This is a genomic window from Halomonas sp. McD50-4, from assembly GCF_022348135.1.
Classification (GTDB): domain Bacteria; phylum Pseudomonadota; class Gammaproteobacteria; order Pseudomonadales; family Halomonadaceae; genus Vreelandella; species Vreelandella piezotolerans.
The window spans coordinates 170933-286275 of sequence record NZ_JAKRFG010000001.1; the positions used below are offsets into that span (position 1 = coordinate 170933).

At 56.8% G+C, this 115343-nt stretch carries 107 protein-coding genes, 2 tRNA genes and 1 other RNA gene (2 of these 110 running past the window's edge); 60 read left to right on the plus strand and 50 right to left on the minus strand.

The window, feature by feature from the left end:
* A protein-coding gene (locus MHM85_RS00845; RefSeq protein ID WP_239283372.1) for a DUF3524 domain-containing protein crosses the window boundary here: on the minus strand, nt 1-308 show its 5' end (the start). 784 nt of this gene lie to the left of the window's left edge; the window shows 308 of its 1092 coding nt (coding positions 1-308); it begins with the start codon at nt 306-308; its stop codon lies off the left edge, out of view.
* A gap of 137 nt (nt 309-445) precedes the next feature.
* Between MHM85_RS00845 and MHM85_RS00850 the strand changes: the two genes are divergently transcribed.
* From MHM85_RS00850 to MHM85_RS00875, 6 genes are all read left to right on the plus strand, one after another.
* Nucleotides 446-820, plus strand: coding sequence for a response regulator (locus tag MHM85_RS00850; RefSeq protein ID WP_239283382.1), 375 nt, complete (start codon nt 446-448; stop codon nt 818-820).
* Nucleotides 817-2874, plus strand: coding sequence for a 3'-5' exonuclease (locus tag MHM85_RS00855; protein WP_239283388.1), 2058 nt, complete (start codon nt 817-819; stop codon nt 2872-2874). The genes MHM85_RS00850 and MHM85_RS00855 overlap by 4 nt, the downstream gene beginning before the upstream one ends.
* Entirely contained in the window at nt 2864-3076 is a 213-nt protein-coding gene (locus MHM85_RS00860) for a hypothetical protein (protein ID WP_239283390.1), read from the plus strand. The genes MHM85_RS00855 and MHM85_RS00860 overlap by 11 nt, the downstream gene beginning before the upstream one ends.
* 2 nt (nt 3077-3078) lie before the next feature.
* A complete protein-coding gene (locus MHM85_RS00865; RefSeq protein ID WP_239284464.1) occupies nt 3079-5811 on the plus strand; it encodes a sensor histidine kinase in 2733 nt (910 codons plus the stop codon).
* A 116-nt stretch (nt 5812-5927) separates the two neighbouring features.
* Entirely contained in the window at nt 5928-6644 is a 717-nt protein-coding gene (locus MHM85_RS00870; protein WP_239283398.1) for an EAL domain-containing protein, read from the plus strand.
* Nucleotides 6622-7134 (plus strand): HDOD domain-containing protein, encoded by a 513-nt coding sequence (locus MHM85_RS00875; protein WP_239283400.1) that lies wholly within the window; start codon nt 6622-6624, stop codon nt 7132-7134. Before MHM85_RS00870 ends, MHM85_RS00875 begins: the two co-directional genes overlap by 23 nt.
* Here MHM85_RS00875 and MHM85_RS00880 read toward each other — a convergent pair.
* Nucleotides 7127-7459: an HlyU family transcriptional regulator gene (locus MHM85_RS00880; protein WP_153843371.1), complete on the minus strand. Its 333-nt coding sequence runs from the start codon at nt 7457-7459 to the stop codon at nt 7127-7129. The genes MHM85_RS00875 and MHM85_RS00880 overlap by 8 nt on opposite strands.
* 49 nt (nt 7460-7508) lie before the next feature.
* Nucleotides 7509-8729: an argininosuccinate synthase gene (locus MHM85_RS00885; protein WP_139527400.1), complete on the minus strand. Its 1221-nt coding sequence runs from the start codon at nt 8727-8729 to the stop codon at nt 7509-7511.
* Nucleotides 8730-8937: 208 nt separating this feature from the next.
* Between MHM85_RS00885 and rnt the strand changes: the two genes are divergently transcribed.
* Both rnt and MHM85_RS00895 read left to right on the plus strand, forming a co-directional pair.
* Nucleotides 8938-9609: a ribonuclease T gene (rnt, locus tag MHM85_RS00890; protein ID WP_139527398.1), complete on the plus strand. Its 672-nt coding sequence runs from the start codon at nt 8938-8940 to the stop codon at nt 9607-9609.
* Nucleotides 9610-9771: 162 nt separating this feature from the next.
* Nucleotides 9772-11031, plus strand: a complete 1260-nt coding sequence (locus tag MHM85_RS00895) for a 6-phosphofructokinase (RefSeq protein ID WP_139527396.1) — start codon at nt 9772-9774, stop codon at nt 11029-11031.
* 93 nt (nt 11032-11124) lie between these two features.
* Here MHM85_RS00895 and MHM85_RS00900 read toward each other — a convergent pair whose 3' ends face one another.
* On the minus strand, nt 11125-12840 hold the full coding sequence (locus tag MHM85_RS00900; protein WP_239283402.1) for a bifunctional protein-serine/threonine kinase/phosphatase: 1716 nt from the start codon (nt 12838-12840) through the stop codon (nt 11125-11127).
* A gap of 363 nt (nt 12841-13203) precedes the next feature.
* Between MHM85_RS00900 and ppa the strand changes: the two genes are divergently transcribed.
* From ppa to purH, 8 genes are all read left to right on the plus strand, one after another.
* Nucleotides 13204-13734: an inorganic diphosphatase gene (gene ppa / locus MHM85_RS00905; protein ID WP_139527394.1), complete on the plus strand. Its 531-nt coding sequence runs from the start codon at nt 13204-13206 to the stop codon at nt 13732-13734.
* A 169-nt stretch (nt 13735-13903) separates the two neighbouring features.
* Entirely contained in the window at nt 13904-15772 is a 1869-nt protein-coding gene (dsbD, locus tag MHM85_RS00910) for a protein-disulfide reductase DsbD (protein ID WP_239283410.1), read from the plus strand.
* A gap of 318 nt (nt 15773-16090) precedes the next feature.
* On the plus strand, nt 16091-16552 hold the full coding sequence (gene accB, locus MHM85_RS00915; protein ID WP_139527392.1) for an acetyl-CoA carboxylase biotin carboxyl carrier protein: 462 nt from the start codon (nt 16091-16093) through the stop codon (nt 16550-16552).
* 30 nt (nt 16553-16582) lie between these two features.
* Complete coding sequence (gene accC / locus MHM85_RS00920) at nt 16583-17923, plus strand: acetyl-CoA carboxylase biotin carboxylase subunit (protein ID WP_239283421.1); 1341 nt, start codon at nt 16583-16585, stop codon at nt 17921-17923.
* A 142-nt stretch (nt 17924-18065) separates the two neighbouring features.
* A complete protein-coding gene (gene prmA, locus MHM85_RS00925; protein ID WP_153843375.1) occupies nt 18066-18977 on the plus strand; it encodes a 50S ribosomal protein L11 methyltransferase in 912 nt (303 codons plus the stop codon).
* 98 nt (nt 18978-19075) lie between these two features.
* Nucleotides 19076-20116 (plus strand): tRNA dihydrouridine synthase DusB, encoded by a 1041-nt coding sequence (dusB, locus tag MHM85_RS00930; protein WP_139527389.1) that lies wholly within the window; start codon nt 19076-19078, stop codon nt 20114-20116.
* Entirely contained in the window at nt 20113-20436 is a 324-nt protein-coding gene (fis, locus tag MHM85_RS00935; protein WP_153843377.1) for a DNA-binding transcriptional regulator Fis, read from the plus strand. The genes dusB and fis overlap by 4 nt, the downstream gene beginning before the upstream one ends.
* 49 nt (nt 20437-20485) lie before the next feature.
* Nucleotides 20486-22066 carry a bifunctional phosphoribosylaminoimidazolecarboxamide formyltransferase/IMP cyclohydrolase gene (gene purH, locus MHM85_RS00940; RefSeq protein WP_239283428.1) on the plus strand — a complete coding sequence of 527 codons (1581 nt, stop codon included), beginning with the start codon at nt 20486-20488 and terminating at the stop codon, nt 22064-22066.
* A gap of 67 nt (nt 22067-22133) precedes the next feature.
* Here purH and MHM85_RS00945 read toward each other — a convergent pair whose 3' ends face one another.
* Complete coding sequence (locus MHM85_RS00945; protein WP_239283437.1) at nt 22134-23594, minus strand: NAD-dependent succinate-semialdehyde dehydrogenase; 1461 nt, start codon at nt 23592-23594, stop codon at nt 22134-22136.
* Nucleotides 23595-23704: 110 nt separating this feature from the next.
* Nucleotides 23705-24256 carry a GTP cyclohydrolase I FolE gene (gene folE / locus MHM85_RS00950; protein ID WP_139527385.1) on the minus strand — a complete coding sequence of 184 codons (552 nt, stop codon included), beginning with the start codon at nt 24254-24256 and terminating at the stop codon, nt 23705-23707.
* A 351-nt stretch (nt 24257-24607) separates the two neighbouring features.
* On the opposite strand from folE, the gene MHM85_RS00955 reads away from it, so the two are divergent.
* On the plus strand, nt 24608-25201 hold the full coding sequence (locus tag MHM85_RS00955) for a hypothetical protein (RefSeq protein ID WP_239283439.1): 594 nt from the start codon (nt 24608-24610) through the stop codon (nt 25199-25201).
* A 78-nt stretch (nt 25202-25279) separates the two neighbouring features.
* Here MHM85_RS00955 and MHM85_RS00960 read toward each other — a convergent pair whose 3' ends face one another.
* Together MHM85_RS00960 and MHM85_RS18480 are read right to left on the minus strand one after the other, a co-directional pair.
* Complete coding sequence (locus MHM85_RS00960) at nt 25280-26254, minus strand: serine/threonine protein kinase (protein ID WP_239283446.1); 975 nt, start codon at nt 26252-26254, stop codon at nt 25280-25282.
* A gap of 31 nt (nt 26255-26285) precedes the next feature.
* Nucleotides 26286-27041, minus strand: a complete 756-nt coding sequence (locus MHM85_RS18480; RefSeq protein WP_343218321.1) for a ComF family protein — start codon at nt 27039-27041, stop codon at nt 26286-26288.
* A 35-nt stretch (nt 27042-27076) separates the two neighbouring features.
* Between MHM85_RS18480 and MHM85_RS00965 the strand changes: the two genes are divergently transcribed.
* The 3 genes from MHM85_RS00965 to MHM85_RS00975 all read left to right on the plus strand — a co-directional run bounded on the left by MHM85_RS00965 (nt 27077) and on the right by MHM85_RS00975 (nt 28982).
* A tRNA-Leu gene (locus MHM85_RS00965) sits at nt 27077-27161 on the plus strand.
* Nucleotides 27162-27325: 164 nt separating this feature from the next.
* A complete protein-coding gene (locus tag MHM85_RS00970; protein WP_239283454.1) occupies nt 27326-27955 on the plus strand; it encodes a hypothetical protein in 630 nt (209 codons plus the stop codon).
* Nucleotides 27956-27989: 34 nt separating this feature from the next.
* The gene (locus tag MHM85_RS00975) at nt 27990-28982 is read left to right on the plus strand and encodes a hypothetical protein (RefSeq protein WP_139527380.1); all 993 of its coding nucleotides are present in this window, start codon (nt 27990-27992) and stop codon (nt 28980-28982) included.
* A gap of 27 nt (nt 28983-29009) precedes the next feature.
* Here the strand turns inward: MHM85_RS00975 and MHM85_RS00980 are convergent, their stop codons facing one another.
* Nucleotides 29010-29771, minus strand: coding sequence for an SDR family oxidoreductase (locus MHM85_RS00980; protein WP_239283461.1), 762 nt, complete (start codon nt 29769-29771; stop codon nt 29010-29012).
* 194 nt (nt 29772-29965) lie between these two features.
* Here MHM85_RS00980 and MHM85_RS00985 point away from each other — a divergent pair, with 194 nt between their 5' ends.
* The 4 genes from MHM85_RS00985 to MHM85_RS01000 all read left to right on the plus strand — a co-directional run bounded on the left by MHM85_RS00985 (nt 29966) and on the right by MHM85_RS01000 (nt 33554).
* Nucleotides 29966-30451, plus strand: a complete 486-nt coding sequence (locus MHM85_RS00985) for an FxsA family protein (RefSeq protein ID WP_239283475.1) — start codon at nt 29966-29968, stop codon at nt 30449-30451.
* A gap of 229 nt (nt 30452-30680) precedes the next feature.
* Nucleotides 30681-30974 carry a co-chaperone GroES gene (locus MHM85_RS00990; protein ID WP_139527377.1) on the plus strand — a complete coding sequence of 98 codons (294 nt, stop codon included), beginning with the start codon at nt 30681-30683 and terminating at the stop codon, nt 30972-30974.
* Between the two features lie 56 nt (nt 30975-31030).
* The gene (gene groL, locus MHM85_RS00995; protein ID WP_139527376.1) at nt 31031-32674 is read left to right on the plus strand and encodes a chaperonin GroEL; all 1644 of its coding nucleotides are present in this window, start codon (nt 31031-31033) and stop codon (nt 32672-32674) included.
* 145 nt (nt 32675-32819) lie between these two features.
* On the plus strand, nt 32820-33554 hold the full coding sequence (locus MHM85_RS01000) for an RNA methyltransferase (RefSeq protein WP_239283483.1): 735 nt from the start codon (nt 32820-32822) through the stop codon (nt 33552-33554).
* Nucleotides 33555-33643: 89 nt separating this feature from the next.
* Here MHM85_RS01000 and MHM85_RS01005 read toward each other — a convergent pair whose 3' ends face one another.
* Complete coding sequence (locus MHM85_RS01005) at nt 33644-34987, minus strand: Na+/H+ antiporter NhaC family protein (protein ID WP_239283487.1); 1344 nt, start codon at nt 34985-34987, stop codon at nt 33644-33646.
* Nucleotides 34988-35194: 207 nt separating this feature from the next.
* Here MHM85_RS01005 and MHM85_RS01010 point away from each other — a divergent pair, with 207 nt between their 5' ends.
* The 6 genes from MHM85_RS01010 to MHM85_RS01035 all read left to right on the plus strand — a co-directional run bounded on the left by MHM85_RS01010 (nt 35195) and on the right by MHM85_RS01035 (nt 40430).
* The gene (locus MHM85_RS01010) at nt 35195-36589 is read left to right on the plus strand and encodes a GntP family permease (RefSeq protein WP_239283488.1); all 1395 of its coding nucleotides are present in this window, start codon (nt 35195-35197) and stop codon (nt 36587-36589) included.
* Between the two features lie 62 nt (nt 36590-36651).
* Entirely contained in the window at nt 36652-37860 is a 1209-nt protein-coding gene (locus MHM85_RS01015) for an MFS transporter (RefSeq protein WP_239283489.1), read from the plus strand.
* Nucleotides 37861-38084: 224 nt separating this feature from the next.
* A complete protein-coding gene (locus tag MHM85_RS01020; protein ID WP_128082409.1) occupies nt 38085-38852 on the plus strand; it encodes a DUF1538 domain-containing protein in 768 nt (255 codons plus the stop codon).
* Nucleotides 38849-39664, plus strand: coding sequence for a Na,Li,K/H(+) antiporter subunit UmpB (umpB, locus tag MHM85_RS01025; RefSeq protein WP_239283490.1), 816 nt, complete (start codon nt 38849-38851; stop codon nt 39662-39664). Before MHM85_RS01020 ends, umpB begins: the two co-directional genes overlap by 4 nt.
* On the plus strand, nt 39654-40007 hold the full coding sequence (locus MHM85_RS01030) for a P-II family nitrogen regulator (protein ID WP_044628015.1): 354 nt from the start codon (nt 39654-39656) through the stop codon (nt 40005-40007). Before umpB ends, MHM85_RS01030 begins: the two co-directional genes overlap by 11 nt.
* Before the next feature lie 57 nt (nt 40008-40064).
* On the plus strand, nt 40065-40430 hold the full coding sequence (locus MHM85_RS01035; protein WP_231125613.1) for a CBS domain-containing protein: 366 nt from the start codon (nt 40065-40067) through the stop codon (nt 40428-40430).
* Here MHM85_RS01035 and MHM85_RS01040 read toward each other — a convergent pair.
* From MHM85_RS01040 to MHM85_RS01050, 3 genes are read right to left on the minus strand one after another with little or no spacing between them, the layout of a single operon-like run.
* The gene (locus MHM85_RS01040; RefSeq protein WP_343218322.1) at nt 40423-41358 is read right to left on the minus strand and encodes a metal ABC transporter permease; all 936 of its coding nucleotides are present in this window, start codon (nt 41356-41358) and stop codon (nt 40423-40425) included. The two genes, MHM85_RS01035 and MHM85_RS01040, sit on opposite strands and share 8 nt — an antisense overlap.
* 9 nt (nt 41359-41367) lie before the next feature.
* Entirely contained in the window at nt 41368-42192 is an 825-nt protein-coding gene (locus tag MHM85_RS01045) for a metal ABC transporter ATP-binding protein (RefSeq protein WP_239283491.1), read from the minus strand.
* Between the two features lie 6 nt (nt 42193-42198).
* Complete coding sequence (locus MHM85_RS01050) at nt 42199-43119, minus strand: metal ABC transporter substrate-binding protein (RefSeq protein WP_058577761.1); 921 nt, start codon at nt 43117-43119, stop codon at nt 42199-42201.
* A 153-nt stretch (nt 43120-43272) separates the two neighbouring features.
* On the opposite strand from MHM85_RS01050, the gene mntR reads away from it, so the two are divergent.
* On the plus strand, nt 43273-43752 hold the full coding sequence (gene mntR / locus MHM85_RS01055; protein ID WP_139527368.1) for a manganese-binding transcriptional regulator MntR: 480 nt from the start codon (nt 43273-43275) through the stop codon (nt 43750-43752).
* A 19-nt stretch (nt 43753-43771) separates the two neighbouring features.
* On the opposite strand, the gene MHM85_RS01060 is transcribed toward mntR, so the two are convergent.
* The 4 genes from MHM85_RS01060 to MHM85_RS01075 all read right to left on the minus strand — a co-directional run bounded on the left by MHM85_RS01060 (nt 43772) and on the right by MHM85_RS01075 (nt 46753).
* On the minus strand, nt 43772-44449 hold the full coding sequence (locus tag MHM85_RS01060; protein ID WP_239283492.1) for an RES family NAD+ phosphorylase: 678 nt from the start codon (nt 44447-44449) through the stop codon (nt 43772-43774).
* 11 nt (nt 44450-44460) lie between these two features.
* Complete coding sequence (locus tag MHM85_RS01065) at nt 44461-44859, minus strand: antitoxin Xre-like helix-turn-helix domain-containing protein (RefSeq protein ID WP_139527366.1); 399 nt, start codon at nt 44857-44859, stop codon at nt 44461-44463.
* Between the two features lie 93 nt (nt 44860-44952).
* On the minus strand, nt 44953-45735 hold the full coding sequence (locus MHM85_RS01070; protein ID WP_239283493.1) for a DUF3750 domain-containing protein: 783 nt from the start codon (nt 45733-45735) through the stop codon (nt 44953-44955).
* A gap of 58 nt (nt 45736-45793) precedes the next feature.
* Nucleotides 45794-46753, minus strand: a complete 960-nt coding sequence (locus MHM85_RS01075) for an AraC family transcriptional regulator (RefSeq protein ID WP_239283494.1) — start codon at nt 46751-46753, stop codon at nt 45794-45796.
* Between the two features lie 544 nt (nt 46754-47297).
* Here MHM85_RS01075 and MHM85_RS01080 point away from each other — a divergent pair.
* Together MHM85_RS01080 and MHM85_RS01085 are read left to right on the plus strand one after the other, a co-directional pair.
* The gene (locus MHM85_RS01080; protein ID WP_239283495.1) at nt 47298-48353 is read left to right on the plus strand and encodes an efflux RND transporter periplasmic adaptor subunit; all 1056 of its coding nucleotides are present in this window, start codon (nt 47298-47300) and stop codon (nt 48351-48353) included.
* A gap of 6 nt (nt 48354-48359) precedes the next feature.
* Nucleotides 48360-51551, plus strand: a complete 3192-nt coding sequence (locus MHM85_RS01085) for a multidrug efflux RND transporter permease subunit (protein WP_239283496.1) — start codon at nt 48360-48362, stop codon at nt 51549-51551.
* Nucleotides 51552-51758: 207 nt separating this feature from the next.
* On the opposite strand, the gene ffs is transcribed toward MHM85_RS01085, so the two are convergent.
* The 3 genes from ffs to MHM85_RS01100 form a co-directional block, all read right to left on the minus strand.
* An RNA gene (ffs, locus tag MHM85_RS01090) (signal recognition particle sRNA small type) lies at nt 51759-51855 on the minus strand.
* 44 nt (nt 51856-51899) lie between these two features.
* Nucleotides 51900-51976: transfer RNA gene (locus MHM85_RS01095), tRNA-Met, on the minus strand.
* A 104-nt stretch (nt 51977-52080) separates the two neighbouring features.
* The gene (locus MHM85_RS01100) at nt 52081-53013 is read right to left on the minus strand and encodes a choline ABC transporter substrate-binding protein (protein WP_153843724.1); all 933 of its coding nucleotides are present in this window, start codon (nt 53011-53013) and stop codon (nt 52081-52083) included.
* Between the two features lie 194 nt (nt 53014-53207).
* Here MHM85_RS01100 and betI point away from each other — a divergent pair, with 194 nt between their 5' ends.
* The 11 genes from betI to MHM85_RS01155 all read left to right on the plus strand — a co-directional run bounded on the left by betI (nt 53208) and on the right by MHM85_RS01155 (nt 67970).
* Nucleotides 53208-53831, plus strand: a complete 624-nt coding sequence (gene betI / locus MHM85_RS01105; protein WP_194928586.1) for a transcriptional regulator BetI — start codon at nt 53208-53210, stop codon at nt 53829-53831.
* A gap of 10 nt (nt 53832-53841) precedes the next feature.
* Nucleotides 53842-55311, plus strand: coding sequence for a betaine-aldehyde dehydrogenase (betB, locus tag MHM85_RS01110; protein WP_239283497.1), 1470 nt, complete (start codon nt 53842-53844; stop codon nt 55309-55311).
* Between the two features lie 55 nt (nt 55312-55366).
* Nucleotides 55367-57043, plus strand: a complete 1677-nt coding sequence (gene betA, locus MHM85_RS01115; RefSeq protein WP_239283514.1) for a choline dehydrogenase — start codon at nt 55367-55369, stop codon at nt 57041-57043.
* A gap of 206 nt (nt 57044-57249) precedes the next feature.
* Nucleotides 57250-59736 carry an acyl-CoA dehydrogenase gene (locus MHM85_RS01120; protein ID WP_239283516.1) on the plus strand — a complete coding sequence of 829 codons (2487 nt, stop codon included), beginning with the start codon at nt 57250-57252 and terminating at the stop codon, nt 59734-59736.
* Between the two features lie 393 nt (nt 59737-60129).
* Entirely contained in the window at nt 60130-61230 is a 1101-nt protein-coding gene (locus tag MHM85_RS01125) for an ABC transporter ATP-binding protein (RefSeq protein WP_239283518.1), read from the plus strand.
* Nucleotides 61223-62323, plus strand: a complete 1101-nt coding sequence (locus MHM85_RS01130; protein ID WP_139527355.1) for an ABC transporter ATP-binding protein — start codon at nt 61223-61225, stop codon at nt 62321-62323. The genes MHM85_RS01125 and MHM85_RS01130 overlap by 8 nt, the downstream gene beginning before the upstream one ends.
* Nucleotides 62316-63203: a sugar ABC transporter permease gene (locus tag MHM85_RS01135; RefSeq protein ID WP_044628028.1), complete on the plus strand. Its 888-nt coding sequence runs from the start codon at nt 62316-62318 to the stop codon at nt 63201-63203. The genes MHM85_RS01130 and MHM85_RS01135 overlap by 8 nt, the downstream gene beginning before the upstream one ends.
* A gap of 1 nt (nt 63204) precedes the next feature.
* On the plus strand, nt 63205-64098 hold the full coding sequence (locus MHM85_RS01140; RefSeq protein WP_062359364.1) for a carbohydrate ABC transporter permease: 894 nt from the start codon (nt 63205-63207) through the stop codon (nt 64096-64098).
* A gap of 11 nt (nt 64099-64109) precedes the next feature.
* Nucleotides 64110-64382, plus strand: a complete 273-nt coding sequence (locus tag MHM85_RS01145; RefSeq protein ID WP_044628030.1) for a DUF2160 domain-containing protein — start codon at nt 64110-64112, stop codon at nt 64380-64382.
* A gap of 82 nt (nt 64383-64464) precedes the next feature.
* Nucleotides 64465-66204 (plus strand): ABC transporter substrate-binding protein, encoded by a 1740-nt coding sequence (locus MHM85_RS01150; protein WP_153843717.1) that lies wholly within the window; start codon nt 64465-64467, stop codon nt 66202-66204.
* 125 nt (nt 66205-66329) lie between these two features.
* On the plus strand, nt 66330-67970 hold the full coding sequence (locus MHM85_RS01155; protein ID WP_139527352.1) for an FAD-dependent oxidoreductase: 1641 nt from the start codon (nt 66330-66332) through the stop codon (nt 67968-67970).
* A gap of 102 nt (nt 67971-68072) precedes the next feature.
* Here the strand turns inward: MHM85_RS01155 and MHM85_RS01160 are convergent, their stop codons facing one another.
* From MHM85_RS01160 to MHM85_RS01190, 7 genes are all read right to left on the minus strand, one after another.
* Nucleotides 68073-68297: a hypothetical protein gene (locus MHM85_RS01160; RefSeq protein ID WP_044628033.1), complete on the minus strand. Its 225-nt coding sequence runs from the start codon at nt 68295-68297 to the stop codon at nt 68073-68075.
* 605 nt (nt 68298-68902) lie between these two features.
* A complete protein-coding gene (glpK, locus tag MHM85_RS01165) occupies nt 68903-70387 on the minus strand; it encodes a glycerol kinase GlpK (RefSeq protein ID WP_153843715.1) in 1485 nt (494 codons plus the stop codon).
* Nucleotides 70388-70532: 145 nt separating this feature from the next.
* Nucleotides 70533-71291, minus strand: a complete 759-nt coding sequence (locus MHM85_RS01170; protein WP_139527350.1) for a DeoR/GlpR family transcriptional regulator — start codon at nt 71289-71291, stop codon at nt 70533-70535.
* A gap of 113 nt (nt 71292-71404) precedes the next feature.
* Nucleotides 71405-73243, minus strand: coding sequence for an SLC13 family permease (locus tag MHM85_RS01175; RefSeq protein ID WP_153843714.1), 1839 nt, complete (start codon nt 73241-73243; stop codon nt 71405-71407).
* A gap of 146 nt (nt 73244-73389) precedes the next feature.
* Nucleotides 73390-74193 (minus strand): enoyl-CoA hydratase-related protein, encoded by an 804-nt coding sequence (locus MHM85_RS01180; protein ID WP_239283520.1) that lies wholly within the window; start codon nt 74191-74193, stop codon nt 73390-73392.
* Nucleotides 74190-76370 carry an acetate--CoA ligase gene (locus MHM85_RS01185; protein WP_239283531.1) on the minus strand — a complete coding sequence of 727 codons (2181 nt, stop codon included), beginning with the start codon at nt 76368-76370 and terminating at the stop codon, nt 74190-74192. Before MHM85_RS01185 ends, MHM85_RS01180 begins: the two co-directional genes overlap by 4 nt.
* A 72-nt stretch (nt 76371-76442) precedes the next feature.
* Nucleotides 76443-77252 carry an enoyl-CoA hydratase-related protein gene (locus MHM85_RS01190; RefSeq protein ID WP_239283533.1) on the minus strand — a complete coding sequence of 270 codons (810 nt, stop codon included), beginning with the start codon at nt 77250-77252 and terminating at the stop codon, nt 76443-76445.
* Nucleotides 77253-77440: 188 nt separating this feature from the next.
* Between MHM85_RS01190 and MHM85_RS01195 the strand changes: the two genes are divergently transcribed.
* On the plus strand, nt 77441-78334 hold the full coding sequence (locus MHM85_RS01195) for a MurR/RpiR family transcriptional regulator (protein WP_239283551.1): 894 nt from the start codon (nt 77441-77443) through the stop codon (nt 78332-78334).
* 20 nt (nt 78335-78354) lie between these two features.
* On the opposite strand, the gene MHM85_RS01200 is transcribed toward MHM85_RS01195, so the two are convergent.
* Complete coding sequence (locus MHM85_RS01200) at nt 78355-79332, minus strand: NADPH:quinone reductase (protein WP_139527344.1); 978 nt, start codon at nt 79330-79332, stop codon at nt 78355-78357.
* 176 nt (nt 79333-79508) lie between these two features.
* Here MHM85_RS01200 and MHM85_RS01205 point away from each other — a divergent pair, with 176 nt between their 5' ends.
* Nucleotides 79509-80285: a glycerophosphodiester phosphodiesterase family protein gene (locus MHM85_RS01205; RefSeq protein WP_239283553.1), complete on the plus strand. Its 777-nt coding sequence runs from the start codon at nt 79509-79511 to the stop codon at nt 80283-80285.
* Nucleotides 80286-80305: 20 nt separating this feature from the next.
* Entirely contained in the window at nt 80306-81166 is an 861-nt protein-coding gene (gene nfo, locus MHM85_RS01210) for a deoxyribonuclease IV (RefSeq protein ID WP_239284476.1), read from the plus strand.
* Here the strand turns inward: nfo and MHM85_RS01215 are convergent.
* On the minus strand, nt 81136-81723 hold the full coding sequence (locus tag MHM85_RS01215) for a helix-turn-helix domain-containing protein (RefSeq protein ID WP_239283571.1): 588 nt from the start codon (nt 81721-81723) through the stop codon (nt 81136-81138). The two genes, nfo and MHM85_RS01215, sit on opposite strands and share 31 nt — an antisense overlap.
* Before the next feature lie 144 nt (nt 81724-81867).
* Here MHM85_RS01215 and MHM85_RS01220 point away from each other — a divergent pair, with 144 nt between their 5' ends.
* The gene (locus MHM85_RS01220) at nt 81868-83073 is read left to right on the plus strand and encodes a benzoate/H(+) symporter BenE family transporter (RefSeq protein WP_239283581.1); all 1206 of its coding nucleotides are present in this window, start codon (nt 81868-81870) and stop codon (nt 83071-83073) included.
* An 86-nt stretch (nt 83074-83159) separates the two neighbouring features.
* Here MHM85_RS01220 and MHM85_RS01225 read toward each other — a convergent pair whose 3' ends face one another.
* Nucleotides 83160-83594: a hypothetical protein gene (locus MHM85_RS01225; RefSeq protein ID WP_239283583.1), complete on the minus strand. Its 435-nt coding sequence runs from the start codon at nt 83592-83594 to the stop codon at nt 83160-83162.
* A gap of 251 nt (nt 83595-83845) precedes the next feature.
* Here MHM85_RS01225 and MHM85_RS01230 point away from each other — a divergent pair, with 251 nt between their 5' ends.
* From MHM85_RS01230 to MHM85_RS01255, 6 genes are all read left to right on the plus strand, one after another.
* A complete protein-coding gene (locus MHM85_RS01230) occupies nt 83846-85579 on the plus strand; it encodes a proline--tRNA ligase (RefSeq protein ID WP_239283596.1) in 1734 nt (577 codons plus the stop codon).
* A 78-nt stretch (nt 85580-85657) separates the two neighbouring features.
* Entirely contained in the window at nt 85658-86170 is a 513-nt protein-coding gene (locus tag MHM85_RS01235) for a transglycosylase SLT domain-containing protein (protein ID WP_239283607.1), read from the plus strand.
* Nucleotides 86171-86319: 149 nt separating this feature from the next.
* Complete coding sequence (locus tag MHM85_RS01240) at nt 86320-86997, plus strand: Cupredoxin (RefSeq protein WP_139527337.1); 678 nt, start codon at nt 86320-86322, stop codon at nt 86995-86997.
* A gap of 11 nt (nt 86998-87008) precedes the next feature.
* Nucleotides 87009-89351, plus strand: a complete 2343-nt coding sequence (locus tag MHM85_RS01245) for an EAL domain-containing protein (RefSeq protein WP_239283617.1) — start codon at nt 87009-87011, stop codon at nt 89349-89351.
* Between the two features lie 17 nt (nt 89352-89368).
* Nucleotides 89369-90226 (plus strand): DUF3034 family protein, encoded by an 858-nt coding sequence (locus MHM85_RS01250; protein WP_239283627.1) that lies wholly within the window; start codon nt 89369-89371, stop codon nt 90224-90226.
* 76 nt (nt 90227-90302) lie between these two features.
* Nucleotides 90303-90770: a group 1 truncated hemoglobin gene (locus MHM85_RS01255; RefSeq protein ID WP_231125643.1), complete on the plus strand. Its 468-nt coding sequence runs from the start codon at nt 90303-90305 to the stop codon at nt 90768-90770.
* Here the strand turns inward: MHM85_RS01255 and MHM85_RS01260 are convergent.
* From MHM85_RS01260 to MHM85_RS01270, 4 genes are all read right to left on the minus strand, one after another.
* Nucleotides 90754-91857, minus strand: a complete 1104-nt coding sequence (locus MHM85_RS01260) for a GGDEF domain-containing protein (RefSeq protein WP_239283629.1) — start codon at nt 91855-91857, stop codon at nt 90754-90756. The two genes, MHM85_RS01255 and MHM85_RS01260, sit on opposite strands and share 17 nt — an antisense overlap.
* 29 nt (nt 91858-91886) lie before the next feature.
* Nucleotides 91887-92393 (minus strand): hypothetical protein, encoded by a 507-nt coding sequence (locus MHM85_RS01265; RefSeq protein WP_231125641.1) that lies wholly within the window; start codon nt 92391-92393, stop codon nt 91887-91889.
* A 292-nt stretch (nt 92394-92685) separates the two neighbouring features.
* Nucleotides 92686-92811 carry a cytochrome c oxidase subunit CcoM gene (gene ccoM / locus MHM85_RS18340; protein WP_255303935.1) on the minus strand — a complete coding sequence of 42 codons (126 nt, stop codon included), beginning with the start codon at nt 92809-92811 and terminating at the stop codon, nt 92686-92688.
* 137 nt (nt 92812-92948) lie between these two features.
* Nucleotides 92949-93467: a peptidylprolyl isomerase gene (locus MHM85_RS01270; RefSeq protein WP_139527334.1), complete on the minus strand. Its 519-nt coding sequence runs from the start codon at nt 93465-93467 to the stop codon at nt 92949-92951.
* 132 nt (nt 93468-93599) lie between these two features.
* On the opposite strand from MHM85_RS01270, the gene MHM85_RS01275 reads away from it, so the two are divergent.
* The gene (locus tag MHM85_RS01275) at nt 93600-94970 is read left to right on the plus strand and encodes an MFS transporter (RefSeq protein WP_139527333.1); all 1371 of its coding nucleotides are present in this window, start codon (nt 93600-93602) and stop codon (nt 94968-94970) included.
* 27 nt (nt 94971-94997) lie between these two features.
* Here the strand turns inward: MHM85_RS01275 and MHM85_RS01280 are convergent, their stop codons facing one another.
* On the minus strand, nt 94998-96818 hold the full coding sequence (locus MHM85_RS01280; RefSeq protein WP_239284478.1) for an SEC-C domain-containing protein: 1821 nt from the start codon (nt 96816-96818) through the stop codon (nt 94998-95000).
* A gap of 119 nt (nt 96819-96937) precedes the next feature.
* On the opposite strand from MHM85_RS01280, the gene MHM85_RS01285 reads away from it, so the two are divergent.
* On the plus strand, nt 96938-97558 hold the full coding sequence (locus MHM85_RS01285) for a GNAT family N-acetyltransferase (RefSeq protein WP_239283639.1): 621 nt from the start codon (nt 96938-96940) through the stop codon (nt 97556-97558).
* 6 nt (nt 97559-97564) lie between these two features.
* On the opposite strand, the gene MHM85_RS01290 is transcribed toward MHM85_RS01285, so the two are convergent.
* Nucleotides 97565-98815 carry an AarF/ABC1/UbiB kinase family protein gene (locus MHM85_RS01290; protein WP_139527332.1) on the minus strand — a complete coding sequence of 417 codons (1251 nt, stop codon included), beginning with the start codon at nt 98813-98815 and terminating at the stop codon, nt 97565-97567.
* Nucleotides 98816-99001: 186 nt separating this feature from the next.
* On the opposite strand from MHM85_RS01290, the gene MHM85_RS01295 reads away from it, so the two are divergent.
* Nucleotides 99002-100981, plus strand: a complete 1980-nt coding sequence (locus tag MHM85_RS01295; protein ID WP_153843705.1) for a DNA topoisomerase III — start codon at nt 99002-99004, stop codon at nt 100979-100981.
* A 24-nt stretch (nt 100982-101005) separates the two neighbouring features.
* On the opposite strand, the gene MHM85_RS01300 is transcribed toward MHM85_RS01295, so the two are convergent.
* From MHM85_RS01300 to MHM85_RS01340, 9 genes are all read right to left on the minus strand, one after another.
* Nucleotides 101006-101395 (minus strand): hypothetical protein, encoded by a 390-nt coding sequence (locus MHM85_RS01300; protein ID WP_139527330.1) that lies wholly within the window; start codon nt 101393-101395, stop codon nt 101006-101008.
* Between the two features lie 125 nt (nt 101396-101520).
* Entirely contained in the window at nt 101521-101760 is a 240-nt protein-coding gene (locus MHM85_RS01305; RefSeq protein ID WP_239283641.1) for a hypothetical protein, read from the minus strand.
* A 64-nt stretch (nt 101761-101824) separates the two neighbouring features.
* Nucleotides 101825-103129 (minus strand): S8 family serine peptidase, encoded by a 1305-nt coding sequence (locus MHM85_RS01310; RefSeq protein ID WP_239283652.1) that lies wholly within the window; start codon nt 103127-103129, stop codon nt 101825-101827.
* A gap of 114 nt (nt 103130-103243) precedes the next feature.
* Nucleotides 103244-104032, minus strand: coding sequence for a type I methionyl aminopeptidase (gene map / locus MHM85_RS01315; RefSeq protein WP_139527327.1), 789 nt, complete (start codon nt 104030-104032; stop codon nt 103244-103246).
* The gene (locus MHM85_RS01320; RefSeq protein WP_139527326.1) at nt 104025-104231 is read right to left on the minus strand and encodes a ParD-like family protein; all 207 of its coding nucleotides are present in this window, start codon (nt 104229-104231) and stop codon (nt 104025-104027) included. The genes map and MHM85_RS01320 overlap by 8 nt, the downstream gene beginning before the upstream one ends.
* A 222-nt stretch (nt 104232-104453) precedes the next feature.
* A complete protein-coding gene (locus tag MHM85_RS01325; protein WP_139527325.1) occupies nt 104454-104864 on the minus strand; it encodes a DUF2784 domain-containing protein in 411 nt (136 codons plus the stop codon).
* 18 nt (nt 104865-104882) lie between these two features.
* Complete coding sequence (locus MHM85_RS01330) at nt 104883-105689, minus strand: GGDEF domain-containing protein (protein WP_239283654.1); 807 nt, start codon at nt 105687-105689, stop codon at nt 104883-104885.
* A gap of 39 nt (nt 105690-105728) precedes the next feature.
* The gene (locus MHM85_RS01335; protein WP_239283665.1) at nt 105729-106088 is read right to left on the minus strand and encodes a hypothetical protein; all 360 of its coding nucleotides are present in this window, start codon (nt 106086-106088) and stop codon (nt 105729-105731) included.
* A 64-nt stretch (nt 106089-106152) separates the two neighbouring features.
* On the minus strand, nt 106153-106950 hold the full coding sequence (locus MHM85_RS01340; protein WP_139527323.1) for a M48 family metallopeptidase: 798 nt from the start codon (nt 106948-106950) through the stop codon (nt 106153-106155).
* Between the two features lie 208 nt (nt 106951-107158).
* On the opposite strand from MHM85_RS01340, the gene MHM85_RS01345 reads away from it, so the two are divergent.
* On the plus strand, nt 107159-107686 hold the full coding sequence (locus tag MHM85_RS01345) for an invasion associated locus B family protein (RefSeq protein ID WP_231125638.1): 528 nt from the start codon (nt 107159-107161) through the stop codon (nt 107684-107686).
* A gap of 77 nt (nt 107687-107763) precedes the next feature.
* On the opposite strand, the gene MHM85_RS01350 is transcribed toward MHM85_RS01345, so the two are convergent.
* On the minus strand, nt 107764-108558 hold the full coding sequence (locus MHM85_RS01350) for a 2OG-Fe dioxygenase family protein (RefSeq protein ID WP_239283677.1): 795 nt from the start codon (nt 108556-108558) through the stop codon (nt 107764-107766).
* Nucleotides 108559-108824: 266 nt separating this feature from the next.
* On the opposite strand from MHM85_RS01350, the gene MHM85_RS01355 reads away from it, so the two are divergent.
* Together MHM85_RS01355 and MHM85_RS01360 are read left to right on the plus strand one after the other, a co-directional pair.
* A complete protein-coding gene (locus MHM85_RS01355; protein WP_239283695.1) occupies nt 108825-110690 on the plus strand; it encodes an EAL domain-containing protein in 1866 nt (621 codons plus the stop codon).
* Between the two features lie 264 nt (nt 110691-110954).
* Nucleotides 110955-111875: a 2-dehydropantoate 2-reductase gene (locus MHM85_RS01360; protein ID WP_139527320.1), complete on the plus strand. Its 921-nt coding sequence runs from the start codon at nt 110955-110957 to the stop codon at nt 111873-111875.
* Between the two features lie 123 nt (nt 111876-111998).
* On the opposite strand, the gene MHM85_RS01365 is transcribed toward MHM85_RS01360, so the two are convergent.
* From MHM85_RS01365 to MHM85_RS01380, 4 genes are all read right to left on the minus strand, one after another.
* Entirely contained in the window at nt 111999-112625 is a 627-nt protein-coding gene (locus MHM85_RS01365; RefSeq protein ID WP_153843698.1) for a glutathione S-transferase family protein, read from the minus strand.
* Between the two features lie 119 nt (nt 112626-112744).
* Complete coding sequence (mmsB, locus tag MHM85_RS01370; RefSeq protein ID WP_239283707.1) at nt 112745-113641, minus strand: 3-hydroxyisobutyrate dehydrogenase; 897 nt, start codon at nt 113639-113641, stop codon at nt 112745-112747.
* A 45-nt stretch (nt 113642-113686) separates the two neighbouring features.
* Nucleotides 113687-114802: an enoyl-CoA hydratase/isomerase family protein gene (locus MHM85_RS01375; protein ID WP_139527317.1), complete on the minus strand. Its 1116-nt coding sequence runs from the start codon at nt 114800-114802 to the stop codon at nt 113687-113689.
* A 47-nt stretch (nt 114803-114849) separates the two neighbouring features.
* Nucleotides 114850-115343, minus strand: the 3' end of a protein-coding gene (locus MHM85_RS01380; RefSeq protein WP_239283723.1) for an acyl-CoA dehydrogenase family protein. The gene runs 661 nt beyond the window's last position; the window shows 494 of its 1155 coding nt (coding positions 662-1155); its start codon lies beyond the right edge, outside the window; its stop codon occupies nt 114850-114852.

Below are 115343 nucleotides of genomic sequence, written 5' to 3' on the forward strand. Positions count from 1 at the left end.
GATTCCGGGTAAGCAAACTGATTTTCATGAAAATAGACCACCTTGCGTGCCTGTCCTAAGTGGGGGAACAATCCCACCAACGTGGCGATATCCACCATGGAAGTCGCCAGGACCACATCGTAGCGCTGGCTCAATGTCGCCTGCTCTTTCAACCACCAACTCAAAGGGTTGCCACGAATACGCCAAGAGAAGTGACGCGCTGGCAAGCTCAGCAGCGTCCATTCGACCTCGGCCACCTCCGCCATCAATGTATTTGCCCAATAGCGGTGGCTAACCGCTTCGTAAGCCGATAACAATAAAATGCGCATCATCTCTCTACCGGTGAAACGTCCTCGCCGTATGTCACATTCGGCCAAGGTCGTCTTGGCCGAATGCCTCACGCTACATACACTTAAATCATCGCTTGCAGTCTGACTGCGCATCTAACGCCGCTGGGGAAACCGTAATGGCCAATGTATTAGTGGTCGATGATGAACCGAATATTCTACTGTCCCTCGAGTTCCTCATGTCCCATGCCGGGCTGACGGTGATTACCGCTACCGACGGTGAAACGGCATTGCAGCGAATTGCCGACACCTCTCCCGACCTGCTGCTGCTAGACATTAGCCTGCCGGGTATCAGTGGCTTCGAAGTATTGGAACAGCTGCGTCGCTCAGAGCGCGAGCGGCACCTGCCGGTCATCATGTTAACGGCACATGGACGGGAAGTAGAGCGCGAAAAGGGATTAGCGTTGGGTGCCGATGACTACGTTACCAAGCCGTTCTCGACCCACCAATTGGTCGAGAAAGTCAAAGCACTGCTTGGCGAGGGTGACACATGATGTTCAAAGGCCTTCCAAAGCGACAGCGCCTGCTGGGTGCTTGGCTGCTTCTCAGTGGCATCAGCCTGTTGGGCGGCGTGCTGTTTGCGGCGTGGCTGGATAGTCAGATCGCGCTATCCGGCTTGCCGCGTGTGGCGCTTTGGCTTGGCAGCCTTTCCGGGGGTATGACATTGTGCCTGATGGGCGTACTGCTAGAACGTCGGTTATTAGCGCCCTTACGGCATTTACAAACTCAGTTGGCCCGGTGGGTGGCCAACCCAGACGCCCAAGACGAGGAGGCTCCAGAAGGTTGGCTAAAAGGGCTAGGGCCTGATCTACGCCGCGTCAGCCAAAGCTGGCGCGCCGACCGCATGCGGCTCGCCACCGCCCATGCCGAGGGGGCGCGTAGCGCTTCGCGTATTCGGCAAGAGTTGGAAACCCTGCTTCAGGTACTGGAAACACCACTGCTGCTGTGTGATCGGCATCGTCGGGTGATGCTGTTCAATCAAGCCGCCGAAACGTTCTTTACTGGCAATACCGGGTTAGGGCTGGGGAAGCGCCTAGATGCCCTACTGCCGACCGCAACGCTAGCCAATGCCATGGCACAACTGCCCGACGATGGTTCACCACGTGAAATGCTCACCCACTGCGGCCAGCGCTGGGTAAAAGTGGTGATTCGGCGGGTTCCCGGCAGTGAGCGCGAGACGCTCGTGACCTGTAGCGATGCCACGACCACTTGGAACAATGAAATGGGCGTGCGGGCCGAGCTCAACCGTCGCCTCCCGCCACTGCGCCAGCATGCCGCCAACGTTAGCAGTGCCGTCGACGCGCTGCGTCATATCCACGCCGCGAACGTCCCCCTTGAACTGCGAACACGCTTAGAGGGGGTCATGCACGATGAGAGCCAAGCACTGAATCAGCACGTGGCTGAGTTCGCCACGCTACTGGATGATCTTCAGTATCACGGTGAACGCTTGCGGCCCATTTGGTCCAATGACTTCTGGCAGGCGCTGGATGAGCGTCTCGACCCAGCCCACCGTTTGATTACACCGATTGGTGTTCCCGCTTGGTTCAAAGGGGATGCCCCGGCACTGATCGAACTCTTCACATCATTGGTGGACCATCTTCGCTGCCACTTGCCTACCCGTGGCTTTGAAGGAGAAATCTCGCTTCAACCGAAACGTGCCTACGTTGACTTGATGTGGCAGGGCGCGCCCGTTCCTGAAGGCGAACTCAGCGTTTGGCGAGATACGATCTTGAACACGCTACCACTTGGCCCGGCGGTGGCCGATATTCTGCGTCAGCACGCCACCGATATTTGGAGCGTAGCCGATGCGGATAAGCGCCATGCTCGACTGCGACTCCCGCTACCCGCGATTACACAAACTCACGCGCCAAGGGAGATGGCTCCCCCTCGTCCGGAATTTCATGATTTTGGTATCGCACAGCTACCTGCGCCCGACGAAGCCCTCGCCCATCGGGCTCTACGCTGCTTGGAGATCGTGGCGTTCGATACGGAAACCACTGGTCTCGAGCTACGCCGGGGAGACACGGTGGTAAGCCTTGGCGCTTGTCGCATCGTCAATGGCCGCTTATTGGCAAGCGACGCGTTCGATCACTACGTCGATCCCCAACGGCCCATTCCCGCCGCCAGCACCGTCATTCATGGCATTACCGATGCGGACGTAGCGGATGCAGAACCGCTTCACACCGTGTTGGGCCAGTTCCGGGATTACGTTGGGGACGCCGTCATGCTCGCTCATAATGCGGCGTTCGACATGTTGGCCATCAGCGGGCACGGCGTTCATTTCGACATCCCCGTGCTGGACACGCTGCTGATCTCCAAAGCGCTAGATGAAGCGCTGGATGGGCACGACCTGGATACGTTAGCCAGGCGTTATGATTTACATTTTCCGCCTAACACCCGGCATACCGCACTGGGCGATGCTCGCGTCACCGCCGAGCTTTGGCTAGCCCTCTTGCCCCGCTTGGAAGCCCGCGGCATCGACACGTTAGAGGAGCTGCTGGTCCTCCAGGCCAATGCGTTCGATAAGGAAGACGCCAGTGCGCCATAATGCACCTGCCCCTCACCCTCGGCAGCAGGCGCGTCGCCTCGCCCTGGGGCTGCTGGCGCTGTTTTTATTCAGCCCGCCCATCTTACTTATAGTCGATCGGTTGCCTGGTATACTGGGCTGGCTACCGCTCTATCTCTTCTTGACTTGGGGGTCGGTGATTGGCCTGGCTGCCTGGCTGGCCGAACGACCCAAACAACCATGAACATGCGCAGCGACTGGGTAGTGTTGGGCGCCGCCTTTGGTTACTTAGCCCTGCTTTTCTTGGTCGCAGCCTGGGGGGACCGACGAGCCGAACAGGGGCGCTCACTCATCAACTCGCCTACTGTCTATGCGTTATCGATAGCCGTGTACTGTACCGCCTGGACGTTTTACGGCAGCGTCGGGCGCGCAGCGCAGTTCGGACCTAGCTTCTTGCTGATCTATTTGGGACCCACGCTGGCCATGCTGCTGGCCCCTTTTACCTTGCGCAAAATGGTGCGGATCGCCGCTCGGCAGCGTATCACTTCCATCGCCGATTTCATTAGCGCCCGCTATGGGAAAAGTGCGCTACTTGGCGCACTGGTGGCCGTCATGGCATTGATCACGATTACGCCGTATATAGCACTCCAGCTCAAAGCCATTACGGTGAGTCATGCGGTGCTGATGAACTATCCCCTAGGTGCCGATACCACACTCGAACACGAACGCTTCTGGATGGATCGCTCCTTTTGGATTGCGATCGTCTTGGCCCTGTTCATCATTCTGTTCGGCACGCGTCATCTTGATGCCAGCGAGCGACATGAAGGCATGGTAGCGGCCATCGCCGTCGAGTCCTTGGTCAAACTGGTGGCGTTTCTGGCAGTCGGTATCTTCGTCACTTTCCTCCTGTTCGAAGGCCCTGGCGCTCTTCTAGCAGCCACCGCCGAGGCGCCAGCACTCATCACTAGCATGCATTTGGAGAACGTTCCTGGTGGTGCGACGGGCTGGGTCGGCATGCTAATGCTCGCGTTTTTGGCCTTCTTCACGTTGCCCAGGCAGTTTCAAGTCTTGGTCGTAGAGAGCGTGGATGAGCAGCACTTGGAGCGTGCCAGTTGGCTCTTTCCGCTCTATTTGCTACTGATCAACCTGTTCGTCATTCCTATTGCGTTGGCAGGCGTCCTCTTGGGCGAGAGTGACCCGGATAGCTTCGTGCTCACGCTACCGCTCTCCGCAGAGCTAGATGGTTTACCACTATTGGTGTTCATTGGTGGACTCTCGGCGGCCACCGGCATGGTCATCGTCGAAACCATCGCGCTGTCTACCATGGTGAGTAACCAACTAGTGATGCCACTTTTATTAAAACTAAAAGGCTGGCAAACAGGACGCCATGGTCGCCTCGCCATTTGGCTTTTGAACATCCGGCGTATCGCCATTTTGGTCATTTTGATCATGGGCTATCTCTACCATGCACTGATTGGCGATAGCTACAGTTTGGTGACTATTGGACTGGTCTCGTTTGCGGGCGTGGCACAATTTGCCCCTGCGCTATTGATCGGCCTTTATTGGCGCGGGGCGACTCGTCAAGGCGCCACCTGTGGGTTAGTGGCAGGCTTTTGGGTATGGTGCTACACGCTGCTACTGCCGGGATTTGCCCAGTCCGGTTGGTTGGAAGCTGAGTTCATGACACAAGGCCCTTGGGGCATCGGCTGGCTCGCCCCCTACGCCTTACTGGGACTCAGCGGGTGGGATATCTACACACACTCGCTATTTTGGAGCATGACCGCAAACGTCGGCTTATTGGTCGCGGTGTCGCTCTTCACGCGAGCCACGCCCATGGAGCAGGCGCAGGCAGCGCTCTTCACCGAGGCTCTGCACCCCCATTTACCTACAGCGTCTAGCTGGCAAGGCCAAACTACCGAAGGTGACTTGTATGCCCTACTCGTCCGCTATCTGGGCCATGGGGCAACACACAAGGTATTTCGCAACGCCCCTCCTTCGCTCTTGAAGGAGACCGATGCTCAGCAACGTCCCGCGTCGAGAGAGTTGATCACTCGTGCCGAACAAGCTCTGGCCGGGTCGCTTGGCAACGCGTCTGCCAGCGTCTTGATACACTCCGTTCTACGCGGTGAGGCACTGGACATGGCCTCGATACTCACCATTCTCGACACGACCTCGCAGGCTTTGGAGTACAACCGCCAATTAGAGCAAAAATCCCAGGAGTTAGCTCGAATTGGCGAGGAGCTGCGCCGTGCCAACGAGCAGCTGCGGGAAGTGGATCGAATGAAGGATGAGTTCGTGGCGATGGTCAGTCACGAGCTTCGCACTCCGCTCACTTCCATCCGTTCGTTTGCCGAGATTTTGCGTGACACACCCACCATTGAGGCTGAAAAACGCCAGCAATTTCTGGACATCATGGTGCTCGAGAGTGAGCGCTTGTCTCGATTGATCGACGAAATTCTTGACTTGGCGCGGCTCGAGAGCGGCCACCTATCCCTCCAGCCCATTACCGTTGACTTGATTCACATTGCGCAGCAAAGCCGCCAAGTACTGGCACGACTGCACGCCGAGCAGGGCATCGATGTCGAGTGGGTCTGTGATGTCTCCAATGCGCCCGTCATGGCCGATCCAGATCGCCTTGAACAGGTCATCATCAATCTGTTGGAGAATGCGCGAAAGTTTGCCAACCCAGAACATCCGCGCATACGTTTACACGTTTACGAAGCGGACCAAGGATATTGCCTGAGCATTGAGGATAATGGGCCAGGCATCCCGATCGGTGAACGTGACAATGTATTCGAAAAGTTTTATCAATTGACGTTATCGAAAAACGAGCATGCGTCTCACCGGCCCAAAGGAAGCGGTTTAGGCTTACCCATCAGCCGTGCCATTATTCACCACTTAGATGGCGAGCTTTGGGTAGACGCTTCTTCTTTAGGCGGTGCTGCGATGACGCTTTCGCTTCCACGACACATCGTTTAAGTAAACAATTGTGTCATTCAACGCACTGTGACCTAGTGTAACTAGCACACGTTTGTATTTTTACGCTATTCTGCGCGTCCGCCCATTTTCCCTCTGACAGTTGGAGCAGCGGCATTATGCAAGGGTCAGCGCAAGATAAGACGACTACCGACCAGTACACCATTGCCATACAGCCAATTGTCGACGCTTGCCTACAACATGTAGCTGATGAGCTACTGTATCGTGGCGACTGTTCGGCCATTAGTGCCGCCGTCTTCGATGATGTGCAAGCCACCGCTCGAGCTTGTGCTGTCGCTATTTATGAAATTGGCCTGGATAAACTGTGTGGCCAACGTAAGCTTTTTAACAATGCCTCTGGCGAGTGGTTACTCAACCCCGATTTAGGCGGCCTGCCGCAGAGTCAAATCGTCATTGAAATACTCGAAGATACCGAGGTCAATGACGTGCTATTGAGTGCATTGCGTAAGCTGAAACACCAAGGCTATACATTAGCGCTTGATGATTTCGAATTGACCGACGCAAACCGTGCACTATTAGCCTTAGCGGATATTGTTAAATTCGATATTTCTACCGGGCTCCCCACTGCGCTCATTCAACGCCTTTATAAAGAGGGCTATACGCTGTTAGCCGAGCGCGTAGAAACTTACGAAGAGTTTGAAAAGTGTAAGGCGCTTGGATTTAGCTTATTTCAAGGGTATTTTTACCAGCGGCCTCAGGTACAAACCACAAACACGCAGCGACATAGCACGTCACGCGCTAATCAAATGCAACTGCTGGCTAAGCTTTACAGCGATAGAGTGCGCTTCTACTTTGAGTACGCTCATTGCCCGTGACCCCTATTTATTGAACGCCGTCCTCAAACGCGCCAATTCGGCAGAAAAGGCAGCTCAGCACCCTGTCCACAAACTACTCGACTGTATTCATATCATCGGATTGAAAGAGTTACGCACGCTGGTATCGATCATCATGCTAGCGGGCAATAATCCAGCGAGCAAAATCAACCTCATTAGCGGATTGACTCGGGGATTTGCATGCGAAGCACTTGCCGAACAACGCGGGTTAGACGAGGAAGAAGGCTTTATCACCGGACTCTTTTCGCATATGCCGGTCATCATAGGGATCGACCTCGAAACGATGCTTAAGGAGCTACCACTGAGCCAGCCGATCCATCAGGCGCTTATCCAGCGTCAAGGCCCACTTGGCGAGCTGCTTGCACATATCGAAGCCACTGAGCGCGGCGGCCCTCCTGACGATGTGCCTGCAGAGTTGATACTGCAGGCGGCGGCTGAAGCACGAACGCTAATGGACTCGCACATTAGCTAGTGGGCGGGTTCTCCCGGCGAGGGTCTGGCTCGAACATCGCATCGCCCACTTCATCGATATAGCGCTGCGCCTTCGACACCATCAAGGCGTCGCAGGCGTCCCGCCCAGGCACCATGTCAGAACGCTCGAAACGGTGCTCCTGCGCCCCGCCCTGATTGTCCAGTTTGCGAATCCAACCGCTTACCCGATACTGACCACTTTGATGATCGGGCTGCGAAACGATGAGATACTCTTTGTACTCCACCGGTTCGGCGGCTTTGGTGCCGGTGTTCGTTTCGTCGCTACCATGGCCCCCAAACAGGCCTGAAAGCAATCTTTTAAACATAAAGACTCCTGGTAGGCGGTGGCCAGTGTTCACTGGCCACCGCTCAACGCTAGCTCTGCTGACGGCCTTTGCCAGCGGCAATACGCAGACGCAGCGCGTTCAGCTTAATGAAGCCTTCGGCGTCTTTTTGGTTATACGCACCCGCGTCGTCTTCAAACGTGGCAATGGACTCATCGAACAGAGACTGCTCGGACTTACGGCCAACGACCGTTGCGTTGCCTTTGTACAGCTTCATACGCACCACGCCAGAAACACTCTTCTGGGTCTCGTCGATAGCGGCTTGCAGCATGCGGCGTTCAGGGCTCCACCAATAGCCGTTGTAGATCACTTCGGCATACTTGGGCATGAGCTGATCTTTAAGATGCGCTTCTTCACGATCCAGCGTCAGTGATTCGATCGCACGGTGGGCACGCAGCATGATCGTACCCCCCGGCGTTTCGTAGCAACCCCGCGACTTCATGCCCACGTAGCGGTTTTCGACGATATCCAAACGTCCGATACCGTTGTCGCCACCCAGCTTGTTGAGCTTTTCGAGCACTTCGTGCGGCTTCATCGTTTCGCCATCGATGGCCACGATGTCGCCTTTCTCGAACGTCAGCTCAACGTAAGTGGGCTGCTCGGGCGCAGCTTCGGGAGAAACACTCCAGCGCCACATGTCCTCTTCGGCTTCCGCCCACGGATCTTCCAGAATGCCGCCTTCATAGGAGATGTGCAGCAGGTTGGCGTCCATGGAGTAGGGAGATTTCTTTTTCTTGTTGGAGAAATCCACCGGGATGCTGTGCTCTTCGCAGTAAGCCATCAGCTTTTCGCGGGACGTCAGGTCCCACTCGCGCCAGGGAGCAATGACTTTAACGCCCGGCTTTAGCGCGTAACCGCCTAGTTCGAAACGCACTTGATCGTTACCTTTACCCGTTGCGCCATGGGAGATGGCATCGGCGCCAGTTTCATTGGCGATTTCGATCAGGCGCTTGGCGATCAGCGGGCGAGCGATGGAGGTGCCCAGCAGGTACTCACCTTCATAGATGGTATTGGCACGAAACATCGGAAAGACGTAGTCACGCACGAACTCTTCGCGTAGATCTTCGATGTAAATCTCTTTGACGCCGAGAGCCTGAGCCTTGGCGCGGGCAGGCTCGACTTCTTCACCCTGACCGATGTCGGCAGTAAAGGTCACAACCTCGCAGTTGTAGGTTTCTTGCAACCACTTAACGATAACGGATGTGTCCAGGCCGCCTGAATATGCCAGCACAACCTTTTTGACATCGGACATTCTTTGCTCCTTGTAAAAAGCAGTTCACCAGAAGGAGTAGCGCCCTTACGCACTACTTGTTCATTCAAACTGTCAGTATAGCGTTCTCGATGCCCAGCGAATACCGTCAACGACGCCTTGGGGGTAAAGCTGCTAGAATCACCCAAACCCTAGCGGCTAGCTTGACCGCTACCCCTGACCGACTACTCGCTTTATTAAGGAGAGCTGCATGAGCGAGGCAATTGCCCGCGAATTGATGGCCCAGCGTTTTCGCAGTTACTTACCGGTTGTCATTGATTTGGAGACAGGTGGGTTTAACGCCCAAACGGACGCCGTGTTGGAGATTGCAGCGGTCACACTCACCATGGACCCCGACGGCAATTTACTGCCTGATGCCACCTACGCGTATCATGTTCACCCTTTTGAAGGCGCCAACGTCGAGCAATCAGCGTTGGATTTCACCGGCATCAATCTGGATGACCCGCTTCGTCGGCACGTTGCGTTGAGCGAGGCTGAAGCACTAGGGGAAATATTTCGACCCATACGCAAATCGCTAAAGGCGCACGGCTGCTCGCGAGCGATCCTCGTCGGCCATAATGCTGCTTTTGATCATGGCTTTTTGAACGCGGCGGCCAACCGTTGCAACGTGAAGCGCAATCCGTTTCACCCCTTTTCCAGTTTCGACACGGCGACGTTGGCGGGGTTTGTGTATGGACAAACCGTGCTCGCCAGAGCGTGCCGTGCCGCGGGGATCGAGTTCGACAACAAGGCGGCCCACTCGGCACGCTATGACACCGAGCGAACGGCCGAACTGTTTTGCGCCATGGTCAACCGCTACAAAGACTTAGGCGGCTGGCGGCTGGCTCAGCGTGAACAAGCGCTAGATGGCGGCGATGAATAAATCCGCCAGCAGCGCGTTTGAAACAGCATCTAATGCACCAGAAATGGCTTTACGATAGACTTTACGTCATTTACGAGCGCTTGGCTCTCAGGCAAGCAATGCAGCCAACGCTTGCCGCCACAATGTGATATCCCACCCGTTTTGAGGAGATGAGACGTTCCCATGGCCCAGCATAATGCCTTTTACGCCCAGTCCGGTGGCGTTACCGCCGTCATCAATGCCAGCGCCTGTGGCGTTATCGAAGCTTGCCGGCAAGCCCCTGATCAGATCGGCAAGGTGTATGCCGGCCATAACGGCATTATTGGTGCACTGACGGAAGATTTGATCGATGTCACTCAGGAGAGCGATGACGCCATTGCCGCTCTGCGACACACCCCGGGCGGAGCGTTTGGCTCTTGTCGCTACAAGCTGAAAGACATCGATACGCACCGCGCGCAGTACGAGCGTCTTATCGAGGTTTTCAAAGCGCACGACATTCGCTATTTCTTCTACAACGGCGGTGGCGACAGTGCCGATACCTGCCTAAAAGTCTCGCAGCTCTCCGAAAAACTAGGGTATCCGCTGACGGCCATTCACGTTCCCAAAACCGTCGACAATGATCTTCCCATCACGGATAACAGCCCTGGTTTCGGCAGCGTCGCGAAGTACATCGCCACCTCGACCCGGGAAGCGTCGTTGGATATCGCGTCCATGTGCGCCACGTCGACCAAGGTGTTCGTACTGGAAGTGATGGGACGCCATGCGGGCTGGATTGCTGCGGCTGGAGGCCTGGCTGGCGAAGGAGAAGGCGAGCCACCGCACCTGATTATCTTCCCGGAAGTGGCATTTAACCGCAAAGCGGTCATGGCGCGAGTCGATGAAAGCGTCAAAAAATTTGGCTACTGCGTGATCGTGGTGTCGGAAGGCGCGCGCTACGAAGATGGCACTTTCCTTGCGGATGCAGGCAATACCGATGCCTTTGGTCACCGCCAGCTAGGCGGCGTGGCGCCCACCCTGGCCGGCATGATCAAGCAGGACCTGGGCTACAAATACCATTGGGCCGTGGCCGACTACCTGCAGCGTGCGGCGCGTCACTTGGCTTCCAAAACCGATGTTGAACAAGCTTATGCCGTTGGCCGTGAAGCGGTCACGCTGGCGCTGGCGGGCAAAAACTCCATGATGCCGGCCATACGCCGCATCTCACAAAGCCCGTACCAGTGGGACGTGATTTCTGCTCCGCTATCGCAAATCGCCAACCAAGAGAAGTTCATGCCCCGCGACTTTATCAGCGAAAGCGGTTTCGATATTACCCAAGCCTGCCGTGACTACTTATCACCGCTGATCCAGGGCGAAGATTTTCCGCCGTTCGAGAATGGTCTTCCGAAAGTCGCCAAGTTGAAGCTTGCGAAAGTGGAACAGAAGTTGCCAACCTTCACGCTGTAACCTCTGTTCTAACATCAGAGATGGCGAAAGATAAAAGGGCGATGACTCGTGTCATCGCCCTTTTGACATTCGCAGTATGCGCTTGAAAGGTGCCTAGCGCAGCAGCCACGAAAGCACCAACAGCAGCAGCAAAATACCCGCCACGCCCTGCCAAAAGCGTCGAGACTCGGTGCGGGGCTCTTCGCGTTGCACAGCACGCCCCAGGGGTAGCCTCAGCGCGTGAAGGAACTCCGACATCCGTCGAAAACGCAGTGGCCGTTGCGGGTCCAGCGCGCGACGCAGCGCCTCGTCAAGCGCAGGGGTAATCTCTGGATTGGTGGTACGAGCGCTACGGTAGCTGAGGTCTTCCAGATCGGTATGGCAACGCAACTTATTGGGGGTAAGCGTATAAGGTAATGCCCCGGTCAAAAGCCAGTAGACCGTAGAAGCCAACGAATACTGGTCGCTGCGGCGACCCACGCTGTCGCCAAGCGCATACTCTGGAGCTGTATGTTCGTTGAAACCGATTTGCCGAAGCAGCTCGCCCGAGTGGCGGTGTCCATCGACTTCTCGCATATGGCAAGCACTAAAGTCAGCGAGCACGAGCTTACCGTGCGAGTCGATAAGCACGTTGTCAGGCATGATCTGTTGGTGAATGATGTCGCGATGGTGCAGGGCTTGGACCGCCTTACCCAACTGGTTAGCGATATCCAAACGCTGAGCAAGACTGGCCTGGGGGTGCCGCTCGGCCCATTGACGCAGCGTCTCACCTTCTACGTTCTGCATGAGGTAATAGAGGTATCTTCGCGGGCGTGATGGTTCCATGACCTTGACGACAAAGGGGGAGTTCACCCGCTCGACCACCCACTGCTGCAGCAAAAAGTGCTCTAGATAGGCGTTACGCAACGATAGCTCGGGGCTTGGTGCCTTCATCACCATGACACGATCACTGTAGACATCGCGGACGCGATACACCCTCGACTGTGCATTGCGTGACAGCACGGCCTGCACCTCCAACCCATCTAGACGCTCGCCGGGAGCCAATTCGGGAGGAATGGGCAGGTCGCCATATAGTAAGCTGGGGTGATCGGTTGCCTCCTCCGGCAGTTCGTCGATGCGGAGTAATTGGAAGCAAAATTGATCGCCGCCATACCCTCGCTCTTGCGCGCGCTGCTTTGCCTCGCCAGCCAAGCGCTCGCAAGCAGCATCTAGGTCGCTAGCATCTTGGCGAATGAGTCGCACATAATCAGAGGGCATCAAGGTGCCGCGCACGGCCTGAGTGGTGAAAACGAACAAGTCACCCTGCTTCAAGCCCAGATGGGTGTAATCGATATCGACGCTGCCATCCATGCCTAACGCGCGAGAGGGGTAGCGATATCCGCCCACATCGGTCACGTGATCACGGGTAAGCTGCTCAAACTCGGCACCTCGCAAGCGAAAGACCAGCGTATCTCCCATGTGAAACAGATGACCTTCGCGACCTAAAAACACCATGGCCGAGAGCGACGAGACGAAGCTACCCTCTTTGACATGCTGGCTCTGGCTGTAACACCAACTATTCAACGCACGTAGCACGCGGGTTGCCGACGTCTTGGGGTCCCAGTGGTCAGGCGTGGAGTAATAATCGGCGAGAAATCCGCGCACGCTCAAATCCCCCGCCTGCTTCGCCATCGTATTGCGAGAAATCGAGTCACTAATCACTGCGCAGCCGCCCTTTAACTTCAACAGCGGCGCTTCTGGTAGGCGTACCGACATTGAACTGCGGTGCTGCCGGCGTTCTGGGGCTACGAACGCTTGTCCATAACTCATTAGCAACTGGGCGTGCGCCAACTCATCCTCCTAGACTTACGGCTCACCATCGCAACGATCATTGCGAGCACTTCTCGCGATCCTTACAGCATCAGGCGCTATCATACATGCTGGCATGACGAAGCGATGCCCACCAAACGTCGAGAGTAGCACAAAAAGACACCCTGCCATGCCCACTACCCAGCCAATGCACCAAGAGACGCCACCGAGATCGCCGAGGAAGGTCAAGCTGCCATCGATGCGGGTATGTGACGGCAAACACCTATGTCGCATTGGTAATCTATCGACCTTGTTCGTATAATTCTTCACCATTAATGCAATGCATCAACTGCTTAGCTACTGCAATCTGCACTAGGTAAGAAAAGCCAAGCCAAGGAACCAACGATGAACTTTGATAACATCCCCGCTGGAAAGGATTTGCCCAACGATATCTACGTGGCCATTGAAATTCCTGCTAACCACGCGCCGATTAAGTACGAAATCGACAAGGATATGGGTGCCCTCCTCGTTGATCGTTTCATGGCTACACCCATGTTCTACCCGGCCAACTACGGCTTCATTCCGCATACTCTGGCAGATGACGGCGACCCCTTGGACGCCCTGGTCGTCACTCCTCACCCGGTTGCGCCCGGCAGCATCATTCGCGCACGCCCGGTGGGCATCTTGAACATGACCGATGAAGCGGGTGAAGATGCCAAACTGGTCTGCGTACCGCACCCGAAACTTTCATCGCTGTATGACGACGTTCAGGAAGTGACCGATCTGCCCGAACTGTTGCGCCAACAAATCGCACACTTCTTCGAGAACTACAAAGACCTCGAAAAAGGCAAGTGGGTGAAAGTCGAGTCTTGGGAAGGCGTAGAAGCTGCGCGTAAAGCTATCGAAAAATCGGCCGCTGCTTACAAGAAAGCATAAGCCTCACTGCCCTATGAAAGGCCGCCTCTCGAGGCGGCCTTTTACGTAGGGATGAACGGCGTAGGACCGCGTCACGTCACCGCAGACAGTACGCCAACCTCGACAGGTGCGTTATCCTGCTCTTTTGCGCCCTTTCGATATCACTGCGTAAGGATACTACGTGCCACTCATGCGACGTTTCAGCTTGTTTTTCATGCTCTGTTGGCTACCTCTATTCGCCCACGGGCAGTGGTTCTCTTCCAGCAGCGACAGCGACTTCTTGCCCGTCATGGAAGCGTTTCAGCCGAGCGCATGGCACGATGGGGAAACGCTGAGCGTTGGCTTCGACATTGCCGATGCCTACTATCTTTACCGTCATCAGCTGTCGGTCACAAGCGAGCAACCCTCCATTGAACTCGGTACGCCCACCCTGCCACAGGGCATCTTTACTACTGATGAATTCATGGGAGACGTGTACGTTTTCCGCGAAAAAGTAGTGTTCGATATCCCGCTTAGCCAACCCTATAGCGGTCCTATCGACATCGCGTTGACCTTTCAGGGATGTGCCGATGCAGGGCTGTGCTACCCGCCAGAGCAAATTACCTTGACGGCTTCTGAAGCGTCGCCCCCCAGCGTATTTGCCCACTGGCAAAACGAGAAAACATCAAGCGCATCAACGTCGACTGCTTCAGGCGAATCCGCATCAAACGACTCAGCGTCACTAGCGGGCGGAAACATTGGCTTCGCTGCGCCGCAAAGTGAGGATAGCCAATTCAGCGCGCTCATCAGCAATACCAGTTTACCGCTCGCTCTTGGGCTCTTTTTTCTCGCGGGTATCGGTCTTACCTTTACCCCCTGCGTGCTGCCCATGATCCCAATCCTGGCGTCCATCGTCGTTGGACAGAACCCCACCAAACCCCGTGCTTTCTTACTTTCTGCCAGCTACGTACTGGGCATGTCCGTCACTTATGCGCTGGTTGGCGTATTGATGGGCCTATTTGGCGCGGGGCTGAACCTCCAGGCACGTTTACAGTCTGCACCGGTTCTGATCACCTTCGCCATTCTGTTTAGCCTTTTTGCGTTGGCGATGTTTGGTGCGTTCGATCTACGTGTCTCGCCACGTCTTGCCGGTAAAGTAGACACCTGGCAAGCACGCGCCCAGCGCAGCGGCCCACTTGGTCTCGCCGCTGCCGGCGCGCTATCGGTACTGGTGGTATCACCTTGCGTCACGGCCCCCCTTGCGGGCGCATTAGTATTCATCTCCTCAACCGGAGATGCCGCCATGGGCGGCGCCGTGCTGTTTGCACTAGGGCTCGGCATGGGGGTCCCACTACTGCTCGTCGGCACGTTTGGCGCCACACTGTTGCCACGCTCTGGCGGCTGGATGAATGGCGTCAAAATTGCGTTTGGCCTGTTATTACTCGGCGTTGCCGTTTGGATGGTCGAGCGTTTGATCGCCCCCTCAGTGGTGCTCTTGCTGTGGGCGGCGCTAGCCATCGGCAGCGCACTTGCACTTGGCGCTCTCACGACGGCAAGCACGTCTGGCTGGGCCAAAGTGCGCCAAACGCTAGGCTTGATGCTACTGGCATGGGGGGTCGCTCTGGTGCTTGGCGCGGCTCAAGGCAGTAGCAACCCGCTTCGCCCTCTGGCGGCCACTACCTCTGGCACTGCCCAGGCCGTGGACACGCTAGAATTTGAAGACGTCGACAGTCTCGATGCGCTAGAGGCTGCCCTAGCGCAAGCCTCACACGAAGGACGTCCCGTATTTGCACACTTCACTGCCGATTGGTGTATATCGTGCAAACTCATGGAGCGTGATGTCTACCCGACTCCGCAAGTCGCCGAGGCGTTGAACGATTTTCAACTCATTTCGGTCGATGTCACGAAGACCAATACGCAGAGCCGAGAACTACTCGATCATTTCCAACTCTTTGGTCCTCCTAGCCTGCTACTGTTTGACCAAGGGCAAGAAGTGCGTGAAGCGCGTATCCAAGGGGAGGTGTCTGCCGGAGCCCTCGTGCAGCATTTAAATGCCTTCAAACGCTGGCAAGAGAGCTAGACAGGCAACACGCTAAACGACAGCGCTTCAGCACACCTTTACAGCCACTGTGACGCGAACGTCGTCAAACAATTGTTTAAATCGCAAAATTTGCTCCTCTTTAGGTGGATACTAGACACTGGTAGAGTTTTTCGGCAAACTCCGCAGCCATATTTGCTAAAAATGCATCTTTTAGCGATGAGCGTGGGGTAACGTTCGAGATCGTGCCTCGTTCTCTTCGTTTTTGAATTTGGTTTACTGCGCTTGCGAGCGCCACGCGATACGGGCCTAGTCGGCCTGTGACAACGTGCTAATTTGATCAACTTTTGGGGCCTACGGATGGATATTCGCAAAGTCAAAAAACTAATCGAGCTGCTGGAAGAGTCCAATATCAGCGAAATCGAAATTCAAGAAGGTGAAGAGTCGGTTCGTATTAGCCGTCACCCCAATGGCGCCGTTTGGCAGCCGCAGCCAATGCCGCAGTACGCGCAGCCCGCACCGGCAGCTCCTCAAGCATCGGCAGCCACTTCGCCGGCCGAAGCCGAGCCTCAGGGTGCCAGCTACCGTGGTGAAGCCGTCAACTCCCCCATGGTAGGCACCTTTTACCGCAGCCCGGCACCGGGTGCCAAAGCCTTCGTTGAAGTGGGCGACACCGTGAAGCAAGGCGATACCGTTTGTATCGTCGAAGCCATGAAAATGATGAACCAAATCGAAGCTGACCGCGATGGCGTGGTCGAGGCCATCCTAGTGGAAGATGGCGAGCCAGTGGAATTCGATCAACCGATGATCGTCCTCGCTTAATCTTTCATATCAACACGGGTGGATTCTCCCATGCTGGACAAGGTACTTATCGCGAACCGCGGCGAGATTGCCCTTCGTATCTTACGCGCCTGCAAAGAACTCGGGATCAAAACCGTAGCGGTTCACTCCAAGGCAGATCGCGAACTGATGCACGTTCGTCTCGCCGATGAAGCCGTGTGTATCGGCCCCGCCTCATCAGCGCAGTCGTACTTAAACATCCCGGCGTTGATCAGCGCGGCGGAAGTCACTGATTCGAGCGCCATTCACCCCGGTTATGGCTTTCTCTCTGAGAATGCCAACTTTGCCGAGCAGGTAGAGCGCTCGGGGTTCACCTTCATCGGCCCGCGCGCTGAGACCATCCGCTTAATGGGCGACAAAGTGAGCGCTATCAACGCCATGAAAGCGGCGGGCGTTCCCACTGTGCCTGGCTCCGATGGGCCGCTTGGCGACGATGACGCCACCAACTTGGCCACAGCGAAGCGCATTGGCTATCCGGTGATCATCAAGGCAGCGGCGGGTGGCGGCGGCCGCGGTATGCGCGTGGTGCACACCGAAGGCCACTTACTGTCTGCCATTACCGTCACGCAAACCGAAGCGCATGCAGCCTTCGGCGACGGAACGGTCTACATGGAGAAGTTTCTAGAGAAGCCTCGCCATGTGGAGGTGCAGGTATTGGCTGACGGCCAGGGGAATGCCATTCACCTCTATGACCGCGACTGTTCGCTGCAGCGTCGACATCAGAAAGTGTTAGAAGAAGCACCTGCGCCAGGCCTCGATCCTGACGCGCGCGCGAAAGTACTCGACGCTTGTCGCCAAGCGTGTATCGAGATCAACTATCGCGGCGCGGGCACTTTCGAATTCCTCTACGAAGATGGTGAATTCTTCTTCATCGAAATGAACACCCGTGTTCAGGTCGAGCACCCGGTGACGGAAATGGTGACGGGTGTCGATATCGTCAAAGAGCAGCTGCGCATTGCAGCCTGCCTACCCCTGTCGATTCGCCAGGAAGATGTGAAGCTGAACGGCCATGCGTTCGAATGTCGTATTAACGCTGAAGATTCGCGCACCTTCATGCCGTCTCCCGGCAAGGTGACCCTGTTTCACGCGCCTGGTGGGCTCGGCGTTCGCATGGACTCACACCTGTATACCGGCTACACCGTACCGCCGCATTACGACTCCTTGATCGGTAAGTTGATTACCTGGGGCGCTGACCGCGACATCGCCTTGACGCGCATGCGCAACGCACTCGACGAGCTGCTGGTCGAAGGCATCAAAACCAATATCGACCTGCAGAAAGACCTGGTCCGCGATAGCTACTTCCGCCAGGGCGGTGTCAATATCCACTACCTCGAGAAAAAGCTGAGCAGCTAATCTTTTGGTGGCGACGATGCCCGCCTATTGGCGGGCATTTTCGTGAGGTGGCCCCTATCATTCCGCTAATGTACCCGCTTCGTGATGTCGTCTTGATGATATCACCCGTTTGTTTCTTCCTTATTCGCCGTGGAGACTCCCCATGCCCTGGCTCCAATTAAAAGCACACGTCGCTCCCGAACAAGCCGAGCTTCTCGAAGAATTACTGCTCGAAGAGGGCGCGACGGCAATTGGTATGCAAGATGCCCACGACGACCCGGTCTTCGAACCCGAGCGCGGCACGACACCGCTATGGCAAGACACCATATTGACGGGGCTTTACGACGATCTTGATGGGATCGATGGCATGCTGAGCCGTATCGAAGCGGCTTGGGCAGAACAGATGCCAGGTGAACCCTGTCCGGCCATCGAATACGAACTGCTAGCAGACCGCGACTGGGAGCGGGAGTGGATGGATGACTTCACGCCGCTGCGCATGGGGGAACGACTATGGATCGTGCCGAGTTGGCATGAGCCGCCCGAGGCGGGCGCGGTCAATCTGATCCTTGACCCGGGCCTTGCGTTCGGGACCGGCACTCATCCGACCACCGCGCTGTGTCTCGAGTGGCTGGATGGTTTAGCGGTAAACCATGAACTGCAGGGCAAAGATGTGCTGGACGTCGGCTGTGGCTCTGGCATTCTCGCCATTGCGGCCTTGAAGCTAGGCGCCTCACACGCCGATGGAACGGATATCGACCCGCAAGCATTGCAGGCTAGCCGGGACAATGCCGAGCGCAATGCCATCGACGACCAGCAGTTCACTCTCTGTTACCCCGAACAGTTGGAAGGCGGCCCCTACCCCATCGTTACAGCCAACATTTTGGCAGGCCCACTGGTCGAGCTATCCAATACGATTGCTGGACACGTGGCCCCTGGTGGCCGTATCGCGCTATCAGGCATACTAGCCAATCAAGCCACTGAAGTACGGGAAGCCTACGAAGCACAAGGGCTCTACATGGATGAGCCTACCCTTCGAGAGGGGTGGGTGCGTTTGACAGGCCGTCGCCCCGCATAAAATCGGGATTGGCCTTCAATAGCTTGCCGAGTAGGCGTATCATACGCTCCCTTGAAACGCCCTACTCGCCGCTTTCATGCCTATCAAAGTATACCGCCATGACGTTGATGACTACTTCGCCACCTGCGATTGGGCCTTACCAACTGCCTAACCCGGTCATGCTGGCCCCGATGGCGGGCGTCACTGATCGCCCATTTCGCCAGCTATGCCGTCGGTTAGGCGCGGGCTGGGTCGTGGGAGAGATGGTCACGTCAGACCCTTCGCTTTGGCACACGCGCAAATCCCAGCTACGGATGGATCATCAGGGCGAACCCGACCCACGGGTCGTGCAGGTCGCTGGCGGGGATGCCGAGATGCTGGCGCAGGCGGCGAGACTCAATGTCGAACTAGGCGCGCAAATCATCGACATCAATATGGGGTGCCCGGCAAAAAAAGTGTGCAACAAAGCCGCTGGCTCAGCCCTCATGCGTGATGAAACGCTGGTCGCCGAGATTTTAGATGCCGTTGTGAAAGCGGTGGACATCCCCGTAACGCTTAAGATACGCACCGGTTGGTGTGCCGCTTCTAACAATGCACTGCGTATTGCCAAGCTGGCGGAATCTGCAGGCATCCAAGCGCTGGCCATTCATGGCCGTCACCGCGAACAGCGCTATACTGGTGAAGCCGAGTACGACACGATCGCCGACATAAAATCGCACCTCACGATCCCCGTGATTGCCAATGGCGATATCACCACCCCGGAGAAAGCCGCTCATGTGCTGCGTTACACTGGCGCTGATGCAGTGATGGTTGGCCGCGGCGCACAGGGCAATCCGTGGATTTTTCAACAAATCACGCATTACCTGACCCATGGTGAGCACCTGGCATCACCCGGCTTGGCTGAGCGATGCAGCGTCCTGCTGGAGCATCTGCAGGCACTTCATGACTTCTATGGCACCACCATGGGAGTGCGCATCGCGCGCAAGCACGTCGGCTGGTATCTCGACGACGACACGCGCTTTAACAGTACCCAGCAGCGCACGCTCAAGCAGCAGTTCAACGCTCTGACCACGCCTGACGAGCAGTTTGACTGGATCCACAACGCCATGACCCAGGACGCTTCGAAGCGTCTGCTAGCCAAAGGAAGCCATGCGGCATGACTGAACGCGACCTGCTCTCCAGCGAACGCTCCTCACGACTCTCAGGCACGCTAGCAGCCCCCTCCGCCAGCGCACAGCCACAGCCACTGAGAGAAGCGGTAGAGACCGCCATGCGCCGTTACTTCGAGCATCTCGATGGCAGCCAAACATCTGACTTATATGCCATGGTGATGGCCGAAGTAGAGGCCCCACTGTTAGCGTGCGTGATGGAGCATACCGACGGTAATCAAACTCGCGCCGCCGACGTACTTGGCCTGAACCGTGGCACGCTACGCAAAAAACTCAAGCAGTATGGATTGATTGAAAGTGACGCCCCTTGATGGGGCGTTGCCGTTTTTCACCTTAGACCCGCAGATGACGAGCATCCTTATGGCTGATAGCACCCCTACCCCCGTCCGCCGCGCCCTGCTGAGCGTATCCGATAAAACCGGCATCGTGGAGTTTGCCCAAGGCCTTGCCGCACACGGCGTCGAGCTGCTCTCCACCGGCGGCACCTACCGTTTGTTGAAAGAAAACGGAATGACGGTAAGAGAAGTATCGGAACACACCGGCTTTCCAGAAATCATGGACGGTCGGGTCAAAACGCTGCATCCGAAAATCCATGGCGGCATTTTGGCGCGCCGCGGCCAGGACGATGCCGTCATGGCTGACAATGACATCACCCCTATCGATATGGTGGTCGTCAACCTTTACCCGTTTGCAGCAACGGTCGCTAAGCCAGATTGCACGCTCGAAGATGCCATCGAGAACATCGACATCGGCGGCCCCACCATGGTGCGCGCCTGTGCCAAAAACCATGCCTATACCACCATCGTGGTGAACGCCGACGATTACACTCGTGTGCTTGGTGAGCTCGACGATAATGCGGGCCAAGTCAGCGCTTCCACGCGTTTTGACCTGGCCGTTAAAGCGTTCGAACATACCGCCGGTTATGACGGCGCCATCGCCGACTACCTTGGCCGCCAGGTCGCCAGCGACGGCACCACCTTTGCTCGCACCTTCAACCTGCAGCTTCACAAAAAACAAGACATGCGATACGGCGAAAACCCGCATCAAAATGCTGCGTTCTATGTCGACCCCGCCGCCAGCGAGCCTAGCGTAGCCACCGCCAAAACGCTGCAAGGCAAGCCACTCTCTTTCAACAACGTGGCCGATACCGACGCAGCATTCGAGTGCGTGAAAGCCTTTGACGAGACCGCCTGTGTCATCGTTAAGCACGCCAACCCGTGCGGGGTCGCCGTAGGCGCGACCGCATTGGAAGCTTACGACAAGGCCTTTGCCACCGACCCAACCAGCGCCTTTGGCGGCATCATTGCCTTTAATGTGCCGCTTGATGCGGACACCGCGCGAGCCATCGTTGACCGCCAATTCGTGGAAGTCATCATTGCGCCTGGCGTCCATGATGAAGCGGCCCGCATCGTGGCGGAGAAACAGAACGTCCGCTTGCTGGATGTCGGCGACCATTGGCCGGGTACTGCGCAGCCCGCATTCGACTTTAAACGTGTGAATGGCGGCCTATTGGTACAAGATCGTGATCAAGGGATGGTCACTGAAGAGGCGCTCACCGTGGTCAGCGAGCGCGCTCCGACCAGCGAAGAGATGCGCGATCTCACCTTTGCATGGCGCGTTGCCAAGTTCGTGAAATCCAACGCCATCGTTTATGCAAAAGCGGGCCAAACCATTGGTGTCGGCGCAGGACAGATGAGCCGCGTGTACTCCGCTAAGATCGCAGGTATCAAAGCCGCTGATGAAGGGCTTTCCGTACCAGGCTCAGTGATGGCCTCCGATGCTTTCTTTCCCTTCAGGGACGGCATCGACGCAGCCGCTGCCGCTGGCATCACTGCCGTGATTCAGCCTGGCGGCTCCATGCGCGACCAAGAAGTGATCGATGCGGCTAACGAAGCAGGCATTGCCATGGTCTTCACCGGCATGCGTCACTTCCGCCACTAAACGGTCAGGTCATCTCACCTGCATTAAAAAAGCCCTCACTAGTGAGGGCTTTCAGGTCTATGATGAACTACTTACCAAGATCGATGCAGAGATACTTCGTTTCCAGGTACTCTTCCAAGCCCTGATGCCCCCCTTCTCTGCCGAGACCTGACGCCTTGATGCCACCAAACGGTGCCGCCGCATTGGAGATAAGGCCGGTATTAATGCCTACCATGCCATATTCTAACGCCTCTGCTACACGCCATACGCGAGCCAAATCCCGGGAATAGAAGTAAGACGCCAAGCCGTACTGAGTATCGTTGGCCATCTCGATAGCGGTTGCTTCATCATCGAAAGGAAACACGGCAGCAAGCGGACCAAACGTCTCTTCATGCGCCACTTTCATGGCATCGGTGGCAAAACTGATGAGCGTAGGCGTGAAGTAGTTGCCCCCTAAGGGGTGCGGATGGCCACCTAGCAGCAGTTCGGCACCGTGATCGACGGCATCCTGGACGTGTTCGCTCACCTTCTTCACGGCGCTCTCATCGATTAACGGCCCGATGTTTACGCCTGGCTTAGTACCATCCCCCACTTTGAGTTCACTGTTCATCGCAACGGCCAGTTTTTCGCAAAACGCATTGATGACACTGGATTGAACCAAAAATCGGTTCGTACATACGCATGTCTGACCCGCATTACGGAACTTTGCCGCCATGGCGCCTTCTACCGCGGCGTCTAAATCCGCATCTTCGAACACAATGAACGGCGCATTGCCACCCAGCTCAAGCGAAATCTTTTGGATATGTTCCGCTGCTTGAGCCATTAGCTTGCGCCCCACCTCCGTCGATCCTGTAAAGGTGATTTTGCGAACCCTGGGAGACTCAGTCAGCGCTTTGGCAATATCTGACGCGCTGCCAGGCACCACGTTGAACACACCACGAGGAATGCCTGCACGTTCGGCTAGCAGAGCCAATGCCGTCGCCGAAAACGGGGTTTGGCTTGCAGGCTTGACAACGATCGTGCAACCAGCAGCCAGAGCGGCACCGGCTTTGCGTGTAATCATCGCTGCTGGGAAGTTCCAAGGAGTGATCGCCCCCACTACACCCACGGGCTGCTTGGTAACGACGATGCGCTGATTGGCATTGGCGGCAGGAATCGTTTCACCGTAAACGCGACGAGCCTCTTCAGCAAACCAACGTAGAAAGCTCGCAGCGTAAACGATTTCACCTTCAGCTTCTTTGACCGGTTTACCTTGCTCATGCGTCATGAGAAGCGCGAGATCCTGCTTATGTTCGAGCATCAAATCATGCCATTTGAGCAACAAGTCCGCCCGCTCTTGAGCAGTTAGCGCCCGCCATGCCGACAGTGCTGCATCGGCTGCCTCGATGGCACGCTCGGTTTCCGCTCTACCCAGTCGAGGGATATCCCCCACTGGCTCGCCGGTAGCGGGATTCGTGACGTTGATTTGCTCACCGCTGTCAGCGGCTACCCAACTGCCATCGATGTAGGCAAATGGGCAATATAGCTGCGTTTCTCTCAGCGCTTCCATGACAGACTCCTGACCAAATGACGGCCTTATCGGCTCATTGACCCGTTCATGCTAAGACGAAACGACGCGTTTCACCAAACCTTTGATACAAAAGGTCAGCGCCACTCGGCCTAACTAATCAATGTCAAAAATTCCTGGCGAGTGGCTTGGTTGCTGCGGAACCCTCCCAGCATGACGGAAGAGGTCATGCTCGAGTTCTGCTTTTCGACCCCACGCATCATCATGCAAAGGTGTCGAGCTTCGATGACGACCGCCACTCCTCGCGCCTGGGTAACTTGCTGCACCGCTTCTGCAATTTCTCTGGTCAGGTTTTCCTGAATCTGCATACGTCGCGCATACATGTCGACGATGCGCGCGAACTTGGACAAACCCAACACCTTGCCACTGGGCAAGTAAGCTATGTGACACTTGCCAATGAATGGCAGCAAATGGTGCTCGCACATCGAGTAGAGCTCGATATCCTTGACCAACACCATTTCGTCGGTTTGTGATTCGAACACGGCGCCATTGACGATCTCTTCGAGCGACTGGTGATAACCAGCGTTCAAAAACTGCATGGCCTTAGCGGCTCGCTTGGGCGTATCTCTTAGGCCCTCGCGATCCGGGTTTTCACCCAAAGCGGTAATGATGTGACGGTAATGTTGGGCGATGTCGTCGGTCATGGTAGGCCTCATTAAACTGTGCTTGTTCGCTATCACTCAATCGCTTTGCAGCAATGTCATCGCGCCAGCGAGCCTCATTTTTCGGCAAGCTATTTTTAGCTTGCAGTGTTATCCGTTTAGCTGCCTTACCTAGCGTGCTAGCTGAACGCCTATCTTGGACAACCATGCTGTACAAAAAATATACCTTAAAAAATTCATGCACAACAAAAACGGCCTATTAATCTATTTTAACGCACCTAAGCAGGCTGTGGCAGAGTGACACGCACCCCCCTTCGGCACTATAAGAGCTGTGCTATGCTATGGACATCATTTTCCTGCTGACAATGCAGGTATCACTGTTGAGAGTAAGCCATGTCATTTAAATCATCGCCCTTTTGGCTAGCCGCCCTGCTGGGTACGTTATGGGTATCCTCCACTTATGCAGAAGAGTCGATGCTGACCTTGCCAAGCGGCGCAAAGGTGGGCGTTGAAGTCGTCGAGGCTCTGGCGTTCGATAATACCCAGTCACGTTATAGCGACATTCTTCTTCATCCAACGACCGCTAATGGGACCACAGACGCGCTTCCTGAATATTGCTTGCTGGTGGCGAACGCACAGCTAAACGGTGAACGCATTCGTATTACCACGCAGGATGCCACCTGCATTGAAACCCATGATGCAGAAAGCGCCATTTACTCCGGCTCATTCTCTGCGAGCGCTTACGCCGAAGATGGCCAATATGGTATCCCCTGCGGTAACGGTGACTGCACGCTTGCACCTGGGCAATCGTTCGTTCTTACGTTGGATGAAAGCATTCAGATCGCCGCGCAAGATAACCCATCTGCCGAGATAAACGCGACTCGGCGTCAAGCCAATGGTGAAGGTGTGGCCAACCCAATTCCTGGCGAACGTCCTGATCCTGACCAAAGTATTGAAAACCCAGCGCCGACTGAACAGCCTAATTAACGCTTACTTTTTCATACCGCGGCCTTTCGTCGTTGAATACGAAAGGTCGCTGTGTCCTTTCCTCATCGTTGTTCGATGTTAGGCCAGCCACAATGGCGTTTCTAACTGAAGCAACTGCTGCTCGAGCTGTCGTATGTGTTGATCCCAGTAACCCGCTTCCTCCAGCCAGGGAAATGCGCGAGGAAAAGCCGGGTCTTCCCAGCGACTAACCAACCAAGCCGCGTGTCGGGTGAGACGATACGCTCTTAAAGGCTCGATGAGTGCCATTTGCTCATGCGGAAATGGCCTGGTTTCTTCGTACCCCTCGACGATTTCACTAAGCTGCGTGCGCCACTGCTGAGGCTCTTCCATGGGTAACAGCATCCAAACGTCCTGAATGGCAGGCGCCATCAAGCAGTCGTCGAAATCGACCAGATGGAAGTCTCCATCACGACCTAATACGTTACCTAAGTGGCAGTCACCGTGAGCCCGAATCATACACTCAGCGCTCAACGCTACGCTCTCTAAATGTTGACGTATCTTATTCACTACCCGTTGATAAGCACGCGCCTGATGGTCATTCAGCCACGGGCTTGCTAGAACACGCCGCTCGGCATCACTGACACCTTCCGCTAGCCGCAGCGTGTCACGGTGCTGAAAAGGGGCTTGCGCTGCCACTTCGTGAAGCCGTCCTAACACCTCTCCTAAGGCAAACAAGTGGTCCGGGTTATCCAACTCCGGCGCTTGACCAGAGCATTGAGAAAACAGCGAAAAACGAAATGACCCAAACGTATGCAAAGATCTGCAATGCGCATCTCGCCAAGGTGCGACGACAGGCACGCCTGCCTGGGTCAATTCGGTTAAGAACGCGTGCTCTTCTTCGATCGCTTCGTTGGACCAACGTCCCGGCCGGTAAAATTTCACGACCCAACGGGCACCCGTGTCATCACGGAACATCAGCACACGGTTTTCATAGCTATTCAAAGCAAAGGGTTCCCCTGAAGGCCAGATACCGATTGACTCTATTGCCGACATGACGAGGTCAGGTGACAGCGCACTAAACGGATGCGACATAAATGACTCCTTAAAAGAGCTGACTAGTTTATCAACTCTTCTGAAAGGGTGTGCGAGCAGCTGCCCACACGTCCACGCGCTTCGCACCCTGTGCCAGCGCAGCGGCGGCCAAGGCATGGCCGGTTGCCCCTGTGGTGACTACATCATCGACGATGGTGACATGTTCAGGTATGCCCCCCTCCATCCTAAAGGCGTCGCTTACGTTTCGGCGCCGCTCTTTACGATTCAAAGAGCGTTGTGAAGGCACCTGTTTGATACAACGCGCTCGAAGGACTGGCATACCCGTGCTCTTGCCGAGCCGTTTGGCCAGCCAATATGCTTGATTAAAGCCACGCTCTTTAGCCCGCGCTGGAAACATGGGGACGGGAAGCAAAGCGTTACCCAACGCGGGCGGTGGTTGTGAAAGCATCAAATTCACTAGCAACTGACCGGCACGAGGCGACGCCTGAAATTTGAAATCATGCACTAGTTGCGACACAACCTCTTGATAACAAAGTGCTGCAGTGGTGATCGTAAAGCTCGGCGGCTCTACCAAACAGTGACCGCAGCGACTCTCACCGGCGCCCAAAAGCGGTTCGGCACACTGCTCGCAGCTCACTCGATTCCAAGGCAGTTGCGCATAGCACTCCTCACACCATCCGCTTTCAGTTGCTCGAGAGCACAAACAAAAGGCGCAGTAACCTGGCAAACCTCGTTTAAGCCACTGATTCATGACTATGGTCCATTTCATCATTGTATGTACATCCCATGTCTGAAAGTCAAAATAGCAGCGCGTCGTGATTGACATTAACGCTGAAGTTGATAATATACGCCTCGTCTTCTGCGGATGTGGTGGAATTGGTAGACACGCTAGATTTAGGTTCTAGTGCCGTAAGGTGTGGGAGTTCGAGTCTCCCCATCCGCACCAATTTAAAATGTAAAACCTCAAAGGATTCGGTAGCGCATAGCTAGCCGAATTTTTTTGTTTTCAACTCCCCTTCATCGCATCAACCTAACTAGCTGACTTCGCCCTTTTTTTAGGCTACGTTATCGGTCTATCTACGCCGTCAATTTTGAGAAGGATCTCAACTTATGCAATGGCTGAACGACAATGCTCAGGCAATTTCTGCAGTGACCAGTATTTGTACACTGTTCGTATGGGTGTTTTACGCGCAACTGCTCTATAACGGCTACGTGCGACAACGCCGACCTCGCATCATCGTCAATCGGGGTAAAGGTATCGGCACCAAAGCCCTGTGCTTGATCAGCAATATGAGCAGTGAGGCTATCTATATTCAACACTTGGTCGCCGTCCTGCACACTCGCGAAGGAGTGTATGCATTGGATGTCGTCGAGTATCAGCAGCAAAGCGGGGATGACAACGAAGAGTGCTACCGCACCCATCAGGGGCCTTTGGCATCGGGAGATTATTTGCACATACAGTCGTTTGGCTCGATCGTGGATCAGTTGGTTCAGCACTGGAAGCTAGACCATGGCACCTTGCAAGAGCAAACACCTGAGCTCGAGATACGAGTCATCGCAATTTATGGCTCCGAAGATATGCCGGTCGGTGCCTCGAGGCGCTTTGCTTTGGATTTAAACGCGGATCCGCTCCATCAACTCACGCCGCTTAAAGTAGATACCGAGCGCATGAACAGTCGGCGCGATCGCAAGCGAGTACTGGAGTGGGCAAAAGCCATCGAGATGCATAAAGCACAATGATGTGCGCACCTAATTAAAAGGCGGGGACGTTCCTATGAAACCTATCATTGCGCTCGTTTGGCTAGGCGCGCTGAGTACCCTCTCGTTCGGTGTGCATGCGGATGAGGAAGACAGCGACTTACCTGACTGGGCCGAAGAACGGGTAGAACCTTTCCGCGCCCGCATCGGAAATTGGGTCGACAATACGTCTCGTAATATTGATGCTTTTTTTGGCGGTGAACACTCGGCCACTGTCCAAAACAAGTCCTACTTACGTTTAGGCCAAGAAATCGACTGGATGGAAGGTGACGGCACCAACGGTGACATTAGCGTTCGTTATCGCATCGACCTACCCACCACCGAGGAGCGTTTGAGACTCGTGGTCGAGAGCGATCCAGAAGAGTCGCAGGGTACGCTAGCCGATCAAGGTTCGGGTCGCCTCTACAATGATCAGAGAGACCGCAGCACTTCGACATTTGGCCTCGATTGGTTAGAAAGCCGTGATAAACGAGAAAATTGGAGCAACCGGATAGGCGCAGGTATTCGCCTACGTATGCCACTCGACCCGTATGTTCGTTTCACTAGCGAGCGGCTGTGGGACATTGGCGACGGCCCCTGGCAGCTGGAGTCCTTCAACCGTCTATCCTGGTTCAATAATGAAGGCTATTCGGCACGCACGACGTGGGACATAGGTCGCCCACTCTCCGAAAATAGACATTTGCGCTTTATCACTACCGTCCAATGGCGAGAGGAAGAAGACAAGCTGGAGTTTAGCGAAGTCGCTCAGCTCAATCAGCGTCTGAACGACCGCAGTGCACTACGTCATTCAGCCATTGCGATTGGTGAAAGCGCTTCCAATCCACGCATGACCAACTATTACCTACAAACCCGCTACCGTCGCGATCTTCACAAAGGCATTCTGTTTGGCGATGTCATACCAGAGCTGCATTTTCAGCGCGAGGATAGTTACGACCCCCGCTGGGCAATGACACTGCGTTTAGAAATGTACTTTCAGCGTGATATTCAGCGAGACTACTTTCAATTCTAACCGCAGCGTCGTCATCGGTAAGCGGTTTTAAAGCCGCAACCCCCCATCACATTCGATAATGCGTGCGGTGAAATAATCATTATCAAAAATGAACGCGACACTTTGAGCAATATGATCCGGCTCGCCTAAATGCTTTAACGGAACGTTAGATTCGATTCTTTCTAACATATCGGGACGCATTGAGGCCGTCATCTCGGTTTCGATAAAGCCAGGCGCGACGGTACCGGTGCGCACCCCGTAGCGCGCCAACTCTTTTCCCCACGTAACGGTTAGGGCATGCACTCCCGCTTTGGCGGCAGCGTAATTGCTTTGCCCCATATTGCCCGCGCGAGAAATGCTGGAAATATTGACGATAACGCCGTCATGTCCCGCCTCAACCATCTGGGCCGCCGCCTCACGACCGCATAAGAATACCCCCGTCAAATTAACGTTCAGTACGCGCTGCCACGAGGAGAGTGACATGCGTTTTTCAACGACGCCATCTTTAGCTTTGATCAATAGGCCATCATCGGTAATCCCAGCATTGTTCACACAGCCACTGACCGAGCCCATTCGATCGGCGATATCGGCAAACGCACGCTCGACGGATGCCTCATCTGCAACGTTGACAACGAAAGCCTGAGCGGTCACCCCTTCTGCACTTAAAGCAGACACCGCCCCATCCAGAGCCTCAGCACTCATATCCAACAGCGCAAGATGGGCTCCTTGTCTACCTAACCGTTGCGCAATAGCAAACCCAAGGCCTCGAGCGCCCCCCGTTATTGCAATCACTTTCTTGTCCACTTGCATCTCTCTCTCCTTAGCAGGTTTGTCTGCCGAATTGACAACCCATCCAGCACGCCTTGCCTTTCTTTTTGCATTGCAGCATAGAAGAGCCCACGAAAAATATCGAGCCCACCAGGGCGTTGGCACACTCATGGGACTGCTTGTTTTTTATATTTCTGTCACCATATCCGTTAATTACGACCGTCTTGGAGCTGGCTATGCCTATTCTTCTCTTTATATCGCTCTTTACGCTACTGGACTTTGTGCTGCTTTTTTCACTCGGTAGCCAGATAGGCTTGTTGACCACACTGATATTGGTGTTAAGCACCGGCTTCATCGGTCTTCACCTCATTCGCAAGGAAGGCGTCTCCACCTTCGCCCGCGCCCGGCAGCGCATGCAAATGGGTGAAATCCCCTCTCAGGAACTACTGACTGGCGCCGCCCTCATCTTTGGTGGCGCTCTTTTGCTTGCCCCGGGGTTCCTATCCGACGCGCTCGGTATCGCCTGCTTGATTCCCAACGCTCGCCAACTACTCATGAAAGCCCTGACCTGGGTTGGTTTAAAAAGCGCTTCGCATCGGCACACGTATCAGCGTGGCGCAGAAGACTGGGGGCGGTCGAACGAACAGCCCTCCTCCCATCGTGAAGAAGGCCCTATCGAAGGTGAATTCATAAGCGGTGACGATGAGCCGCGCCGTCGCTAAGTCATTCACCTGATTGCCAAAGGTGGCGAGGTATTTTTTTTCATACCTACCCCTTGAAAGGCGTTGGGCAGCCCCCACTTTTGTGTCAGCACACAGGTTCGGCGAACGCTTTGCTTTCGCCATTGACATGAAGGCAGCACGCCTTCGCTTTCCGAGGGCTGAGCCCGCGGAAATCCCTTTAAGCTAACTGCCCCTTTTGGGCTTTGACGAACCTCAGGAGAACGTGAGCATGAATATCCGTCCTTTGCACGATCGCGTCGTCATCCGTCGCGTGGAAGAAGAGCAGAAAACCGCTGGCGGCATCGTGCTACCGGGTAATGCGCAGGAAAAACCCACGCGTGGTGAAGTTCTGGCCGTTGGTAATGGCCGTATTCTGGATAACGGCGACGTACGTCCACTGGATGTAAAAGTGGGCGATACGGTGATTTTTAAAGACGGCTTTGGCGTTGAGAAGCAAAAAATCAACGGCGAAGAAGTTCTGATCATGAGCGAAGCCGATATTCTGGCCGTCGTCGAAGGCTAATCCGACTCGGCTAATTACTTTCCCATTTTTATTTCAATTGTTAGGAAGTAACGAACATGGCAGCTAAGCAAGTTAAGTTCTCCGATGATGCTCGCAAACGCATGGCACGTGGTGTCGACGTCCTGGCGAACGCCGTTAAAGTCACGCTGGGCCCGAAAGGCCGCAACGTGGTATTGGACAAATCCTTCGGCGCGCCGACCGTCACTAAAGACGGTGTCTCTGTCGCAAAAGAGATCGAACTGAAAGACAAGTTCGAGAACATGGGCGCCCAGATGGTGAAAGAAGTCGCTTCCAAGACTTCCGACGCCGCCGGTGACGGTACCACCACGGCCACCGTTCTGGCACAGGCCATCGTAGCGGAAGGCCTGAAAGGCGTGACCGCGGGCATGAACCCGATGGATCTGAAACGCGGTATCGACCAAGCCGTGACCGCAGCGGTCAAAGAGATTCAGGCGATGTCCGTGCCCTGCACCGACACCAAGTCCATTGCGCAAGTAGGCACGATCTCTGCCAACGGCGACAAGCGCATTGGCGAAATCATCGCCGAAGCGATGGAAAAAGTCGGTAAAGAAGGCGTCATCACCGTTGACGAAGGTCGCGGCTTCGAAGACGAATTGGAAGTAGTCGAAGGTATGCAGTTCGACCGCGGCTACCTCTCGCCCTACTTCGTCACCAACCAAGACACCATGACCGTCGAGCTGGAAGATCCGTACATCCTGCTCGTCGACAAGAAGATCTCCAACATCCGCGAACTGCTGCCGGTGCTGGAAGCCGTTGCCAAGCAAGGCAAGCCGCTGGCCATCATCGCCGAAGATATCGAAGGCGAAGCGCTGGCAACGCTGGTCGTGAACAACATGCGTGGCATCGTGAAAGTCGCGGCTGCCAAAGCACCTGGCTTCGGCGACCGTCGCAAAGCCATGCTGCAGGATATCGCTATCCTGACGAACGGCACCGTGATCTCCGAAGAAGTAGGTCTGACCCTTGAGCAGGCGAACCTGGATCACCTGGGTACTGCCAAGCGCATGACCATGTCCAAAGAGAACACCACCATCATCGATGGCGCAGGTGCCGAGGACGACATTGAAGCACGCGTTAATCAAATCCGCGCGCAAATCGAAGAAACGTCCTCTGACTACGACAAAGAGAAGCTGCAAGAACGCGTTGCCAAACTGGCAGGCGGCGTTGCCGTTATCCGCGTCGGTGCGGCGACCGAAGTCGAAATGAAAGAGAAGAAAGCCCGCGTCGAAGATGCGCTGCACTCGACTCGCGCTGCCGTAGAAGAAGGCGTCGTACCTGGCGGTGGTACTGCCCTGGTTCGCGTGATGGCCAAAGTACAGGGCCTGACCGGTGACAACGAAGATCAGAACCACGGTATCAACATGGCGCTGCGTGCCATGCAGGCACCGCTGCGTCAGATCGTCACCAACGCGGGCGAAGAAGCCGCTGTGGTCATCAATCGCGTCAAAGATGGTGAAGGCAACTTCGGCTACAACGCGCAAACCAGCGAGTACGGCGACCTGTTCGAAATGGGCGTACTCGACCCGGCAAAAGTAACCCGCACTGCGTTGCAGTCTGCTGGTTCTGTCGCTGGCCTGATGATCACCACCGAGTGCATGATCGCCGACGACCCGGAAGAGAAAGAAGCTGCCCCGGATATGGGTGGCATGGGCGGAATGGGTGGCATGGGCGGCATGATGTAATGCACCCATGAGCCTAACGCTCTGACATTGAACGTCATCAAGAACCCCGCTTCGGCGGGGTTCTTTCATTAGTACTGACGTCATGGCGTCATAAAGCGTGCTACCATCACCGACTTTATTTGGCAGCTTTTAGGTTCGACTTCTCGTGCTTTCCAATATTCGTATCGTGCTGGTGCAAACGTTCCACCCGGGCAACATAGGCGCAACAGCCCGCGCCATGAAAACCATGGGGCTGACGGAGCTCGTGCTGGTCAATCCTCGTACCTTCCCCGATGAAGAAGCCACTCGCCTAGCCGCCGGTGCAACGGACGTATTAGAAAACGCTCGCTGCGTAAAGACACTCGAAGAGGCCGTGAACGACTGCGTGCAAGTGGTCGGTGCCAGCGCTCGGCTGCGCAGCATGCCGCTGCCCCATTTCGACGAGCCTGACGAGATGGCCCAGCAAGTCATCGACAACGCCCACCAAGCCCCGGTGGCCCTGGTGTTTGGCCGCGAACGCTCCGGGTTGACCAACGATGAGATTCGCTGCTGCAGCCACCAAGTCAGCATTCCCGCCAATCCCGAGTATGGCATTCTCAATCTATCGCAAGCGGTCCAGATTCTTGCCTACGAAGTGCATCGCGCCTGGCGCAAGCGCGACGTCAGCGGTTTTGAGTATCAGCGCCCGCTGGAAGCCACACCGCCTAGCCGCGAACAGTTTGGCTATTTCCAGGAACATCTTGGCCGCTTGATGCAGCAAAGCGGTTTTTTAACCCAGCCCCACGCCCGTACCGAAGAGCAGCTTCAAGCGCTGTTTGCCCGTGCACAGCCGAGCCGCAAAGAGCTGTCCCTACTCCGTGGTCTGCTAAGTGCCTTTGAAGCGCACTTGCCTAAACAGTAACGTCTTATCCACTCAACGCGTTTTCATCAAGCACTTGCATCAAAAAAGGGCAGCCTTAGCGCTGCCCTTTTGGTAAGTATTGAGTGTGCTTAAAGCGTCATGGCCGCCAGCCAGCCAAACGCAATCAGCGGAAGATTATAGTGCAGGAACGTGGGCACCACGCTGTCCCACATATGGTCGTGCTGACCGTCTACGTTCAATCCTGAGGTGGGCCCCAAAGTGGAATCCGAGGCTGGCGAACCCGCATCGCCCAAGGCGGCAGCGGTGCCCACCAGCACTACGGTCGCCATGGGTGAGAAACCAAACTGCACGGCCAGTGGTACGAAGATCGCCGCAATGATGGGAATGGTTGAGAACGAAGAGCCGATGCCCAGGGTAATGAACAGGCCGACCAGCAGCATGACCAAAGCGGCCAAGCCACGATTATCGCCAAACAGATCGAAGGCACCCGCAACCAGCGAGTCGATATCGCCGGTGGCTTTCATGACTTCCGCAAAGCCTGCCGCCGAAATCATGATAAAGCCAATCAAAGCCATCATCCGCATACCGCTGGTGAACAGATCATCAGCCTCGCGCCATTTGAAAATACCACCCAATGACAGCAAGCCGATACCCACCAAGCCTCCAACGATCATCGAGCCGGTGTAGAGCTGAAGGCCTAACGCCGCCACGATCGCCACGCCTGACATGACTAACCCTAAGAGGTGCGGTTCGACAGGCGTGTGTGTCTGGCCATTGGGCGCGGCCACGTCCTTGCTCGCGTAGCTACGCTGGCCGCGGTAGCTAAACAGCAGGGCGACCAACAGGCCCATGGCCATGCCGCCCACCGGAATCGCCATGGCCATGGGCACCATGCCACGCGAGATCTCCAGCCCTAGTGGCTCTCCGGCACTATTCAGGTTTGCCAACAAAATATCGTTCAAGAAGATCGCCCCGAATCCTACCGGCAGCAGCATATAGGGTGCCGTAAGACCAAAGGTCAGCGCGCAGGCCACGGCACGGCGGTCGAGTTGCAGGCGATTCATCACCGCCAGCAGCGGTGGAATCAGCACGGGAATGAACGCGATGTGGACCGGAATGGCATTTTGTGAGGAGATGGCGACCAGTAACACGGCCACCAGCAGCAGCATCTTCACCCGCGCTTGGCGGGCGGCGGTCGCCTCTTTACCTAGCAAAGTGATCAATCGATTTGCCAGCATGTCCGGCAACCCAGAACGAGAGATGGCCACGGCAAAAGCGCCTAAGGTTGCGTACGCCAGCGCCACCTGCGCGCCTCCGCCGACGCCCTCGTTGAACGCGCTGAGCGTATCGTCCAGGGAAAGGCCTCCGACCAGCCCCCCTACTAACGCACCGACCACCAGCGCAAATACAACGGACACACGAAGAAGCGACAGTGCCACCATGACGAGCACTGCGAGAATTACTGCATTCATGGAAATACCCAGGGTTATTGGAAGGTCATCAACGCCAAAGGTGGCGGATTTTAACAGATGGGGCGCGCTTAAGCAGGAGAAAGTGACGCTCTCTTTTGGTTACGACTTTAGTCACGACGCTATTGCTGCTATGCAACATAATGCCTAGTATCCCGGCCTTCGTTTACACGCACCGATGACTAAATTAACAAATGCTTAGGAGCCTGTATGGGCATGCTCGCTATTATCGTCTCATTGTCGCTGTTGATGCTGCTGGCCTACCGAGGTATCTCGGTCCTCCTGCTTGCGCCGTTAATGGCCGCGTTAGCGGTTTTACTATCAGGCGACGGCGCTTTTTTACTGCCGATTTACACCGACACCTTCATGGGCGCCCTGGGCAACTATGTCATGCAGTTCTTCCCGCTTTTCTTGCTTGGTGCGCTCTTCGGTCAGTTGATGGCAGACTCAGGCGCCGCTCAGTCGATTTCCAACGGCATCGTCAAACGGTTGGGAACTCATCACGTGGTACTGACGGTCGTCATGGCCTGCGCCGTTCTGACCTATGGCGGCGTCTCGCTGTTCGTCGTGGCCTTTGCCATTTACCCGATCAGCCGTGAGCTGTTCCGCCAGGCCAATGTGCCCAAGCGCCTCATCCCCGCCTCTATCGCTCTAGGCTCCTTCACCTTTACCATGACGGCGCTGCCCGGCACGCCAGCCATCCAAAACGCGATTCCCATCCCTTACTTTGGCACCAACAGCTTCGCGGCACCGGGGCTTGGCATCATTGCTGGCTCGATCATGCTAGGTTTAGGAACGTTCTACCTTCAGTCCCGAGTCAAGAAAGCCGCTGCTCAAGGGGAGGGTTACGGTACCCACACGGAGCGTGAAACCGATACCCACAGCGACACCGACACAGCACCCGGCATGCCGCTGGCCATCGCGTTGATTCCACTGGTTATGGTGATTGGCCTCAATGCCCTCTTTACTTACGGGGTATTCCCGGCCATGGACCTGAGCTTCATCAGCGACGCGTTCGATAACGTCACACCCAGCCGACAGACCGGGCTTTGGGCCATTCTGATTGCCCTGCTGAGCGCCTCGGCTTGGCTGATCATCACCCGCTGGCACCACTGGCAAGACTTGAAAGTCACCATCAATCAAGGCTGCTTTGGTTCACTGCTACCTATTTTCAACACGGCCTCTGAAGTCGGTTACGGCGCGGTCATCGCCAGCTTGGCAGGCTTTGCCATCCTTCGCGATGCGGTGCTCAATGTCTCCCCCGGTAACCCCCTCATCTCCGAAGCCACGGCAATGAGCGTGCTGGCAGGCATCACCGGCTCCTCCTCAGGCGGGCTCTCCATTGCACTCCAAACCTTGGGTAGCGAGTATCTGGACATGGCGCAACAGGCTGGCATCGACCCAGAGCTCATGCACCGCGTGGCGACGCTGGCTGCGGGCGGCATGGATACGCTCCCCCACTCCGGCGCCGTCATCACACTTCTGGCCATTTGCGGGCTATCCCACCGTCAGTCGTATGGCAATGTCGCCATGGTCACCATCGTGCTCCCCATCGCCGCGCTGATGAGTGTGATTACGCTCGGCACCCTATTTGGAAGCTTCTAAAGTCGCCAATGCCATGCGATAGTTGATTAACGCGTTAACCAATCCACCATAAGAGACGTGCCATGGCCCTTCAGAAACACCATACGCTGCTGTTGATCGTGCTCGCCAGCTTGGTTATTTCCACGGCCATGGGGCTACGTCATGGGTTCGGGCTGTTTCTCGAGCCCATGAGCAGCGATTTCGGCTGGGGGCGGGGCGTCTTTGCGTTCGCACTGGCCGTCCAAAACCTCATTTGGGGGCTGTCCCAGCCATTTACCGGGGCGCTGGCCGACCGTTTTGGCGCGGCCAAAATCATCGTGGCGGGCGGCATCCTCTACGTACTGGGGCTCTGCTTCATGAGCCTTTCGACCAGCGCGCTCGGCATGACCGTCAGCGCGGGTCTCCTGATTGGCTTCGGCCTATCGGGAACGACGTTTTCGGTGATTCTGGGCGCCGTCGGCCGGGCCGTTCCCGCTGAGAAGCGCAGCATGGCCATGGGGATCGTCAGTGCGGCGGGCTCGTTTGGTCAATTTGCCATGCTGCCCGGCACGCTGGGATTGATCGAGTGGCTAGGCTGGTCCTCTGCGCTCCTGGCCATGGGGGCGATTGCCGCACTCATGATACCGCTGGGCGCGATGCTCAAAGACCGGCCCAGCCCCAAGGCACTGGGCGACTTGAGCCTGCGCGATGCGCTTAACGAAGCGGCGGGGCAAAAAGGATTTTGGCTACTTTGCCTGGGCTTTTTCGTCTGCGGCTTCCAAGTGGTGTTCATTGCGGTCCACTTGCCAGGCTACCTGTTCGATAACGGCTTGGCCGTCCAAGTCGGCACCACGGTGCTCGCGCTGGTGGGTCTGTTCAATATCGTGGGCACCTACACCGCTGGCTGGATGGGGGGTATCTGGTCGAAACCGCGCCTGTTGAGCTGGCTTTACCTCATCCGGGGCGTGATCATCACGGCCTTTATCGCCCTGCCCCTGACAACGATCAGCGCTTATCTCTTCGGGATCGCCATGGGGCTGTTATGGCTCTCCACCGTTCCGCTCACCAACGGTATCGTCGCATCGGTGTTTGGCGTTCGCCATCTCTCGATGTTGGGCGGCATCGTGTTTCTCTTTCATCAGCTGGGCTCGTTCATGGGCGTGTGGCTGGGTGGATTTTTGTACGACCTCACCGGCCACTACGATACGGTGTGGCAGATTGCCATCGTGCTGTCCGTGGTCGCCGCCGCGCTCCACTGGTTCATCAGTGAGAAGCCGCTGTCACGCCCCTCTGCGGGACAGGTGACGACATGATGCGTTCAAGTCTATGGTGGAGTTTGATTGCTCTACCGATAGTGAGTGGCTTGATATTGCTGGCATGGTGGGGCTGGCACGCACTAGACCCTTCGATGCTGCTGTTAGGCAGCCAACTTTGTTGACTAGAGAACACTCGCAACGTGTCCTAGATCAAAAGAGACGACATGCGTAACCATTACACTGATGAGCATAGACGTATCAGCCATTGAAAAAGGGCGCTAATGAACTTTATTCACTCTCTCGCCCTGCAGCTCAAAAACAGCCTTCGGGATTTGCTACCCGTTGTACTGGTTATGAGCTTCTTTCAAACGCTCGTCATCCAACAACCTCTGCCCGATACATTGGCGCTTTTCGATTTAGCACTAGGGCTACTGTTTGTAGTGATCGGGCTAACGCTCTTCATCAAGGGGCTAGAGCTGGGACTGTTTCCTTTAGGAGAGAACCTCGCACGTGCTTTCGTTCATAAAGGTTCTGTCGTTTGGCTCCTTCTATTTGCTTTTGCACTGGGGTTTGGATCCACCGTCGCAGAGCCAGCACTGATTGCCGTGGCGGCTCGCGCAGCGATTGTCGTCTCCGAAAGCGGTCTGATCGAGAATAGCAGTCTCGCACAAACGTCCTTTGCGTTCACGCTCCGCATGATCGTAGCGCTTTCCGTAGGCACCGCCGTGGTCGTTGGCGTACTGCGTATCTTCAAAGGCTGGCCGCTGCATTTGATGATCATTGGTGGTTATATTCTTGTACTGCTCTTGACGCTGTTAGCGCCTGCTGAGCTCGTTGGCATTGCTTATGATTCGGGCGGTGTCACGACATCGACCATTACTGTCCCTCTTGTTACGGCACTCGGTGTTGGCTTGGCCACGGCCATCAAAGGCCGCAACCCTATGCTGGACGGCTTTGGTTTGATTGCATTTGCTTCCGTTATGCCCATCATTTTCGTATTGCTTTTCGGTATTGTTGGCCTTGATCTCGTTGCAGAGGGAAGATCATGAATATGCTGGCTATTTTTTGGGGCACGCTACGCGATATTCTTCCCATTGTGGCGATTATTTTTGGCTTCCAATATTTGGTGATCCGCAAGCCGGTCAAACGGTTTCTTAAGGTCGCTATTGGTTTTTTCATGGTATGGGTAGGACTCTCTTTCTTTTTGATAGGGCTAGAGCAAGCCCTGTTTCCCATGGGTGAGTTGATGGCCAGCCAATTGACGCACCCCGATTTTCTACCTGCCATGACAGAGGGAGCTCAGCGGCATTGGAGCGACTACTACTGGGTCTATATTTTCGCGTTTACGATTGGCGCAAGCACTACGATTGCCGAGCCATCGCTGATCGCGGTGTCGATCAAAGCTGGCGAAATATCCGGCGGTACGATCAACCCTTTTACCCTGCGGCTCGCCGTTGCCCTCGGCATGGCCTTTGGAATCACCCTGGGCGCATGGCGCATCGTCATGGGCCTACCTTTGCAGTGGTTCGTGCTAGGAGCCTACTGCCTAGTGATTGTACAAACCCTACGATCCCCAAAGTCGATTATCCCTCTTGCATTCGATTCCGGGGGCGTCACGACATCGACCATTACCGTGCCGATCATCGCCGCGCTAGGTCTTGGATTAGCCTCCTCGATACCCGGTCGTAGCGCGTTAGTGGATGGCTTTGGAATGATCGCGCTTGCCTGCCTATTTCCTATTATAACGGTGATGGGATACGCCCAAATTGCTCGATGGCAAAGCAATAGGCCATCGAAAATACAGCCATTCTCAGGCACGTCAGTGACAAAGCCTCATCAAGGAGATACCCATGCGCTTTAAACTCATTGTCGCGCTTGTAGAAGATGAGCTAAGCGACCAGATACTTCAGGCAGCTAGAGATGCTGGAGCTACTGGCGCCACTGTCATCAATAACGCGCGTGGCGAAGGCTTAAAAAAAGCAAAAGGCATTTTTGGCATGGACATTACGTCGCAACGCGACGTGCTGCTCTTTTTAGTGGAGGAGCATATTAGCCGTTCAATTCTCGAAGCGATCGCGGAAGTGGGTGCGTTTGACGACACGTCGGGAACAGGCATCGCCTTTCAGCTAGACGTCGAGGATGCAGTAGGCGTCGCACACCAAGTGAAATCCCTCGAAGATGCATTCGATCAACCGCTAGGCTAGAGAGAGGCTTTAACAATGGCAAGCCCATCACTGACGGAGCGCACTGCCCAGGACGTCATGCACTCACGCTACGTGACGACCGATGGTTTTATGACCGTTACTGACGGCATTGAACTAATGAGGCAATACGATGCCACCGCTATTATCGTTGATAGGCGCGATGAGAAAGATGAACTGGGGCTAGTGTTAGCCTCTGATATTGCTAAAAAAGTGCTCGCAGTCAATCGCTCTGCAGACCGTGTAAGCCTTTACGAAATCATGAGCAAACCGATCATTAGCGTCCGTCCGGAAATGAATATTCGCTATTGCGCTCGCCTGTTTGCTCAGTTTGGTTTATCCCAAGCACCGGTCGTGGATGCAAAACACAGCGTCATTGGGATCATCGACTACCCACGGCTCGTCATCGGGTGGGAAACTAATTAGCGCCGCCCAAGCTTCGATGCCGCCAAAGCCGCATCAGCACACCGTGCTTGGGCGAAAACAGCAGCGCCGTGAAGAAGCACCCCGTTGCTACCAAGACGATGGTGCCACCGGACGCTACGTCAAACGCAAACGAGAGCCATAGCCCCAACACGGCAGACCCCACCCCAATCCCCACGGAGATAAACAGCATCGTTTTGAAGCGGTCGGTCAGCAAGTGGGCCGTGGCGCCCGGCGTAATCAGCATGGCCACCACGAGGATGATACCGACGGTTTCCAAACTGGCTACGATGGTGAGCGTGAGCAGTAGGATCAAACCGTAATGAATCACTCCCGTATTGAAGCCAAGCGCTTGGGCCTGCGTGGGATCGAAGGCGTAAAGCAGGAGCGGACGATAAGCCAGCCATACCACCAACAGCGCAACAAGGCTGGCCGCCAACGTGAGCAATAGTGCCGACTGCTGCACTCCGAGCACGTTGCCAAACAGGATATGCATCAAGTGGGTACTGGAGGCGATTTTACTTATCAGGACCACACCCAGTGCAAATGCCCCGGTAAACATAATGCCCATGGCGGCATCGGATTTGATTCGTGTATGCCGTTCGATCGCCCCAATGCCGAGCGACGTCAGCGCTCCTGTGACGAAGGCACCGATAAAAAAAGGCAGGCCCAGCAGGTAGGCAACCGCCACCCCAGGCAGCACCGCATGAGAGATCGCATCCCCCAGCAACGACCAACGCTTGAGCACGACGTAACACGAAAGCATGCCGCAGATGGCTCCCACCATCATCGACGTGAGCAGCGCACGCTGCATGAAGGCGTACTGAAACGCCTCTGATACGCTGTCGGGCATTAGATTCACGGGCACCATCAGCGCCGCGATGAGCCCCGCCACCAGCGCACTACTCCAAGCATCCAACGTTTCTAACATTCGAGTCGCCTATTCTTTGCTGGCAAATGCAGGAAGGCGGACACGCTCGACATCCGCTGGAGAATTTGCAATAGAACTCACCGCAAGTTCGGCCAACTTGCTATCGCTCAGCATTTCGTCGGGCGCGCCCTCGCCGCGAATGAATCGATTGATCAGTACCACATGATCCACGTAGCGACGCGCGCCCGGCATATCGTGCGTCACCATCACGATGGTTCGTCCGGCTTCACGTTCGCGTTTGAGCACGTCGAGAATGAGTCGCTCGCTAGGTGGGTCGACCCCCGCGAGCGGCTCATCGAGCAGCAGGATACTCGCCTCTTGCGCTAACGCACGCGCTAGCAGCACGCGTTTTTTTTGTCCGCCCGATAAGGCCCCGATCGGCCGCTCGGCATATGCCAGCATATCAACGTCGTCTAACGCCTTTTCCACCGCATCACGATGCCGTGATGAATGCCACCGCGCAGGCAGCAGCCTCCGCCACCACGCATCTTGACGCATGTGGCCATAGCGGGCGCTCATCACGGTTTCCCACACCGAAATAGGGAAGTCCCACTCGATGGCCTCTCGCTGGGCCATGTAGGCAATGCGCCCGGCTTTTCGATGGTGCTCGATGGCTTGACCAAATGCCGTCACGCGGCCGCGTAAGGGTTTCATACTACCGGTCAGCACGTGAAACAGCGTCGACTTGCCTGCGCCGTTCGGCCCGACGATGGCCGTCCAACGCCCGCTTGGCAGCGAGAGGTGAATATCCTCTAGCACGGGCTGACGCTGGTAAGCCGCATAGACACCGCTCACATCGATGGCGCTGGCTGGTTGAGACGGTAGTGAGGACATCGTGATTTACTCGCTAGCCAAGTAGCGACGCAGCAAGGCAACGTTATGACGCTGCATGGCAAAGTAGTCGGCAGCCTCCCCGTCAGGCTCACTCAACGAGTCGACATACAGCGGCCCGGCAACGGGCAGCCCCGTATCACGTGCGATACTGGTCACATGGCGGTCAGAAATCGTGCTTTCCCAAAACAGTGCCGCCGGTTGACGCTCGTTGATTCGATCGATGACCCGCATCAACTGACGCGGAGAGCCCTCTGTTTCGGCATTGGTCCCCCAAATGCCGTCGTGCTCGAACCGATACGCGTCGGCAAAGTAGAGAAAGGCTGCTTCACTGGAGAGCAGCACGCGGCGCTCTTCGGGAATGGCTTCGAGCGTTTCTTGGAGCTCGACATGTAGGTCGTGCAGTTGCGCTTCCAGTGCCGCTGCACGCTGCTGAATCGCATCGGCTTGATGGGGCAGGCTATCCTCCAACGTGTTGGCAATGGCTTGCACATAGGCACTGGCAGCCCGCGGGTCCATCCACAGGTGTGGGTCCACGTCGCCTTCCATCTCACCGGTGACGATCGTTTGCGTCGGGTAACCCGACGCCTCTGCCACGGCGATCATAGGTATGTCATCGTTGACCGTCGCCGATACTTGGCGCATCCACTGCTCGAGCTGATAGCCGTTATAAAAAACGATGTCGGCGTCCTCGAGCGCAGCAAAATTATCTGGGGTGAGCTCCCACTCGTGCACTTCGGCGTTGATCGGTGTCAGCACCGTGACGTTCGCATCATCGCCGGCCACTTTCTTCACCAAGTCGCCAAGAACTGAAAACGTCACGGCAATCTCGATGGGCGGGTTTTGCAACTCATCGGCCTGAGCACTGGTCACAACGCCACACCAGGCGAACGGCACGCTCAAGGCTGCTAGCAAGTATGGTTTAGCCACTGGATCTCTCCTCTGTGCTAGGCTCGTGTTACAGATAACTTTAGCTCAACAAAAAAGCAATGTGCAAACAGTTTAGCCTTGGCTAACAATTATCTTCAAAAATGCGCTACCATCGCCAATTAACGTTTCCACTAACTTTGATAACCTTTGCCAATGAGTGATCACCAACAGCGGCGCACCTCACCCCCCTCTGGACACAGTGGTGATGCACTACCGCCTGTGGAACAGCACGCCCAGCAATACGAAGCCGTGCGCAATGCCCACGAAACGGAGCTCATCGAAGACTACGTCGAATTGATTGGCGACCTGATTCGTCATCGCGGTGAGGCGCGCGCGGCCGACATTGCTAACCGAATGGCCGTTAGTCAAGCGACGGTATCGAAAATGATCCGTCGATTGAACGAGTTAGGTCTGGTGACCAGCAAGCCATATCGCTCGCTGTTTTTGACCGACGAAGGTCAAAAAATGGCGGAAACGTCTCGTGCTCGTCACGATATCGTGCTGCATTTCTTGCGAGCGTTAGGCGTGGACGACAGCACTGCCCGCATCGACGCAGAAGGCATGGAACACCATGTCAGCGATGAGACGCTCACGATCATGCAGCGCTTTACTGACCAGCAGCAAAATAACTGAACCTCTTTTCCGCACGCCGCTATGGCTGGGTGACACGTAGATGATTCACCTGGGTGATGGCGCCGCTCCAGATCATCTCCAAATGGGTGGTCTGGATGATGTCCGTCACATGACGCGGCGTCATGAGCGCCCAACAGTGGGCACCGGGTCGACGGACCGAGCGGTAACGGAGACCGTTTAGCGTACGTCGGACGTCTGTACCGAAGGGCTGAGACGCCGTGTAATGATCGGGGGCGTAGACAAGATGATCGCTCGGCAGCGTCAGCGCATCGCCTATCGATACCTCCTTGAAGACGCCTCTCAACCCCCGAAAAACGAACCGCTCATAGCGAAGACCTGGCACGCGCCGCCAGTACGTTTGCTGATGATGTTTGACCTCCGCAATCGCAGTCTCTAGCGTATCGGCAAAATACAGCACGCCAAAACTGCCATCGCTGAAACGTGACCCTTCGGGATTGATGTGCGTAAAGGGCGCCACGGCATACGAGCAGCCACGAATACCGAAAGGAATCTGGTCGAGCGGCAGCAGCGCCAAGTCCCCCACCTCGTTTTGCAACCGCGGGTTGGTGAGCGACTGAAGCGCATGGAGAGCGGCGAACTCGTCAGGGCCTGCCACGTCATCGAACAAATCGATGGGCGGGAATTTACTGTTCACCAACCGATAGCCGGTGACGTCACGGGCTGGCAGTACGGGCAAATCAGCCGCCTTTACCACTGCCCACCCCGCAGGCTGTCGATGCGTTTATAGGTTTCGTAAAGCGCGGCAAAGTCCCCCGTGCCCATAATGGCCAGCGGTGTGCGACCATTGAAAAAGGGGTTGTGATTGACCATGTTCACGAACCCATACAGGTTGTCCGGGTTATCGAAGATCATACGCAGTGCCGCGTGGATGTTCAGCACATAGCTGATACGCGTAAGCTGGTCACTATCTAACTTGATCGCTGCCAGATCGCCGCGCCGAGCACGAGCGTAGGTACTGTGAGAGACGCGCAGAATCGCCTCGCCTTGCTCTCCAGAGGCTCGCCACTTCTCGAGAATACGTACCGCGGCTTTCAACCCCACCGCAGCCGCTGACTTATCATGGGCAAACTCTTGCGCTGTTTGCATGGCTCTTCCCAGCTTAATGTCTACAAACACCATTTTAGAACAAAAGTGCCTAGAAAGACATATGCACGTCTACTCAAGACTGGCAACGCCATATCACTGCGCTGACGACGATGCGTTACTGCTTCCCGCCACCTTGGCAGGCATACCCAGTCGACCAATGCCAGGCAGTTTGAGAGCGGGGCGCATAATATCGATACCGACACTCATGCCCAGCAGGTTGAGCTCGATGCCCTCCTCCAGCGCTAGCATGATGCCCAACACGCCTCCCAGCGAGAGCTGATACCCCGTCCCGCTGGGCACACGGGCGACGACGCCATTGAACAGATAGTCTTTCCCCACGGCGGTCGTGGGTAGCGCCACATCGAAACCATCGACCTCGCGGATCACCCAAGCAATGAAGCTGTTGCTATTGGGTCCTGGCCAAACTCGGTACAGATCGGCTTGCGGATAGCGCGCTACGGCGTCTTGTATATGGGGGATCAAATCGGCAGCCTCCGCGCCGCGATAGTCAGCAAGCAGCTCAGGCGGGTGTCCAAACCAGGCTCGGTCAGGCGTATCGATGGAGGAGACGACCGTTGGGCGTCGCCAGCTCAACACTTGATGCAGTTGATACTCCCGCGCCCCCTCTGCTTTGGTCGCAATCCAAATATGCACACCAAAGGCGCCGCGCCAGCTATAGGCACGGGCCGCATAGACCTGTACGACAGCATCTTGGACGCGATCCGGAGAGGGGGCCAACCCTGCAGACGAACGATCGAGATTCGACCAGTGCCCATCGGTAATGACCTGTTGACTGGCCAATATCCACACCGGGCCTGCCAGCAATAAGACCAACAAGGCCGTCATGGCAGCCAGCCAGCGCAGTACGGTTTTCATGAAACTATCCAGATGAGAGAGGGAAATCCACTGCAGCAACTACCCATGACGCTATTGTTCAGGCGGGCTGCGACTCTGCGTATGCCCTTCGCAACTGGCTGACGTCGGCGCGTGGTGGTGCGCCAAACATGCGGCTATATTCGCGGCTGAAGTGGGAAGGGCTTTCATAGCCTACCCGGTAGCTTGCAGTGGCTGCCTCGAGCCCCTCCGCCAGCATCAGCCGTCGCGCCTCGTGTAGACGCAGCTTCTTTTGGAACTGCAGGGGCGACATGCGTGTCACTTGACGAAAGCTATGATAAAGCGTCGATTCGCTCATGTTAACGGTCGCTGCCAATTCGCGGATCTTAAGCGGCTGGGCATAGTGCTCTTTAAGCGTGTCAATCACTTGCGCAATCCGATTAGCCTGGGAGTCTGAGGCAGCAAACCGACGCATGTGCGGGCCCATGGCACCCGTTAATGCTCGGTAGATTAACTCTCGTCGCGCTAGCGGCGAAAGCACCTGAATATCTTCCGGTGAGTCGAGTAGACTTAACAAACGATAGAGCGCGCCCTGCATCAGGGGATCCATGTACGCCGACGTTAACCCGCAGTCCATCTCAGGACAGATAGCATCACGCCCCCCATTTGGAGCCCTATCCCCTAACTCTAGTATTAGTCCCGCCACCTCCTGGGGGTCCACCGAGACCTTTACTGCTAGGAAAGGTCTTTCTGGTGAAGCATGGTCAATCCTGCCCACCACCGGTAAATGAACGGCGCTCGCCATGTAGCTGGGGCCGGTGTAGATGATCTCCTTGTCACCCAGCAATACGGTTTTGCTGCCCTGAATAACGAAGCACAGGCACGGCTCATAGACGGCACAGTGAAAACTACTAGGGGCATCAGTGCGCACCAGTTGGACTTCGGCAATCGCCGTGTCTTGAAGGGCTTCCAGCGGCGACCAACGGCGGACGACCTGGCTCAATTGCGGTAACAAGCTGTCGCTGCACTGGGCAATCTGTTCGGGCGCGATAACGGTCACGGGATTTCCTCCTTAATAATTTGCAGTATATGCCCTCTCCTGAAGAACCGAAGGCTTTTCGGTTGGTTTTGCAGAATTAGGCAAGTACACCGTCGAAACCGACAATTCGCACTCAGTGTCATCAGGTTGTCATCTTTCCTTTGCACCGAGACACGTCGTTATTTCGCCTCCACCGGCTTCTTTGTGCTTTCACTCACTGCGACAGAATTAGGCAATCTTTCCGCAGGAACCTGATACCTCTCACGATCCCCGATCCCCTATGTTAGCTCGTATCCAATCAGTGCTTAGGGTCTCTGGTCGAATCTGGCGCTACTGAACCAACGACATGACTGCCAACGTGCCCTCCAAAAGCATAACGAAAGCCGCTACTGGTTGCCGGTAGCCAAGGGAGCAAACCCTCATGAGAAGTTTTTCTCGAAGAGTCCGCCTTGAACGTAGTCGGGCTGTCATACCGTTTTTACTCATCATGGTCTTACTCGCTGGATGCGAGGCTCAGAGCGATGAGGCAGCCGCCCCCTCGCAGCCGCCACCCGAGGTTGACGTAGTGGAAGTGGTAACTCAGCCGATGGTGTTGAGCGAGTCATTCACTGGGCGGGTAGAAGCCGCCGAAACGGTGGAGTTGAGAGCTCGGGTTAGCGGCTATATCCAAGAGGTGGCCTTTGTAGAGGGCGACCTGGTCGAACAGGGAGAGTTACTGTTTCTCATCGATCCACGTCCCTACCAAGCCCGCGTGAGCGCGGCCCAAGCGGATCTTGCACAAGCCAGGAGCCAATTGGCTCAGGCCAGCAGCGAGGCCGAGCGTGCCAGGGTGTTACTGGGGCGTCAGGCCATTTCCCAAGAGGTGCATGATCAGCGCCAATCGGCTCTGAATAATAACCGCGCTATGGTGGCTGCTGCCGAAGCTGCGCTGCAGACCGCCGAGCTTGACCTCGCGTATACACGCATAACGGCTCCGATTAGTGGACGCGTCGGACGGGCGATGGTAACTCGCGGCAACCTAGCCAATGCCGACCAGAGCCTGTTGACCACGCTGGTGAGTATTGATCCGGTACACGTTTACTTTGATGCAGACGAGCAAGCTGCATTTGCCAGCCGTGCACTCTTAAGCAATGAGGTGTCAAATCACTTGGCCATCGAACTGGGCGGCGACCCGCAACGGCAGTACACGGGCACCCTAGACTTTATCGACAATCGCTTAAATCCCAATACGGGCACCTTACAATTCCGGGCGGTGCTGGCCAATCCAGATGGCCGCATTCGGCCTGGAGAGTTTGCAAGGGTCGAAATGCCGGTTGCTCGCTTAGAGCAAGCCTTACTGATAGACCGTAAGGCAGTGCTGACTAATCAAGATCGCCGCTACGTCTATGTCGTCAATGAGCATAACCTAGCAGAACAGCGACAGGTCACCACAGGAAGGCAGGTAGCAGAACGTACCGTCATCATCGATGGGCTTCAAGCAGGTGATCGAGTGATCGTCAATGGTGTACAAAAAGTGTTCTTCCCCGGTATGGAAGTGAGCCCCAAAAGCGTAGCGACCGCACCGGTGGCTAACATCCGTGCTTCCAATGAGCCCCCCGCCATTGCGGCCAGGGAAGAGTAAATCGCCATGAATTTCTCCCGTTTTTTCGTGGACCGTCCGATTTTTGCGGCCGTGCTATCGATCATCATTCTGGCGGTGGGGCTGATCTCCATTCCCAATCTACCGATAAGCGAGTACCCGGATGTCGTGCCGCCCTCAGTGGTGGTGAGAACCGTTTACCCCGGTGCCAATCCGCAGGAGATTGCCGAGACCGTAGCGACGCCGCTGGAGGAAGCCATCAATGGCGTTGAGGACATGATGTACCTCAAGTCTGTTGTAGGCTCTGATGGCGTACTGCAAATGACCGTCACCTTCCGTCCCGGCACCGATGCTGAACAGGCGGCGGTTCGCGTGCAGAACCGCGTTAGCCAGGCAGAGGCTAGGTTGCCGGAAGCCGTACGTCGTCAAGGCGTCACTACCCAAAAACAATCGCCAACGTTTTTGATGGTCGTTCATCTAACCTCACCTAGCGGTGAGTACGACACCCTTTATCTGCGCAACTATGTTCGACTGAATGTACGCGACCGACTCGCCCGGCTCGATGGGATAGGGGATGCGCAAATCTTCGGTGGCGGAGATTACGCCATGCGCGCATGGCTGGATCCAGACCGAATAGCCGCCCGAGGCCTGACGGCCAGCGATGTCGTTGGGGCCATGCGCGAGCAGAACGTGCAGGTCTCTGCCGGGCAGTTGGGCGCCGAACCCATCGCGAATAGCGATTTTCTCACTCTGATCAACGCCCGCGGGCGGTTGGAAACGGTGGAAGAGTTTGGTGACATCGTACTTAGTCGTGGTGACAGCGGCGAAATACTGAGGCTGGCGGATGTGGCCCGGCTGGAAATGGGTGCCGGGGACTATACGCTGCGCTCGCAGCTAGACGGCAATAACGCGGTAGGAGTGGGTATATTCCAGGCACCGGGTGCCAATGCGCTGGAGATTCGCGAGCAGGTGATTGCCACCATGGAGGAGCTGTCCGAGCAGTTCCCAGAAGGTGTCGAGTACGAAGCCGTCTACGACACCACGATCTTTGTGAATGATTCTATAAAGTCGGTGATCGCCACCCTACTGGAAGCCGTACTGCTGGTGGTGCTGGTCGTCACGCTGTTCTTGCAAACATGGCGAGCTTCTATCATTCCATTGCTGGCGGTACCGGTCTCGGTGATCGGCACCTTTGGCGCGCTCTACCTGCTGGGCTACTCCATCAACACGCTGACACTGTTTGGCCTGGTGTTGGCCATCGGTATCGTGGTGGACGACGCCATCGTGGTGGTGGAAAACGTCGAGCGCAATATCGAAGAGGGCTTAAAGCCACAGGCCGCCGCTCATCAGGCCATGCGGGAAGTCTCTGGCCCTATCATTGCCGTAGGCCTGGTACTGTGCGCAGTGTTTATCCCCATGGCTTTCCTGTCTGGGGTGACCGGTCAGTTCTATCGACAGTTCGCGGTGACGATTGCCATCTCCACGGTGATCTCCACCATCAACTCCCTGACGCTCTCTCCCGCGCTGGCGGCGATGCTACTCAAGCCCCATAACGCGCCCAAAGATCGCCTCACCCGTGTGATAGATACCCTGTTCGGCTGGATTTTCCGTCCTTTCAACCGTTTCTTTAATGCCAGCTCCAACAAGTACCAGAGCAGCGTGGCCCGCTCCCTAAAGCATCGTGGCGCGGTGTTCGTAATTTACGCCCTACTTCTATTAGGCACCGGCGTGATGTTCAAAGCAGTGCCGCCTGGCTTCATTCCAGTGCAAGACAAGCTTTACCTGATTGCTGGTGTCATCCTGCCGGAAGGGGCGTCGCTGGAGCGAACCGACGAGATGCTTCAGGACGTGGTGGATATTGCCATGGAGACCGAAGGCGTGGAGCACGCCATTGCCTTTCCCGGCCTGAACGCGCTGCAGTTCACCAACACCTCCAACACCGGGGTGGCCTTTCTGACCCTCAGCGCCTTTGATGAGCGAAGTCTTAGCGCCGCGGAGATAAACGCCCGCATCAACCAGGGCATTGGTGGTTTGAAAGAGGGGTTTGCGTTTTCTTTCATGCCACCACCGATTCTTGGCTTGGGCAATGGATCGGGGTTCCAGCTATTCATTGAGGATCGCGGCAATCTTGGCTACGGGGCGCTGCAGCAGGCGGTCAATCAACTCCAGGGCGCGATTGCGCAAACACCGGGGATGGGCTTTCCGATCAGCAGCTATCAATCCAACGTACCGCAGTTGGATGCCGAGGTGGACCGGCTGAGAGCCAAGGCCCAGGGCGTGCCGTTGACCGAACTGTTCGATACCCTGCAGACCTATCTTGGCTCGACCTACGTGAATGACTTCAACCGCTTTGGCCGCACCTGGCAGGTAATCGCCCAGGCAGACGCTCCTTACCGCACCAGCGTGGAAGATATTGCCCGACTGCGTACCCGTAATGATCAGGGAGAAATGGTGCCTATCGGTACGATGGTGGATATCAGGCAAACCTTCGGCCCGGATCCGGTGTTGCGTTACAACGGCTACCCAGCGGCGGACTTGGCCGGCGAATTTGATCCCCGCGACCTCTCCTCTGCCCAAGCAATGGAGACTATTAACGCCCTGGCGGAAGAAGTGTTACCACCAGGCATGGCGCTTGAATGGACCGACTTGAGCTACCAGCAATCCACCCAGGGTAATGCGGCCATGATCGTCTTCCCGCTGTCGATCCTACTGGTATTTTTGGTGTTGGCCGCGCTTTACGAGAGTTGGACGCTACCACTCGCCGTCATTCTGATTGTACCCATGTCGATGCTGGCCGCGCTGATCGGCGTATGGTTTGGCAGTGGCGATAACAACGTCTTCGTACAGGTAGGGCTGGTCGTGCTGATTGGCCTGGCGTGTAAAAACGCCATACTGATCGTAGAGTTCGCCCGCGAGTTGGAACTGCAGGGCAAGAGCATCGTGGAAGCCGCCCTGGAAGCCTGCCGACTACGGTTGCGGCCGATCATCATGACCTCGATTGCTTTCACGGCAGCAGTTTTACCGTCGGTGATCGCTACCGGCGCAGGCGCCGAGGTACGCGCAGCACTTGGCACGGCGGTGTTTGCGGGCATGATCGGCGTCACTCTGTTTGGCCTGTTCTTGACACCGGTGTTTTACGTGTCACTGCGTAAACTCTCGGGATCGCGCCCGCTCGTCAGCCATCACGGCGCTTCGTTGGGTGGCCCCGCCCTTCCCTCCAACCAACTCCACACGGAGTGATAACGAGGGTTGCCAATCAGCACATGCCAAGAGCGAGGGTGCTTTCCAGAAGCGCCCTCGCCATTCCATGACTGGCACTTTTACCGGACAGATGACATTGCCCACATTCCGACGATGCGATCATGAGCAATCAGTAGACTTAACAGGCGGTAAAGAATTAGGACGAAGGGTAATTGTCTGGAAAGTAGAACTCAGAAATGGAGGCGGCCCCAAAAGCCACATCCCGGCACACGCAGCCACCACTACCGTTGCTCCCTTCCGGGCCTGGCGGGGTTCGCAGTTTAGCGTTGCGGGAGGACCTAAGGGGCCACCATAATAGTATGCGTTTGAATGCATACTGACGCTGATTGGTGGCTACGCCCTGATTTGAACAGGGGACCCCATCATTATGAGTGATGTGCTCTAACCAACTGAGCTACGTAGCCTTTTCGACATCAGCGGGTGCAGAGTATGCCTATATTAGCGTCAAAAGGCAAGCCGAAACGGCCTGCCTTTTTTTCATCGTGCGATTCACTAATCGCAAACGGGCTTACAGCGCTGCTTTGACAACAGGCAGTGCCTCTTCACCTTCACGCGTGGTCACGCCTTCTAACCAAGCCTCGAGTACTTCCGGGTGATCATTGAGATACGTACGCGCCGCTTCGCGAGGTTCGACACCCTCGTCCATGATGGCGCTCATCAACTGGTTTTCCATCTCCAGCGTGAACGTCATGTTGCTCAGCAACTCACCGATGTTCGGGCAAGACTCGACGAAACCAGCGCGGGTATTGGTATAGACCGTCGCGCCACCGAGATTGGGGCCAAAGTAGTCGTCTGCGTCAGACAGGTACGCCATCTGGTAATTGGTGTTCATGGGGTGCGGCTCCCAACCCAGGAACACCATCCACTTCTCATTGGGAACCCGCGCACTCAGCTCAGCCAGCATGCCCGCCTCGCTGGAGTCGATCACCTGCCAATCACCTAGCCCGTAGGCATCATCATCGATCATTTGCTGAATGAGTTCGTTGCCGTCATTGCCCGCCTCGATGCCGTGAATGCGCTGCTCGAACCGATCGGCATGCTCGGCTAGATCATTCACCGAGGTCACGCCCGCGTCGTATACGTACTGCGGCACTGCCAGGGTGTACTTGGCCCCTTCGAGGTTGGCCGTTAGACGTTCGACCTCGCCACGCTCGATGTAGGGGTCACTGATGGAGGCCATGGAGGGCATCCAGTTACCCAAGAAGACGTCGAAATCGTCATTACGCATGCCGGCGTAGGCAATGGGCACCGAGACCGTATCGACACGGGGTTCATAGCCTAGCGCTACCAGTACTTCGCTGGCCAAGGCCGTCGTGGCGGTGATATCGGTCCAGCCCACCTCGGCAAAACGAACGCTACTACACTCATTGGCAGCAGCCGTCATCGGCAGGCAGGCGGTCACGAACAGAGCACTCAAGTGGCGTTTGGTTAACTGTTTCATCCGTCGTCTTTCCTCGTTATCCGTTATGTTGAAACGCCCTCTACGGCGAGCAATGCAGAGGCGAGAAACTATTCGATACACTTTTATTGATTGAACGTTCAATAAAAAAATGCCATCATGGTTAGGTAATCATGCCTACTCCTTCATTTCAAGGTGAGGAGCCAATGGGCATTCAACGTCATTAGGAGATAGCTGTGCCAAAGGTGGGAATGGAACCAATACGCCGCCAGCAGTTAATCAAGGCAACGATGGCGGCCATTGACGAAATGGGTCTTGCCGAGGCGACGGTCATGCGTATCGCCCGTCATGCGGGAGTTTCCGCTGGCATCATTAGCCACTACTTCGGCGGCAAGGATGGCTTGCTGGAAGCCACGATGCGGCAAATTTTGACCGATCTCAGCGATGCCGTTGCGGCGCGACGCCGTGCACTAGAAGATGACTCTCCCCGCGCCCATATTGGTGCCATTATCGAGGGTAACTTCGACAGGACTCAGGTCACCGGGCCTGCCGCGAAGACGTGGCTTGCCTTCTGGGCAAGCAGCATGCACAAGCCAGTGTTGCAACGTCTTCAGTACGTCAACGACCGCCGCCTATACACCAATCTTTGCCACCAGTTTCATCGCGTCATGCCCCGAGCCGATGCCCGCAACGCCGCCCGTGGCTTGGCCGCCATGATCGATGGCTTGTGGCTGCGCGGTGCACTGACGCCCGAAGGCTTGAATGCCGACGAGGCACGGCATCTTGCGCACACCTATCTCGACCAGTTACTGACACATTACGGATGCTTTCAAGATGCATCCACTGCCGAACTTTATTAAGGAGATCGACATGGCCGCTCAAGACGTACAGCCCCTCTACATCGATGGTCGCCCGGTTGATGCCACCTCCGGCGAAACGTTTACCGTGACCAATCCTTATGATGGCAGCCTGCTGGCCACCATTGGTCAAGCAAGCCAAGCCGATGTCGATAGCGCCGTTCAGGCCGCACAGCGTGGCCAGCGCGAGTGGGCCGCCATGACCGGCATGGAGCGCTCGCGCATCCTGCTACGCGCCGTGGCACTTCTGCGCGAACGCAACGATGAGCTCGCCGAGCTGGAAACCCGCAATACCGGTAAACCCATCAGCGAAACCGCCAGCGTCGATATCGTGACCGGTGCCGATGCCCTGGAGTACTACGCAGGCCTTGCCCCCGCCATCGAGGGCCACCAGATTCCTCTGCGCGACAGCTCGTTCGTGTATACCCGCCGCGAACCGCTAGGTGTGATCGGCGCCATTGGTGCCTGGAACTACCCGATTCAAATCGCCTGCTGGAAAGCGGCTCCGGCGCTGGCAGCGGGTAACGCCATCGTCTTCAAGCCCAGCGAAGTGACGCCGCTGACGGCGATGAAGCTTGCCAACATTTTAACCGAAGCAGGCCTACCGAACGGCGTGTTCAACGTGGTACAGGGCGATGGTCGCGTCGGCGCCATGCTGACCGAGCACGAGGGCATTGCCAAAGTCTCGTTCACGGGGGAAGTCGGCACGGGTAAGAAGGTCATGGCCGCTGCCGGTGGTTCCACGCTAAAAGACGTGACGATGGAACTCGGCGGTAAATCTCCGCTGATCGTGTTTGCCGACGCGGATCTTGATCGCGCAGCCGATGCCGCCATGATGGCGAACTTCTACTCTAGCGGCCAAATCTGCACCAACGGTACCCGCGTGTTCGTCGAGCGCAGCGTCAAAGAGGCGTTCGAAGCCAAGTTGGTCGAGCGTGTAGCGCGTATCAAAGCGGGCGACCCGATGGATCCGAGCGTCAATTTCGGTCCGCTTGTCAGCTTCGAGCATCAGGAAAAAGTGCTCTCCTATATCGCACTGGGCAAAGAGCAAGGCGCACGCGTGCTGGTCGGGGGCGACGCATGGAACAGCGGCGAATGGGCCAAAGGCGCTTGGGCGGCCCCCACGGTATTCACCGACTGCACCGACGAGATGCGTATCGTCAAAGAGGAGATCTTTGGCCCGGTAATGTCAGTACTGGCCTTCGACGACGAAGAGGAAGTCATCCGTCGCGCCAACGACACCAAATACGGCCTGGCCGCCGGCGTCTTCAGCGAAAGCCTGAACCGCGCGCACCGTGTGATTCACCAGTTAGAAGCCGGCATCTGCTGGGTCAATACGTGGGGTGAATCTCCGTCTGAAATGCCGGTGGGTGGCTACAAAGAGTCCGGTATTGGCCGTGAAAACGGAGTGGAAACGCTCAATCACTACACGCAAACCAAGTCCGTGCAGATCGAGATGGGGCCGTTCGAGTCGGTGTTTTAAAGGCTAAACCCAGCTTTCGTACACCGAACTCCCCCTTCTGGATGAGAGAACCGCTATGTCTCAAGCAACTGAGTTTGATTACATTATCATCGGCGCCGGTTCAGCAGGTAACGTGCTGGCCACGCGTCTGACCGAAGACAGCGATGTCAGCGTGCTGCTGCTGGAGGCCGGCGGCCCCGACTACCGCTTCGATTTTCGCACTCAAATGCCCGCGGCGCTGGCTTACCCGCTGCAGGGCAAGCGTTATAACTGGGCGTTCGAAACCGACCCTGAACCTAATATGGACAATCGCCGTATGGAGTGCGGGCGTGGCAAAGGCCTAGGCGGCTCCTCGCTGATCAACGGTATGTGCTACATCCGCGGCAATGCGCTTGATTACGACCACTGGGCCAAACAGCCCGGTTTGGAGGAGTGGGATTATTTAAGCTGCCTGCCCTACTTCAAAAAGAGCGAAACCCGCGATATCGGCCCGAACGACTACCACGGTGGCGACGGGCCCGTCAGCGTGACCACGCCCAAAGCGGGCAATAACCCGCTTTACCGCACCTTTATCGAGGCGGGCAAGCAAGCCGGTTATCCAGAAACCGAGGACGTCAACGGCTACCAACAAGAGGGCTTCGGCCCGATGGACCGCTTCGTAACGCCGAAGGGCCGCCGCGCCTCCACCGCTCGCGGCTACCTGGACACGGCCAAACAGCGCAGTAACCTGACCATCGAAACCCGCGCCGTCACCGATGTGATCGAATTCGATGGTAAGCGCGCCGTCGGCGTCCGCTACGAGCAGAAAGGCCAGCCCAAGCAGGCTCGCGCGCGTCGCGAAGTGCTGCTGTGCGGTGGTGCGATTGCCTCCCCGCAAATTCTCCAGCGCTCCGGCGTGGGTAACCCTGAGTGGCTGAAAGAGCTGGGCATTCCCGTCGTACATGAACTGCCCGGCGTCGGCGAAAACCTGCAAGACCATCTGGAAATGTACATTCAGTACGAGTGCAAAGAGCCCATTTCGCTCTACCCGGCGCTGAAGTGGTACAACCAGCCAAAAATCGGTGCAGAGTGGCTGTTCAAAGGCACCGGTGTGGGCGCCAGCAACCAGTTCGAGTCCTGTGGCTTCATTCGTAGCCGCGATGACGAGGAGTGGCCTAACCTGCAGTACCACTTCCTGCCCATTGCCATCAGCTACAACGGTAAAAGTGCCGTCGACGCACACGGTTTCCAAGCCCACGTGGGCTCCATGCGCTCTGAGAGCCGTGGACGCATTCGTCTTACGTCGAAAGACCCCCATGCAGCACCGAGCATTCTGTTCAACTACATGGCCAAAGAGAAGGATTGGGAAGAGTTCCGCGACGCGATTCGCCTAACTCGCGAGATCATCGCCCAGCCCGCCTTCGACCGATACCGAGGCCGGGAAATTGCCCCAGGCCCGGACGTGCAGAGCGACGAAGAGCTCGACAATTTCGTCAAGCAGCACGCCGAAACTGCTTATCACCCCTGCGGCAGCTGCCGCATGGGCGAAGATGACATGGCGGTGACCGATGCCCAAGGCCGTGTACATGGGCTCGAAGGACTGCGCGTGGTGGATGCATCACTATTTCCGGTCATTCCAACCGGCAACCTGAATGCTCCCACCATCATGCTGGCCGAAAAAATCGCCGACCGTATTCGTGGTCGCGAGCCCCTGCCCCGTGCCAGCGTAGATTACTACGTCGCCAACGGCGCGCCTGCCAAACAGGCATCGTAGTCTGAGACGAGTTCGGGCTTATCGACCCGCTGCGTCAAAACGCCATGGCCTCGCGCCATGGCGTTTTTTTATGCCCTAACTGCGCTACATTGAAGATATAAAGCGAACGTATGACGGTGAAAGGCTTGCACTAAGCATCATGACTCTGCGAATATTCAAACATACGTTTAAATACGTTCATCGATAACCACCCACGGAGAACACCCATGCTCACCTTACTCCTCATCGTGCTTGCCGCTGCCGGCTTGCTCGTGGTGATGCGTCGCGAGGCAGGGGCCACCCCTGCGCTTGCTCTGTTAGGCGTACTGGGCTTAGCCGGCCTGGTACTCGGCGCCCCAATCGTGGGCACACTGCTGTTGATTGGCGCTGCGGCAGTGGCCGTTGCAGGCCTACCTGCACTGCGTCGCCAATGGTTGACGCCGCGCATCTTTGCCACCTTCAAAAAAGTCGCTCCCAAAGTATCGGCGACCGAGCGTACCGCCTTGGAAGCGGGCAGCGTCTCTTGGGACGGCGAACTCTTCTCGGGTAAACCCCAATGGCAATCGCTGCTCGACTTCAAAGACGGCGGCTTGAGTGATGAAGAGCAGGCGTTTCTAGACAACCAGTGCGCCAAAGCTGCCGGCATGTGCAACGCTTGGGAGATTGCCCGTGAGCGCGCCGATCTGCCCCAGGAGTTGTGGGATTACCTGAAGAAAGAGGGCTTCTTCGGCATGATCATTCCGAAGGAGTACGGCGGCCTGGGGTTCTCGGCCAAAGCGCAGTCCATGGTGCTGCAAAAGCTCTCCGCCAACGAAACGTTGATGGTCACCGTAGGCGTGCCCAACTCTCTGGGCCCGGGCGAACTGCTGCTGAAGTACGGCACCCAAGCGCAGAAAGACCACTATCTGCCGCGCCTGGCCGATGGTCGTGAAATTCCCTGTTTTGGCCTTACCGGCCCCCGTGCAGGCTCCGATGCGACCTCGCTGCCGGATACCGGCGTGGTGTGCAAGCAGGTCATCGATGGCGAGGAAGTGATCGGCGTTCGTCTGAATTTCGAGAAACGCTGGATCACCCTGGCGCCCATCGCCACCGTGGTTGGCTTGGCGTTCCGCTTGTTCGACCCGGACAACCTGCTGGGCGATGAGGAAGACCGTGGTATTACCCTGGCGCTAATTCCCCGCGACACCCAAGGCATGGACATCGGTCGTCGCCATCACCCCATCGGTAGCCCGTTCATGAACGGCCCGATCAAGGGAAAAGACGTGTTCGTACCGCTGGAAACCATCATCGGCGGCCCGGATATGATCGGCCAAGGCTGGCGTATGCTGGTCGAGTGCCTGTCGATTGGTCGCTGTATCACGCTACCCTCCGGCGCAACGGGCACCGCGCGCTACGCGCTGGGCTGGAGCGGCGGTTTCACCCGCGTGCGTCGTCAGTTCAACGTGCCGGTGGCCGAGATGGAAGGCGTGCAAGAGCCGTTGGCACGTATGGCGTCGCTGGCCTACATTTCGGCGGCCACGGTGTACCAAACCGCTAACCTGATCGACCACGGCGAGAAACCAGCGGTCCCCTCTGCCATCCTGAAAAGCCAGCTGACCGAATTCCAGCGCGTGCTGCTGAGCGATGCGATGGACGTTCACGGTGGTAAAGCGGTCACGCTTGGCCCGCGCAACTACCTGGGCATTGGCTATAGCGCCAACCCGGTCGCCATCACCGTGGAAGGCGCGAACATCATGACCCGCAACCTGATGATCTTTGGCCAGGGGGCTATTCGCTGCCACCCTTACGTGCTTGAAGAGCTGGCCGCCAAAGACGCCAATGACGTCAAAGCCTTCGACAAAGCCTTCTTCGGGCATGCGGGCTTGATCTTTGGCAACGCGGCGCGCGCTTTCACCCTGGGGCTAGGCATGGGCAAGCCGAGCGTACCGTTCAGCGGCCCCGCTGCTGGCTACGCCCAGGATATCGCACGCCTCTCAGCCGGCTTTGGCCTGTGTGCAGATGCCGCCATGGCCAGCCTAGGCTCTGCGCTGAAAAAACGCGAAATGCTCTCGGCACGACTGGGCGACATTCTCTCCAACCTCTATCTGGCATCCATGGTGCTCAAGCAGTGGCACACCGGCAACAAGGTAGAAGGCGAAGAAGCGCTGCTGCACTACAGCCTGCAGTTCCTGCTCAACCGCGCTGAACAGGCGTTTGTCGAGATCTTCGACAACCTGCCCAACCGCGCCCTGGGCAAGGTGCTAAAAGTGGTTGTCATGCCGACGGGCCGCCGTTGGAACAAACCCCATGACGACCTGGCGCGGGATATTGCCCAGCGGGTATCGACTCATAGCGCGCTGCGCAGCAAGCTGCTTTCGAACACCTGGGACAAAGACGACGGTGCGGTGAGCAATCCGCTGGCAAGCTATAACGCTCTGCTGGGTGATTACGACCGCGCCGAATCGATCTACCGCACGGTTAACAAAGCCTACGCCAAAGGGGAACTGCCACACACCGCGCTGCACCCCGAAGCACGTGTGGAAGCCGCGTTGGAGAAAGGCTTGATCAACGAAGAGGACGCTGCCTTCATGCGCACGTTCGAAGCCGAAGTACTGGAAATGCTGACCGTCGATGACTTCGCTTACGACGCCTTTGCCAACGACAAGTCGACATTGATCGACCACAACGCAACATCGGCCAAGGCGTCACCATCGGCAGAAACCAGCGTCAAATAACACGACCCTCATCTAGCGAGACCCTCGACCGGCCCTTTTGGGGCCGGTTTTTTTTGCGCGGACGTCATGTTCTAAAACGAAGCAAACGAACATGAAAGCACTCAAAAGCCATTGCCGAACGCTCAGCTGTCGATTCAACGAGTCAAAAAAGCACCATTCGGGCTCTTTCTACGCCTAAAAGCGAATACAAACGGCCATCAAAAGCGTTGCAAGTTCGAAAATGATCAACTAGCCTTTCGTTAATGAAAATATCGCCTGGGTAGGTTGTCTGATAATAAACGGTCAACAAACATGACCAACCACCCATCCCGCGATCAGCGCGCTGCGCAACTATCGACGATACCACCCATATCGATACCACCTATCAATAACAACGACGCTAGCGAGATTGGCATGTCCTTACATTTGCAACACATCGACCATGTCGTCGGGGGTCAATCCCACATCAGTGGGGTGGATCTCGAACTGGAACCCGGTTCCTTCAACGTATTGCTGGGACGGACCTTAGCAGGCAAAACCACGCTCATGCGTCTCATGGCAGGCTTGGAGCAACCTACCCGCGGGCGCATCTTCATGGACGGCAAAGACGTCACGGGCGTGTCGGTTCGCAAACGCAACGTGTCGATGGTCTACCAACAGTTCATCAATTACCCCAGCCTGACGGTACGCGACAATATTGCTTCACCGCTGAAACTAGCCAAAACGCCTCAGCAGGAAATCGATCGCCGTGTCGGCAGCATTGCCGAAATGCTGCATATCGAACATCTCCTTGATCGCTACCCGCAAGAGCTCTCCGGCGGACAGCAGCAGCGGACGGCCATGGGACGGGCACTTGTCAAAGATGCCGATCTGATTTTGTTCGACGAGCCGTTGGTCAATCTGGACTACAAACTGCGCGAAGAACTCCGCGACGAGCTGCGTGAGCTGTTCAAAGCCCGTAACTGCATTGCCGTTTATGCGACCACCGAACCCAACGAAGCGCTGGCACTCGGCGGCAATACGGCCGTGCTGCACGAAGGACGGCTGCTCCAGTACGGCCCCACCGAGCAAGTCTATCGCGAGCCCAACGGTCGCCACAGCGCCGAGATGTTCTCCGAGCCGCCGATCAACATCGTGCCCGGCAAACTCACCGCGACGGACATCACCTTCGATCAGTCGCTACATTTTCCCTGCGACCCAGCGCTGCAGATGCTAGCCCCTGGCGATTACGACTTTGGCGTGCGCGCCTCTCATATCACCCTCAACCCACAGTCAGTCGACGATCTCGAGCTGCCAGTCAGGGTCGACGTCGCCGAGATAAGCGGTTCTGAAACGTTCTTACACGTGCGCCATGAGCGCTTCCCACTGGTGCTACATTTAGCGGGAATTCACGAGTTTCACGTCAACGATGCGATCAACGTGTACTTCCCAACGCATCAGCTCTACGCCTTCGATAAACAGGGCAGCACCGTGCACATCCCCTCTTCTGCTCAAGGGAGCGTTGCCCATGGCTGAGATTACTTTAAAAGGCTTGGCGCACAGCTATAGCAAAAGTCCTAGCAGCCACAGCGACTACGCGATTCGTCAGATGGATCACGTGTGGCATCAGGGCGGCGCTTATGCCCTGCTGGGCCCGTCGGGCTGCGGTAAATCAACGCTGTTGAACATCATTTCGGGCCTGCTGGAGCCTTCAGAAGGTGACGTACTGTTCGACGGGCATCGCGTGAACGAGCTGCCACCGGAGGAGCGCAACATTGCCCAGGTGTTTCAGTTCCCGGTGATCTACGACACCATGACGGTGTACGACAACCTGGCTTTTCCGTTACGCAACATGAACACTCCCGAGTACAAGGTCGACCCGAAAGTTCGTGAAATTGCCGACATACTCGATCTTACGCCGCTGCTCTCTCGGAAAGCCAAAAACCTCACCGCCGATGAGAAGCAGAAAGTGTCCATGGGCCGCGGCCTAGTGCGTGACGACGTCTCCGCCATCTTGTTCGATGAGCCGCTCACGGTGATCGATCCACAGCTGAAGTGGAAGCTGCGCCGCAAGCTCAAAGAGATCCATGAGCGCTTCAATATCACCATGATCTACGTCACCCACGATCAGCTCGAAGCCTCTACCTTCGCGGACAAGATCGCAGTGATGTACGACGGCCAGGTGGTGCAGTTCGGCACGCCTCGTGAGCTGTTCGAAAAACCGGCGCATACCTTCGTGGGTTACTTCATTGGCAGCCCAGGCATGAACTTCATGAGCGTTACCCATCGAGCGGGCAATGTGATGTTTGGCGATCTGCCACTACCTGTGAACGAGGCCATTAGCCGCAGCGTGGCGGCGTCTAGCTCTAGCAATATCAAACTCGGCATTCGCCCTGAGTTCATTTCCGTCAGCCAAACCCCCGGGGCTGACAGCGTACCTATTGAAGTGGTCAACCTGCAGGACTTGGGCACCTATTCATTGCTGAGCTTTACCCTCAATGGCCAGTTGTTCAAGGCAAGGCTGCCCGAGGGGCATGCGCCGATCGGGGACGCGGCCCACGCCACGTTTTCCGATCAGCACATCGCGCTTTATGTCGATGAATACCTAGTGGAGATCGGCCATGAATAACAAAGTACTCAATAACCGCGCATGGCTACTGGTACTTCCCATGCTGGTGCTGGTGGCCTTTTCCGCCATCATTCCTTTGATGACCGTGGTCAACTACTCGGTACAGGACGTGCTCGGCCCTAATGCCCGCTTCTTCACCGGTACCGAGTGGTTTCATAGCATCTTGAACGACTCGGCGCTGCGCGATGCCTTCGTGCGTCAGATTTTGTTTTCCCTGACCATTCTCGCCATCCAAGTGCCTTTGGGCATTGGCATTGCGCTGATCATGCCTAAGCGCGGCTGGCAGGCCTCTGCCGTACTGATCTTGATTACCCTGCCGCTTCTGATCCCTTGGAACGTGGTGGGCAGCATTTGGCAGATCTTCACCCGTGGCGATATCGGCCTGATGGGCTGGGGCCTGCGGGAGTTGGGCATCAACTACAACATTACCCGCAATGCGGGGGATGCCTGGGCGACGATCATTTTGATGGACGTGTGGCACTGGACCCCACTGGTGGCCATGCTCTGCTACAGCGGCCTGCGTTCGATTCCCGAGGCTTACTACCAAGCCGCGCGTATCGACCGCGCCTCCAAGTGGGCCATCTTCCGCTACATCCAGCTTCCCAAGCTCACCAACGTGCTGGTCATTGCGGTGCTCCTGCGTTTCATGCACTCGTTCATGATTTACGCCGAACCTTTCGTACTGACCGGCGGCGGCCCGGGTAGCTCCACGACCTTTCTGAGCCAGTCACTGGCCACCATGGCCATCGGCCAGCAGGATCTAGGACCCTCTGCCGCGTTCTCGATCATCTACTTCCTGGTCATTTTGCTGGTGAGCTGGGTCTTCTACACCACCATCATGCACATGCAAAAAGATAAGAACCCGCACGGGGGAGCATGATATGTACCGCATAGACAACGCCCAGCAGGGCGAGAAGTACAACACCATATTTAGCCGCACGACCCCGGCCCAACGGCGCAAGCGCAACGCTCGCAGTCGCTTTCGCGCGCGGTTTCTCTTGGGGCTCTATCTGTTTCTGATGATCTTGCCAATTTACTGGCTTATCAACATGTCGCTGCAAACCAACAGCGAGATTTTGGGCTCCATGACGCTATGGCCCCAAAACCTGACGTTCGATAACTACATCGGCATTTTCACTAACTCAAGCTGGTACATGGGTTATGTGAACTCGATGTTGTATGTAGCGCTCAACATGCTGATCACCATCTGTGTGGCGCTACCTGCCGCCTATGCGTTCAGCCGTTACCGCTTCATCGGCGACAAGCACCTGTTCTTCTGGCTGCTCACCAACCTGATGGCACCGCCTGCGGTGTTCCTGCTGCCCTATTTCCAGCTCTACTACTCGGTAGGCTTGTTCGATACCCACATTGCCGTGGCGTTGGCCCACTGCCTGTTCAACATTCCGTTGGCCATCTGGATTTTGGAAGGTTTCATGAGCAGCGTGCCGAAAGAGATCGATGAGACGGCCTATATCGATGGGTATAGCTTTCCACGCTTCTTCATCAAGATCTTCATCCCTATGATCCGTTCCGGTATCGGTGTGACGCTCTTCTTCCTGTTCATGTTCTCGTGGGTCGAGCTGCTGCTGGCTCGCACGCTAACAGCGACCGATGCCCAACCGATTGGCATGATCATGACACGGACCTCCACCGCGTCGGGTATCGATTGGGGCACACTGGCCGCCGCCGGGGTGCTGACCATCGTGCCGGGCATTTTGGTGGTGTACTTCGTTCGCAACCATATCGCCAAGGGCTTTGCCCTGGGCCGCACCTAAGGAGCACCGTTATGTCTTGGATGGTATGGACGACACCGACTGCCATTTTCTTTTCATCCATTGCAGCGATGCTAGCAGGGATGACGCTGTGGGAGATCTTATCCCCCACCGTCGAACGCAAGGGGTTTCTACCCATTAGCACCACCCGCGGCGACCGGCTGTTCATCGGCCTGCTCTCCGCCGCGTTTATTCACCTGGGGGTGATTGGCTTCACAACGCTATCCATTTGGATAGCGCTGGCACTATCAGCGGTATGGCTGCTGGTGTTGATGCGCTGGGGCTAGGCCAACGGCTTTCTCAGCGGATGTACGGCGGTATCAAGGACGCTCACGTCATCAAGGAAGAGCACAACAAAACGAGGTCAACATGCGTAATAACAAGTTCAAACTCACTACCCTCGCCGCTAGCCTAATGCTCGCATCGGGAAGTCTCATGGCAGATGACCACGACGCGCGGGCCATAGCGGAGCGCCTGGTAGACGAGCACTTCCAAGATTCGACGCTCAGCCGCGAGGAGCAGATCGAAGAACTACTCTGGTTTGCCAAAGCGGCCGAGCCGTTCCGGGGCATGGATATTCAGACCGTAGCGGAAGGCCTGACCACGCACGTGTATGAAAGCGAAGTGCTCGCTCCCGCGTTTAGCGAGCTGACCGGCATCAACCTGACCCATAACATCATCGGCGAAGGTGACGTGGTCGACACCATGCAGAACCAGATGCAGTCGGGCAACAGCATCTACGACGGCTTCGTCAACGACACCGACTCCATCGGCACGCATATTCGCTACGGCACCACCATCAACCTTAGCGAAGCCATGGAGAACGAGTGGGCAGACTATACCCTGCCGACGCTGGACCTGGACGACTTCATCGGTTTGCAGTATGGCACCGGCCCCGATGGCAGCCTCTATCAGCTCCCTACCCAGCAGTTCGCCAACCTGTACTGGTTCCGTTATGACTGGTTCCAGCGTGAAGACTTGCAAGAGCAGTTCCGTGACATTTACGGCTACGATTTAGGCGTGCCCACCAACTGGACCGCTTATGAAGATATCGCCGAATTCTTTACCGAGCATGTCGGTGAGATCGACGGTACTAAGGTCTACGGGCACATGGACTACGGCCGCCGCGACCCCTCTTTGGGTTGGCGCTTCCACGACTCCTGGCTCTCCATGGCAGGCATGGGTAGCCCCGGCGTACCGTCCGGCAATCCGGTGGATGACTGGGGTATTCGTGTGAATGAAGAGAGCCAGCCGGTCGGCGCAAGCGTAAGCCGGGGTGGTGCGACCAACTCACCTGCTTCCGTCTTCGCCATGCAGAAAGCCGTGGATTGGCTGCGTGATTTCGCACCGCCCGAAGCCCAGGGCATGACCTTTGGTGAAGCTGGCCCCGTGCCCGCCCAGGGCCATATCGCTCAGCAGATCTTCTGGTACACCGCCTTCACCGCCGACATGACCGACCCGTCTGTTGCCGTCACCGACGACGAAGGCAACCCGCTGTGGCGCATGGCACCCTCTCCCACTGGCCCCTATTGGGAAGAGGGCATGAAGGTGGGTTATCAGGACGTAGGTGCCTGGACCTTCTTCGATTCTACGCCTGAAGATCGCCGCACGGCCGCTTGGCTGTTTGCCCAGTTCACCGTGGCGAAAACCACCTCGCTGGAAAAACTGATGGCGGGCCTAACGCCAATTCGCGAGTCGGACATCTTCTCCGAGCAGATGACCGAAATGGCACCCCGACTGGGCGGCCTGGTGGAGTTCTACCGCAGCCCCAACGAGTCTAACTGGACCCCTACCGGCACCAACGTACCGGACTACCCACGCATGGCACCGCTGTGGTGGCAGAACCTGGCACCGGTGATGAGTGGTGAAGTCACGCCCCAAGAAGGCCTCGACAAGCTCGCCGCCGACATGGACAACACCATGAACCGCTTGGCACGGGCCAACGTCTTCGACAGCTATGCCCCGGTGCTGAACGAAGAACGCGACCCGCAGTACTGGCTTGACCAGGAAGGCGCACCCAAAGCAAAGCTGGATAACGAGATGCCGCAAGGCACCACCGTTCCTTACGATGAAATGATGGAAGCATGGATGGCGGCCGGCACCCGCTAAGACCTATAGGGCGGGCGCCAGCCCGCCCCTTTTCCGTGGTGTCATCAGCGGCGGGCATTGTTGCCCTCTCCACTCGTTGAGACCGCAACCGACACGGGGCTTTTTCTTAATTAATTGGAACCGCTATGAAACTGCGTAACCGTAATGTCGAGAAATTGCACACTGATGACTTTGACGCACTGATTATCGGTGGCGGCATCAATGGTGCAGCAACCGCCGCTGCTCTTGCGGGCAAAGGTGCTAAAGTAGCCCTAATCGACCGTGGCGACTTTGCTGGCAGTACCAGCATGCACTCCTCGAACCTGGTTTGGGGCGGCATCAAATACATGGAAAGCAAAGACTTTGCGCTGGTACGTAAGCTCTGCAAAAGCCGCAACCACTTAATCAAAAGCTACCCGTCTACCGTTCAAGAAATTCGTTTCCTCACCACGATTACACAAGGTTTCCGCCACTCTCCGCGCTATTTGTGGGCGGGCACTTGGCTTTACTGGCTCATGGGCAACGGCTTTACCAAGCTACCGCGCCTACTCTCGCCCAAAAAGATCAAGCAAGAAGAGCCGATTATCGACATTGAAGGTGCCGTTGGCGGGTTCGAGTACTCGGATGCTTACCTGCATGATAACGACGCTCGCTTCGTGTTCAACTTCGTGCGCCATGCGCTCAATTACGGTGCCGTCGCTGCCAACTATGTCGAATCGCTGGGCGCTGAGCGTGAAGGCGACGTGTGGGTGACCAAAGCCCGCAACGTAATGGATGGCAGCACTTTCAATATTCGTTCCAAAGTATTGATCAACGCCGCTGGCCCCTGGGTCGACCAGCACAATGCCCTGACGGGGCAAAAAACGTCCCACCAGCACCTCTACTCGAAAGGCATTCACTTGATTGTGCCGCAGTTAACCGACACCAAGCGGGTGCTGGCGTTCTTTGCCGATGATGGACGCTTATTTTTCGTCATTCCGATGGGCAACCGCACCTGTGTCGGCACCACCGACACCCATATGGAGCACCCCGAGGTCGACGTCACCGCCGACGATATCGCGTTCGTTTTGGAGAACATCAACAAGCGCCTGACGCTCGACAAACCGCTCACCCAAGCCGACATCATATCGACGCGCTGCGGGGTACGCCCTCTCGCCATCAAGGCCGACCAGGGCAGCGACCGCGACTTCCTGCAGCTATCGCGCAAGCATGTCATCGATACCAATGCAGAGAGTGCCCATATCAGTATCTTTGGCGGCAAGCTCACTGATTGCCTCAACGTGGGCGATGAAATTGCCGAAGAGGTAAAAGCGCTTGGCGTGGCGCTCAGCGATCCTAACTTTCACTGGTATGGCGAGCCGCCCGAGCCGGTGAAGCAGCAGTTTATGGATCAAGCCAAGCGCATGAACCTGGATGCCATGACGGCGGCTACCTCTTCAGAGCCGCTCTCCTCAAGACTATGGCGACGTTATGCAGAACAAGCGATTCCCATGCTTGAGAAAATTCGCCAAGACCCTTCTGAAGCCGATATTTTGATCGAAGGCACCGAGTACATCCGCTGCGAACTCGAGCACGCGCGTGACCATGAGATGATCACGCAGTTGGAAGACTTCTTACGCCGCCGCGCCAAGGTGTCGCTGGTCGTTCACCATGAGCAGCTGCGCCAGTCGCCAGGCCTCAAAGAGGCCTGTCGGGTCCTCTTTGGCGAAGAAGCAGAAGAACGGTTTACCACCTACTTCAAAGAGAATCGTGATACATCTCGGCCGCCGGTTGAAACGCTCTCTTAAACAGAAGCGATCATCCTAAACCGTCACTCTTGCTCACATAAAAATCCCCCTGCTAACGCAATAGCAGGGGGTATTAATATCGTGAGTCAGTGTGTTAAGGCATCACTCTTCGTGTTCGACGAGAAGTTGAGAATCGCCCGCTAATACCTCATCCCATGCTTCTTCCAGCGTACAGCCCGAACGACTATCAATGGTGTCGATGACTTCGACGGCATGTTGGAGCGACTCACGATTGCTCTTCAGCGCCAATACTAGCTTGGCTAAATCTTGCTTGCTGAAAGAGCTAGCGATACGGTCGGCTTGTTGGCTCAATTCGATGCAGTTCATGGTTAGTCCCTCATGGTATGGTCAGCCGCTGCTCGTTATTGTTTGATACTTCGTAATGAATAATCGAGCAGCCATCTTAATTAACGACGAATGGTGACATTGCTACTCATGCTGGGCCGGGTAAGTGCCCAGTTCGGTAACTGCGAAACGGTCACAAGCGTTACAAGACCTTCGCCTTAAGCGCCCTGGTAATACGGCAGCGCCTCGGTATGTAGCAAGGATGAGTGCGACGTATCGGGATAACAAAACACCGCCCTGATCCATGACTTCACTATGGTTCACGGCTGCCATGCTCACAATGCATCATTGGCAGCAGGCTGGGTTGTAGTTTGACTACATAACACCCATAGAAGCGCTATCGATGACGTAGACTTTCAAGAAGAGAGTTAAACGACTGTTTTAAAAGGGTAAGAAAAAATCAATGGAGAAGAACTAACGCGCCTTTAAAAGATGAAAAACGCCTGCTCATTAAAAACGGATGCAGTTTACTCCTAAATAACGATTTCTCTATACGACCAAGGACGATGGCTTCGTTAAAAAACCGCCATAAAAAAACGCCGCTGTTTGACAACGGCATCTTTTATGGCGCTTCGCGGCGACGTTCTTTACGTAGAGCGCACCCGGGATACCGCATCCAACCAGCCCTGGTAGAGCTTCTCACGGGTCGCCTCTTCCATGGAGGGCGTAAAGCTGCGCTCGCAACGCCAGAGCTGCTCGATCTCCTCTAACGTGTCGTACCAGCCAAGACGTAACCCTGCCAAGTAAGCCGCCCCCAGGGCCGTCGTTTCCAAAATGGTCGGACGGTCAACTTGGACATTGAGCATATCGGCCAAAAACTGCATGACCCAGCTGTTTTTCACCATACCGCCATCCACACGGAGGTTACCCGGTGACGCTTCCATATCATCGTTCATGCAGTGCTGCAGGTCGCGGGTTTGGTAACACACCGCCTGAAGCCCCGCCGCGACGATTTCGGCGATGCCAGTGTCACGCGTCAGGCCAAAAATAGCGCCACGGGCCTTAGGGTCCCAGTGCGGGGCGCCCAGGCCGGTAAACGCAGGCACCAAGTAAACGCTGTGCCCTCTGCGGGTTTTCTGGGCCAGTGCTTCGGTTTCCGAGGCATCCGCAAACAGATTCAGACCATCTCGCAGCCACTGCACCGTGGCGCCTGCTACGAAAATACTCCCCTCCATGGCGTAAGTAGGTTTGCCGTTGATACGGTAGCCAATGGTGGTCAGCAGGCGATTACGCGATACCGAGGCCGTTTCCCCGGTATTCACGATCATGAAACAGCCGGTGCCGTAGGTGCTTTTACCCATACCAGGTTTGAAACACGCCTGCCCCACCAGCGCCGCCTGCTGATCACCCGCGACACCTGCAATCGGCAGCGGCGCGCCCAGCCAGTGGGCCTCGACCGTGCCAAAATCATCGCTGGAATCGTTCACCTCGGGGAGCATATTGGCGGGTACATCAAATAGCGCCAGCAGTTCTTCGTCCCAGGTTTGGTCATGAATGTTGAACAGCGCCGTGCGCGAGGCATTGGTGGCATCGGTCACGTGACGTTTACCATCGGTCAAACGCCACATCAAAAAGCTATCGACGGTGCCGAACGCCAGCTCGCCCCGGGCAGCACGCTCGCGGGCGCCCTCGACGCAATCGAGAATCCAGGCCAGTTTGGTGGCAGAAAAGTAAGGGTCGATCAATAGGCCAGTTTTCGACTGTACTAACTCAGTATGCCCCTCGTCGCGTAGCGCCTGACAGCGCTCGGAGGTGCGACGATCTTGCCAAACGATGGCGTTGTACAGCGGCTTGCCTGTGTCGCGATCCCACACCACCGTGGTCTCACGCTGGTTGGTAATGCCGACCCCATCCACTTGCTCGGGGGTTATCTGGGCTTTGCTGAGCACTTCCCGGCAGGTCGCGATCACCGATTCCCAGATATCTTCCGGGTCGTGTTCGATCCACCCATCTTGTGGGAAGTGTTGAGGAAACTCTTGTTGGGCAACTGCCGCAATTTGGCCTTGGCGGTCAAAAAGAATGGCGCGGGAGCTGGTCGTGCCTTGATCGATGGCGAGAATAAAGGAGGACATAGCGCATTCACTTTGTTGTAGGTTCTTTCGATTTTGTCTGTTTTGTTTCGTTTTATTATCATCAGAGGCTACTCTAGGCGCCTGGAATGCTCAAGTATGAAACTCTGCCACCTTAGCCAAAGCCTGAGCACTGTCGTGACAGGCGCTAAGCAATGTGCAGCGCCACATCGTGCTGGTTGAGCAGTCGCTGAATCGCCTCGGGGGGCTTACGATCGGTAAACAGCGCATCCAGTTGGGAAATGTTACCTTGGCGCACCACTGGGTTTCGGTGGAATTTCGAGTAGTCTGCGGCTAAATACACCCTTCGCGAATTGGCAATGATCGCCTGGGCAACGCGTACCTCTTGGTAGTCAAACTCCAGAAGCGAGCCATCTTCGTCGATGCCACTGATCCCGATGATTCCATAATCCACTTTGAACTGATTGATGAAGTCGATGGTGGCTTCGCCGATGATCCCGCCATCACGGGAGCGCACTTGACCGCCCGCGATGATCACCGTGAAGTCCTCTTTGTGTTGCAGAATCGCCGCCACATTGAGGTTGTTGGTAATGATCTCCAAACCTTGGTGCTCCAGTAGCGCTTGGGCGATCATTTCATTGCTGGTCCCGATATTGATGAACAGCGAGGCATGATGGGGTATATGCTGTGCCAAGCAGCGGGCAATGCGCTCTTTCTCTTCGAGGTGCAACGTTTTGCGGGTGCTGTAAGCCGTATTGACCGTACTTGACTCGACCCCGACACCACCATGTACGCGGCGCACGCGACCTTCGTTGGCCAGAGTGTTCAAGTCTCGACGAATGGTTTGTGGCGTGACCGCGAAGTGTTCGGTGAGCTGTTCGATACTCATGTAGCCGTGCTGGCGAACCAGTTCGACGATGGCATCCTGGCGATACTGTTGATTCATAAGCCCGGCCTGTTCGATATTTATTGGTCTATGTGCGTAATAGATTAGCAAAATTTTCGGAATCTAATAGCGCGAACCACGAACAGGCCGGAGCCCAGTGCTCCATTGATCTTCTACAGGGGCCATACCCACAATATGGCTGGGATGGCAGTGGCCATGACCACCAGCGAGAGTGGCAGTCCCAGTTTCCAGTAGTCGCCAAACCGGTAACCACCTGGCCCGAGAACCAAGGTATTCGATTGGTGCCCAATGGGCGTTAAAAACGCACAGGAGGCGCTGACGGCCACCACCATTAAAAACGGATCGAGCGAGGCGTCGAAGCCGTTGGCAAGACTGGACGCAATGGGCGCCATGAGCAGCGCCGCCGCGGCGTTGTTGACCACGTTGGAGAGCAGCATGGAGAGCAAAAATAGCCCCACCAAGGACACGACGATCGGCCACTCCACGCCAAACCGTAGCAGCGCCTCGGCGATGATATCTGCACCGCCGCTGGTCTCCAGCGCTTCACCCACCGGCAGCATGGCGGCCAGCAACACGATCACCGGCCCGTCGATGGCCTGGTAGCCATCACGCAAGGGCAGCACGCCGATCAATAGAGACACCAGTGCGGCGCTGCTCATGGCGACGGCAGCAGGCAGCAAATCGAGCAGCATGGCCACGATTGCCAGGGCGAAAATCCCCACTGAAACGGCCAATTTTCGCGGCTGTCCCAGGTGAAGCTCGCGGTTGGCCAGCGGCAAACAACCCAGCGTCGATAAACTATCGGCGATTTCGTTTTCGCTGCCCTGCAATAGCAGCACGTCGCCGGTTTGAAAACGAATGTCGCGCAGGCGCTGTTTCAAGCGGCCACCGTCACGGGCTACGGCCACGAGGTGCAGGCCAAACTGATGGTTGAGACGTAACTGGCGCACGCTGCGATTGATCATCATCGAATCGTTGCGCACGACGGCTTCGATGAGCTGCAACCCTTCGGTATCGACCGGCTGACGTTCATCGTCTTTGCCTTCATCATCGCCCTTTGACTGCCCCTCCTCAGGCTCTTCCGGCTCGGCAATCGCGCTCAAGCCCACTTTATCTTCCAGTAGTTTCAGCTCGTCGGGACCCGCTTCCAACAGCAGAATATCGCCCTCGCGAAGCACGCCATGAAACTGATAGCCTGCTCGACGGTTGTCTTCACGTACCACCGCCAAGACGGGAATGGTTTCCTCCAGTTCGTCGCGCAGCTGCTGCAGGGTAAGCCCGTTGGCTTTGGAATCCTCGGTCACTTTCAGCTCGACCAAGTAGTTGGCGGTATCGAACATATCGTCCGTAGCGGCTTGGCTATTGCGCTTGGGCGTCAATCGCCAGCCCACGATCACGATAAACATCAACCCCACCAGTGCCACCGCGACTCCCACGGGCGAGAAACTGAACATCCCAAAATTGTCGCCAGTGATATTGCCTCGGTAGGCGGAAATAATGATATTGGGTGGCGTGCCAATCAGCGTGGTCAGACCACCCAACAGAGAGCCAAATGCCAGCGGCATCAGCAGCAATGAGGGAGATGTATTGTGTTCACGGGCAAGGCGCATCGCCACCGGTAACAACAGCGCCAGTGCGCCGACGTTATTCATCACGCCAGAAAGCACCACCACGGTGCCCACCAACACGAGTAGCTGTAGCATCAAGCGCTCACCCACTTTGAGCACCTGATTGGCAATGACATCCACCACGCCAGAGCGCTCGAAACCACGGCTTAACACCAACACGGCCGCCACGGTAATCACCGCTGGATGGCCAAAACCGGAAAACGCTTCATCGGCAGGGACAAGGCCCAGCATCACCGAGCCTAGCAACGCCGCCAGGGCCACTAAATCGTAACGAAATCGCCCCCAGATGAAGGCTGCCAGCGTGAGTCCCAACACGATAAACACCAGCGTGCTGGGGGTCAGTCCTAAACTTTCCAGAGTCATCAGAGCGCCATCTCCCTATGTGATACCCACCGCTCTCCCGACGAGGAAAGTGCAGCGTACTGAGCGACACATTAGACGATGACTATACGAACGTACAAGCTCTGGCAAATCAATATCGCCACGAACTGCCAGTGGTAAGACGCGGGTTAGCGTTTCATACGTGCCATCAGCCGCTCCACGGCTCGAAGATGCTCCGGCTCGTTATGACACATGCCTTGAAAAACGGCACAGACATCCAGAAAGGCTCTCAGCTCCATATCCGGCGCCATTTTCATTAGCCGTTTAGTCAGACGTGTCGCCTTGGGCGGCTGAGCCGCAATGCGTTGGGCATGGGCCATCGCGGTTTCCATAAGCTGTTCGGGCTCGACCACCTCCAGCACTATGCCGTAAGCAAACGCCTCCTCGGCACTGATCACTCGGCCAGAGAGCGTCAGTTCGAAGGCACGCTGATAACCAATCTGCCGCTGCATGAACCATGCCCCGCCATCACCGGGAATGATCCCCAGATTGAGAAAGGTCTCCCCAAAGCTCGCCTTGCGAGAGGCAATACGCATATCCGCCATATTGGCCAAATCGAATCCGGCACCGATGGCCGCACCATTGACGGCGGCAATGATGGGCACTTCGACCTTATGGAGTGCCAGCGGCATCCGCTGAATGCCCGTGCGGTAGCGCTCGGCGACTTCCGCCACATCCCCCGCAAAATCGCCGCCGCGCTCGGCCATGTCTTTTACGTTTCCACCGGCACAAAACGCACTGCCCGCTCCGGTAATCAACAGCACCGATACCTCCTGGCAGCCATTCACCCAGGCGGCGGTGGCGACGATGTCGTCAACGAGTGCGGTGCCCGTTAAGGCATTACGCACGTCGTGGCGATTAAGGGTAAGTGTCGCCACACGATTATCTAGAGTGAGAGTGGTATCGGTTAATGCGGGTAATGGTTGGCTCATGGTTGGCGCTCCACAATGATTCGGGCATCGACGATGGCGTAGTTAGCGGCAGAATGGCCTTTTGGATAGGCAATCACCGGGTTCAAGTCTAGTTCGCAAATATCTGGGTAAGCCTCTACGAGCTGAGACACCTGCATCAGCAGCGACACTAGCGCTTCCTTATCGACCCCTGCAGCCCCCCGCACCCCTGCCAGCACTTTCTGCGCTTTAATTTGATCGACCATGGAGCGTGCGTCGCGCAGGGTCAGCGGCAGCGAGCGGAAGGCAACGTCCTCTAGCACCTCCACGAAAATGCCGCCTAAGCCAAACATCAGCACCGGGCCAAACATCGGATCGCGCAGCATGCCGATAATCATCTCGACGCCTTTCTCAGCCATGGGCGTGACCAGCACGCCCTCTATCTCGGCGTTCGGGTCGTAAGCCTGGGCGTTTGAGTGAATGGCCTGAAAGGCATCGCGCAGTGCGGCGTCACCCACTAAGTTGAGCTTGACCCCGCCCGCGTCGGATTTATGCAGAATGTCTTTTGAAACCACCTTCATCGCCAGCGGCGCTTTTGCGGTTTGCTCGGCGATCTTGGCCAGCTCTTCCTCCTGGCGTACCAGCCACTCGGTAGGTACGGTAATCCCGTGCTCCGCCAGCAGCGCCTTTGCTTCAAACTCCAATAAATCGCGCCCTTCCGCCTTGGCCGCTTTTAGCATGGTCTTGCCTGTTTCCGATGGCGCGGCGGGCGCTATCGTCTCTTGTGCCTGTTGGCGGGCCAGGTACTCTCCTCGCTCACCTAGGGCAGCAAGCACGCGCACCGCATGCTCAATCGAGGAATACACCGGCAAACCGGCTTCGTGTAGACGGCGCAACGCAGGCGGTTTGATCGGCGCATAAAGGCTGTAAATCACCAGGGGTTTCTCAGAGGCTTGAGCAAGCTCTACCATGCGCTCTGCGCCGCGCATTTCGTCGCCCATCAGTGATTCTGCAAAACGCAGGCTGTACCCGCCGAACATGCCCACCAGAAAGACGCTATCGACGCCTTCATCCGCCATCACCAGCTCGATGCAGCGTGCAAGCAGCGAAGGGTTAGCATCCGAGGAGCCTGCCACGTCCACCGGGTTAAGGGTAGATGCCTGAGGCAGTAACACCTCGCGCAGTGCAGAGCGAGTAGCGTCAGAAAGCTCGGCCAGTGTCAGTCCCGCTTCCGATAACCGGTCGGCGGCAATGGTGGCTTGGCCACCGCCGTCAGAAATCACCGCCACGCGCTTACCGGGGGCTTTTTGGAGCCGCCCCAATCCTTCCGCCACGGGCAGGATTTCATCGGAGTACTGCACCACGCTAACGCCTGCCTGGCGCAACAAATTGACGGTCATTTGGTAGCTACCGGCCAACGCACCGGTATGGGAGCTGGCGGCTTTTTGGCCCTGCTCGGTGGCACCGGATTTATACACCACCACCGGCTTCATGGCGGTCACGTCACGGGCCACTTTCAGAAACTGCTGCCCATCACGGAAGCCCTCCACGTAGAGCGTAGCCACGCGAGTGTGCTCGTCCTCCCCTAAATAGCGCAGGTAATCGTTAAAGCCGATATCGCTCTGGTTGCCAGGACCAGCGTAGGTGCTGAACCCCACTTGCCCGTTATGCTGGGCTTCCAGCGCAAGAGAGAGCAGCATATTGCCGGATTGGGAAATAATACCGATATCACCCGGCTTGACGTTATCCAGCGCCAGCAAGTTAATTTGGTGGTGCAGGTTAAACATGCCAGAAGTGTTTGGGCCGATGATACGCACGCCGTGGGCACGGGCGATCTCCATCATCTGTGCCTCCAGCGCTGCCCCCTCTTCGCCGGTTTCGCCAAACCCGCTGGCCAGAATGACCGCCCCTTTCACCCCCCGGCGGCCACACTCGGCAATCAGCGCAGGCACGGTGGCGGCAGGCGTACACAGCAGCGCAAGCTCGGGGCTGCCCGGCATCTTGGCAATAGAGGGCCACGCCTTCACACCTAGAATATGATCGGCTTTTGGGTTGATCGGGTAGATGTTTCCCCGGTAGCTGCCGTTGATCAGCCCGATCATGGCTTTATAGCCCCGCTTGGTCGGGTCCGCAGAGGCTCCAACGATGGCAATGCCGGTGGGGGCTAAGATGTCATGCAGCGGGCTGCGGATTGGAAGATGACCTTCGATAGTGTTCATGGCGAAACCTGTTTGACAAAGAAGTGCGCGACGGCTTGATTCAGAACTCGTTTTTAAGGGTTAAGCCCACACTCATTGGCCCTGAAAATTAGGCGCTCGCCGCTCGGCAAAGGCATCGACCCCCTCTTGCCAATCATCGGTCGTGGAACAGGTAAACACCGCGTCCAACTCCTGCTGTAGCTGGCTCTCCATGCTTGTATGGGTACTGCGATTGACCAGCGGCTTTAACATCGCCATGGACACAGGCGCCTGCTTGGCCAGCCGTTCGGCAAGCAGCTGGGCTTCGGCCATCAGTTGCGTTTGCGGATGGCTCGCCAGCGCTAGCCCCATCTCGGCGGCTTCAGGCCCATAAAGTTTGTCACCTAAGTAGAGCAGGCGGCGGGCCTGAGTGAGCCCCACCAGTTGGGGAAGCAGTTTGGAAACGCCGCCACCTACGCACGTCCCGATACTGGTTTCTGGAAAGCCTATCTGCGCGTCATCGGCCATGACGACAAAATCGCAGGCGACGGCCATTTCCGCGCCTGCCCCCAGCGCATAACCGTTCACTGCCGCCACCACCGGCTTACCGAGCTGGGTGATGGCCTCGCATACGTCGTTACCCAGCTGCAAATAGGCCCGGCGCTGAAACAGCGTGCGCTTAGCGCTGCCGTGGGCCTTCATATCGGCACCGACACAAAACGCGCGCCCTTCACCGGTCAGCACCACCGCCCGGACCTGAGGCGACTGCTGTGCTATTCGCAGCACATCCAGCAGCTCTTGGTAGAGCGCCTCAACAACGGCGTTGAGGCGCTGCGGGCGATTCAGTCGTACGGTCATTACGCGGGCATTTAAACTCACCAGCAGCGTTTCATAATTGGGCAGCGCAGTAGCGTCAGCAGGCATGGTGCTTTTTCTAACCTCCTCGGAACAGTCGTCAAAACTCAACGAAACGTTTGTTTCTTTATTTAAAATAAAAAGAAACGAATGTGTTTTTTGAACGATAAAGTAGTCGCTGGGACGGCGTCAATACATCTGTAGCAAAAACATTTATAATTGGTACAAATGTTTTATTTTCCATGAAAGAGGGTGCCATGCCAGACAACGCCACTCACGCCATCAGCCTGGACAGCATTCACCTGCAGCTAGCCGAGAGCTACGCAGCGCTTAGCCCACAGCTCAAGCGTGCCGCCAGCTATGTGCTGGAACACCCTGCAGAGATGGCGTTTCAGTCGATCCGCAAAACGGCTCAGGCAGCATCCGTCACTCCCTCCACTCTGGTCAGGTTAGCCAAGCGGCTTGGGTTCGAGAGCTACGAGCCATTTCGGGAAGTGTTTCAATCGGCAGTGCAAGCAGCGCCGGTGGAGCTATCCGGCCGCGCCAGCCAGTTGAAGCAGCAGCACCGAAAACCAGAAGCGGCGCTGTTTGCGGAGGTAGGCGACGCTGCCTTCGATAATATTGGCAGGCTGTTTACGGCGGATAACCAAACGCGCGTCAAAGAGGCCGCCGAGCGAATCTTGGCCGCACGGCGAGTCGCCGTGGTCGGGTTTCGAGACACCTTCGCCTGCGCGTACCACTTTGCCTACGTGGGGCGCATTGCGATGCCGGAAGTGACGCTCATTCGCGGCCAGGAGGGAGGCTTGCTCACCGAATTGGCTCCGTTCAGTGAGCAGGATGTGGTGGTGGCGTTTGGCTTTGAGCCCTACTGCGCCGAGACGATGAAGGCGCTGGAAATTACCCGCGCCAACGGCGTTCAAGCCATCGTGATTACCGATACGCTGCGATCGCCACTCGTGCCGGGTGCCTGCATGACGTTTACCGTCGCCAACGCCACGCCGCACTTTTTCCCGTCGATACTGGCGGCGATTACGCTCAGCGAAGCGATTCTAGCGGAGTGCGTGGCATTCGGCCCTGACCAGCTGGTCGACAACGTGACCCGTTTTGAGAGCCGAATGCGTCAGTTGGGTGCTTACGTCGATATCGAGTAAGTGTCGATAACGAGTAGGTATCACGGCAATAGAATCGTAGAGCCCGTCGTTTTACGGCTTTGCAGCGCATCCTGTGCCTTGCCAGCCTCTTGTAGCGGGTAGCGGTTAGCCACGTCGATGTGGATTTTTCCGCTTTCGATCATGCCGAAGAATTCGTCGCACATCATTTCTAGGCGCTCACGCGTGTCAGCGTAGCCGTTCAGGCTCGGGCGCGTGACGAAAAGCGCGCCCTTCTGGTTCAGAATACCGATGTTCACGCCATCGACGGGGCCAGAAGCGTTGCCAAAGCTCACCATCAACGAGCGGGGCTTCAAGCAGTCCAGCGACATTTCCCAGGTATCTTTACCGACGGAGTCATAAACCACGTCGCACATCTCACCCTGGGTGAGTTCGCGTACGCGCTCCACCACATTTTCCTTGGTGTAGTCGATGGTCGCCCAAGCGCCGTTGGCCATGGCAAGATCGGCTTTTTCTTGGGAGCTGACCGTGCCAATCAGCTTGACGCCGAGCGCTTTGGCCCACTGGCAAGCAATGGAGCCAACGCCACCAGCCGCCGCGTGGAACAAAATGGTCTCACCGCCCTTGAGTGCATAGGTTTGGCGCAGCAGGTACTGCACCGTTAGGCCTTTGAGCATGCTGGCAGCGGCAGTGTCGAAATCGATAAAGTCAGGCAATTTGACGACTTTAGCGGCAGGTAGCGTGTGCAATTCCGCATAAGCACCCAGCGGGCCTTGGGCATACGCCACACGGTCACCCACCTTGAGATGCGTCACACCTTCGCCGACGGCATCCACCGTGCCAGCGCCCTCCGTTCCCAGCCCAGACGGCATGGCAGGCGCGGGATACAGCCCCGTGCGGAAATAGATATCGATAAAGTTGAGCCCCACCGCTTTATTGGCGATACGCACTTCGCCGGCGGCGGGGGCAGCCGGTTCGACCTCCACCCACTCCAACACCTCGGCACCACCGGTCTTGGAAAACTGGATACGCTTAGACATTCATGAGACTCCTGTTATTGATTATTGGACATACCCTGGACGCTATCCAACCGCGTTGGGCACATTAAATCAAGTGATTAGCCCGCTAAACCGACACACGGCTGTCATGGCTGCGTGCTAGACTGTGCCAACAATGGTGATCACTCCGTTTATCAGCCACTACCCACGGACTGGACATGACGCATCCTGCTATTTCTGTTCCTACGCTTATTGCCCATCGAGGCTACTCAGCGGCAGCGCCTGAAAACACCCTAACCGCCGTCCGTGCGGCCCAACAAGCCGGTGCCACCTGGGTAGAGCTGGATGTGCAGCTATTGAAAGACGATACACCCGTCATCTGGCACGACAGCGATGTGAGCCGCTGCTCGGATGGTCGAGGAGAGCTTGCCAACCTCACGTGGCAGCAGGCCCAACAGCTCGATGTAGGCCGCTGGTTTGGTGATCGCTTTGCCGGAGAAAAAATGGCCAGCCTGGAGGCCATGCTCTCCCTGCTGAACGAGCTGGAGATGGGCGTTAACCTAGAGATCAAGGTCAATAAAGGCCGTGACCCCATCCGCCTGGTGGATGAGGTACTGCCCGTCGTTTTAGAGGCTCTACCTCCCGAGCGGGTGGTGATCTCGTCGTTTGACTCGACCGCCCTTGCCCATTGCCGACACCACGCCCCTAAAGAAGCACTGGCACTAGGCGCCCTGTTTGGTAGTGTGCCCAAGCACTGGCGTGAGCAGTGTGAGGCGGTACAGGCGTTTAGTATTCACCCCCACTGGCCAAGGCTCAAGCAGATGCAAGCCGCTGCCATGTGCCGCGATGGCTACCAGATACTCTGCTACACCGCTAACGACCCCAGCGCTTTTGCCAGCCGCTGGTCGTGGGGCGTGACCAGTGCCATTACCGATGAGCCCGCCGCCTTTAAGCGATATTTAGATAATCGCCAACGTGCGGGCCAGTCTGCTTAACCTGCCACTTAAGGGAAATGATGAACTATCTGGGTGCTCATGTGAGTGCAGCGGGCGGCGCGGATCAGGCCGTGCTGCGCGCGGTCGAGATCGGTGCAACGGCGTTTGCGCTGTTCACCAAGAATCAGCGTCAGTGGAAGGGGAAACCGCTGACGGACGAGGCCATTGCCGCCTTCAAGGAGGCCTGCCAAGACCACGGCTTTGGCCCAGAGCAAATTCTGCCCCACGACAGCTATCTGATTAATCTGGGCCATCCAGAGTCAGAGGGGCTTAGAAAATCCCGTGCCGCGTTTCTAGACGAGATGCAACGCTGCGAGCAGCTAGGGTTGACGCTGCTCAACTTTCACCCCGGCAGCCACTTGAACAAAATCAGCGATACCGAGTGTCTGTCGCGTATTGCCGACTCGATCAATGAAGCGCTGGCGGATACCCAGGACGTGACCGCGGTGATCGAAAATACCGCAGGTCAAGGCACCAACCTCGGCTGGCGCTTCGAGCACCTGGCCGAGATTATTGAGCAAGTCGATGATAAATCACGGGTAGGCGTATGCATCGATACCTGCCACGCCTTCGCTGCTGGGTACGATCTCCGCACCCGCGACGCGACACAGGCCACTCTGGATGAGCTTGGCAAGGTCGTGGGTTTCCAGTACTTGCGCGGCATGCACCTGAACGACGCCAAAAGCGCTTTTGCCAGCCGCGTCGACCGACATCACAGCCTAGGTAAGGGCAATATCGGACTGGACGCTTTTAGCGCTATCATGCAAGACCAGCGCATCCAAGGCATCCCGATGATTCTGGAGACCATCGAACCCGAGATCTGGGCCGAGGAACTCAACTGGCTGCGCGCTCAAATGCCCGACGCCGCGCCGGGCAAATAATGAATCACATCGTGAAAGCGTAACCGGCCCTCCGTGTTATTGCGCATGGCGTGGGGCCGGTCAGCAAAAAAACGCAGCCCCTCGCCAGCCCGCAGCGTTTGCCAGCGCTCATCAATGCGCAGCTCCATCTCCCCTTCCACTATCACGATGTGTTCCACCACGCCGCTGGCATGGGCCGATGATTCGCTGATCGCTCCAGGGGCAAGTTCGATCATGAACATCTCGAACCCCAGCAGAGGGTCGTAGGGAAACAGCAAGCGCGCCTGCATACCGGCGCTGTCATCACCCCAGACGGACTCTCGACCATCTCGGTGTAGCTCACCTAACGCGGGTTTGTCATTATCGAACAGTGTCGAGAAAGATACCCGAAAGCCGCTGGCAATCTTCCAGAGCGTCGAAACAGTAGGGCTAGACTCACCGCGCTCTATCTGACCCAACATGGCTTTACTCACCCCCGTTTCACCGGCCGCCCGGTCAAGGCTCCAGCCGCGCTCTTTGCGCAACTGACGCACTGTCCCCGCAATATGTGCAGCAATGGTGTGCGGTTCGATTGCCATTCCTCTCTCCTGTTTCAGGTCCTGTTTCAAACCCTGTTTCAAACCCTGTCTCAACCCCAGTTGTGCGCTATAACGCACAGTGGTAACGTGGCGCTTGTGCGTTATGACGCACATAGTGCCACCCCAGCTTGCACGAGGCCACCCATGGAAGCGCCCTCCACTACTCACGACGAACCTGCGCCTAGCCTATGGCGCGATACTAGTCTATCAACCGTCATTGCGGGCTTCGTTGCCGTATTGATTGGTTACACCAGCTCGGCGGCGATCATCTTTCAAGCCGCAGCGGCCGCCGGCGCCAGCACGGCGCAAATTAGCTCGTGGCTTTGGGCGCTGGGCATTGGCATGGGGGTGACCTCACTGGGCCTGTCGCTGCGCTACCGAATGCCGCTGTTGACGGCCTGGTCGACGCCAGGCGCAGCATTTCTAGCCACGAACCTGCCCGGCATTCCGATCGAAGAAGCTATCGGCGCGTTTCTGTTTTCAGCGCTACTGATCACGTTGTGCGGCGTCACGGGGCTTTTCGAGCGCTTGATGCGCCATATCCCTAGCGCCATTGCCTCCGCCATGCTGGCCGGTATTCTGCTGCGCTTTGGGCTAGAACTTTTTAACGTCATGGAACGCCAGTGGCTGCTACCGCTTGTGATGTTGACGGCTTGGGTGGTAGGCAGGCGTTTATGGCCAACGCTCGCGGTGCCGGGGGTGCTGCTCACCGGCGTCGTGGTAGCCCTGCTGCAAGGCCAAATCAGCACCCAGGATATTCCGCTAACACCCACGCTCCCGGTCTTTACTGCCCCAGTGTTTAACCCAATGACGATGCTGAGTATCGGTATTCCGCTGTTCGTGATCACTATGGCGACTCAAAATTTACCGGGTGTTGCGGTTTTACGGGCAGCAGGCTACCAGCCCAATAGCTCGCCGCTGATGACATGGACAGGCGGCGCTACGCTGCTGCTCGCCCCGTTGGGCGGCTATGCGTTGAACATGGCCGCCATTAGCGCTGCGGTTTGCCTGGGGCCAGATGCGCACCCAAACCCTAAAAAACGCTATACCGCTGGCGTTGCCGCTGGTGTTTTCTATATGGCGATGGGTATATTTGGCGCCACGGTCACCGGCATCTTCAATGCATTACCGAGTATTCTTGTCCTAGCGCTGGCGGGTATTGCCCTGCTTGGCACGCTGAGCGCAGGGTTGGCAAGTGCGTTTGAAAAGAGCGAGCAGCGCGACGCAGCCATCGTGACCTTTTTGCTGACCGGTTCGGGCATTACGCTGCTGGGGATCGGGGGAGCCTTTTGGGGGTTGGTAGTCGGCTTGACGGTATTGAAAATAACCTCAGCGAAAGCAACATCGTAAAAGCTGTGCAGCAATAGATAAACGCCCCTGTCAGGTAACCTGACAGGGGCGTTTAAGAGGGGCGTTGGTATACAGACGCCGACCATTCACATTGTGGCCAGCCGCTCTTCATCCAACACGCCGGACATCCTCACCATGGCCAGAGCCTCATCCAAACTGTCCATCTCCTCGATCACCAGCAGCTCGTTCTCCAAGCTCACGGGCTGACCGGCTTTCTCTGACAGCAGCTTCTCCAAAGAGGCCATGTCCATCGCGTCGTTTAAATGATGAACATCTACCGATGCGCTACTCGCACTAGGGAGATAGATGGTGCCATTCGAAAAATCGACGGCGTAAGCAATTACTCCAGGCACAATGAAAAACAGCAAACCCACACCGTTGGCAATCGCCACGACTGGATCGACATCGCCGCTCATTTGCCCTTTACGCTCAGGGTAAAACATGGTTCCACAACCGCTCAATGCCACAATGGAGACGCCTATAACGGCCCCCGTTAACCAACGGCGAACTGCTTGCTGCATGGAGGTTCCCTCGAAAACTAAACGTCCCGATAGCCGATGCATGGCTGCTTGTTATGGTCAAATCAACGACTATCGACTCAAATGCCGCTCGATTCTAGCACACTTCCGCTACCGCGCACGCTCACCGAGCCGATTAGGATTTTGCCGCCTTACCCGCTTCGCCGTACAATGCGCGATTCAACGCTCGATTAAGCGCTACGTTCGATACAACATTCAGCGTCACCGCTGTTAACCAAGGAATGCTCACACCCATGCGCGCCAGCCAATTATTGATTGCGACATTAAAAGAAACCCCGGCCGATGCTGAAGTCATCAGCCACCAGTTAATGCTGCGCGCCGGGATGATCCGCCGTCTCACCTCGGGCCTGTACACTTGGCTGCCCCTGGGGCTACGCACTCTGCGCAAAGTGGAAGCTATCGTGCGTGAAGAGATGAACCGGGCCGGTGCCCAAGAAGTATTGATGCCTGCCGTTCAGCCCGCCGATCTATGGCAGGAGTCTGGCCGCTGGGAGCAGTACGGCCCGGAATTGCTGCGTTTGAAAGATCGCCACGAGCGCGATTACTGCGTAGGCCCCACTCATGAAGAAGTCATCACCGATCTCGTGCGCAAAGAGATCGCCAGCTACAAGCAGCTGCCGGTGAACTTCTACCAAATTCAAACCAAATTCCGTGATGAGATTCGTCCGCGTTTCGGCGTGATGCGCTCGCGTGAATTCATCATGAAGGATGCCTACTCCTTCCACCTGGACGAGGAATCTCTCAAAGAGACCTACCAGGGTATGTACGACGCCTATACGCGCATTTTTACTCGCCTTGGTCTCGACTTCCGCCCGGTGATTGCCGATAACGGCTCCATTGGCGGCACAGGCTCTCACGAATTTCATGTGCTGGCCGATTCCGGCGAAGACGATATCGTCTTCTCGGATGCCTCCGATTACGCTGCCAACATTGAAAAAGCCGAAGCGCTGCCCGCACCACTCGGCAGCAACGTCGAGCGCGCCGCTCCCAGCGAGGAGATGCGCTTGGTCGATACCCCCAATGCCAAAACCATTGCCACGCTGGTGGAGCAGTTCAAGCTGCCTATTGAAAAGACCATTAAAACCTTGATGGTACATGCAGCAGAAGGCGGCCTGATTGCCCTGCTGGTGCGCGGTGATCACGAACTCAACGAAGTCAAAGCCGAGAACCTGCCCCAGGTAAAAGCCCCGCTGACCATGGCCAACGAGGAAGAAATCCGTGCGGCAGTGGGTGCAGGTCCCGGCTCGCTAGGCCCGGTCGGCCTGGAAATGCCGATCATCATCGACCGAAGCGTGGCCCTGATGAGCGATTTCGGCGCAGGTGCCAATATCGACGGAAAACACTACTTCGGCATCAACTGGGAACGCGATGCAGCTCTGCCACAGGTCGCCGACCTTCGTAATGTGGTAGAAGGCGACCCGTCACCTGACGGCCAAGGCACGCTCTCGATCAAGCGTGGCATCGAAGTCGGCCACGTGTTCCAGCTTGGCAAGAAGTACTCTGAAGCGATGAATGCCAGCGTGCTGGGCGACAATGGCAAAACCAGCCATCCATGGATGGGTTGCTATGGCATTGGCGTAACGCGCGTGGTCGCGGCGGCGATCGAACAGAACCACGACGATGCCGGCATTATTTGGCCCAATGCCATTGCCCCCTTCCACGTCGCGCTGGTGCCCATGAATGCACATAAATCACAGCGTGTGCGCGAAGAGTCCGAGCGCCTCTACCAAACGCTGACCGCAGCAGGTTTGGACGTCCTGCTAGATGACCGGGATACGCGTCCTGGTGTGAAGTTTGCCGATTTAGAGCTCATGGGTGTGCCACACCGCGTAGTGATCGGCGACCGCGGCCTGGACAACGGCGAGTTGGAGTACAAAGGACGTCGCGACAGCGAGGCCACCATGATCCCTGCCGACAACATCGTGGACTTCCTGCGTGAACAAGCGGGCCTTATTAGCGCTAAGTAATCAGCACGTATGTCACTGAGCTCTTTTCGGGGGCGTTGGCGGCAGCGACATGTGATAAGGACGATGGCGGTCATCCTAATGATGACCGCCATCGCTTCGCCCAGCGTGGCGGAGCCACCACTGCGAGCTACGCTGGAAGCCGCCGATCTACGAACGCCCTATGGTCAGTGGCAGTTACAGCAGTGGCGCAGCCGCAAGGATGCGCCGCTTGCCAGATTTGTCGCCTCGCCTGAGCGGCGCCACGCTCTACTGACGCGCCTCTACCAAGAAGCTCGGCTCGCCGGGCTACCGCCCGATCTCGTATTGGCACTCATCCAGGTAGAAAGCGCCTTTAACGCCGAGGCAGTGTCTTCTGCGGGTGCCGTCGGCTTGATGCAAATCATGCCATTTTGGGTAGAAGAGCTTGGCCTACCCATGGACGATCTCACCGATCCCAACCGCAATCTGCGCTATGGCTGCACGATTCTCGCCCACTATCTAGCCATCGAACGGGGCGACTTTACCCGCGCACTCGCTCGCTACAATGGCAGTCTAGGTAAAACGTGGTACCCGGAACGGGTGTTCGATGCGTGGCAAAACCACTGGCGCTAGGCATCCTCAAGCCGAGCTTGCAGGTGCCGATATAGAGTCGGATGCTGATGCTTTTTACTTTCTGTGAGTAGATCGTTAGTGCATCAACATGACTTTGCCACATAATCATTACATGATTGGCCATCTCGTACTTACTTAGGTAACTCCCCATGCTTACATTGCGTCAAGGTGTGCGTTTTACCCTCACTCTATGGACGCTTGGTTGCTTGACGACCATGACGAGCTTTGCTGCACAGGCCGCGAATGTAAGCGTCACCGACACCGATGGCATCCCCTTGGAAAATGCCGTAGTGGAGGTCTATTACCAGCCTGCCGCGCCTAGCGACATTCAGACGAAAAATATCGTTCAGCGTAATGCCTCCTTTAACCCCCGAGTCACAACGATCCCTACCGGCAGCTATGTGGCGTTTCCGAACGAAGATACCACGCGGCACCACGTTTTCTCTTTTTCACCTGCGAAAACCTTCGAGCTCGAGTTGTTTCTCAGCGAAACACCGCCGCCCGTTCACTTTGACCAAGCCGGCGTTGTGGTGCTGGGTTGCAACATTCACGACCAAATGCAGGCGTTCATCGTGGTCAGCGATGCGCCTTATGCAGCACTGACTGACAGCGAAGGCCGTCTTTCCCTCCCAGCGCTTCCCGACGGCGCCCACCGAATGCGCGTATGGCATAGCCGCATGGACGATAGTCAGAACGTATGGTGGGAAGGTGAGATCAGCGATGCTGACACTTTGACCGTGGCGTTGGAGCTCAACGCAGTGCCTCCCCCCGCCCCTACACTCTCGCCGCTGCAACAGCGTTTTCAAAACGCTACGCATAGTCACTGAACGAGGGAACCATGCGCTTTCGCACGCGATTAACGCTCGTTCTGTTGACGGTCGTGATCATTTCACAGCTGGCAACGGGGATCGCGTTTTTGCGCGCGACCCAAAACGATGCGTTAACCAAAGGCAATCAGCGCTTGGAGGTCGGTGCCAGGGTGTTTGAGCAGTTGCTGAACATTCGCGGCGAGCAGTTACTAGGTAACGTGGCCATTCTCGCCGAGGATTTTGGCTTTAAAAGCGCCGTTGCCACCCAGGATACGGCCACGCTCTACTCGGTGTTGGCCAATCATGGCGATCGTGCCAAGGCCGACTTGGTGATGCTGAGCGATTTGAACGGTAACGTTCTAGCCAGCAGCCACCATGCCCAAAACAGCCCCATGCCGTTTCCAGACCTGTTTCAACGTGCCCAGCAAACCGGCAGCGGAGTCGGTGTGGTGATCAATGATGGCGAACCTTACGAGTTCGTGCTCCTACCGGTACGCGCGCCCAATCTGATTGGCTGGGTCGGCATGGGGTTTTTGATCGACGAGAACGTGACTTCAGAGCTCAATGCACTCACCGGCTTGGAAGTCAGCATCGTCACTTACGACGCCAGTGGCGATATCAGTTACCTCGCCAGCTCCCATAGCGATCAGTTGGCCGTCAGCTTGATGAGCGATAGCGGAAAACAACTGATAGAGGGTGCTTACACGCCCAGTCATCAACTGTCGCAGGAGAATGGCTACTTCTCTTATGAGACGACCTTGATGGCAGACCCAAACTTCCAAACATTCGCGCTCATTCAGCTCTCCCGCGACGAGCTACTGGGGGCTTACAGTCGCTTGCAGTGGCAGCTACTGAGTATCGTTGCGCTAATGCTGCTTTTGACGCTGGTCGTGGCGCTCTGGAGCGCACGAAGCATCAGCAAGCCGCTAATTGGGCTAGCCCAAGCGGCTAAACGTATTGGTCAGGGTGAGCATATCGACACTATCGCAAGCGGCAGCTCGGTGACCGAGACCAATCAATTAGCCAAAACGCTACTCTCCATGCAGGGGGACATTGCCGAGCGTGAAGCCACGCTGCTGCATCAGTCGCGTCACGATCTACTCACTAATCTGCCCAACAGAGTCAGCGCTTTTGAAGACATCCAACGCTACATTCGGTTGAAGACACCTTTTACACTGCTGCGTTTATCCATCAATGACTTTCGCGACATCAACGATACCTTCGGCTACGAGCTCGGCGATCATCTTCTGGTGACCCTCGCTGAACGTTTGCACCGCTTGCCCGCCCCCGTCGAAAAGGCGTATCGCCTGGATGGCGACGAGCTGATGCTGATGATCGACGCGCCCGAGCTTGACCAGCGCAAACGTGAAGAGATAATCGAAGAGATCAGCGAACCGATTAGCTTGGAAAAATCGCTGATCGTCCCATCGCTCTCTGTCGGTGAAGTCAGTTATCCCACCCATGGCGACGGCGCCCAACTGCTACTGCGTCGCTCGGACATTGCCCTCGATAAAGCGCGTCGCCACCGTCACTCCCACGAGCGCTACGTAGAGGGCCAAGACGAACAGCACCTGCGCCAGCTCATGTTGATTCGTGATCTTCAGGAAGCGGTAGACAACGGTGAACTATGGATGGCCTACCAGCCCAAAGTCGACACCACCACGGGCAACGTTTGCCAATTCGAGGCGCTGATGCGCTGGCGCCACCCCACGCTCGGTTTCGTTCCCCCGGACGAATTCATCGGTTTGGCCGAACGCTCCGGCAATATTGGCTTACTCACTGACTGGATGCTAGACCACGTATGTGAGCAGCTTAGCGACTGGAAACGTCAAGGTTGCCATCTCTCGGTGGCCATCAACCTCTCGGCAAGCGACGTGATCGATCCTGGCCTGTCAATGCATATCCACGAGCTGTTCGAGACTTACGGCCTGTCGCCTGACCAGCTTGCACTGGAAGTCACCGAAAGCGCCGTCATGCAAGATGTTGATGCTGCGACTGAAACGTTAATGGCGCTTAGCCAAATGGGGCTTACGATTGCCGTTGATGACTATGGCACCGGCTATTCATCTCTGGCGCAAATCAGACGGTTACCGGTCAATGAGCTCAAAATCGATAAATCGTTCGTTTTGAAGCTGGATACCCAGCAAGAAGATCTCACCATCGTCCGTTCGACCATCGAGATGGGCCACCATTTAGGGCTCAAGATCGTTGCGGAAGGGGTAGAGAACAGCGCCAGTGCCGAGATATTGAGCCACCTACGCTGCGACTATCTTCAGGGCTATTGGATTGCCAAACCCATGCCCGCGGAAGCCATCACCGACTGGCTAGACGAATTCAAGCCGTTGTCACTCTCGGCCGAAACGGCTCACTAATTAAAAAAGGGAACGTTATGCGCAAGACTGGCTCATCAAAACGGCGCGCCATTGTCACGGCGACCGCGCTCAGTACGCTGTTGGTCGCTACCGCCAGCATGGCGGGCAGCCGTATTCTAGGCACCGGTGCCGTCAGTGCCATTGAGGGAGCAGCCGGGGGCGGCCTCTCCCCCTGGGCCGTGCTGTCGAGCACCGCAAGCGACGATGAAATCGGCGTAACCGCTGCGGCAACACGCGCCTGGGTCGATGACTATCGACTCACTGTGACCAGCGCCAGCCTAAACCTCCATGATCGCATGGAATTCTCCATTGCTCGCCAATCGTTCGAGCTGTCGACGCTAGGTGGAGAACTGGAGCAGAACATTTACGGAGCAAAAGTACGCCTCTTCGGGGACGTGCTGTATCACCCGCTTGGCATATGGAGCGCTGGCGTCATGCATAAACGTCTGGTGGATGGCAGCGTGCCAACGGCCCTCGGAGCCGATGACGTGAACGGTACCGATACCTACTTGAGTGCCAGCAAACTGCTCTTCAATGCTTTCTTGGGGCGTAACGTGCTGATCAACGGTACGCTGCGCAACACCTCAGCCAACCAGGGCGGCCTGTTAGGATTTGGCGGGGATCAAGGCGGTCACGCATGGATGGCGGAAGGTAGTGTTGGGGTCTTCGTCACTCCCAACTGGATTGTAGGGACCGAATACCGCCAAAAACCCGACAACCTGAGCGTTACCGAAGAGGAGGATTGGCAAAGTGTCTACAGTGCCTACTTCTTCAATAAACACGTCTCGTTGACCGGCGCGTGGTTGGATTTAGGCGATATCGCCGGGCTGCCGTCTCAGCGTGGCGGCTACCTTTCGCTGCAAGCAGCGTTCTAAATCGTTCACACCGACCCACCAGGCTTATACCCCCCCCCTACAACGCCTAATCAAAAAGATCACGAAAGGAGCCGCCATGGGATTTTTCAAGATGAGATCACTATGCGCGTTACGCTGCACGACCATGGCGAGCGTATTCGCTGGAGCGCTGCTCATCACAGGCTGCAGCGCACATCAGCCCCAGAACGCCACGCTCTATGAGCGCATGGGCGGACAGGCGACCATCGATGCAGTGGTCGAGAATCTGCTTTACCGCATTGCCGATGACGACGAGATCGTCAGCTACTTCGCCAATAGCAACATCGATCTGTTTGCAGCTTCGCTTGCGACGCAACTTTGCGATGTGGCCGATGGCCCCTGTCAGTATGATGGCCCACCCATGGACCGCGCCCACCAAACCATGGGCATCACCAACGCCCACTTCAATCGTGTGGTGGAATATCTCGACGCCGCCATGGCGGATGAAAACGTACCGCTAGCCGCCCGCAACGACATGCTGGGCCGTTTGGCCCCCATGTACGACGACGTCATGCGCTTGCAGTAATTTGCCAGCCGTCGCGCCCTGCGGTTTTGACTTGATAAAGCGCTTTGTCGGCCGCTTCATAGGCCGCCGCGAACGAAGTAGCGTCGGCCACAAAGCGGGCGCCCCCAATACTCAACGTCACGTCCTTATTGTCGGGATGCGCTGGATGGTGGCATTGGGCTTCTTCCAGTCCCAATTGCAGTGCTTCACAATGATGCACCAGCATTTGGTCGTTGGGGCATGGCAGTAGTGCCGCAAACTCATCACCCCCGAGCCGGTAAAGACGCGCCTGTTCTCCCAATGCGCTCTTCAGTAGCCTTGCGAGCCTCCGTAACAGGCAGTCCCCCTCCGGGTGGCCCAGAGCATCGTTATACTGCTTGAAGAAATCGATATCGACCAGGATCAAGCCCATCGAACAACCTGTATACGCCGCAACGTCTTGGTAGAGCGCGCTGCGATTGCCAATGCCGGTCAGAGGGTCGCACATGGCCCTAGCCATCCAGGCAATTTTTTCCGAATTCGCCCGCTCGGTGCGTTTGAGCTGGCGTTGGTGCATGATCCAAAACAGCAGGCCCAGCGCAAAAATTAGCACGCTTGAGTACGTCAGTATCTGATGGTGCCGACGTGTGCTGGATGAAAAATCATTGATGACCATACCGCGTTGGTCTAGCTGATTCATCTCGATGCGAGTCAGGCACTGAACCGGAATGAACAGGGCATGAGCGGCATCGAAGGGGTCGACCTGCTGAGTATCGAGGAGCTCGGCAAGTTCATCCATGAGTGCCAAGCTAGGTTCGGTGCAGGCATATTTTTGACGGTAAACGTCCACGTCGAACAGACCGTAGGCAAGTTCCAGCGAGTGACGAGCGCTATTGATTTCGAGAGGTGAGGCGGCGACCAACAGCTCCTCTTGAGCGCGCTGCACATAGCCTCGGGCACGGGTCGCCAACTGCTGGCCAGTGAGACTGCCGGTCTGGCTGAAATAGGCTTGGATTTCAGGGTAGACCCAGCGCGCTTCGTAAACGATCAGTACCATCAGGCCCACGAAACTCATCAGACTCAGCGACAGCCAGTTAAACAGCCGATGCACCCCCCAGCGAACTGACAAGCCTTGCTGCTTATTTGGATCTGGAGAGGTCACCACTGTGCCTCAATGCTGCGAATCATCCAAATCCAGTCGTTGAAGTCGCGCAAGTTTTCGATATCTCGTCCAGAATACTCCCGCTCGACTAGCCGGATGGGCCCCCGCGAGCGCAGGCTTAGGGGCTCGCCATCTTCGATGGTCACCAAGTACCAACTCGGGTCGTCCCAGCCGCCAAGACTGACCTCGTAATCATCCCAGGCGGTAAAGTGCAATGTCGGCGGCACCTCGCCAAAATGCTCGATCAAAAAATCACGGAAAGAGATGCCGCGCATGTCGACATCACGGCCTTGGAAAGGATCGAAAACGGTAAAGGCGGTATCGGCACGATCACGCAAATCACCCAGTGCTACCTTTTGCGTGGACTCCCCATTGATCAAGCTCAGCGCTTGTGCTTGAACCGCGGGCGACACGCCAACCAGTAATAAGGTAACGAGGACCATGGCTGCTTTGGAGCACGCCCTACCGAAGCGCAGGGGCAGACGAGACGGAACAGCATTCATAGCAGGCAGCTTCCTAGTTTGGTTTAGTGCACGATAAGATCCATGCACTTTACCAGAGCAAGAAGGCCAATGCTCTTCAACGTCTATTAACACTTTCGGCTCAATCGATTCCCTTTGGGGGTCCGTGGCCAATGAGAATTAGTGAAGTAAAAAGCACAAAAAAGCCGACCCAAAAGGGCCGGCAACAGGAAGCTTACACCTTGGCGTAAGCCCCCTCCCCTGACGACTGATACCGTCGATTGACGAAAGCAGTATCACGCTGCGAGCTATCTGCACATGAGAGTCGTTGCAATCACGGTTTTTTGCGTTCGTCTTTGCGCAGGTGGTCACGAATCACGAAGCCTACCCACCCCACCATGAAAGCGATCACTAAGGCGACCGTGGCCAAGCCAAAAATAACAGCGTCGTCCCAGTACATGATGTTCCCCTCCCGCTGTGATGTATGGGGCCATCGTACTGCGTTCAGCCAAGAGGAAACTGACCTGGATCAAGCTTTCAAAATGACCGCCTCAAAGGCAGCCGTGCACTTGATGCAGGTCAGTTTTTAGGGGGGGCTTACAACACTTTGCGATCTTCTACTTTACTATGTTCGGTGCCCGGCGGCAGCGGGTGGCCCTTGGCAAGCTCGGCACGGGTTGCCTCACGCACGTCAAGAATGCTCACTTGGTAGCGCAGTGTGTGGCCAGCCAGGGGGTGATTGGTGTCCACGGTGACGTCATCACCGTCAATGGCCAGCACGGTCACGATTTGTGGCCCCGCTTCGCCTTCCGTTTGAAAACGGCTACCGGGCTCGATGTCCGCGCCACCAAACGAAGCGCGGCTCACCTTCTGCACCAACGCTTCGTTACGCAGTCCATACGCATCCGCCGCCGTCAGCGTGACGCTCACTTCATCGCCTGCGGTTTTACCGGCTAAATCACGCTCGAGGCCCGGCAGAATATTGTCATGACCGTGAAGGTACTCCAGCGGCTTTTGACGTGCACGGGAGTCATCCAGCACGCGGGTGCTACCATCGCTGAGCACATCGCTGAGTACGTAGTGCAAGGTCACTACCTGATGGGCGGTAATCGACATGGAAAACTCCTCTCCGGTAAGCTGTCGCCTTTGTCATGGCACGCTGACCATGAATCCTTGGCACAGTCTAACATCGTCGGGTTTTCCAGCGGGCCACGTCACCGATGTTTTCTTTCTGGAGAAGCCCCTTTCATGCCCACCCCGATACCCCAGCGCAGTTGGCTGGCGGCGCTTGGCATCTACTGCAAAGCGCCCGTGATCACCATGCTGTTTTTAGGCTTTTCGGCAGGCTTGCCCTTTTTATTGGTGTTCTCGACACTCTCGGCCTGGCTGCGCAGCGACGGCGTCGACGTTGCCGCCATCGGCTTTTTCGCCTGGATTGGCATGCTCTATTCGATCAAATTCTTCTGGGCCCCGGTGGTAGACCGGCTCGCACTACCGCTACTGACCCGCGCCTTTGGGCAACGCCGGGGATGGATGTTACTCGCCCAAGGGATGATTGCAGCTGGCCTCATCGGGCTAGCGGGGCTAGAGCCGGTAGGCAATCTGGGTTGGGTGGCCGCCTTTGCACTGCTGGTGGCATTTGGCTCCGCTACGCAGGACATTGCCATCGATGCCTATCGTATCGAATCCGCCGATGACGATGTGCAGGCAGCCATGGCATCGACCTACATCATCGGTTATCGCGGCGGACTGTTAGCAGCGGGCGCCGGGGCGCTCTACGTGGCCTCGGCGGTTTCGTGGCACGCGGCGTATCTGACCATGGCGGCGCTGGTGGGCATTGGCGTGATGACCGTGTTGATTCGCCCCGAACCCAAGCGGGCCTCGTTAACCGTGCAGCTCATCCATGAACCCAAAGTACGCGCCTTCATTCGTGCCAGCCGGGGGCAGCCTAAAACACTGCGACGTTTGGGGGCCTGGGCCATTGGCGCTATCGTTTGCCCGTTTACCGATTTCTTTCGTCGCTTCGGCGTGAAAGCGATCGCTCTTTTAATCTTCATTGCCGTATTTCGTATCAGCGACTTGGCCATGGCCTCCATGGCCAATCCGCTCTATATCGACCTGGGCTTTTCGCTGGCGACCATTGCTAACGTCACCAATGTGTTTGGGATCGCCATGAGTATCACAGGGGGGATTTTGGGGGGACTGCTAGTCGCCCGGTACGGTATTGGAGCGCTGTTGATAGTGGGTGCGGGGCTGGTGATGATCACCAACCTATTGTTTGCAGTGCTCGCGCTGGTCGGTAACCAGCTACCCATGCTGGTGGTGACGATCATCGGCGATAATCTGGCCAACGGCTTGGCAAGTGCCGTGTTTATCGCATTCTTGTCGAGCTTGACCTCGCGCGCCTATACCGCCACACAATACGCGTTGTTTTCATCGCTAATGACACTACCGGGGAAATTCCTGAGCGGCTTTGGCGGCATCGTGGTGAGCGCTCAAGGCTATCCAACGTTTTTCGTCATCGCGACGCTGCTTGGCTTGCCTGCCATCGTGCTGGCGATATGGATAAGCCGCGACAAGCAGCTGGTGGCCGCTCCGACGAGCGGCGCACGTGATTAGCCGCTCGTCCAACGAGACGAGCCGTCATCAGCAGTGAGTGGCCAGCCACTCCAGCGCCCCAGGCGTTGTGCGCCACTGGTCACGCATCAGCGTACGATACTGCCACGCTTCCGCCCGTGAACCCGGGTCCACTTGGCCATCGGCATGGGGCATGGAAGGCCTCGGATTCTCGGCGCAAATCATCTCCAGCGCGTGGCGATTATGGGCCTTGACGGCTTGAATGGCCAACTCCGCCGCGTCTTGCTGGCCTAAACGATAAAGCGCGAGCGTGCGTCCCATGAGCAGCCCCAGCAACAGTGAGCCATCGTCTTTCTGGGGCTCTTCGGTCAGCGCCAGCGCTTCTGCGTTACGGTCGTCGCGTAGCAATTGATCGAGCACCAGTTCTCTCAAACCCAAACTGTCCTCTTGATCGATGGTCAGCAGTTCTTCGGCCAGCTCTCGGGAGTGCTGGCGAGCGCCGCGCTCCATGCCTACCACCAGCGCCAAACCGGTGCGCAGCAAAATGGCGTTATCGGCATCGTCCCAGCATAGGCTGCCTTCGCCAGCCGCGCGCGCCTGTTCCAACCAGCGTGACAACCGCAGGGCCAGCGGCTCCAGCAGCGACGGCGCCATCCACGGCAAGCTGCCGAAGCGGCTGGTCAGTGCCAACGTCAGATCTTGCACCACCTGAGGGGCGTCTAGCCACTCCGGATGTGCGCACAACGCCGACATCCACTCCACGGCATTGCCCCAAGGATCGTCACGGAAGCCCAGGGCCACGTCCTCGTCTACCATGACCTGGAACTGCTCGTGCCAGGCAGCAAACAGCGTCTCTTCACGAGCCGAGGTGGTGTAAAGCAACCGTCCCGAGTCCGGATCCTGCTCGATCGAAAGCTTTGGCGCCACGGGCAGCGCGGCCAACAGCGCTTGGAGGGAGACCAGCGGCGTGGCCATGTCCTCTTCGGCACTCAAGAGCTGATCGGCCAGCGTGGCACCCGGGTTATCCGCCAAAGCGGCCAAGAAGTCGAGCTGGTCTTCCTCCAGATCACCCTGACGCACCAAGCGGCGATACCAAAAGTTGGCACGCTCTTTAGCCTCGGCCTCATGGCCTTCGTGGAGCAGCAGCATGGCTTCGATATACGCCAGCGTTGGAGAATCGGGTAGCGCCTGTTGGGCTTTTACGAACGCCGCCCGGGCGCTGTCTAGATCATCGTTATCCAAGTGCATCAAGCATAGCCGCTCCAGGGCGACGCCACGCAGGAAGAGCGGCCCACGCTCCATGACGTCGTCCAGTAAATCGGCGCGCTTGCGAGTAAAACCGCGCTCTTGGTAGATATCCAACAGAATCTCGAAAGCGGGCTCGGCTTGCTCAGGCAGGCGCGACCAGTCGCTGCCATCGAACAGCGACTCTAAAATCTGCATAGAGCGGCCCGTTTGACCACTCTCAGCGGCAATTAATCCCGCTTCCAGCAGGGCTTGCGCCGGTGCCTGCTGGCTCTCCAGCGCAGCTTTCAGCGTGGCGCCCTTCCACTCGCGCAGCGACAGCATCCACATCATCTGCTCGGGAATGTCCGTTGGAAACTCGACGCGGTAGCAGCACTGCTTGTATTTGCGCCCTGAATCGCACCAGCAAGGCTCGTTGCGACCTGGCGTCGCCAAGGGTTCGCAGGCAAAATTCAACCTTTCCAAGGGTGTCTGCGACCATAGAATGGGCGCCAAGGCTTGTGCTGTCGCCACGTTATCGTTGAAGCAGGCAGCGCCTTGGTCACGCACCCAGGTCATGAAATCGGGGTAGTGTTCCTGCTGCCTGATTGCCGAGAGTGCCCCTGAGGCAAATCCCAGCAGTTGATCGACCCATACCGCTAGCATTGCCATCTCCAACACGTTGATCGGTCACCGACTATTCGGCGGCATAGTCTAACACGGTCGATGCGCCACACGCAGGAGGATTGGCCCTCGCCCCTGGTCCTGCTAGTGTAACGACAACGATGCTAGACAAGAGCGACGACGCGATGAACGATCTTCAGCTAATCACTCGCCAGGGACGCGCCATAGCCCCTCACCTACACGCGTTGGCGCGGCTGCGCATCCAGGTCTTTCACGACTACCCTTACCTTTACGAAGGTGATCTGGACTACGAGGCAGATTACCTGGGCCGCTACGCAGACAATCCGGCCAGTTTGTTCGTGCTCGCTTTCGATGGTGAACGCCTCGTGGGGGCCTCCACGGGCCAACCGCTGGTCAACGAGGTGGAGGCATTTCGTCAGCCTTTCGAAACGGCGGGCATCGCCCCCACCGGTGTCTTTTATTACGGCGAGTCGGTGCTGTTACACGACTATCGTGGTCAAGGCATTGGCAAAGCGTTCATGCAAACCCGGGAAGCTCATGCCAAGGCTCGAGGATTCGAAACGGCGGCCTTTTGCGCCGTCGAGCGCGAGGTCGATCATCCTGACAAACCGCCAGCATATGCACCGCTGAACGGCTTTTGGAAGAGCCAAGGCTACCAGCGCTACCCAAACCTGCGGGCACGCTTTGCCTGGAAAGATCGCGGCCATGACCAGGAGACCGAAAAGACCCTGGTGTTCTGGCTCAAGCCATTGACGAGCTGATACGGCTCATGCCGAACCTCTAGCCCAGCGCAGCAGCGGCTCGGTGCGTCCATGCATGTCCAAACGCGCCTTCAAGCGCACCAGATTCCAGTAGTGGCCATTGAGCGCACGTGAGAGCAGAAGCGTATCTGCCGGTGGCTGCAGGCGGTCCATGGCCGCCCATACTTTAGGAGTGAGTTCCCGCAAGCGGCGGTGAACGCGCACGTCGCTAAAATCCTGCTCGCCGGGCGCGAACAGCGGCGTAATGCACTCGGCGGATTCCCGATACAGTGCCAGCGGTGCCCCTTGGCCCTGGCGGCCGCCCATCTTCATTAGCGCCTCATCCATGGCCAGCGGGTCTCGAGCCAGGGTGGCATCCAGTAGCTGCATCATGGCTTTGAGCCGCGCTTCGGGGACGGGGATCACCGCACCTAGATCGTAAATCACCAAACGGCCCTGGTCGTCACAAGCGAAGTTACCCGCATGGGGATCGGCGTGCAGTTCACGGTAGGTAAACAGCTCTTCGGTGATCCAATCTGCCAGTGCCACCGCCACCTTTTGCCGTGTAGCGTCGTCGGCACTTTCTAAATCGCGCAGCGGCGTGCCGTCGACAAAGCGCATGGCCAGCACGTGCTGGCCAGAGAGTTCGAACAGCGGCTCAGGGATCACCAGCGCGGGATTATCACGGTAGCGCTCCCGGTAGCGAGCCAGCGCCTCGGCCTCGGCGTGGTAATCCAGCTCGTCACGCAGGCCCGCCGCCAGCTCCTCGAACAGCGCATCCAGCCGTGCTTGGGGCACCTTGAACCAGCGCCCCAGCCCCATGATGCGCTTGACTTGCTTTAGATCGCTCTCCAACACGTCGGCAAGGCCGGGATACTGCACTTTGAGCACCACCGTCTCGCCGTCTAGCGTGACCGCTTTATGAACCTGCCCCATGGAGGCACTGGCAAAGGGGCGCTCTTCGATCTCATGGAAGTGCTGGTCGATATCGCCGTACTGGAGCACCAGCGCCTCGTGAATCTTAGTCCAGGGCATGGGTTCAGCCTGACGCTGTAGACGCGCCAGCTCGTTGGCAAGATCGGGTGGCAGCAGGTCATCCCACTGGGACATGATTTGCGCCAGCTTCATGGCCGGGCCCTTCAATTCCGAAAGCCCTTCGAAAAGCGCCTCGCCCAGCGACCGCCAATCCGCTTGGCCTCCCAGCCGCGTTTTAAGCAAAGCCCCACCCGTGCGGGCACCCAGCCCAAATAACCGTCGTGTTCTACCGCGCTCGCGCATGAACTTGACCTCTTAAGATTTAGTATCAGCTTACTCAATTCGCTAATTTTATACAAAAACTATACGCCAAAATTTTACGCGACACCCTTCGAGTAGCTGTATAAATTTTCACGCCTCACGCCCAACCGCCGGGCGGCTTCTGCTACCATGACCCTCTGTCGAAGACCGCTGCCAGGGCCCTACCGTATGCGCTTGATTATCGCCGAGAAACCCAGCCTCGCCCGTGCCATTGCCGACGCCCTGCCCGGTGGCGGCAAGCGCCAGGAAGGCGCGATTGTGTGCGGCGATACCACGGTGACTTGGTGTTTGGGTCACTTGCTGGAGCAAGCCCCACCTGAAGCCTACGACCCTGCCGATAAACAGTGGCGCCTCGACCGGCTGCCCATCGTGCCCGGCACATGGCAACTCGCCCCGCGCCCCAAAGCCCGCAGCCAGCTCGCGGTGATTCGCAAACTGATCAAACAGGCGACCAGCGTGGTGCACGCAGGCGATCCAGACCGTGAAGGTCAACTCCTGGTGCAAGAGGTGATCGAACATTTGAAGTACCGTGGCCCGGTGCAGCGGCTTTTAATTAGCGACCTCAACCGCCCAGCGGTCAGCCGAGCGCTAGCCAGCCTGCGGTCGAATGCTGAGTTTCAGCCGCTGTTTCAGGCCGCCCAGGCTCGCTCCCGGGCCGATTGGCTATACGGCATCAACCTGACGCGCGCTTGGACGCTCACCGGCCGCCAGGCCGGGCACGATGGCGTGCTCTCGGTGGGCCGGGTACAAACCCCGGTGCTGGGGCTGATCGTGCGGCGAGACAACAGCATCCGCGACTTCAAGCCCTACCCGTTCTACCCGCTTTGGGTAGATTTACAGGTGGCGCAGGGGCAGCTGCGCGCGTGGTGGGCACCGAAAGCCCATCAACCGCTGGATGATCAAGGCCGACTGACGGACCGCACGCCCGCTGATGCACTGGCCGCCCAGCTCCCCGGCACGCATGGTACACTCAGCAGTCTAGAGCAGCAGGAGAAACGCCAAGCGCCCCCGCTACCCTACTCGCTCTCAGCCCTCCAGGTTGATGCCGCCCGTCGACACGGGCTTTCCGCCCAGATGGTGCTGGATATTTGTCAGCGGCTTTATGAACAGCACAAGCTGATTACCTACCCTCGCTCCGACTGCCGCTACTTGCCCGAGGAGCACCTGGCGCTTGCCCAGCGCAGCCTAAGTGGTGCTTGCCAGAATGACGACATGTTACGAGGATGGCTCGACGGGGCCGACTTCACCCTGCGCTCGAAAGCCTGGAACGACAAGCAGGTAGGCGCGCACCACGCGTTGGCTCCGACGGGAAAACCCGCCGATGTCAGCCAGCTTTCCGCTACCGAAGCCCATGTATTTCGGCTGATCGTGCGCAACGTCATGGCGCAGTTCTACCGTCCGCTGCGCACCTTCGAAGTGAAAGCCGAGTTCACTCTGCTAAACGAAGTCTTTCGCGCCCGCGGGCAAAGCATTCTCGACCCTGGCTGGAAGCCGCTGTTCACCACCCGCGAAGAAGCCCCGCCGCTGCCGCCGCTCACCCAAGGCGAGGCCTGCCAGGTCCTTGGCACAGGCGTGGAAGAGAAAGAAACCCGGCCGCCGGAGCCGTTCACCGATGCCAGCCTGATCAAAGCGATGATGAACATTGGCCGCTACGTGGAGGATCCAGAGGTGCGCCGTACGCTGCGTGACACCGATGGCCTGGGTACCGAAGCCACTCGCGCTGGCATCATCGAAACCCTGGTACAGCGAGGCTACTTGGTGCGACAGCAAAAAGCCCTACGCGCCACCAAACTCGGCTGCGCGCTCATCGCCGCCCTGCCCAGCGCCGTCAGCTCGCCGGAACGTACCGCCCTTTGGGAGCAGCGCCTGCGGGCCATTTCCGAACAGCAAGACGACCCCAACGCCTTTCAACACGCGCTGCTAGAAGACCTACGCGCGCTGCTCGGCCAAAGCGACGCGGCCAAACTGCGCCACAGCCTACAAAACGCACAAGGCGAGGCGGCTAGCCCCGCCAAACGCAGCGGTACTTCTAAGAAAAGCTATACGCGACGTAAAAGTACTGGCAACAAGAGTACCGGCAGTAAGAAAACCACGGGGAGCCGCAGCAGTGCGGCGGGGAAGCGGCGAACCAAGAAAGCAACGGTCTAGGCACTCCCGCCTGGCGACGCGTTGCTACAAAAACCACCAAACTACCAGAAGCAGCGCGTAAACGATCAGCGATATGAGTGTGACAAGGCCAAATAAGCGTACTTTTCTGTCTTTGAACACAGCGCCATTTTCGCCCTCTAACGCTTTCGCTCGATCAGCAAATTGTTTGTATTGCCAGCTTGCTGATAACTCGAAGATGGCGAAGAGTACGATGATGATAATGCCGATCATTCGAGTATGAAACGCGCGCTCGATTGCTTGCATGTTGCATTCATCTAGCAGTGAGTAATGTGCCGTTAGAAGCCCAATAGTAAAGGCGGCACAAACTCCCATCATCACAAACCGAATGGCACCTAAGTGACGGAGCTGATTCATGAGCTCAGTGAATTGCACATCGATGGAAATGGGAGGCATGACGTAGCCCTTCACTACTTAGCGAAATGAACGTCGTCCAATGCTGACGTCGCCTCAGTACAGAAGCTACTTTAGTGCATGACCATAGGAATTTCGGTTAGTTAACAGGATGATAATAGTGGTCGTCACCACGTCTCATCTGCCCCCGGTGGGCCAAGATCCATGGGTACATCGGGAGCAACATCTAACACCCCTTGCACCTGTTTAAGCCGCTGCGCGGTGGCATCGTCGGCAGCACCGGTAATGCAGCCGATCTCCTCTAGCACCTCACGTACGATGAGCCCTTCGGCGCTGAGGCGGGTGGCGATGTCTTGAATCGGTTGATCGCTGGAGATCGTGATTAGCCATAGCGTGACCGTTGCCATTGAGTGTCTCTCCACAAGTCGTGCGCTGGGCGCTGGAGCTTAGACACCCAGCGCATAGTGAGAGTTAAGGGGCCTGCACCAGTCCAACGCCTACCTGAGCGTCAGGCAGAGGCAACGCTTTAGCAGAAGCCACTAACTGCTCCCAGAGTTTGCGGCCACGCAGCGAGGCATCCGACTGTGCCCAGAGCGCCGCGCAGCCCGCCACGTGGGGCGCGGCCATGCTGGTGCCGCTGATCGATTTATGCCGCGTGGGCCGTGGCCACGATGAAAAAACATCGCGGCCAGGGGCCGCAATCTCAATTTTTCCGTAGTTGGAAAAATTAGAGGGCGATAAGCTGGGGTCTAGAGACGCCACCGACATCACCGTGGGCGAATTGGCCGGTGCCCCCGTTTGCGTCGCGGCATTCCCCGCGGCGGCAATCACCAGGCTGCCGTTACGCAGCGCCGCGGCCCCGGCATGAGTGTAGGCCGCCTGTACCGGGCTTTGGCTGCCCAACGACATCGAAATCACTTCACACCGATTGGCAATCGCCCAGTTCAAACCGGCCAGCACGCCGGCTCCGGTACTGCTGCCGGCATTAGTGAGGACTTTTCCCACCTGAATCTGCGCGTCGTAAGCGATGCCGTAGCGCGGCGTCGTACCGGCAGGAGCCTGAGGGCCGCAGGCGGTGCCGATACAGTGGGTACCGTGCCCGTTCATGTCCTGGACGGCCTCTCCAACGAACGAGCGGGTAACGAACTCCCTGCCTGCAAAATCGGGGTGGCCCAGATCCATGCCGGTATCCAATACAGCGACTTTGATGCCCGCTCCGCTCCAGCAGCTTTGCGGCACCTTGCATCGGCTTAACCCCCAGGTCGGCCGCAGCGCTGTTTCTAGTTCGGACGGGGCCTCTTCGCTATCCAGTTCTACGCCCAAATCCTGTGCGATAGTAGTGGCAGCACGTAAGAAGCCACGGAGATACTCCGAGTGTTCCGAGAACGCAAAATACTCCGGCTCGATGATCTCGATGGGGCTATCTGCCGCAAGCGCATCCAGCACGCCCATGCCATGATGCTCGATGGCATCACCGCCGATCAGCGCCACGCCGATCTCAGGAAACACCATTGCCTCGGCATCTCCGGCTTCCTCGAGGCTCACCGCTTGATCGTTGAAGTCACGGGCATCCGCGACGCGTAGGTGATGGGCTTTCAATGCCTGGATGCCCTCTTCCACTTGGCCATCGCGATAGCTAATGAGAAAGCGCCCGGTCTCCAGGCAGCTCCCTCCGCGCTCCAGGGCGTCCAGCAGCAGCTTCTCAGGGCCACAAGCAACCGTGGCGCGTGGCTGCTGTGTGGGCATATTGCCCTTATCCGTTGGTTTTTTCGCCATCGTCGACATCCTTTTCTTTGAGCATTAGCGCAGTACGACAAGCACATGTTAGCACCTGCCGTTTCAGCTTAACGCACATGGGACGCTTCGCCAGAAGAGGATGATGACGCCGCGCTAATCGCTGAGGACGGGTAGGTGTTCGTCATCGCGCAGCGTCAGCACTTCAACCCCCGTCGCCGTCACAGCCACGGTGTGCTCCCACTGAGCCGAGAGCTTTTTGTCGCTGGTGACAACGGTCCAGCCATCGCGCTTGGTTTTGATTTTGGCTTTGCCCATATTGATCATGGGCTCAATGGTGAACACCATTCCCTCTTGCAGCGTAAGGCCTTTGCCCCGCTTACCATAGTGCAGCACTTGAGGCTCTTCGTGCATCTCACGACCAATGCCGTGGCCGCAGTATTCACGTACAACCGAATAGCCGTGGCGTTCAGCGTGATACTGAATGGCGTACCCCACGTCGCCCAATGTGGCACCGGGCTTGACCGCATGGATACCCTGCCACATGGCTTCATAGGTTTTATCCACCAAACGCTTGGCGTTGGGCGTCACGTCCCCTACCAAATACGTTTTGCTGGAATCGGCGATAAAGCCGTTTTTTTCCAGGGTGATATCCACATTAACGATATCCCCCGATGTCAATATCTGGGTGTCGGATGGGATACCATGACATACCACGTGATTCACCGAGGCATTCAATACGAAGGGATAATCGTACTGGCCCTTGCTCGCCGGCCGGGCGTGCAGTTCATCGACAATGTAACGCTCGGCCCAGCGGTCGATAGCCATCGTCGAGATCCCCGGCACGATGCGCGTGTCGAGATAGTGAAATACCTGCGCCAGCAGCTTTCCAGCCTCACGCATCAAGGCAAGCTCTGCTGGACTTTTCAGCGCAACCCTACTCACCCATCACCTTCCTGACATCCACGTCGGCTTGCTTCATTTGTTCATGAATAATGTCAGTGAAAGACATACTGGGGTTTGCCTCAGCCAGCATGCCTATTTTGATCCAATACTCCGCCTGTGCGTTGATTGAACGCACCATCACCGTGCTCGCTTTGCGCAATTCTTCATGCAACTGATCGTCAATCTTCACGATACCCATCACGCCACCTAATATATGAAATGAATACACAATATATACGTATCATATATTTTCAAAATAGGCGCAGCAAGTGACGGCTGCCATCAACAAAATGGCCTGCCGAGGGCCAACGGTGTCAGGGGTGGCGCTATTGGGATGGGAGGTTACATCTGTCTCTCGAAATCGGCACGGCATTGCTGGCTAACCGCCGGTTATTCAAATATATATCACCATGTAGAGTGTTTAACCGCGTGGTTTACCTCGCCGCCTCGGTGGGACGACCCACCAACTGGCCAGCACTAATCCACCAAACAGCGTGTAGACCACCGCAAACACCCATTCTGGCGCGGAGAAATAAAGCAAACGATGCAACCAGTGCTGAATAAACGATCCTGCATAGGTAGCAACGCCCGCCTCGGCGCGTAGCGCCATTTCCAGGGTAGTTAACGGGCATACCACTCCTAACCATGCCTGCGCCACTACATAACCAATGGCGCTCAAATGGAGTAACCGAAACGGACGATGATGGACCCACGCCCAGCGGCATCCTCGCCCAACGTAAATAGCCACCACGCCAACCACCACGAAAGCGACGAACAGCACGTGGAGAATCAGCACGAGATCGGCAAGTAGTAGCCATTGGCTGGGCAACATCACATCAAAGCCGGTTGGTTAACGGGGACTGAGACCTTCGCGGCCTACCACCACGCGGTCTCTACCAGCGCGTTTGCCTTCATAGAGTAATTCATCAGCGCGTTTGATCAACGCCTCCAATCCACTCGCTTCTGCATCTTTGGTGGCTACGCCGATGGTGACGCTCGGTGTCAGTTCGCTCACGCCATCTTTAAAGACCAATGCCGCCACTCGCTGCTTCAAGCGTTCGGCGATGTGCTCCGCCTCGGCAGCACTTGTGCTCGGCAGAGCCACCACGAACTCTTCCCCACCAAAGCGTCCGATCACATCCGATGGGCGCAGCGCATTGGCGCAGACCTCGGCAATACGGACCAGCACCCCATCGCCATAGCTGTGCCCCCAGGTGTCGTTGATGTGTTTGAAGTGATCCACATCGATCATCAATAGGCTGAACGGCGTACGATCGGCTTGGCAGCTCTGCAGCAGCTGTTTAGCCACGTTCATAAAGTGGCCCCGGTTATTGAGTTTCGTCAACGCATCCCGCTCAGCCAGCACCCTCAACTGCTCTTCTAACGACTTCCGATGGGCGATTTCTTGATGAAGCTGGCTATTTTGATCGCGCTCTTCATGCAATAGCGCATACTGCTTGCGCTGCAAGATTTCCAGGCGCAGCAAGGCAAAAAACCCCACCACCATGCCCATGATCAGCAGCAACGAGATCAACAGTGTCGGCACGGGTGCCACATCAGCAAACAGCACCGCCGCCACTAAAAAGCCAATATTTAGATAGAGGCTTGCCGCCGTCACGATCATCAAGCGATTGGGAATCAGCAGATAGAACGCCATCGTGGCTACCACTACGGCCGTGATTTGCGTGGATAGGCTCTAAGGACGCAACGGCACGATCAAAATGATACCCGTGGCGAATACCCACAACGGTATGGCATGTAGCCAACGACGGTCATCACACTTGCTACCCTGCCGCACCAAATACACCACCAACAGGCATAGACTGACCACCACAACGCGCAGGGCCAACAGCGTATAAAACGCACGGGTAAGACCCAACAAGTAGTAATCCGCGATGGCAAACATGCCAAACACACCAGCCGCCACGCTCACGGCAAGACGGAACTCGCTTCGCACGCGTTCTTGGATAGACCAACGATACCTCTGCTCACGCCTAGCATCGCAAAATTGGCCGGTTAGCCCATGCACCACATCCTGCTTTTTTTGTAACGGCACAGCGCCACACTCCCCACGTTATTCCGCCATTTTTCAATTCGATAATACAAGGTGGCTGCTCTGCTCAACACTGCGCTGGAGCAACCGTGCGGTAAGTCGCATCGGCCTCTTCCAGCGCCCCTCGCAGTGCCCGTATGCGCGATTCATGGGCAGGGTGGGTGGACAGGAATTCCGGCGGCTGCCCCCCACCCGCAGCCGCCATGTTCTGCCATAACGCCACGCTCTGCTGAGGGTCGAACCCGGCATGAGCCATGATCTCAAGGCCCATCAAGTCGGCCTCCTCTTCGTGAGTACGACTAAACGGCAGGCTAATGCCCAGTTGAGCGCCCACGCCCAACGCCTGCATCAGTTGCTGGTTACCAAACTCGCCCTCTCCCAACAGCCCTACCACTACGAGCACGGCCTTGATGCCCAGCTCTTGGGTCAAGCGTTCGTTGCCGTGGTCGGCCAGTACGTGAGCCACTTCATGCCCCATGACGGCAGCGAGCTGTGCAGGGGTTTGCGCCACTCGCAGCAAGCCGCTATGCACACCGATCCGCCCGCCCGGCAGCGCAAACGCATTGGGGGAAGGGTCTTCAAATACCACCACCTCCCAGCGTTCAGGGAAATCGAGCCCAGGGTAGCTCGCCTCGGCACCGGCCACCACGTAACGCGCCACGCACTGGACGAGTTGGTTCGCTTGCGCATCACGGCTGATGGGTTGTGTGTTGCGTAACTGATCGAAAGCATCGGCGCCCATATCCGCCATTAACGGGCCGGGTACCAGAGCCAGCTGGGAGCGCCCGGTGGGCGTTTCTCCACAGCCCGCCAGCAAAGCCAATAGAGCGAGGAAGAAAACGGGTCTGACACATCGAAGACACATGCGTAAAGGTCGCCTAAATCGAGAAACATGACGCAGAGTATACGTCGCTTCGCTGGCAAAGCAGCTTACTAAAGGTTAGCAACTAGCGTCGAAGAGAGGCGTCCCCACTCGACCCTGGCGCCTATCGTCACTACGCTGGATATCGAGGGAGCAAGCAGGCATGGTGGTAGCCTCATCCACCATCCATAAACCTATAGGAGATTAGGCAATGCCACACCGGTTTACTCAAACCTTATGCACGATGGGACTGTTATCGATCTTGGCGTTTTCATCCAGCGCCTTCGGCCAACAGCCGGGATCAGCACCTGGAAGTAATGTCACGACCGAGTCGTTTCAAGATTGGGAAGTACGCTGCCAAGATAGCCAAGGCCCGGCTCGCTGCGCGATGGTACAAATGGTCACACAGCCCGGCGGCGACCAACCATTGATGCAGGTCGTGCTCGAACACCCCCCGCAAATCGACGGACCCGTCATGAGCTTCTTCGTGCCACTGGGGGTTCGCTTGGCAGCGGGCTTGCAGTTAGTGGTGGATAATGGAGAGCCTATCCAGTTCCCCTATCAGGTTTGTCAGGAACAAGGCTGCCGCGCTGACGCCCCCATCGAGCCCGCTATGCTGCAACAGCTGCGCAATGGAACGACAGCCACCCTCAGCATGATAGGTCCCCGCGGCGACCGTATAGATTTGGATATTTCATTGATGGGCTTCACCAGTGCCAGTAACCGCGTCGCTCCCTGAAAACAGTGACTCGACGCAAAACGCCCCCGGAACCCCGGGGGCGCTGTGATTACTCGTTGTTCAAGTTACCGCGAGTGTCAGCGACGCTCATTGAGGACCGCTTTTGGGAAATGACGACGCAATATCCGGTTTTGGAAATCATCCACGAATCGGCTATTTATAATGATGATAAAACGCTCGAAAGGGGCCTCACTATCGAGCTGTTCGATCCCATCGACACTGTGAAACAGCCGATCGTCGCGCAGATGAAGAATATCACCAGGGTTCAGCGTGATATCGACCAATGACTGCGTGCCCGCCTTGTCGGCAAAGAGGTGGTTTTCGGCGCCCGCGACGTTTTCCCGATTGAGGACCAGAATGCTAAGCGCCTTGCAGCCATCGGCATGAATCCCCTGCCCCTGAAGAGGGTCGACGGCACCTTCCCCGCGAACCCCAGTGATCTGCATCAGAATGGGTTCGTGCGCACCGATGCCCCAAAGCGTTGCCCAGGCGAGAACGAAGGCCTTGACATCGGGGCGTTCTAAAAACGCTTGCGTCAGCGGATCATAATACCGCAAGCGATCCGCCATGCTTTCCGCATCGTTGAAAGCGCCTCCCTGTGCCATGGGGCACTGGCCCATATCCTCTACCTCTCCCTGATCATTCAGAGCGAGCCATGACATCCGCTTCCAGCGAAGATTGACATAAGGATCGCGGGGCAAGTCCGCCACGAACCCCTGCCAGGCAGCCAGATCGATTCGCTCGCGAAGATCGGTCTTCGCCCAATCCTGATGCCGCAGCGCCTCGATCACTTCCGGACGCCAATACTCGGCAATGGGATGGACAGACATAGAGGGAAGTTCGACACCGTGTGTGAGAGTATCGAGTTTCATGTGAGTATTCTCCTGTTCTTTGGGCGGAATTGCCCGGTGCGGCCGGTATCAATACCCCGGCCAACAGAAGAAAAATGAAAAGAGTTGCAAGGATATGTCAAAGAAATGTAGGTAAAAAGAGTGATTTTGTTGCCAAAAGGATCAGACCGTCGGCGTTATATCGGAGTAATTCATCTCCTACCAATAGGTGTAGGATAAATACAACAAAATGCCTTATGGTTACCCTTATGATGGCCATTGAAAGTGTTTTTCTTTAAGTGGATCCCATGACTGCCCGCGATTCCCGACATCACAGAGATCTGGAACGTCCGAAGAAGCACCCCAAGGCGTTTTCCAATGAGCGGTGTCAGGTGTCCAAGCCGCCGCCAGCGGAGGACGTCGATCTACATGATGCAGGCAGAGAAGAGATCGAGTTAGTACGCCGCCAATACTTAGAAAGTGAACAACGATTTCGCACCCTGCTGGAAAGCCTTCCCAAAGTGGCCGTTCAAGGGTACGACCGCGATCGACGCGTCATTTACTGGAACGAAGGCAGCACCCGCCTCTATGGCTATACACCTGAAGAGGCCTTGGGAGAGTTACTGGAGGACCTGATCATTCCGGGCCCTATGCGTGAGGGAGTGATTCAGGCGCATAGCGCCTGGATCGAAGAAGGCGTCGCCATACCCGCCGGAGAGCTCGAACTCATGCACAAAACCGGCGAACTGATATCGGTCTATTCACAGCACCTGATGCTCAATGAGCATACCGATGCCCCCTTGCTGTTTTGCGTGGATGTCGATCTTTCTGACCAGAAACGTGCCCACCGGGACCTGGAGTTTGCCACCCGATTCGACAGGCTCACCCATCTCCCTAACCGGCAGACCTTCGAGATGGACCTGGACAACCTGCTGGAATCCTGTCGCCGTGTGGGCAACAGTCTTGCCACCCTTTATTTAGATATCGATCACTTCGTCGAGATCAATGATGCCCTTGGTTATGACCAGGGCGATCGCCTGCTCGTCGAGCTGACTCGACGCCTGCGGGAGTGCCAGCGCGTCACTGACCTGGTGTCTCGCGTCTCTAGCGATGAGTTCGTGCTGGCCTTTCCCTGCGGCCATTTAGCCACCAATGTCGAACGCGTGGTTCGTCGTATTCAGAATGTCTTTCGGAAACCGTTCGTCTTGGATGGTCGGGAGCGTCAGGTCACGGCCTGCCTGGGCGTGGCGCTCTTTCCTGACAATGGTGAATCGTCACGGGAATTGATACGAAATGCCGATGTGGCCAAGAACCGGGCCAAACTCGAGGGCCGCGGTACCGTACGTTTCTTTCAGCAGAAACTGCATGATGAGCTGGTTCGCCAGCACTATCTTTCGTCGCGACTCGAAGAGGCCTTGGATAATGGCGAACTCTCCCTGCACTACCAGCCGCAAGTCTCCGCGGTCAGCGGAGGAATAGAGAACCTCGAAGCGTTGCTGCGCTGGGAGCCCCCCGAGGGCCCGACGATCTCGCCTGCCGAGTTCATCCCGCTGGCCGAGCGCTCCGGTTTGATCCATCGTCTCGGCGATTGGGTCATCGAAGAAGCCTGTCACCAGCAGGTAGCGTGGCGTGCCAAGGGGTTTCATCAGCACCGGATCGACATCAATATCTCGGGTCGGCAACTGACACGTCCCGGCGCCCTCAAACGTTTCGAGGACACGCTACAGCGCCATGGCTTGGCCCCGCAGGATATCGGCATCGAATTGACCGAGAACATCCTCATCGAAGCCGACGAGACCGTCCTCGAAGACCTTTGGCGTCTTTATCATCGCGGTATACGCATTGCGATCGATGATTTCGGGATTGGTTACTCCTCCCTAAGCTACCTCAAGCACTTCCCCGCCACGGCCCTGAAGATCGACCGCTCCTTCATTCAGGATGCGCCTACCCAACCAAAAGACCGAGCCATTCTGGAAGGCGCCATCCTCATCGGTCATCGATTGGGATTAGAGGTAGTGGCCGAAGGCGTCGAGAATGCCGAACAGCTCTCCCTGCTGCGCGACCTACATTGCGATCTCATCCAAGGATTCTTCTTCTTCCGCCCGATGCCTGCCCAGGAAATCGAGCGGCTGTTGAGCGGTTTTGTGGGTGGTCCTGGGGGGTTATCGGGCTGAGGATTATTGTGGTTTGGCTTACCGCTCCATTTGTTGCTCTATTTTTGTGGATTGTGCGCGATTTCCACTGATGACCGGGATTGTTCTCCACCATTTGCTCATCGTCTTGATTAGACCTCTTCAAATACACTACCGAACGAATTGGCATATCTTTTGAATCGACGTCAATTGAAACTAGTCACACACCGTTCTTTTCACTCTTAGCCTCTTCATACCGAAAAAGGTAAGCTTTGCAACACGTTCGCTGCTGAAGATGCTTCCTCCATGACCACCCACTGGATTCTTGGCCCTGGGGCCATTGGCCGTTTGTTAGCGCACTCTCTAGCCCCGCTCGTTGATGTGGCGGTAATTGGCCGCCGTGCATTGCCATCGCGGCAGGTGCTGACCACGCCGGAAGGCGACGTGCGTGTTCAGCATTTAACCTCACTTACCGCTGAACAGTTGGTGGCGGATACGCCTGCACCACCTGCGTTCGTGCACATCACCACCAAAGCCATGGCCGCCGAGGCGGCGCTGTCGAGTATCGCGAGCGCGCTGCCCCCTTCTACTCCACTGGTACTGTGGCAGAACGGTTTTTATGCGCAGCCGCGTATTACCCAAACGTGGCCAGGGCCGGTGCTGTGCGCTACCACCACTCAGGGGGCGTACTTAACCGGAGATGATGGCGTAGTACACGCCGGGCGCGGGCCAACGTTTGTGGGGGATTTAGATAACCAGCACGCCGGGTTAGCGGCATCCTTAGCGGTGCTGCTGAGTGAGGCTGGGCTTACTGCTTCAGAGGTGAACGATATTCGCAGCCGTCTGTGGCAGAAGTTAGCGGTGAATGCGGCGATTAACCCGTTAGTGGCGCTGCATGGCGTGCGTAATGGGGAGCTTCGTGGAGATGCCTATTCAGGCCGCGTAGTGGCCGTGGTGAGGGAAGTCGCGGCGATTTTAGCGAAGGAAGGGGTTGTGCCGCCGAACGGTGGCGAGGGTGAAGCCGCCTGGTTGGAACTGGTGTGGCAGGTGGTGGAGAACACCGCGAACAATAAAGCCTCGATGTTGCAGGATGTTGAGGCCAAACGGCTGACCGAGCGGGGGGCGATTTTAGGGCCGTTGATTGAGCGCGCTGAGCGGCATGGGTTGAGGTGTGAGGTATTGAAGGGGTTGGATAGGGAGTTAGCGCAAGTGGAAGTCGGCTTTTAAGACAACAGCACAGGGGCAGCGATGCTGCCCTTCGCGGGTGCCTTGCGGTGCTCGTTACGCCGCGCTACAGGGTGGTTGACCCTCTTCGGCGGCGACGATACCTGCCGAGTTTAAAATGAGTTTTTAAGTGACTGGAATCATCACGATCTTGCGGTAGGCGGGCCGTTCGGCGAGTCGTTCTGTCCAGCGCTGGAGGTGCGGGCGGGGTTGCCAGGAGAGGCCGCTGTTGAGCAGGTTGTAAGTGAACGGGGCGATGGCGATATCGGCGAGGCCGAAGGCGTCGCCGGAGAACCAAGGCTGCTGGCTCAACGCGGTGTCTAGCTGGGCGAGGAGTTTTTCACAGGTAGCAATGGCAGGGTTTAGCCGTTCGCTATCGCGCTGTTCCGGCGGGGTGCGAACGTACCCCATCAAAATGGTGCGGTGGGCGGGAGTGAGCAGACTGGTGGACCAATCCATCCACTTTTCCATCTGCGCCCGCTTGGCGGGCTCTTCGATCCATAAATGATTAGGAGCGTACTGCGCTGCCAAGTAGCGCAGAATGGTGTTGGACTCCCACAGCACGCTTTGTGTCGCGTCGTCTTTGAGTAGCGGCACCAGGCCATTGGGGTTCATGGCGAGGTATTCTGGCGTGTCGTTCACGCCGTGGTGCAGGCCCGCCACGATCTGCTCGTGGGGCAGCGCTAGCTCTTCCAGTACCCAGAGTACTTTTTTGACGTTGGTGGAGTTGTTGCGGCCCCAAAGCGTGATCATGGAAGTCCTTATGCTAGATAGATTGAAGTGGCGGGCCAGGGCAGCGTTGCCGCCCTTTGCGGGTGCCTTGCGCTGCTCGTTACCCCGCGCTACGCCATCGCCTCACGATTTACCACTCACTACTCACTCTTATCTTGATACAACTTGAGCAGGCTGGAGAAGTCGAGTTTGCCGTTGCCTCCTGCCTTGTGCAGGGTGAACAGCGAGCGAGCGGCGGAGCCCATGGGCACCGGGGAAGCGCTCTGCTGGCTGACATCCATGGCAAGGCCCAGGTCTTTGATCATCAAGTCGACCTGGAAACCGCCTTGGTAGCCTTTCGAGGCGGGTGCGTTTTCCATTACCCCTGGATAAGGATTGTAGACGTTCAGTGCCCAGTTGCCGCCGGAGCTTTGCTTCATGATTTCCGAAAGCACGGCGGGGTCGAGGCCATTTTTGACGCCCATGTTGATCGCTTCGCAGGTACCTGCCATCAGAATCGACAGCAGCATGTTGTTGCACACTTTGGCGACCTGCCCCGCGCCGTGGTTGCCCGCGTGGAAGATGTTTTTACCCATGGCTTGCAGCACCGGCTGCGCCTGGGCGAACTGCTCTTCCGAGCCACCGACGATAAACGTCAGCGTGCCCGCTTGGGCACCGCCTACCCCACCGGAGACCGGCGCATCCATAAAACCAATGCCCTTTTCTGCTCCGGCGGCGGCGACTTGGCGGGCGGTGTCGGCGTCAATGGTAGAGCAATCGATCACCAAGGCACTGGATTTGATGACGTCGAACAGCGGCGCGTCGCCGTCTACGTAAAGCCCCCGCACGTGCTTGCCTGCGGGTAGCATGGAGATGATGAAATCGGCGTCGGTAGCGGCCTCTGTGGCGGTGGCGGCAACGTCGCAGCCTTGCGATTGGGCGGTCTCCAGCGCCTGAGCGGAGAGATCGAAGGCCCGCACGGTAAAGCCTGCTTTCGCCAGATTGGCGGCCATGGGGGCGCCCATATTGCCTAATCCAATAAACGCAACGGTAGTCATCTTTTTGTCCTTGTTAGCGTGTCATGTGCGGTGCATGAGGGTACGTTATGCCAAGTCTGCCAGCGGGTTGGTATCCCAAGGCGATGCCAGCAACTCGTCGATGAAAGTAGGTTCGACCGAGGCCACATCCGGATAGGTCCAGCTTGGCTGACCGTCTTTATCCACCAGCAGCGCGCGCACCCCTTCGGGGAACTCTCGGTGGCGGCAGCACTGCACCGAAAGCGCCAGCTCGAATTGGAAGACTTCCGCCAACGACATGTGTTTGGCGCGGCTGAGCTGCTCGTAGATCAGTTTGACCGACACGGGACTGCCGTGGGCCAAGGTTTTTTGCGCTTTGCTGAACCACTGGTCGTCGGTCTGAACGGCCAATACGGCCTCGACCATCTGCTCGACGGTGTCGTGGTCCATTAGCTCACGAATCATGGAAGCAGACTTGTAAACCGGCGCTTCCATCTCCGCAAAGACGTTTTGGGAGGCTTGCTCAAGCTCGCGTAACACGCGGTTCACCACGCCGTGGGCGTCGGTGTCAGCACCCTCGCCCCAGTTAGCGGCCAACAGCTTTTCAGCCAATGCGCCACGGTGGTGGCTGGCAATGGCGCGGTCGGCCAGGCCTAAATGAACCGCGTCCGGTGCGTTGATTTGCCCGCCGGTCATCGCCAAAAACCGCCCGGCACCGCCCGGCAAACGGTTGAGGAACCAGCTCGCCCCCACGTCTGGGTATAGCCCAATGGTGACTTCCGGCATGGCCAGCCGCGAGGTTTCGGTGACGATGCGGTGGCTGCTGCCGCTGAGTAACCCCATGCCGCCGCCCATCACGATGCCGTTGCCCCAGCAAATCACCGGTTTGGGAAACGTATGGAGCTGATAATCCAGACGGTATTCGTTCTCGAAGAAGCGCTCGGGGAAATCGGCGGCCCCCTCGCCTTGAATGGCTTTGTAGAGATTGACCACATCGCCACCGGCGCAGAAGGCTTTCTCACCGGCGCTATCCAGCAGCACGGCCACGACCCGATCGTCAGATTGCCACTGACTCAGGCGCGGTAGGATCTCTTCGATCATGTCCAACGTCAGCGCGTTGAGCGAGCGCTCGGCGTTCAAGGTGATCTCGCCAATCACATGGCCATCTTGGGTAGTGTGCTCTTCAAACAGTACGCAACTCATCGTTTGTCCTTGTTATGAAAGGGGCTCGGTGGCAAGTGCCCCGGCGACTATAGCTCGGCGGCACCGTCGGCCAATACGCGGCGGGAAATGATCAGCCGCATGATTTCGTTGGTGCCTTCCAGAATACGGTGTACGCGGGTATCGCGCACGTAGCGCTCCATTGGGTACTCCTTGATGTAGCCATTGCCACCGTAGAGCTGCAGCGCTTCATCGCATACTTTGAAGCCCACGTCCGTCGCGAAGCGTTTGGCCATGGCGCAATAAGTGGTGGCATCCGGGTGACCCGCATCCATCTTGGTGGCGGCCATGCGCACTAGCTGACGTGCGGCGACGAGCTCGGTGACCATATCGGCCAGGCGAAACTGCAGGGCCTGAAAATCGGCCAAACGCTTGCCGAACTGCTTGCGCTCGAGCATGTACTCGCGGGCTTTATTCAGCGCCTGCTGGGCTGTGCCGATGGAACAGGTGGCAATGTTGATACGCCCCCCGTCCAGCCCCTTCATGGCGATTTTGAAACCGTCACCTTCGTTACCCAGCAGGT

What these genes read in the sequence shown, in the direction of transcription:
- MHM85_RS00850 (WP_239283382.1), top strand. Translation starts at nt 446, where the DNA reads ATGGCCAATGTATTAGTGGTCGATGATGAACCGAATATTCTACTGTCC.
- MHM85_RS00855 (WP_239283388.1), top strand. Translation starts at nt 817, where the DNA reads ATGATGTTCAAAGGCCTTCCAAAGCGACAGCGCCTGCTGGGTGCTTGG.
- MHM85_RS00865 (WP_239284464.1), top strand. Translation starts at nt 3,079, where the DNA reads ATGCGCAGCGACTGGGTAGTGTTGGGCGCCGCCTTTGGTTACTTAGCC.
- MHM85_RS00870 (WP_239283398.1), top strand. Translation starts at nt 5,928, where the DNA reads ATGCAAGGGTCAGCGCAAGATAAGACGACTACCGACCAGTACACCATT.
- MHM85_RS00880 (WP_153843371.1), bottom strand. Translation starts at nt 7,459, where the DNA reads ATGTTTAAAAGATTGCTTTCAGGCCTGTTTGGGGGCCATGGTAGCGAC.
- MHM85_RS00885 (WP_139527400.1), bottom strand. Translation starts at nt 8,729, where the DNA reads ATGTCCGATGTCAAAAAGGTTGTGCTGGCATATTCAGGCGGCCTGGAC.
- rnt (WP_139527398.1), top strand. Translation starts at nt 8,938, where the DNA reads ATGAGCGAGGCAATTGCCCGCGAATTGATGGCCCAGCGTTTTCGCAGT.
- MHM85_RS00895 (WP_139527396.1), top strand. Translation starts at nt 9,772, where the DNA reads ATGGCCCAGCATAATGCCTTTTACGCCCAGTCCGGTGGCGTTACCGCC.
- ppa (WP_139527394.1), top strand. Translation starts at nt 13,204, where the DNA reads ATGAACTTTGATAACATCCCCGCTGGAAAGGATTTGCCCAACGATATC.
- dsbD (WP_239283410.1), top strand. Translation starts at nt 13,904, where the DNA reads ATGCGACGTTTCAGCTTGTTTTTCATGCTCTGTTGGCTACCTCTATTC.
- accB (WP_139527392.1), top strand. Translation starts at nt 16,091, where the DNA reads ATGGATATTCGCAAAGTCAAAAAACTAATCGAGCTGCTGGAAGAGTCC.
- accC (WP_239283421.1), top strand. Translation starts at nt 16,583, where the DNA reads ATGCTGGACAAGGTACTTATCGCGAACCGCGGCGAGATTGCCCTTCGT.
- prmA (WP_153843375.1), top strand. Translation starts at nt 18,066, where the DNA reads ATGCCCTGGCTCCAATTAAAAGCACACGTCGCTCCCGAACAAGCCGAG.
- dusB (WP_139527389.1), top strand. Translation starts at nt 19,076, where the DNA reads ATGACGTTGATGACTACTTCGCCACCTGCGATTGGGCCTTACCAACTG.
- fis (WP_153843377.1), top strand. Translation starts at nt 20,113, where the DNA reads ATGACTGAACGCGACCTGCTCTCCAGCGAACGCTCCTCACGACTCTCA.
- purH (WP_239283428.1), top strand. Translation starts at nt 20,486, where the DNA reads ATGGCTGATAGCACCCCTACCCCCGTCCGCCGCGCCCTGCTGAGCGTA.
- MHM85_RS00945 (WP_239283437.1), bottom strand. Translation starts at nt 23,594, where the DNA reads ATGGAAGCGCTGAGAGAAACGCAGCTATATTGCCCATTTGCCTACATC.
- folE (WP_139527385.1), bottom strand. Translation starts at nt 24,256, where the DNA reads ATGACCGACGACATCGCCCAACATTACCGTCACATCATTACCGCTTTG.
- MHM85_RS00955 (WP_239283439.1), top strand. Translation starts at nt 24,608, where the DNA reads ATGTCATTTAAATCATCGCCCTTTTGGCTAGCCGCCCTGCTGGGTACG.
- MHM85_RS00960 (WP_239283446.1), bottom strand. Translation starts at nt 26,254, where the DNA reads ATGTCGCATCCGTTTAGTGCGCTGTCACCTGACCTCGTCATGTCGGCA.
- MHM85_RS18480 (WP_343218321.1), bottom strand. Translation starts at nt 27,041, where the DNA reads ATGTCAATCACGACGCGCTGCTATTTTGACTTTCAGACATGGGATGTA.
- MHM85_RS00970 (WP_239283454.1), top strand. Translation starts at nt 27,326, where the DNA reads ATGCAATGGCTGAACGACAATGCTCAGGCAATTTCTGCAGTGACCAGT.
- MHM85_RS00975 (WP_139527380.1), top strand. Translation starts at nt 27,990, where the DNA reads ATGAAACCTATCATTGCGCTCGTTTGGCTAGGCGCGCTGAGTACCCTC.
- MHM85_RS00980 (WP_239283461.1), bottom strand. Translation starts at nt 29,771, where the DNA reads ATGCAAGTGGACAAGAAAGTGATTGCAATAACGGGGGGCGCTCGAGGC.
- MHM85_RS00985 (WP_239283475.1), top strand. Translation starts at nt 29,966, where the DNA reads ATGCCTATTCTTCTCTTTATATCGCTCTTTACGCTACTGGACTTTGTG.
- MHM85_RS00990 (WP_139527377.1), top strand. Translation starts at nt 30,681, where the DNA reads ATGAATATCCGTCCTTTGCACGATCGCGTCGTCATCCGTCGCGTGGAA.
- groL (WP_139527376.1), top strand. Translation starts at nt 31,031, where the DNA reads ATGGCAGCTAAGCAAGTTAAGTTCTCCGATGATGCTCGCAAACGCATG.
- MHM85_RS01005 (WP_239283487.1), bottom strand. Translation starts at nt 34,987, where the DNA reads ATGAATGCAGTAATTCTCGCAGTGCTCGTCATGGTGGCACTGTCGCTT.
- MHM85_RS01010 (WP_239283488.1), top strand. Translation starts at nt 35,195, where the DNA reads ATGGGCATGCTCGCTATTATCGTCTCATTGTCGCTGTTGATGCTGCTG.
- MHM85_RS01015 (WP_239283489.1), top strand. Translation starts at nt 36,652, where the DNA reads ATGGCCCTTCAGAAACACCATACGCTGCTGTTGATCGTGCTCGCCAGC.
- MHM85_RS01020 (WP_128082409.1), top strand. Translation starts at nt 38,085, where the DNA reads ATGAACTTTATTCACTCTCTCGCCCTGCAGCTCAAAAACAGCCTTCGG.
- umpB (WP_239283490.1), top strand. Translation starts at nt 38,849, where the DNA reads ATGAATATGCTGGCTATTTTTTGGGGCACGCTACGCGATATTCTTCCC.
- MHM85_RS01030 (WP_044628015.1), top strand. Translation starts at nt 39,654, where the DNA reads ATGCGCTTTAAACTCATTGTCGCGCTTGTAGAAGATGAGCTAAGCGAC.
- MHM85_RS01035 (WP_231125613.1), top strand. Translation starts at nt 40,065, where the DNA reads ATGCACTCACGCTACGTGACGACCGATGGTTTTATGACCGTTACTGAC.
- MHM85_RS01040 (WP_343218322.1), bottom strand. Translation starts at nt 41,358, where the DNA reads ATGTTAGAAACGTTGGATGCTTGGAGTAGTGCGCTGGTGGCGGGGCTC.
- MHM85_RS01045 (WP_239283491.1), bottom strand. Translation starts at nt 42,192, where the DNA reads ATGTCCTCACTACCGTCTCAACCAGCCAGCGCCATCGATGTGAGCGGT.
- mntR (WP_139527368.1), top strand. Translation starts at nt 43,273, where the DNA reads ATGAGTGATCACCAACAGCGGCGCACCTCACCCCCCTCTGGACACAGT.
- MHM85_RS01065 (WP_139527366.1), bottom strand. Translation starts at nt 44,859, where the DNA reads ATGCAAACAGCGCAAGAGTTTGCCCATGATAAGTCAGCGGCTGCGGTG.
- MHM85_RS01070 (WP_239283493.1), bottom strand. Translation starts at nt 45,735, where the DNA reads ATGAAAACCGTACTGCGCTGGCTGGCTGCCATGACGGCCTTGTTGGTC.
- MHM85_RS01085 (WP_239283496.1), top strand. Translation starts at nt 48,360, where the DNA reads ATGAATTTCTCCCGTTTTTTCGTGGACCGTCCGATTTTTGCGGCCGTG.
- MHM85_RS01100 (WP_153843724.1), bottom strand. Translation starts at nt 53,013, where the DNA reads ATGAAACAGTTAACCAAACGCCACTTGAGTGCTCTGTTCGTGACCGCC.
- betB (WP_239283497.1), top strand. Translation starts at nt 53,842, where the DNA reads ATGGCCGCTCAAGACGTACAGCCCCTCTACATCGATGGTCGCCCGGTT.
- betA (WP_239283514.1), top strand. Translation starts at nt 55,367, where the DNA reads ATGTCTCAAGCAACTGAGTTTGATTACATTATCATCGGCGCCGGTTCA.
- MHM85_RS01120 (WP_239283516.1), top strand. Translation starts at nt 57,250, where the DNA reads ATGCTCACCTTACTCCTCATCGTGCTTGCCGCTGCCGGCTTGCTCGTG.
- MHM85_RS01125 (WP_239283518.1), top strand. Translation starts at nt 60,130, where the DNA reads ATGTCCTTACATTTGCAACACATCGACCATGTCGTCGGGGGTCAATCC.
- MHM85_RS01130 (WP_139527355.1), top strand. Translation starts at nt 61,223, where the DNA reads ATGGCTGAGATTACTTTAAAAGGCTTGGCGCACAGCTATAGCAAAAGT.
- MHM85_RS01135 (WP_044628028.1), top strand. Translation starts at nt 62,316, where the DNA reads ATGAATAACAAAGTACTCAATAACCGCGCATGGCTACTGGTACTTCCC.
- MHM85_RS01140 (WP_062359364.1), top strand. Translation starts at nt 63,205, where the DNA reads ATGTACCGCATAGACAACGCCCAGCAGGGCGAGAAGTACAACACCATA.
- MHM85_RS01145 (WP_044628030.1), top strand. Translation starts at nt 64,110, where the DNA reads ATGTCTTGGATGGTATGGACGACACCGACTGCCATTTTCTTTTCATCC.
- MHM85_RS01150 (WP_153843717.1), top strand. Translation starts at nt 64,465, where the DNA reads ATGCGTAATAACAAGTTCAAACTCACTACCCTCGCCGCTAGCCTAATG.
- MHM85_RS01155 (WP_139527352.1), top strand. Translation starts at nt 66,330, where the DNA reads ATGAAACTGCGTAACCGTAATGTCGAGAAATTGCACACTGATGACTTT.
- MHM85_RS01160 (WP_044628033.1), bottom strand. Translation starts at nt 68,297, where the DNA reads ATGAACTGCATCGAATTGAGCCAACAAGCCGACCGTATCGCTAGCTCT.
- glpK (WP_153843715.1), bottom strand. Translation starts at nt 70,387, where the DNA reads ATGTCCTCCTTTATTCTCGCCATCGATCAAGGCACGACCAGCTCCCGC.
- MHM85_RS01170 (WP_139527350.1), bottom strand. Translation starts at nt 71,291, where the DNA reads ATGAATCAACAGTATCGCCAGGATGCCATCGTCGAACTGGTTCGCCAG.
- MHM85_RS01175 (WP_153843714.1), bottom strand. Translation starts at nt 73,243, where the DNA reads ATGACTCTGGAAAGTTTAGGACTGACCCCCAGCACGCTGGTGTTTATC.
- MHM85_RS01180 (WP_239283520.1), bottom strand. Translation starts at nt 74,193, where the DNA reads ATGAGCCAACCATTACCCGCATTAACCGATACCACTCTCACTCTAGAT.
- MHM85_RS01185 (WP_239283531.1), bottom strand. Translation starts at nt 76,370, where the DNA reads ATGAACACTATCGAAGGTCATCTTCCAATCCGCAGCCCGCTGCATGAC.
- MHM85_RS01190 (WP_239283533.1), bottom strand. Translation starts at nt 77,252, where the DNA reads ATGCCTGCTGACGCTACTGCGCTGCCCAATTATGAAACGCTGCTGGTG.
- MHM85_RS01195 (WP_239283551.1), top strand. Translation starts at nt 77,441, where the DNA reads ATGCCAGACAACGCCACTCACGCCATCAGCCTGGACAGCATTCACCTG.
- MHM85_RS01200 (WP_139527344.1), bottom strand. Translation starts at nt 79,332, where the DNA reads ATGTCTAAGCGTATCCAGTTTTCCAAGACCGGTGGTGCCGAGGTGTTG.
- MHM85_RS01205 (WP_239283553.1), top strand. Translation starts at nt 79,509, where the DNA reads ATGACGCATCCTGCTATTTCTGTTCCTACGCTTATTGCCCATCGAGGC.
- nfo (WP_239284476.1), top strand. Translation starts at nt 80,306, where the DNA reads ATGAACTATCTGGGTGCTCATGTGAGTGCAGCGGGCGGCGCGGATCAG.
- MHM85_RS01215 (WP_239283571.1), bottom strand. Translation starts at nt 81,723, where the DNA reads ATGGCAATCGAACCGCACACCATTGCTGCACATATTGCGGGGACAGTG.
- MHM85_RS01220 (WP_239283581.1), top strand. Translation starts at nt 81,868, where the DNA reads ATGGAAGCGCCCTCCACTACTCACGACGAACCTGCGCCTAGCCTATGG.
- MHM85_RS01225 (WP_239283583.1), bottom strand. Translation starts at nt 83,594, where the DNA reads ATGCAGCAAGCAGTTCGCCGTTGGTTAACGGGGGCCGTTATAGGCGTC.
- MHM85_RS01230 (WP_239283596.1), top strand. Translation starts at nt 83,846, where the DNA reads ATGCGCGCCAGCCAATTATTGATTGCGACATTAAAAGAAACCCCGGCC.
- MHM85_RS01235 (WP_239283607.1), top strand. Translation starts at nt 85,658, where the DNA reads ATGATGACCGCCATCGCTTCGCCCAGCGTGGCGGAGCCACCACTGCGA.
- MHM85_RS01240 (WP_139527337.1), top strand. Translation starts at nt 86,320, where the DNA reads ATGCTTACATTGCGTCAAGGTGTGCGTTTTACCCTCACTCTATGGACG.
- MHM85_RS01245 (WP_239283617.1), top strand. Translation starts at nt 87,009, where the DNA reads ATGCGCTTTCGCACGCGATTAACGCTCGTTCTGTTGACGGTCGTGATC.
- MHM85_RS01250 (WP_239283627.1), top strand. Translation starts at nt 89,369, where the DNA reads ATGCGCAAGACTGGCTCATCAAAACGGCGCGCCATTGTCACGGCGACC.
- MHM85_RS01255 (WP_231125643.1), top strand. Translation starts at nt 90,303, where the DNA reads ATGGGATTTTTCAAGATGAGATCACTATGCGCGTTACGCTGCACGACC.
- MHM85_RS01265 (WP_231125641.1), bottom strand. Translation starts at nt 92,393, where the DNA reads ATGAATGCTGTTCCGTCTCGTCTGCCCCTGCGCTTCGGTAGGGCGTGC.
- ccoM (WP_255303935.1), bottom strand. Translation starts at nt 92,811, where the DNA reads ATGTACTGGGACGACGCTGTTATTTTTGGCTTGGCCACGGTCGCCTTA.
- MHM85_RS01270 (WP_139527334.1), bottom strand. Translation starts at nt 93,467, where the DNA reads ATGTCGATTACCGCCCATCAGGTAGTGACCTTGCACTACGTACTCAGC.
- MHM85_RS01275 (WP_139527333.1), top strand. Translation starts at nt 93,600, where the DNA reads ATGCCCACCCCGATACCCCAGCGCAGTTGGCTGGCGGCGCTTGGCATC.
- MHM85_RS01280 (WP_239284478.1), bottom strand. Translation starts at nt 96,818, where the DNA reads ATGCTAGCGGTATGGGTCGATCAACTGCTGGGATTTGCCTCAGGGGCA.
- MHM85_RS01285 (WP_239283639.1), top strand. Translation starts at nt 96,938, where the DNA reads ATGCTAGACAAGAGCGACGACGCGATGAACGATCTTCAGCTAATCACT.
- MHM85_RS01290 (WP_139527332.1), bottom strand. Translation starts at nt 98,815, where the DNA reads ATGCGCGAGCGCGGTAGAACACGACGGTTATTTGGGCTGGGTGCCCGC.
- MHM85_RS01295 (WP_153843705.1), top strand. Translation starts at nt 99,002, where the DNA reads ATGCGCTTGATTATCGCCGAGAAACCCAGCCTCGCCCGTGCCATTGCC.
- MHM85_RS01300 (WP_139527330.1), bottom strand. Translation starts at nt 101,395, where the DNA reads ATGCCTCCCATTTCCATCGATGTGCAATTCACTGAGCTCATGAATCAG.
- MHM85_RS01305 (WP_239283641.1), bottom strand. Translation starts at nt 101,760, where the DNA reads ATGGCAACGGTCACGCTATGGCTAATCACGATCTCCAGCGATCAACCG.
- MHM85_RS01310 (WP_239283652.1), bottom strand. Translation starts at nt 103,129, where the DNA reads ATGGCGAAAAAACCAACGGATAAGGGCAATATGCCCACACAGCAGCCA.
- MHM85_RS01320 (WP_139527326.1), bottom strand. Translation starts at nt 104,231, where the DNA reads ATGGGTATCGTGAAGATTGACGATCAGTTGCATGAAGAATTGCGCAAA.
- MHM85_RS01325 (WP_139527325.1), bottom strand. Translation starts at nt 104,864, where the DNA reads ATGTTGCCCAGCCAATGGCTACTACTTGCCGATCTCGTGCTGATTCTC.
- MHM85_RS01330 (WP_239283654.1), bottom strand. Translation starts at nt 105,689, where the DNA reads ATGGCGTTCTATCTGCTGATTCCCAATCGCTTGATGATCGTGACGGCG.
- MHM85_RS01340 (WP_139527323.1), bottom strand. Translation starts at nt 106,950, where the DNA reads ATGTGTCTTCGATGTGTCAGACCCGTTTTCTTCCTCGCTCTATTGGCT.
- MHM85_RS01345 (WP_231125638.1), top strand. Translation starts at nt 107,159, where the DNA reads ATGCCACACCGGTTTACTCAAACCTTATGCACGATGGGACTGTTATCG.
- MHM85_RS01350 (WP_239283677.1), bottom strand. Translation starts at nt 108,558, where the DNA reads ATGAAACTCGATACTCTCACACACGGTGTCGAACTTCCCTCTATGTCT.
- MHM85_RS01355 (WP_239283695.1), top strand. Translation starts at nt 108,825, where the DNA reads ATGACTGCCCGCGATTCCCGACATCACAGAGATCTGGAACGTCCGAAG.
- MHM85_RS01360 (WP_139527320.1), top strand. Translation starts at nt 110,955, where the DNA reads ATGACCACCCACTGGATTCTTGGCCCTGGGGCCATTGGCCGTTTGTTA.
- MHM85_RS01365 (WP_153843698.1), bottom strand. Translation starts at nt 112,625, where the DNA reads ATGATCACGCTTTGGGGCCGCAACAACTCCACCAACGTCAAAAAAGTA.
- mmsB (WP_239283707.1), bottom strand. Translation starts at nt 113,641, where the DNA reads ATGACTACCGTTGCGTTTATTGGATTAGGCAATATGGGCGCCCCCATG.
- MHM85_RS01375 (WP_139527317.1), bottom strand. Translation starts at nt 114,802, where the DNA reads ATGAGTTGCGTACTGTTTGAAGAGCACACTACCCAAGATGGCCATGTG.